This window comes from Labrys sp. LIt4 (genome assembly GCF_017813775.1).
GTDB classification, from domain to species: domain Bacteria; phylum Pseudomonadota; class Alphaproteobacteria; order Rhizobiales; family Labraceae; genus Labrys; species Labrys okinawensis_A.
Window position 1 is genome coordinate 400812 of sequence record NZ_JAGIPY010000002.1, and the last position, 113108, is coordinate 513919.

At 63.2% G+C, this 113108-nt stretch carries 110 protein-coding genes, 4 tRNA genes, 1 pseudogene and 2 riboswitches (1 of these 117 only partly in view); of the genes and pseudogenes, 85 read left to right on the top strand and 30 right to left on the bottom strand.

The features are described from left to right. Window positions 1-358: 358 nt before the first annotated feature. Both J8I29_RS04740 and J8I29_RS04745 read left to right on the top strand, forming a co-directional pair. Window positions 359-1648, top strand: coding sequence for a porin (locus J8I29_RS04740; RefSeq protein WP_209430811.1), 1290 nt, complete (start codon window positions 359-361; stop codon window positions 1646-1648). A gap of 817 nt (window positions 1649-2465) precedes the next feature. Next, the gene (locus J8I29_RS04745) at window positions 2466-3785 is read left to right on the top strand and encodes a porin (RefSeq protein ID WP_209430812.1); all 1320 of its coding nucleotides are present in this window, start codon (window positions 2466-2468) and stop codon (window positions 3783-3785) included. A gap of 94 nt (window positions 3786-3879) precedes the next feature. Here J8I29_RS04745 and J8I29_RS04750 read toward each other — a convergent pair whose 3' ends face one another. After that, window positions 3880-5562, bottom strand: a complete 1683-nt coding sequence (locus J8I29_RS04750; protein ID WP_209430813.1) for a tetratricopeptide repeat protein — start codon at window positions 5560-5562, stop codon at window positions 3880-3882. 122 nt (window positions 5563-5684) lie between these two features. Here J8I29_RS04750 and J8I29_RS04755 point away from each other — a divergent pair, with 122 nt between their 5' ends. Together J8I29_RS04755 and J8I29_RS04760 are read left to right on the top strand one after the other, a co-directional pair. After that, window positions 5685-6722, top strand: coding sequence for a pyridoxal-phosphate dependent enzyme (locus J8I29_RS04755; RefSeq protein ID WP_209430814.1), 1038 nt, complete (start codon window positions 5685-5687; stop codon window positions 6720-6722). 243 nt (window positions 6723-6965) lie between these two features. After that, window positions 6966-8159 (top strand): porin, encoded by a 1194-nt coding sequence (locus J8I29_RS04760; RefSeq protein ID WP_209430815.1) that lies wholly within the window; start codon window positions 6966-6968, stop codon window positions 8157-8159. 106 nt (window positions 8160-8265) lie between these two features. On the opposite strand, the gene J8I29_RS04765 is transcribed toward J8I29_RS04760, so the two are convergent. Next, entirely contained in the window at window positions 8266-10344 is a 2079-nt protein-coding gene (locus tag J8I29_RS04765; protein WP_209430816.1) for a lytic transglycosylase domain-containing protein, read from the bottom strand. A gap of 464 nt (window positions 10345-10808) precedes the next feature. Here J8I29_RS04765 and dapA point away from each other — a divergent pair, with 464 nt between their 5' ends. Both dapA and smpB read left to right on the top strand, forming a co-directional pair. Beyond that, window positions 10809-11699, top strand: coding sequence for a 4-hydroxy-tetrahydrodipicolinate synthase (dapA, locus tag J8I29_RS04770; protein WP_209430817.1), 891 nt, complete (start codon window positions 10809-10811; stop codon window positions 11697-11699). Window positions 11700-11834: 135 nt separating this feature from the next. Beyond that, entirely contained in the window at window positions 11835-12308 is a 474-nt protein-coding gene (gene smpB / locus J8I29_RS04775) for an SsrA-binding protein SmpB (protein ID WP_209430818.1), read from the top strand. Between the two features lie 17 nt (window positions 12309-12325). On the opposite strand, the gene J8I29_RS04780 is transcribed toward smpB, so the two are convergent. Then, window positions 12326-12970: a uracil-DNA glycosylase gene (locus tag J8I29_RS04780; protein ID WP_209430819.1), complete on the bottom strand. Its 645-nt coding sequence runs from the start codon at window positions 12968-12970 to the stop codon at window positions 12326-12328. A gap of 221 nt (window positions 12971-13191) precedes the next feature. Then, window positions 13192-13860 carry an NYN domain-containing protein gene (locus J8I29_RS04785; protein WP_105865330.1) on the bottom strand — a complete coding sequence of 223 codons (669 nt, stop codon included), beginning with the start codon at window positions 13858-13860 and terminating at the stop codon, window positions 13192-13194. 433 nt (window positions 13861-14293) lie between these two features. On the opposite strand from J8I29_RS04785, the gene rpoZ reads away from it, so the two are divergent. Beyond that, on the top strand, window positions 14294-14671 hold the full coding sequence (rpoZ, locus tag J8I29_RS04790; protein ID WP_068287631.1) for a DNA-directed RNA polymerase subunit omega: 378 nt from the start codon (window positions 14294-14296) through the stop codon (window positions 14669-14671). 179 nt (window positions 14672-14850) lie between these two features. Then, window positions 14851-17043, top strand: coding sequence for a bifunctional (p)ppGpp synthetase/guanosine-3',5'-bis(diphosphate) 3'-pyrophosphohydrolase (locus J8I29_RS04795; protein WP_105865331.1), 2193 nt, complete (start codon window positions 14851-14853; stop codon window positions 17041-17043). A gap of 115 nt (window positions 17044-17158) precedes the next feature. On the opposite strand, the gene J8I29_RS04800 is transcribed toward J8I29_RS04795, so the two are convergent. Continuing rightward, the gene (locus J8I29_RS04800; RefSeq protein ID WP_146127039.1) at window positions 17159-17503 is read right to left on the bottom strand and encodes a hypothetical protein; all 345 of its coding nucleotides are present in this window, start codon (window positions 17501-17503) and stop codon (window positions 17159-17161) included. Window positions 17504-17732: 229 nt separating this feature from the next. Here J8I29_RS04800 and pyrE point away from each other — a divergent pair, with 229 nt between their 5' ends. The 9 genes and pseudogenes from pyrE to J8I29_RS04845 all read left to right on the top strand — a co-directional run bounded on the left by pyrE (window position 17733) and on the right by J8I29_RS04845 (window position 24312). Continuing rightward, window positions 17733-18317, top strand: coding sequence for an orotate phosphoribosyltransferase (gene pyrE, locus J8I29_RS04805; protein ID WP_209430820.1), 585 nt, complete (start codon window positions 17733-17735; stop codon window positions 18315-18317). Window positions 18318-18325: 8 nt separating this feature from the next. Beyond that, window positions 18326-19093 (top strand): pyridoxine 5'-phosphate synthase, encoded by a 768-nt coding sequence (locus tag J8I29_RS04810; protein ID WP_209430821.1) that lies wholly within the window; start codon window positions 18326-18328, stop codon window positions 19091-19093. Then, entirely contained in the window at window positions 19090-19497 is a 408-nt protein-coding gene (gene acpS, locus J8I29_RS04815; RefSeq protein ID WP_105865334.1) for a holo-ACP synthase, read from the top strand. Before J8I29_RS04810 ends, acpS begins: the two co-directional genes overlap by 4 nt. Before the next feature lie 374 nt (window positions 19498-19871). Continuing rightward, the gene (gene lepB / locus J8I29_RS04820; protein WP_105865335.1) at window positions 19872-20672 is read left to right on the top strand and encodes a signal peptidase I; all 801 of its coding nucleotides are present in this window, start codon (window positions 19872-19874) and stop codon (window positions 20670-20672) included. A 179-nt stretch (window positions 20673-20851) separates the two neighbouring features. Next, window positions 20852-21040: pseudogene (lepB, locus tag J8I29_RS29930) on the top strand (signal peptidase I); the annotation flags it as partial. Further along, a complete protein-coding gene (gene rnc, locus J8I29_RS04830; protein WP_105865336.1) occupies window positions 21037-21750 on the top strand; it encodes a ribonuclease III in 714 nt (237 codons plus the stop codon). The pseudogene lepB (J8I29_RS29930) and the gene rnc, both read left to right, overlap by 4 nt. A gap of 237 nt (window positions 21751-21987) precedes the next feature. Further along, window positions 21988-22902, top strand: coding sequence for a GTPase Era (gene era / locus J8I29_RS04835; RefSeq protein WP_209430823.1), 915 nt, complete (start codon window positions 21988-21990; stop codon window positions 22900-22902). 77 nt (window positions 22903-22979) lie between these two features. Then, a complete protein-coding gene (gene recO, locus J8I29_RS04840; RefSeq protein WP_209430824.1) occupies window positions 22980-23711 on the top strand; it encodes a DNA repair protein RecO in 732 nt (243 codons plus the stop codon). A gap of 64 nt (window positions 23712-23775) precedes the next feature. Then, window positions 23776-24312: a hypothetical protein gene (locus tag J8I29_RS04845; RefSeq protein ID WP_209430825.1), complete on the top strand. Its 537-nt coding sequence runs from the start codon at window positions 23776-23778 to the stop codon at window positions 24310-24312. 54 nt (window positions 24313-24366) lie between these two features. Here J8I29_RS04845 and J8I29_RS04850 read toward each other — a convergent pair whose 3' ends face one another. Beyond that, on the bottom strand, window positions 24367-25140 hold the full coding sequence (locus J8I29_RS04850) for an RNA methyltransferase (protein ID WP_209430826.1): 774 nt from the start codon (window positions 25138-25140) through the stop codon (window positions 24367-24369). Window positions 25141-25353: 213 nt separating this feature from the next. On the opposite strand from J8I29_RS04850, the gene J8I29_RS04855 reads away from it, so the two are divergent. From J8I29_RS04855 to rplA, 9 genes are all read left to right on the top strand, one after another. Continuing rightward, window positions 25354-25438, top strand: a tRNA-Tyr gene (locus tag J8I29_RS04855). Window positions 25439-25466: 28 nt separating this feature from the next. Further along, window positions 25467-25540, top strand: a tRNA-Gly gene (locus tag J8I29_RS04860). 139 nt (window positions 25541-25679) lie between these two features. Further along, window positions 25680-26870 (top strand): elongation factor Tu, encoded by a 1191-nt coding sequence (tuf, locus tag J8I29_RS04865; protein WP_209430827.1) that lies wholly within the window; start codon window positions 25680-25682, stop codon window positions 26868-26870. A gap of 93 nt (window positions 26871-26963) precedes the next feature. After that, on the top strand, window positions 26964-27284 hold the full coding sequence (locus tag J8I29_RS04870; RefSeq protein ID WP_105865681.1) for a YbjQ family protein: 321 nt from the start codon (window positions 26964-26966) through the stop codon (window positions 27282-27284). Between the two features lie 245 nt (window positions 27285-27529). Then, window positions 27530-27605 (top strand) — tRNA-Trp (locus J8I29_RS04875). 283 nt (window positions 27606-27888) lie between these two features. Then, window positions 27889-28086: a preprotein translocase subunit SecE gene (gene secE, locus J8I29_RS04880; protein ID WP_105865682.1), complete on the top strand. Its 198-nt coding sequence runs from the start codon at window positions 27889-27891 to the stop codon at window positions 28084-28086. Between the two features lie 11 nt (window positions 28087-28097). Further along, window positions 28098-28631 (top strand): transcription termination/antitermination protein NusG, encoded by a 534-nt coding sequence (gene nusG / locus J8I29_RS04885; protein WP_068297490.1) that lies wholly within the window; start codon window positions 28098-28100, stop codon window positions 28629-28631. A 137-nt stretch (window positions 28632-28768) separates the two neighbouring features. After that, complete coding sequence (gene rplK, locus J8I29_RS04890; protein ID WP_105865683.1) at window positions 28769-29200, top strand: 50S ribosomal protein L11; 432 nt, start codon at window positions 28769-28771, stop codon at window positions 29198-29200. Between the two features lie 4 nt (window positions 29201-29204). Then, the gene (gene rplA, locus J8I29_RS04895; RefSeq protein ID WP_105865690.1) at window positions 29205-29903 is read left to right on the top strand and encodes a 50S ribosomal protein L1; all 699 of its coding nucleotides are present in this window, start codon (window positions 29205-29207) and stop codon (window positions 29901-29903) included. Between the two features lie 57 nt (window positions 29904-29960). On the opposite strand, the gene J8I29_RS04900 is transcribed toward rplA, so the two are convergent. Continuing rightward, window positions 29961-30284 carry a hypothetical protein gene (locus J8I29_RS04900; protein WP_209430828.1) on the bottom strand — a complete coding sequence of 108 codons (324 nt, stop codon included), beginning with the start codon at window positions 30282-30284 and terminating at the stop codon, window positions 29961-29963. A 577-nt stretch (window positions 30285-30861) separates the two neighbouring features. On the opposite strand from J8I29_RS04900, the gene rplJ reads away from it, so the two are divergent. The 37 genes from rplJ to J8I29_RS05085 all read left to right on the top strand — a co-directional run bounded on the left by rplJ (window position 30862) and on the right by J8I29_RS05085 (window position 62581). Continuing rightward, the gene (gene rplJ / locus J8I29_RS04905) at window positions 30862-31380 is read left to right on the top strand and encodes a 50S ribosomal protein L10 (RefSeq protein WP_105865691.1); all 519 of its coding nucleotides are present in this window, start codon (window positions 30862-30864) and stop codon (window positions 31378-31380) included. A 54-nt stretch (window positions 31381-31434) separates the two neighbouring features. Further along, entirely contained in the window at window positions 31435-31815 is a 381-nt protein-coding gene (gene rplL, locus J8I29_RS04910; RefSeq protein ID WP_105865685.1) for a 50S ribosomal protein L7/L12, read from the top strand. A gap of 328 nt (window positions 31816-32143) precedes the next feature. After that, window positions 32144-36265, top strand: a complete 4122-nt coding sequence (gene rpoB / locus J8I29_RS04915; RefSeq protein WP_105865686.1) for a DNA-directed RNA polymerase subunit beta — start codon at window positions 32144-32146, stop codon at window positions 36263-36265. A 134-nt stretch (window positions 36266-36399) separates the two neighbouring features. Further along, window positions 36400-40593 carry a DNA-directed RNA polymerase subunit beta' gene (gene rpoC / locus J8I29_RS04920; protein ID WP_209430829.1) on the top strand — a complete coding sequence of 1398 codons (4194 nt, stop codon included), beginning with the start codon at window positions 36400-36402 and terminating at the stop codon, window positions 40591-40593. Window positions 40594-41075: 482 nt separating this feature from the next. Next, a complete protein-coding gene (gene rpsL, locus J8I29_RS04925; protein ID WP_068299562.1) occupies window positions 41076-41447 on the top strand; it encodes a 30S ribosomal protein S12 in 372 nt (123 codons plus the stop codon). Window positions 41448-41461: 14 nt separating this feature from the next. Further along, a complete protein-coding gene (gene rpsG, locus J8I29_RS04930) occupies window positions 41462-41932 on the top strand; it encodes a 30S ribosomal protein S7 (RefSeq protein WP_105865688.1) in 471 nt (156 codons plus the stop codon). A 28-nt stretch (window positions 41933-41960) separates the two neighbouring features. Next, window positions 41961-44036, top strand: a complete 2076-nt coding sequence (gene fusA / locus J8I29_RS04935; RefSeq protein WP_105865689.1) for an elongation factor G — start codon at window positions 41961-41963, stop codon at window positions 44034-44036. A gap of 54 nt (window positions 44037-44090) precedes the next feature. After that, entirely contained in the window at window positions 44091-45281 is a 1191-nt protein-coding gene (gene tuf, locus J8I29_RS04940) for an elongation factor Tu (RefSeq protein ID WP_209430827.1), read from the top strand. Window positions 45282-45350: 69 nt separating this feature from the next. Next, window positions 45351-45659, top strand: coding sequence for a 30S ribosomal protein S10 (gene rpsJ, locus J8I29_RS04945; RefSeq protein WP_068292049.1), 309 nt, complete (start codon window positions 45351-45353; stop codon window positions 45657-45659). A 31-nt stretch (window positions 45660-45690) separates the two neighbouring features. Further along, window positions 45691-46395, top strand: coding sequence for a 50S ribosomal protein L3 (gene rplC, locus J8I29_RS04950; protein WP_105862621.1), 705 nt, complete (start codon window positions 45691-45693; stop codon window positions 46393-46395). Between the two features lie 10 nt (window positions 46396-46405). Then, window positions 46406-47026, top strand: a complete 621-nt coding sequence (rplD, locus tag J8I29_RS04955) for a 50S ribosomal protein L4 (protein WP_105862622.1) — start codon at window positions 46406-46408, stop codon at window positions 47024-47026. Further along, complete coding sequence (locus J8I29_RS04960; protein WP_105862623.1) at window positions 47023-47319, top strand: 50S ribosomal protein L23; 297 nt, start codon at window positions 47023-47025, stop codon at window positions 47317-47319. Before rplD ends, J8I29_RS04960 begins: the two co-directional genes overlap by 4 nt. 28 nt (window positions 47320-47347) lie before the next feature. After that, window positions 47348-48181, top strand: coding sequence for a 50S ribosomal protein L2 (rplB, locus tag J8I29_RS04965; RefSeq protein ID WP_105862624.1), 834 nt, complete (start codon window positions 47348-47350; stop codon window positions 48179-48181). A gap of 11 nt (window positions 48182-48192) precedes the next feature. Then, window positions 48193-48471: a 30S ribosomal protein S19 gene (gene rpsS / locus J8I29_RS04970; protein ID WP_068292063.1), complete on the top strand. Its 279-nt coding sequence runs from the start codon at window positions 48193-48195 to the stop codon at window positions 48469-48471. Window positions 48472-48474: 3 nt separating this feature from the next. Continuing rightward, window positions 48475-48855 (top strand): 50S ribosomal protein L22, encoded by a 381-nt coding sequence (gene rplV, locus J8I29_RS04975; RefSeq protein WP_068292065.1) that lies wholly within the window; start codon window positions 48475-48477, stop codon window positions 48853-48855. Between the two features lie 10 nt (window positions 48856-48865). Continuing rightward, window positions 48866-49576 carry a 30S ribosomal protein S3 gene (gene rpsC / locus J8I29_RS04980; RefSeq protein WP_105862625.1) on the top strand — a complete coding sequence of 237 codons (711 nt, stop codon included), beginning with the start codon at window positions 48866-48868 and terminating at the stop codon, window positions 49574-49576. 30 nt (window positions 49577-49606) lie between these two features. After that, entirely contained in the window at window positions 49607-50020 is a 414-nt protein-coding gene (gene rplP, locus J8I29_RS04985; protein ID WP_105862626.1) for a 50S ribosomal protein L16, read from the top strand. Window positions 50021-50030: 10 nt separating this feature from the next. After that, the gene (rpmC, locus tag J8I29_RS04990; RefSeq protein WP_068292078.1) at window positions 50031-50234 is read left to right on the top strand and encodes a 50S ribosomal protein L29; all 204 of its coding nucleotides are present in this window, start codon (window positions 50031-50033) and stop codon (window positions 50232-50234) included. A gap of 11 nt (window positions 50235-50245) precedes the next feature. Continuing rightward, a complete protein-coding gene (rpsQ, locus tag J8I29_RS04995) occupies window positions 50246-50497 on the top strand; it encodes a 30S ribosomal protein S17 (RefSeq protein WP_105862627.1) in 252 nt (83 codons plus the stop codon). Window positions 50498-50833: 336 nt separating this feature from the next. Continuing rightward, entirely contained in the window at window positions 50834-51202 is a 369-nt protein-coding gene (rplN, locus tag J8I29_RS05000; protein WP_068292087.1) for a 50S ribosomal protein L14, read from the top strand. Between the two features lies 1 nt (window position 51203). Further along, window positions 51204-51521 carry a 50S ribosomal protein L24 gene (rplX, locus tag J8I29_RS05005; RefSeq protein WP_105862628.1) on the top strand — a complete coding sequence of 106 codons (318 nt, stop codon included), beginning with the start codon at window positions 51204-51206 and terminating at the stop codon, window positions 51519-51521. Further along, entirely contained in the window at window positions 51514-52101 is a 588-nt protein-coding gene (rplE, locus tag J8I29_RS05010; protein WP_105862629.1) for a 50S ribosomal protein L5, read from the top strand. The genes rplX and rplE overlap by 8 nt, the downstream gene beginning before the upstream one ends. A 42-nt stretch (window positions 52102-52143) precedes the next feature. Then, complete coding sequence (gene rpsN / locus J8I29_RS05015; protein WP_068292095.1) at window positions 52144-52449, top strand: 30S ribosomal protein S14; 306 nt, start codon at window positions 52144-52146, stop codon at window positions 52447-52449. Window positions 52450-52461: 12 nt separating this feature from the next. Continuing rightward, on the top strand, window positions 52462-52860 hold the full coding sequence (gene rpsH, locus J8I29_RS05020) for a 30S ribosomal protein S8 (protein ID WP_105862630.1): 399 nt from the start codon (window positions 52462-52464) through the stop codon (window positions 52858-52860). Between the two features lie 17 nt (window positions 52861-52877). Then, complete coding sequence (gene rplF, locus J8I29_RS05025; RefSeq protein WP_105862631.1) at window positions 52878-53411, top strand: 50S ribosomal protein L6; 534 nt, start codon at window positions 52878-52880, stop codon at window positions 53409-53411. A 12-nt stretch (window positions 53412-53423) separates the two neighbouring features. Beyond that, window positions 53424-53786 (top strand): 50S ribosomal protein L18, encoded by a 363-nt coding sequence (gene rplR / locus J8I29_RS05030; protein ID WP_105862632.1) that lies wholly within the window; start codon window positions 53424-53426, stop codon window positions 53784-53786. A 12-nt stretch (window positions 53787-53798) separates the two neighbouring features. Continuing rightward, a complete protein-coding gene (gene rpsE / locus J8I29_RS05035; RefSeq protein WP_105862633.1) occupies window positions 53799-54356 on the top strand; it encodes a 30S ribosomal protein S5 in 558 nt (185 codons plus the stop codon). A 17-nt stretch (window positions 54357-54373) separates the two neighbouring features. Beyond that, window positions 54374-54565, top strand: coding sequence for a 50S ribosomal protein L30 (rpmD, locus tag J8I29_RS05040; protein ID WP_105862634.1), 192 nt, complete (start codon window positions 54374-54376; stop codon window positions 54563-54565). A 12-nt stretch (window positions 54566-54577) separates the two neighbouring features. Beyond that, window positions 54578-55057 (top strand): 50S ribosomal protein L15, encoded by a 480-nt coding sequence (gene rplO, locus J8I29_RS05045; RefSeq protein ID WP_105862635.1) that lies wholly within the window; start codon window positions 54578-54580, stop codon window positions 55055-55057. 76 nt (window positions 55058-55133) lie between these two features. Further along, the gene (gene secY, locus J8I29_RS05050) at window positions 55134-56471 is read left to right on the top strand and encodes a preprotein translocase subunit SecY (protein ID WP_105862636.1); all 1338 of its coding nucleotides are present in this window, start codon (window positions 55134-55136) and stop codon (window positions 56469-56471) included. Continuing rightward, window positions 56471-57061 (top strand): adenylate kinase, encoded by a 591-nt coding sequence (locus J8I29_RS05055; RefSeq protein ID WP_105862637.1) that lies wholly within the window; start codon window positions 56471-56473, stop codon window positions 57059-57061. The genes secY and J8I29_RS05055 overlap by 1 nt, the downstream gene beginning before the upstream one ends. Before the next feature lie 217 nt (window positions 57062-57278). After that, the gene (rpsM, locus tag J8I29_RS05060; protein ID WP_068292123.1) at window positions 57279-57647 is read left to right on the top strand and encodes a 30S ribosomal protein S13; all 369 of its coding nucleotides are present in this window, start codon (window positions 57279-57281) and stop codon (window positions 57645-57647) included. Between the two features lie 59 nt (window positions 57648-57706). Continuing rightward, window positions 57707-58099: a 30S ribosomal protein S11 gene (rpsK, locus tag J8I29_RS05065; RefSeq protein WP_105862638.1), complete on the top strand. Its 393-nt coding sequence runs from the start codon at window positions 57707-57709 to the stop codon at window positions 58097-58099. Between the two features lie 67 nt (window positions 58100-58166). Continuing rightward, window positions 58167-59198, top strand: coding sequence for a DNA-directed RNA polymerase subunit alpha (locus J8I29_RS05070; protein WP_209430830.1), 1032 nt, complete (start codon window positions 58167-58169; stop codon window positions 59196-59198). 39 nt (window positions 59199-59237) lie between these two features. Next, window positions 59238-59654, top strand: coding sequence for a 50S ribosomal protein L17 (rplQ, locus tag J8I29_RS05075; RefSeq protein ID WP_105862639.1), 417 nt, complete (start codon window positions 59238-59240; stop codon window positions 59652-59654). Between the two features lie 222 nt (window positions 59655-59876). Next, window positions 59877-61271, top strand: coding sequence for a Do family serine endopeptidase (locus J8I29_RS05080; RefSeq protein ID WP_105862640.1), 1395 nt, complete (start codon window positions 59877-59879; stop codon window positions 61269-61271). After that, complete coding sequence (locus tag J8I29_RS05085; RefSeq protein WP_105863204.1) at window positions 61271-62581, top strand: replication-associated recombination protein A; 1311 nt, start codon at window positions 61271-61273, stop codon at window positions 62579-62581. The genes J8I29_RS05080 and J8I29_RS05085 overlap by 1 nt, the downstream gene beginning before the upstream one ends. Before the next feature lie 75 nt (window positions 62582-62656). Here J8I29_RS05085 and J8I29_RS05090 read toward each other — a convergent pair whose 3' ends face one another. Continuing rightward, window positions 62657-63406, bottom strand: a complete 750-nt coding sequence (locus tag J8I29_RS05090; RefSeq protein WP_209430831.1) for a pyridoxamine 5'-phosphate oxidase family protein — start codon at window positions 63404-63406, stop codon at window positions 62657-62659. A 91-nt stretch (window positions 63407-63497) separates the two neighbouring features. Here J8I29_RS05090 and J8I29_RS05095 point away from each other — a divergent pair, with 91 nt between their 5' ends. Beyond that, window positions 63498-64919 carry a PLP-dependent aminotransferase family protein gene (locus J8I29_RS05095; protein WP_245196666.1) on the top strand — a complete coding sequence of 474 codons (1422 nt, stop codon included), beginning with the start codon at window positions 63498-63500 and terminating at the stop codon, window positions 64917-64919. A gap of 11 nt (window positions 64920-64930) precedes the next feature. On the opposite strand, the gene J8I29_RS05100 is transcribed toward J8I29_RS05095, so the two are convergent. Continuing rightward, window positions 64931-65335, bottom strand: coding sequence for a GFA family protein (locus J8I29_RS05100; RefSeq protein ID WP_181161165.1), 405 nt, complete (start codon window positions 65333-65335; stop codon window positions 64931-64933). Window positions 65336-65531: 196 nt separating this feature from the next. Here J8I29_RS05100 and J8I29_RS05105 point away from each other — a divergent pair, with 196 nt between their 5' ends. The 3 genes from J8I29_RS05105 to J8I29_RS05115 are packed head-to-tail and all read left to right on the top strand — an operon-like array spanning window position 65532 to window position 67990. Next, window positions 65532-66527 carry an RluA family pseudouridine synthase gene (locus J8I29_RS05105; RefSeq protein ID WP_105862644.1) on the top strand — a complete coding sequence of 332 codons (996 nt, stop codon included), beginning with the start codon at window positions 65532-65534 and terminating at the stop codon, window positions 66525-66527. 3 nt (window positions 66528-66530) lie between these two features. Further along, a complete protein-coding gene (locus J8I29_RS05110; RefSeq protein WP_105862645.1) occupies window positions 66531-67208 on the top strand; it encodes an HAD-IA family hydrolase in 678 nt (225 codons plus the stop codon). Continuing rightward, complete coding sequence (locus tag J8I29_RS05115; protein WP_209430832.1) at window positions 67205-67990, top strand: ATP12 family protein; 786 nt, start codon at window positions 67205-67207, stop codon at window positions 67988-67990. The genes J8I29_RS05110 and J8I29_RS05115 overlap by 4 nt, the downstream gene beginning before the upstream one ends. Before the next feature lie 91 nt (window positions 67991-68081). Here J8I29_RS05115 and J8I29_RS05120 read toward each other — a convergent pair whose 3' ends face one another. The 5 genes from J8I29_RS05120 to J8I29_RS05140 form a co-directional block, all read right to left on the bottom strand. After that, entirely contained in the window at window positions 68082-69359 is a 1278-nt protein-coding gene (locus tag J8I29_RS05120) for a PLP-dependent aminotransferase family protein (protein WP_209430833.1), read from the bottom strand. Window positions 69360-69448: 89 nt separating this feature from the next. After that, complete coding sequence (locus J8I29_RS05125) at window positions 69449-71278, bottom strand: TRAP transporter large permease subunit (protein ID WP_209430834.1); 1830 nt, start codon at window positions 71276-71278, stop codon at window positions 69449-69451. Beyond that, complete coding sequence (locus tag J8I29_RS05130) at window positions 71278-71943, bottom strand: TRAP transporter small permease subunit (protein WP_209430835.1); 666 nt, start codon at window positions 71941-71943, stop codon at window positions 71278-71280. The genes J8I29_RS05125 and J8I29_RS05130 overlap by 1 nt, the downstream gene beginning before the upstream one ends. Window positions 71944-72227: 284 nt before the next feature. Beyond that, a complete protein-coding gene (locus J8I29_RS05135) occupies window positions 72228-73364 on the bottom strand; it encodes a TRAP transporter substrate-binding protein (protein WP_209430941.1) in 1137 nt (378 codons plus the stop codon). Window positions 73365-73666: 302 nt separating this feature from the next. After that, a complete protein-coding gene (locus J8I29_RS05140) occupies window positions 73667-74593 on the bottom strand; it encodes a LysR family transcriptional regulator (RefSeq protein WP_209430836.1) in 927 nt (308 codons plus the stop codon). 186 nt (window positions 74594-74779) lie between these two features. Between J8I29_RS05140 and J8I29_RS05145 the strand changes: the two genes are divergently transcribed. The 7 genes from J8I29_RS05145 to J8I29_RS05175 all read left to right on the top strand — a co-directional run bounded on the left by J8I29_RS05145 (window position 74780) and on the right by J8I29_RS05175 (window position 83321). Beyond that, window positions 74780-75517 (top strand): N-acetyltransferase family protein, encoded by a 738-nt coding sequence (locus J8I29_RS05145; RefSeq protein ID WP_348535981.1) that lies wholly within the window; start codon window positions 74780-74782, stop codon window positions 75515-75517. Beyond that, window positions 75514-76734 (top strand): MFS transporter, encoded by a 1221-nt coding sequence (locus J8I29_RS05150; protein ID WP_209430837.1) that lies wholly within the window; start codon window positions 75514-75516, stop codon window positions 76732-76734. The genes J8I29_RS05145 and J8I29_RS05150 overlap by 4 nt, the downstream gene beginning before the upstream one ends. A gap of 70 nt (window positions 76735-76804) precedes the next feature. Continuing rightward, entirely contained in the window at window positions 76805-78337 is a 1533-nt protein-coding gene (locus tag J8I29_RS05155; RefSeq protein ID WP_209430838.1) for an acyl-CoA carboxylase subunit beta, read from the top strand. 408 nt (window positions 78338-78745) lie between these two features. Further along, window positions 78746-79582, top strand: coding sequence for a hypothetical protein (locus tag J8I29_RS05160; protein ID WP_209430839.1), 837 nt, complete (start codon window positions 78746-78748; stop codon window positions 79580-79582). A 384-nt stretch (window positions 79583-79966) separates the two neighbouring features. Further along, complete coding sequence (locus tag J8I29_RS05165) at window positions 79967-81982, top strand: acetyl/propionyl/methylcrotonyl-CoA carboxylase subunit alpha (RefSeq protein WP_209430840.1); 2016 nt, start codon at window positions 79967-79969, stop codon at window positions 81980-81982. A 130-nt stretch (window positions 81983-82112) separates the two neighbouring features. After that, complete coding sequence (locus J8I29_RS05170; protein ID WP_209430841.1) at window positions 82113-82787, top strand: cyclic nucleotide-binding domain-containing protein; 675 nt, start codon at window positions 82113-82115, stop codon at window positions 82785-82787. Window positions 82788-82889: 102 nt separating this feature from the next. Continuing rightward, a complete protein-coding gene (locus J8I29_RS05175; protein ID WP_105862656.1) occupies window positions 82890-83321 on the top strand; it encodes a hypothetical protein in 432 nt (143 codons plus the stop codon). 13 nt (window positions 83322-83334) lie between these two features. On the opposite strand, the gene lipB is transcribed toward J8I29_RS05175, so the two are convergent. Beyond that, window positions 83335-84078: a lipoyl(octanoyl) transferase LipB gene (gene lipB, locus J8I29_RS05180; protein ID WP_209430842.1), complete on the bottom strand. Its 744-nt coding sequence runs from the start codon at window positions 84076-84078 to the stop codon at window positions 83335-83337. 181 nt (window positions 84079-84259) lie between these two features. On the opposite strand from lipB, the gene J8I29_RS05185 reads away from it, so the two are divergent. Beyond that, a tRNA-Leu gene (locus J8I29_RS05185) sits at window positions 84260-84344 on the top strand. A gap of 62 nt (window positions 84345-84406) precedes the next feature. Here the strand turns inward: J8I29_RS05185 and J8I29_RS05190 are convergent. Continuing rightward, window positions 84407-85243, bottom strand: a complete 837-nt coding sequence (locus J8I29_RS05190) for a polysaccharide deacetylase family protein (RefSeq protein ID WP_245196670.1) — start codon at window positions 85241-85243, stop codon at window positions 84407-84409. Between the two features lie 299 nt (window positions 85244-85542). Between J8I29_RS05190 and J8I29_RS05195 the strand changes: the two genes are divergently transcribed. Then, window positions 85543-86298 carry a glycoside hydrolase family 25 protein gene (locus tag J8I29_RS05195; protein ID WP_245196672.1) on the top strand — a complete coding sequence of 252 codons (756 nt, stop codon included), beginning with the start codon at window positions 85543-85545 and terminating at the stop codon, window positions 86296-86298. 37 nt (window positions 86299-86335) lie between these two features. Here J8I29_RS05195 and J8I29_RS05200 read toward each other — a convergent pair whose 3' ends face one another. Continuing rightward, a complete protein-coding gene (locus J8I29_RS05200; RefSeq protein ID WP_105862658.1) occupies window positions 86336-86599 on the bottom strand; it encodes a DUF3253 domain-containing protein in 264 nt (87 codons plus the stop codon). A 781-nt stretch (window positions 86600-87380) separates the two neighbouring features. On the opposite strand from J8I29_RS05200, the gene J8I29_RS05205 reads away from it, so the two are divergent. From J8I29_RS05205 to J8I29_RS05215, 3 genes are all read left to right on the top strand, one after another. Continuing rightward, window positions 87381-88055 (top strand): glutathione S-transferase family protein, encoded by a 675-nt coding sequence (locus tag J8I29_RS05205; RefSeq protein WP_209430844.1) that lies wholly within the window; start codon window positions 87381-87383, stop codon window positions 88053-88055. After that, window positions 88055-88474, top strand: coding sequence for a DUF1489 domain-containing protein (locus J8I29_RS05210; RefSeq protein ID WP_105862661.1), 420 nt, complete (start codon window positions 88055-88057; stop codon window positions 88472-88474). Before J8I29_RS05205 ends, J8I29_RS05210 begins: the two co-directional genes overlap by 1 nt. A 212-nt stretch (window positions 88475-88686) precedes the next feature. Further along, window positions 88687-89046, top strand: a complete 360-nt coding sequence (locus tag J8I29_RS05215; protein WP_105862662.1) for a hypothetical protein — start codon at window positions 88687-88689, stop codon at window positions 89044-89046. A gap of 4 nt (window positions 89047-89050) precedes the next feature. Here the strand turns inward: J8I29_RS05215 and J8I29_RS05220 are convergent, their stop codons facing one another. Continuing rightward, entirely contained in the window at window positions 89051-89626 is a 576-nt protein-coding gene (locus tag J8I29_RS05220; protein ID WP_209430845.1) for a PAS domain-containing protein, read from the bottom strand. A gap of 321 nt (window positions 89627-89947) precedes the next feature. Here J8I29_RS05220 and J8I29_RS05225 point away from each other — a divergent pair, with 321 nt between their 5' ends. Next, complete coding sequence (locus tag J8I29_RS05225) at window positions 89948-90697, top strand: rhomboid family intramembrane serine protease (protein ID WP_209430846.1); 750 nt, start codon at window positions 89948-89950, stop codon at window positions 90695-90697. Window positions 90698-90806: 109 nt separating this feature from the next. Here J8I29_RS05225 and folP read toward each other — a convergent pair whose 3' ends face one another. The 6 genes from folP to J8I29_RS05255 all read right to left on the bottom strand — a co-directional run bounded on the left by folP (window position 90807) and on the right by J8I29_RS05255 (window position 98009). Continuing rightward, on the bottom strand, window positions 90807-92102 hold the full coding sequence (folP, locus tag J8I29_RS05230; RefSeq protein ID WP_209430847.1) for a dihydropteroate synthase: 1296 nt from the start codon (window positions 92100-92102) through the stop codon (window positions 90807-90809). Window positions 92103-92113: 11 nt separating this feature from the next. Next, on the bottom strand, window positions 92114-93025 hold the full coding sequence (locus tag J8I29_RS05235) for an aminotransferase class IV (protein WP_209430848.1): 912 nt from the start codon (window positions 93023-93025) through the stop codon (window positions 92114-92116). Beyond that, window positions 93022-93588: an aminodeoxychorismate/anthranilate synthase component II gene (locus J8I29_RS05240; protein ID WP_209430849.1), complete on the bottom strand. Its 567-nt coding sequence runs from the start codon at window positions 93586-93588 to the stop codon at window positions 93022-93024. The genes J8I29_RS05235 and J8I29_RS05240 overlap by 4 nt, the downstream gene beginning before the upstream one ends. Further along, complete coding sequence (gene pabB, locus J8I29_RS05245; RefSeq protein WP_209430850.1) at window positions 93585-94955, bottom strand: aminodeoxychorismate synthase component I; 1371 nt, start codon at window positions 94953-94955, stop codon at window positions 93585-93587. Before pabB ends, J8I29_RS05240 begins: the two co-directional genes overlap by 4 nt. 340 nt (window positions 94956-95295) lie before the next feature. Then, a complete protein-coding gene (locus tag J8I29_RS05250; RefSeq protein WP_209430851.1) occupies window positions 95296-96462 on the bottom strand; it encodes a benzoate/H(+) symporter BenE family transporter in 1167 nt (388 codons plus the stop codon). A gap of 188 nt (window positions 96463-96650) precedes the next feature. After that, the gene (locus tag J8I29_RS05255) at window positions 96651-98009 is read right to left on the bottom strand and encodes a hypothetical protein (protein ID WP_209430852.1); all 1359 of its coding nucleotides are present in this window, start codon (window positions 98007-98009) and stop codon (window positions 96651-96653) included. 387 nt (window positions 98010-98396) lie between these two features. On the opposite strand from J8I29_RS05255, the gene J8I29_RS05260 reads away from it, so the two are divergent. Together J8I29_RS05260 and J8I29_RS05265 are read left to right on the top strand one after the other, a co-directional pair. Next, window positions 98397-100955: a PAS domain-containing protein gene (locus J8I29_RS05260; protein WP_105862670.1), complete on the top strand. Its 2559-nt coding sequence runs from the start codon at window positions 98397-98399 to the stop codon at window positions 100953-100955. Window positions 100956-101240: 285 nt separating this feature from the next. Continuing rightward, a complete protein-coding gene (locus J8I29_RS05265) occupies window positions 101241-102155 on the top strand; it encodes an alpha/beta hydrolase-fold protein (protein ID WP_348535982.1) in 915 nt (304 codons plus the stop codon). Window positions 102156-102273: 118 nt separating this feature from the next. Here J8I29_RS05265 and J8I29_RS05270 read toward each other — a convergent pair whose 3' ends face one another. Next, window positions 102274-102897, bottom strand: a complete 624-nt coding sequence (locus J8I29_RS05270) for a WHG domain-containing protein (RefSeq protein ID WP_209430853.1) — start codon at window positions 102895-102897, stop codon at window positions 102274-102276. 105 nt (window positions 102898-103002) lie between these two features. Here J8I29_RS05270 and J8I29_RS05275 point away from each other — a divergent pair, with 105 nt between their 5' ends. Both J8I29_RS05275 and J8I29_RS05280 read left to right on the top strand, forming a co-directional pair. Beyond that, on the top strand, window positions 103003-103692 hold the full coding sequence (locus J8I29_RS05275) for a PspA/IM30 family protein (RefSeq protein WP_209430854.1): 690 nt from the start codon (window positions 103003-103005) through the stop codon (window positions 103690-103692). Between the two features lie 40 nt (window positions 103693-103732). Next, on the top strand, window positions 103733-104014 hold the full coding sequence (locus J8I29_RS05280) for a YiaA/YiaB family inner membrane protein (protein ID WP_105862675.1): 282 nt from the start codon (window positions 103733-103735) through the stop codon (window positions 104012-104014). A gap of 142 nt (window positions 104015-104156) precedes the next feature. Here the strand turns inward: J8I29_RS05280 and metA are convergent, their stop codons facing one another. From metA to J8I29_RS05305, 5 genes are all read right to left on the bottom strand, one after another. Beyond that, on the bottom strand, window positions 104157-105080 hold the full coding sequence (gene metA, locus J8I29_RS05285) for a homoserine O-succinyltransferase (protein ID WP_105862676.1): 924 nt from the start codon (window positions 105078-105080) through the stop codon (window positions 104157-104159). 55 nt (window positions 105081-105135) lie between these two features. Continuing rightward, window positions 105136-105213, bottom strand: a riboswitch (SAM riboswitch). Between the two features lie 151 nt (window positions 105214-105364). Further along, window positions 105365-109135, bottom strand: a complete 3771-nt coding sequence (gene metH, locus J8I29_RS05290) for a methionine synthase (RefSeq protein ID WP_209430855.1) — start codon at window positions 109133-109135, stop codon at window positions 105365-105367. 186 nt (window positions 109136-109321) lie between these two features. Continuing rightward, window positions 109322-109627, bottom strand: coding sequence for a hypothetical protein (locus J8I29_RS05295; RefSeq protein WP_209430856.1), 306 nt, complete (start codon window positions 109625-109627; stop codon window positions 109322-109324). A gap of 1 nt (window position 109628) precedes the next feature. After that, window positions 109629-110696 (bottom strand): hybrid-cluster NAD(P)-dependent oxidoreductase, encoded by a 1068-nt coding sequence (locus J8I29_RS05300; RefSeq protein WP_209430944.1) that lies wholly within the window; start codon window positions 110694-110696, stop codon window positions 109629-109631. A 182-nt stretch (window positions 110697-110878) separates the two neighbouring features. Further along, window positions 110879-112123 (bottom strand): aromatic ring-hydroxylating dioxygenase subunit alpha, encoded by a 1245-nt coding sequence (locus J8I29_RS05305; RefSeq protein ID WP_209430857.1) that lies wholly within the window; start codon window positions 112121-112123, stop codon window positions 110879-110881. Window positions 112124-112239: 116 nt separating this feature from the next. Beyond that, window positions 112240-112445, bottom strand: a riboswitch (cobalamin riboswitch). Between the two features lie 182 nt (window positions 112446-112627). Here J8I29_RS05305 and J8I29_RS05310 point away from each other — a divergent pair. Beyond that, window positions 112628-113108: the 5' portion of a fumarate hydratase gene (locus J8I29_RS05310; protein ID WP_209430858.1), read on the top strand. It continues 1160 nt past the right edge of the window; the window shows 481 of its 1641 coding nt (coding positions 1-481); the start codon lies at window positions 112628-112630; its stop codon lies off the right edge, out of view.

The following is a 113108-nucleotide window of genomic DNA, read 5'->3' on the forward strand; positions in this document are numbered from 1 at the left end:
AAACTTATACGTGCAACGAATTTGTCCTAAATTTGGCAAATTTATGAGATGTGCAGTCGCTTCCTTAGGTTGATTGAATAAGAAAAGCACAACTTTTGATTGATTTATCCATACTGCGACCCCGCTGTGCGGTGAAAGTTGTGTCTTTTGGGTGACATGTATTAGGCAAAACGGTGTGAGTGCCTTGGATTTGGTCGTTTTCACGTTGTGGAATGACGGCGACTGCCGCACTGTCACTTTCAACGATTCACGCAATGGGTCGTCTCCGGGCCGCCGCCAGAGGTTGGGGCCGGGGTCTCGCGAGCCGGTCGGAGAGGTCAAGTTTCCGGCCGAGTAAAAATGTCTTGGAGGTCATCTCATGACGATGAAATCAGTTCTTCTCGGCGCAGCCGCCGGTATCGCCGCCATCGGCGCTGCCCAGGCCGCCGATCTGCCCATGACCAAGGGCGAAGCCGTTGAATATGTGAAGGTCTGCTCGGCCTTCGGCGAAGGCTTCTTCTATATCCCCGGCACCGACACCTGCCTGAAGATCGGCGGCGAAATCCGCGCCAAGTACTATGCCTTCGGCGGCACCGGTTATAACCGCAACGACAATCGTTCGGCTTTCGACACCCAGGCCCGCGTCTGGTTCGATGCCCGCACCGAGACCGATTGGGGTCTGCTGCGCTCCTACTTCCAGATCAACGCTGACTCCAATCGCTTGGTCGGTCGCGGCGGCGGTGACGGCGCGCGGAACGACTTCACCATCGACAAGGCCTTCATCCAGTTCGGTGGCCTGACCGCTGGTTACGCCCATTCGTTCTTCGGCTTCTACGATAACGAATATGGCGATACCCTTGAGGGCAATTACTACGCCCAGACCAAGACCGTTAACCTGCTCGCCTACACCGCCCAGTTCGGTGGCGGCTTCAGCGCTACACTGGCGCTCGAAGATGGTCGCGACCATCGTGTCGGCAGCGGACCATCCACGCCGGTCGACATCAATGGCACCCTTTATGGCTATCGTGACGGCGGTCAGCAGGTTCCCGATGTCGTCGCTCAGCTCCGCTGGGATCAGTCGTGGGGTTCGCTCGCCGTGCAGGCGGCCGGTCATCAGTCCCGTTCGGGGACAGGCTATAGCGTTGACACGAACGATGACGGTATTGCCGATACGGACGTCGTCGTTCGGCGCAGCAACAAGTATGGCTATGCTGTCGGCGCTACCGGCTTGATCAAGATCCCCGCGATCGATGGCTGGTTCGTCGTGGAAGGCCAGTATGCGGACGGTGCCTTGGATTATCTGGGCGCGGGCAACACCTTCGTTTCTCAATCCGACCGTTTCGTGAACGCTGCGGGGCGCGTCGATGCCGGCAAGGGCTGGTCGATCACCGGTGAATTGGGCGGGCGCATCACGCCGCAGTTGCAGGCCGTCCTGGTCGGCAGCTATATCGATACCACCTATGACAGGTATTCTGACCTTGGCGATTTGGGAATCAAGGAGTTCACCATCAGCGGCAACCTGACCTATACGATCGTCAAGGGTCTGAAGGTGGCCGGCGAGGTTGGCTATACCCATGGCAAGGTCGATCATCGGGTAGTTGATCCGGTGCCTGGTCATAACGACTACGACAACTGGCTGGCTGGCATGCGCATCACGCGCCAGTTCTGATCATCCGGATCGAATATCCAAGGAAAGGCCCGGCGAAAGCCGGGCCTTTTTTATGACGGGCACACTTTGATCGCCTCGTGAGTGAAAGTCGTCGATTCAGCCCTTCTTTCAATAGCTGACATTAACACTGGCTGCCCTGTCATAGGCGTGAGCTCGTTTCAATGGGTAGTCGTTGGGGGAATGAGGCGAGGGCAACATCGCTTCCACGCGATCACGCCCGGCATGCATGCTCATTCCGGGGCAAGCTCCAATCTCCGATGGCGTGCCAGCTTGCTCAACGAGTGGCTCGTTCTGACCTGATTCTTCCGAGCAGGCTTTGCCTGAAATCCTGCTTCGATCGATCGTGCCGAGGCAGGTCATTCGACGGTTATGAGTCCAGATCAATGTCGGGATAGCGATAAATCGATCTGAAATGGCCGCTTCAAAGAGGCGCAAAGCGGTTTCGCTTCCCTCGAGCGTTGGGAGGCGTCATGGCCGATTGCCTCACCCAGAGCCCTGACTCCATCCTGCGAAATTATGTCATTCGAACGGAAGATGGCTCGGAAAACCAGGATTTTCGCCCAAACTCGACCCAATTGTGGCGAAAATGCTGCGTGTGTCCTTTTTGCTACACAGCTTTGCCAAAATATCACGACCCCAGGTTGTTGGGTGCAATCGCTATTGTACAACCAGAGGCAGTGAAGCAATGTCATGACAACGATTCACTCGATGGGTCGTGTCCAGATTGCAAGTTAAACGTGTGATCGGGGTCTCGCGAGTCGGTCGGAGCACCAAGCGGCGCTTTCGATCAAATAATAACTGTCTTGGAGGTCATCTAATGACGATGAAGTCCCTTCTCCTCGGCGCCGCTGCTGGTATTGCCGCCATCGGCACTGCCCAGGCTGCCGATCTGCCCATGACCAAGGGCGAAGCTGTTGAATATGTGAAGGTTTGCTCCGAATTCGGCGCTGGCTTCTTCTATATTCCCGGCAGCGACACCTGCCTCAAGATCGGCGGTGAAATTCGCGCCGACTACCGCGTCTTCGGCGGCACGGGTTTCAGCCGCGACGACAACCGCTCGGCTTTCGGGACCCAGGGCCGCATCTGGTTCGATGCCCGCACCCAGACCGACTGGGGCCTGCTGCGTTCCTACTTCCAGATCAATGCCAGCGGCCGCACCGCCAGCCGCTCCGGGCTCGGCGATACGAACAAGTTTGAAGTCGATAAGGCCTTCATCCAGTTCGGTGGTCTGACCGCCGGTTATGCCCATTCGTTCTTCGGCTTCTACGACAACGACTACGGCAACACCATCTGGGCTCCCTACTACGCTCAGTCCAGCACGGTGAACCTGCTCGCCTACACCGCTCAGTTCGGCGGCGGCTTCCAGGCCACGCTGTCGATCGAAGACGGCCGCGATCATCGCTCCACCGGCGGGTTCGCTCCCTTCCAGAACGCCAATGCTGTTTGGGTTGGCTATAACCAGGGCGGCCAGCAGTTCCCGGACGTTGTCGGCCAGTTGCGCTTGGATCAGTCGTGGGGCGGAGTGGCCGTGCAGGCCGCTCTCCATCAGAACCGTTCGGGTGAGAACTTCCTGTTCGATGTCGATGGTGATGGTGACCTCGATCCTGTTGTCAACCCGCACAAGAGCAAGGTGGGTTGGGCTGTCGGTGCCACGGCGCTGATCAAGATCCCGGCGATCGAAGAAGGTCACTTCATCGTTGAAGGTCAGTATGCCAACGGTGCCCTGCACTATCTCGGTACCGGCAACACCATCAGCAGCGGTGCCGACTACTATCTGGCGCCCGTTGGCCTGCTCGGCCAGGGCAAGGCTGGCAAAGGCTGGTCGATCGTCGCCGAAATCGGCGGCAACATCACGCCCGTCCTGAATGCCAACTTGGTCGGCAGCTATATCGACACCAAGTATGACAACTCCTGGGGCCCTGGTAACCCGGACTTCGGTATCAAGGAATACACGATCGCCGGTAACCTGACCTACACGATCGTCAAGGGCCTGACCGTCGGCCTCGAAGTGGCGTATACCCGCGAGCAGCGCGATAACGACCTGATCAGCGCTGGCGACGGTGAGACGGGACCCGTGTTCGATGACGTGAAGCGCAATGTCTGGCAGGCTGGTGTCCGCCTGAAGCGCAAGTTCTGATCCTGGCGATCGGATCGCATTGCAAACTCGGAAGGCCCGACCTCACGGTCGGGCCTTTTGCATAAGAGGACGACGTTTTGCGTATGGAGCCTCTCTATTGCGTCGCGAGCCTCGTGAAGTATTGCTCAAGGGCAGTGCGTAAACGCCCCTCGGCCTCTGCCGGATAGTCAAGCTCCTTGGGCGAGGTCGACAGCAGATTCATCGTCGCATTGGTCTCAAAAATCAGCACATCGCCGTCGTCGGTCACGTCGAAATCCATGCCGAAAATTTCGAGGGGCATCAATTGGGCGATCCGATCCAGTCTTTCAAGCACGCCCCGGCCAAGCTCCGCCTCAGGATGTCGCACGATATTGTTGGCATGCTGCAGCAGATCGGGGCATTTACGATAGAAGCCCTGCTGATGAAGCTGGCGACGAGCGCGGACATTCCATGTCTCACTATAGTCAGCGCGGATGATGAGGGAGCGTCCTTCCACGAAGGCTGCGCGCAGGGAGCGAAAGAGACCGTCGCGGTGGCGGTTCAGGACATAGGCAATGGCATAGAATTGCGTACCGTCAAGTCGATTGAGAGCTTCTGTGAGTTCCTGTCGCTTCTCGACAAGCCAGGTTCCGATGCCCATTTGCTGGAACACCGTGCGAATAATCACGGGATAGCCATATCGATCTTCGATATCCGCGATCAATTCGCTTTGCCGGGCCTTGTCGCTTCGATAGCGCTGTGTATCAGGAAAGATGATGCCCGGTTGGCTGGCAAAGCGTGCCGCGTTCTTTTGCCGTGTCGCCTGCACCGCGAGGCGGGGGTGATTGATCACCTTGACGCCGAGACTATCCGCCAAAGAACTCACGAGCTGCAATCTATCCTCGACCATCAACTGTTCGGCGTTAGCGAAATTGTTCAGAGCAAGCGCCGGGCGTGGCAAGCCGCGTAACGCGTCGACGGCCGTCGGCGCGTCCGCTAGGATCGAGAGGAAGCGAAAGCGATCGGAGAAACTCTGCGCCAATTGCGTAGGGAAGTTCCCGCTGTAATGAAGTTGCTGGGGATGCCTGAAATCGCGAATTAATTCGGGCGACTTGTTGAGAACGGCCAGCACGAATTGCTGCGATGAGTTCGCCTCGGCGAGCAAGCTTGGCATTGCTGCAGCAAAACGCCGACTATGTTGCTCGCAGGCTGCGAAATCCCCACGTTCATGAGCGAGCGCCGCACGGGCGGCGTGCAGATTAGGCAGGTCCTCGCCTACGTCGAAATCTCGATCGAGCAGCTTGGCTGCCTCGTCCTTTTGGCCGGCCTCGTGAAGCAGTTCGGCCATCAGCAAGATGAAATCGACATCTGTCCGAATCAAGCCCAGGAGCGGGGTGCCGATGGCGAGAGCCTCGCCCGCAAGGCCGACATCCTTGAACGCACTGATTAGGCTGATGATCGTTTCCTGTTCGATATCATCAGGTTGGCGATTGAGCGGCCAGGCGCCGGGTAAATGCTCCTGAGCTAAGGTTTTGGCATCTTCCAGTCGCCCGGATTCGATCATCATACCGAGCAAATTGTTGAGGTTCCGAAAGGTGAGGGGAACGGAAGTTCGGTCCCGGAGACTGAGCCGGAGCAATCGTTCGGCCTCGTCAAGATCGCCCGACTGTTCGGTAGCCACGCCGAGGAGGCCGAGAAGATCGGAATTGTCGGGATCCTGCGTAAGCAGCGCCCTATAGGCTGCCATGGCCTCGGTGATTTGTCCGCTGCGGTGCAGTTCGACTGCCCAATCACGACCGGGCGATAGCGAGGTCGGCATGAAAATTCCTCTGACTCTTATAGAATTTGGTGGACGCACCTCCGGCGGTGCGAGGGGTTTCTAAGCGGGTTGTGTATAAAGCAAGAGTGCACGCTATACGATATTCGGGAAAGAGGACGCCCGTGAAGCTGCCATGGCCCGATGCTCCTGAAATGCTCGATCCTCCCGTTGCCATCGGCAATACGCCCTGGCTTCATCTCAGCGTAACGTTGAATGGTATCGAGCATGAAATACGGCTGAAGGAGGAGTATCGGAACGCCTTCGGTTCGATAAAGGATCGGGTGGCCTGGAAGCTTCTCGCCGATGCCATGGTGACGGGTACCTTGCGCCCTGCGGGGAGGGTGGTCGACGCATCGTCCGGCAACTATGGCATTGCTCTTGCGGCCCTGGGCACGCTCTACGGGGTCGATGTCGAGATCGTCGTCTCCGAAGGCATTCCGGAGACGACGGCGGCAAGGATTCGGGAAGCCGGGGCTTCGTTGCACATTGCCCGGCGACAGGGAGATGAAACCCTGCATGCAGCACGTATCTCCCTGGCCGGCGAGCTCGCGAAACGCACGGGCGCCGTGTTTCTCGACCAGTACAACAATCCCGGCAATCCAGCCAGCCATCGCGATTGGACGGCACCGGAGATCTTTACTCAAGAGCGGCTGGATGCTCTGTTTTTATCGGGATCCTCTGGAGGTACGGCCGCTGGTGTTTCCCAATATCTTATCGGTAAGGCGATTGCTTGCCAGTTGTTCATCGTTGATTCCCCGGCCTCCGATATCCTCTCCAGCGCCGAGCGTCCCGAAGCCAGCCTGCTGGTGCCGGGTATGGGTTCGAAAAGGCGGACGAGGTTCCTGCCCGTCCCCGGTAGCTATTCTCTTCTGCGCGTTTGGGACCATCAGGCGTTTGCCTGTTATCGCCTGCTGAGAGAGGCGGATGGGTTGTCGTTGGGCCTCTCGAGTTGCGGGGTTCTTGCTGGTGTCATCGATTGGCTGTCTGGCCAGGATCGTCCCCGCAAGATCGCGATGCTGGGCACGGACCGCCACGACAAATATCTCAACCATGTGGAGGCTTGCCTGAAGGACGCCCAGGTCCTCTCCAGGGTCGAAGGTTATATGATTGGCTATGATGGGATCCTGCGCTCGATGCAGGGGCTGTGGCGACCGACCTGAATGTGTCTCGACAACGATGTCGCGGGCCGCTAACGGCGCTATTGCAGAATAATCGTCAACTCGATTCTGGCTTCGCAACGCGGACACTGACAGAAGAGGCGTGCTCTTTTGGCAACGCGTTGCTTGAAAGTCGGCCCATGGCGGCACGACCTGCGGCATTTCATTGAGTTGCCCCGGCTTTTGCCGCACTCTGCAGCTGGAGGTTGTGCGGCTGGGGACGGGCCGTCACCTTGGGGAAGAACGATGAAGGCAGCGGTGGTCGGCATTGCCGGCGCAATCTTGGGGGCTGGTGTGGCCCATGCGCAGGATTTGCCGGTCAGCAAAGAAGCTCCGGAGAGCTACCTTCAGGCCTGCGTCGAGATGGGTGTGGGTTTCTGGCAGCTGCCAGGCAGCGATACCTGCGTGAAGATCAGCGGTGAAGTGCGGGCCGACTATGTCGTCACTCGCCAGAGAACCCGTGAGGATGACTTCACCGGCTTCGTCACGCGCGGCCAGATCGGTTTTGATGCCCGTACCAACACCGATTATGGCCTGCTGCGCTCCTTCTTCCTGATCGATGCCTATGTCGGTCCGGCAGCGAGGACGGAATTCGTGGTCGACAAGGCCTTTCTGCAGTTTGGCGGCCTGACGGCAGGCTATGCCCATAGTTTCTTCGGCATCTACGACCTCGACTACGGCAATGATCTCCTGCAGCCCTATTTCGGCTATGCCGCCACCACCAATCTGATCGCCTATACTCAGGAATTCGGCGGCGGTTTTTCGGCGACATTATCGCTCGAGGATGCCCGCGGCACGCGCAGCGATGTGCTGAACTTCTTCGGTTTTCCCGAGCCGCGACGCCCGGCGGGTGGAACCGCAATGCCCGACATCGTCGGCAATCTCCGTCTGGACCGCGATTGGGGCACCCTGGCCGTTTTCGGCGCCGCCCACCAGATCCGCTATCCCGGTCCACCGCAGATCGGTGGTTCCGACTATGGTTATGCCGTCGGTGGGGCATTCGCTCTCAACCTGCCGATCCGCTCCGGGGCCCACATCGCGGTGGAGGGAACCTACGCCGATGGTGCTTCCTCTTACCTTGGCTGGCAGCAGGTCGATGCGGCCTATGAGAATTTCAGCCGGCGCAAGGATCTCGGCCGTGGCTGGACTGTTACCGGCGAAATGGGTGTCAACGTCACGCCGGCGCTCACCGTGAACCTGCTCGGTTCCTATCTCGATTACAGCGCAGCGACCACGCGGGACTATGTCAATCCGGCGGCCCCGGATGTAAGGGGATGGGTCGCAGGCGGCAACGCCGTCTACACGGTTACGCGCGGTCTCTCCTTCGGCATCGAGGGGTTTTATTCATCCTATCGGGCCAAGGGCGGACAAGACTTCTTTCCCTATGAAGAGGACATTCGAGGCTGGACCGGCGTGCTACGCGTTCGCCGGACATTCTGAGCCGGGAGCCTGCTCCAAGTCCCGAAGATGCCGACGCGCCCGAGACTTGGCCGCTTCGCAATTTTCGATCTAAAGTCAAGAGTTTGGCGAAAGGCGCCTCTGGGTATCACCGGCTTTTGCCGCGGAGATCGGCCTCGATCAGCAAGGAGCTCTTAGTATCGAGGCGTGAGCGGTAGACCTGCACGTTTTCCAGCACGCGCTGCACATAGTTGCGCGTCTCCGTATAGGGAATGCGCTCCACCCAGTCGATCGGATCGACCTTCGGATCGCGCGGGTCGCCATAGGCCTTGACCCATTCGGCAACCTTGCCGGGGCCGGCATTGTAGGCGGCGAAGGTCATGACATAGGAGCCGCGGAAGCGGCCGATCAGATCGCCCAGATGCGCCTCGCCCAGGCGGGCATTGTAGACGGGATCGCTGGTCAGCTTCCTGGCATCGAAGGCGATACCGGCCAGGCGTGCGGTCGCCTTGGCGGTCGAGGGCATCACCTGCATCAGGCCGCGGGCACCGGCGGTGCTGATGACTTCATGGCCGAATTCGCTTTCTTGCCGGGCGATGCCGTAGACGACGGCGCGTTCGACATTGCCCGAGCTCTCGAAGCCGGGAATGGCGCCGATCGGAAAGGCGATCGCATCGAGCGGCAGGCCGCGCTGCGTGGCCGATTTGCCCACGGTGAGTGCCGTCTTGGTGTCCTGATTGTCGAGAGCAATCTGGCCGAGCAGGGCCAGCTGCTGGCTGTCCTGGAGTTGCCGTCCCATGTCGGTGACGAGAATGCGGGCATAGTCGCGCTTGCCGAGTGTGTAGAGTTGGTTGATGGCCCGCACCGCCGGAAGCTCGTCGAAGGCCGCACGGCTGGCGGGCGTGGCCTCGGGCAGGGCATTGAGGTCGAGCGTCCGCAGCCCAAGGCGAGCCCGGGCGATCTGGCCGTAATAGGTGATGGGATAGCGCGCGGCCGCCTGGTAGAACCCGGTCGCCCCGGCCTTGTCCCCGGCCGCTTCGGCAGCGCGGCCCTGCCAATAGGCGCCGCGCGCGACCGAAATCGGCCGCTGGGAATCGGCGCTTAGATTGGCGAAATGCCGGGCGGCGGCCCGGGGATCGTTCAGAAAGCGCAGGGCGATCCAGCCGCAATGGAACTCGGCTTCCATGCGGGTGGTGTCGCTCTCGGCCGTAAAGCCGGCAGCCACGGCATAAGCGGTGCGCGCATCACCCTGGTCGAGCAGGGCCCGCGCCACCAGGCGCCGTTCCGTCCACCATTGGTCGGGGCGCACGAGTGCGACGGCGTCGCGCGGGGCCTTCAGCAACAGGGCGGCGGCATCCCGCGGCTTTTTCTGGCGCCGGAGATAGACGACACGGGCGAAGACATAGGCCGGATCGTTCGAAACATTGGCGGCCAGCAGGGCGCCGGCGTTCCTGGCTTGTCGGGCCACGGCAATGCGCTGCTTGGCAAGCGTCACCACCTCCGGGCCGGCCCGGGCGGCGACACGCAAGCCATCATCATAATTGCCATCATAGATCAGGCGATCGGCGCGATATTTGTGATCGGCCGGCGAGAGCAAAGCCCCGTAGTCCCGCAGGATATCGCCCTCGAGCTGACCGGACAGGCTGTCATTGCGATAGGCATCGCGAATGAGGGCGGCAGCTCGGTCCGGGTTGCCGTCGCGCTGCAGTACGGCGGCGAGGGCGACCTTGCCCTCATCGGTCTCCGGCTGGGACGAGGCGAAGAAGGCGCGCACGGTGTCGGCATCCGCTCCCTCATTGTAGAGTGCCTCTTCCCCACGCCGCCGGATCAAGCCGTTGCCGGGCCAGCTCGGATAGGCAGCGAGGAAGGCTTTGATTCGGGCGAGCCCGATATGGCGCGCGGCGCTGCGGATGGCGATCCACTCTGCCGCGGCCTGGCTGGCCGGATCGGTGAGAGAGCGGGCGAGGCTGTCGCCGCCTGAACGGTCGCTGCTCTCATAGGCGGCGATCGCCTGGCGCAGGATGTCGAGCTGATTCACCAGCGGCGGCGGAACGAGGATCGAACCGGTGATTTCGGTATCGGAGCGAGCTGAATCGGCCGGGGCGACGGCATCGGTGCGCAGGGCGACGGTGCGTGCCGGATGCTTGAGGGTGGCATCGCCAGGCCGCGTGACCGGGGCGGCGAGTGCGCCGGTCAGCACCGCAACGAAGAGGGATGTACCCGTCATGAACCGCAAGAGCATTGCCGCCACGCCAATCCAGGTGACCCAGTTCGGCGATTGTCGCGTCCTCTGATTGACGAAGCGTGAATGACGACGTTGGAATGCCGCATTCTCGCCATCAGTGAGGCACGAGGAAAAGGTGATTTTCAAGGCCCGAAGGCGGCGGATTCGCGGCTACTGCCTTAAAAAGCGGCAATCCGAGTCTGACTCATTCCATTAACCAGAGCGATGCGAAGATCATCCCGTTGAAATGGGGGGCTTTCGGCCGCAAATCGCTGTCCATGCTCTTTTCGTGACCGGGTGGCTCGTATATGTCTGGCGCCCGGCTGAGATCACCGAGGCAGCCGTCCGGCAAAGCGTTTTGCGATCTGGTGGAATCACCCCGAATTGCAAAAATGCGTCGAACCAGAAGTTAGAGCAGAGTGCGTTTTCGCCGAAACGCGCTTTGCCCCAGGGATCGTGGAGTTGAAATGATGTCGAAGGCAAAGTTCAGAGGGTCGCTCACCGCCTTGGTGACGCCGTTCCGCGACGGCGCCATCGATGAGAAAGGTTTTCGTGACCTGATCGACTGGCAGATCGCCGAAGGCACCAGCGGCCTGGTGCCGGTAGGCACCACCGGCGAGAGCCCGACGCTCAGCCACGCCGAGCATCACAGGGCAGTGGAGATCTGCATTTCCCAGGCCAATGGCCGCGTTCCCGTGATTGCCGGTGCCGGTTCCAACAATACCGTCGAGGCCATCGATCTGGCGCGCCATGCCGAAAAGGCCGGGGCGGATGCCGTGCTGGTGGTGACGCCCTATTACAACAAGCCGACGCAGGAAGGGCTCTACCAGCACTTCAAGGCTGTCAACGACGCAATCGGCATTCCGATCTTCATCTACAACATCCCGCCGCGTTCGGTGGTCGACATGTCGGTAGAGACGATGAAGCGCCTCTATGAGCTCAAGAACATCGTCGGGGTGAAGGATGCCACCGGCAATCTCGCCCGCGTATCCCAGCAGCGCCAGCAACTCGGGCCGGATTTCATTCAGCTCTCAGGCGAGGACATGACGGCTCTCGCCTTCAATGCAGCCGGTGGCCAGGGCTGCATCTCGGTGGTCTCCAATATCGCGCCGCGGCTGTGTGCGGATTTGCAGGAGGCGACGCTGCGCGGAGATTATGCCTCGGCCCTTGAAATTCAGGACCGCCTGATCCCACTTCATGGTGCGACCTTCCTGGAGCCGGGACTCGCCGGGGCCAAATGCGGCCTGGCCATGCTCGGGCGCCTGAAGGAAGAGGTGCGCCTGCCGCTGGTGCCGGTGACGGACGCGGCGCGTGCCCAGATCCGGCACGCGATGGTGCATGCCGGACTGCTGAATTGAAACATCGAAGCGGAGGAGGCCGGCCCTCTCCGTCCAAAAGGACGGACTGTGGGCTCGTCCCGGAAAACGCTTCCAAAACAAGAAGGTAGAGCCCATTTTCGAGCATTTCGCTCGAAGGCTCTCTTTGGGTGATACGTGGCGGACAAGAAGGACGGTGCTCGCAAGCTGGTTGCCGACAACCGCAAGGCTCGGTTCAACTATGAGTTGCTCGACACCTTCGAGGCCGGGATCGTGCTGGCCGGTACCGAAGTGAAATCCCTGCGCCTCGGCAAGGCGACGATCGGCGAATCCTATGCCGGGCCTTCCGGCGAGGAACTGCTGCTCTTCAACGCGGATATTCCCGAATATCTCCAGGCCAATCGCTTCAACCATGAGCGTAAGCGTCCACGCAAACTGCTTTTGCACAAACGCCAGATCAACAAGCTGATCGGTGCCGTGCAGCGTGACGGCCTGACCATCGTGCCGACCAAGCTCTATTTCAACGGGCAGGGCAGGGCCAAGATCGAACTCGCGCTCGCCCGCGGCAAGAGCCTCGGCGACAAGCGCGAGACCGAGAAGAAACGGGACTGGCAGCGTGAAAAGGGGCGCCTGCTGCGCGATAAAGGCTGATCGTCCCGAGGATGCGCTCAACGTTCGAGAATGGCGCGGATCGTCTCGAAGACAGCTCGGAACATCGGCGTGGTCAGGCGGCCCGTATTGGTGTTGTAGCGAGAGCAGTGATAGCTGTCGACGAGCGTCAGCTCGCCGATCTGATGCTGCGCGTGATGGGCAAAGGGAAAGTGGGCGGGCTTGCGGCCGAGGGCCGTGACCATGCTGTCATGCCCGATCTTGCCGAGCGCCAGGACAACCTTGAGGTTTGCCATTTCCTCGATCGTATTGGCCAGGAAGGGGCGGCAGGTGGCGATTTCGCTGCCGGTCGGCTTGTTCTCGGGCGGCACGCAGCGCACGGCATTGGTGATGCGGCAGTCGACGAGTTCGAGGCCGTCATCGGGCCGCTCGTCATAAATGCCGGTGGCAAAGCCGAAATCGCCCAATGTTTCGTAAAGCAGGTCGCCGGCCCAATCGCCCGTAAAAGGCCTTCCTGTGCGGTTGGCGCCCTGGAGCCCCGGCGCCAGTCCAGCGATCAGCAGCCGGGCAGCGGCGGGACCGAAGCTGGGAACCGGCGCGTTGTGCCAATCGGGATGCCTGGCGCGTGCCTGCAGACGGAAGGCGACGAGCCGTTCGCAGAGCGGGCAGTCGCGCCCAGGTTCTTGGAATTGACTGGCGATCATCGATTACTCGAGCAAGGGGCGTTTTGAAGAGAACGCAGCTTGCTCCAGCTCCCTGTTTCCAAGCCAATCCAATGGATTGGCCAGAGCGTCTTTGCGGCTGTTGCCGATTCCGTCAAATCGCAAAACACCCGGGCCCCGGAACGAGACAGCGGCGCTGACGCAGCCGCCCATGCGGGATCTGCCAAGAGAGAAGGCCGAGCGCGCGAGGCAATGTTCTTGGCCTACTGATCGTCGGATTGGCCGGTTGGACTCGCCGACATGAAGCCCGGGGTCTGGCCGGCGAAGCCCTGCTGGGGAGGCTGGCGCGTCGGCGCGGGACCGGCCGGGAAACTTCCGCCGGCCTGTCCTCGCACCGCACGTTCGGAAGGATCACGGCCAATCTTGCTTTGAAGGGTGACGAGGTCGACGAACTCGTCCGCCTGGCGGCGCAACTCGTCGGCGACCATCGGTGGCTGTGTCGAAATGGTGGAGACCACGGAAACGCGCACTCCCTTGCGCTGCATGGCTTCGACCAGGGAGCGGAAATCACCGTCGCCGGAAAAAAGGATCATGTGGGAAATGTGGTCGGCCAATTCCATGGCATCGATAGCGAGCTCGATGTCCATATTGCCCTTCACCTTGCGGCGGCCGGTGGAATCGACGAATTCCTTGGTCGGCTTGGTGACGACGGCGTAGCCATTATAATCCAGCCAGTCGATCAGCGGGCGGATCGACGAATACTCCTGGTCCTCCACCAGGGCGGTATAATAGAACGCTCGCACCAGATAGCCGCGGCTGTGGTACTCCTTGAGCATTTTCCGGTAGTCGATATCAAACCCCAAGCTTTTCGCCGTTGCGTAAAGATTGGCGCCGTCAATAAAGAGAGCGATGCGTTCCTGGGTGTTGTTCATTCTTCTGCCAGTTGAGGTTCGTTCTGCTGATGCTCGGTTTGATCTGAGGCGATTGAAATCGGTCTAAATTACAGTCTAGAATTAATCCCAAGGGCAACATCGAGAAGGGGCTCTCTGTGTAATCCCAGCGGAACGGCAGCAACGGCAAGTTTAGGCCCGATACATTCAGCTTGTGCCTATCGCGGTATAGAATGTCAAGGTTGTCAGCATTGTCGTTAGATTGAGTGTTTTCCAATGAGAGTGTTTACAGGATTATTGCAATATCGAGACGAACAGCCTCGATATATAAGTCGAATGAGGTAGAACTTGCGGTCAATCTCGTCGCCTCGAAGGTGGGAGGATATCACGGATCGGCCTTTTGGGGTTGCACAAACTTGGCTGACGGTGTAGTTGGCGCGCTTGATCCCAAAACACGGTACAGAAAGGCGTCGCCATGGCCCGCGTCACGGTGGAAGATTGCATCGACAAGGTCGAGAACCGCTTCGAGCTGGTTCTGCTGGCCAGCCATCGCGCCCGCATGATCGCTGGCGGTGCGGCGCTGACGGTCGATCGCGATCGTGACAAAAACCCGGTGGTGGCTCTGCGCGAGATCGCGGATGAAACCCTGACCCCGGATGACCTCAAGGAAGACCTGATCCACTCGATGCAGAAATATGTCGAGGTGGACGAGCCCGAATCGGATCCGGCCGCTCTCACCGCCGGCGATTCCGACGACAATGTCGCCTTCGACCGCATGTCGGAAGAAGACCTGCTGCGCGGTCTGGAAGGGCTGGTGCCGCCGGCCAACAACGGCTCGGACGACGAGGAATAAGCTCTCCGCTTCCTCCCAGGCGATTTCAGCGGGCCGGCACCACCGGCCCGCTTTTCTTTTGCGCTGCACCCGTATTGAATAGCGTAATGCTTCGGTTCGACCGAAGCGCGGTAACGAGGTGAGCCGGGCGCGGCAACGCTGCCGGCGGGAGACTGTGAGTGACGGCGCCATTTCGCCTGATGCGGCAATATGAACTCGTGGACAAGGTGCGGGCCTACAACCCGGCCGTGAACGAGGATCTTCTCAACGCCGCCTATGTCTACGCCATGCAAAAGCATGGTGCCCAGTTTCGCGCCTCCGGTGATCCCTATTTTTCCCACCCTCTGCAGGTGGCTTCGCTTCTCACCGATCTCAAGCTCGACGATGCCACCATCGCGGCCGCCCTGCTGCATGACACCATCGAGGACACCGATGCCACGCGCGGCGAGATCGAACGCCGCTTCGGCAAGGAGATTGCCGCGCTCGTCGACGGGCTGACCAAGATCAAGAAGCTCGATCTGGTTTCCAAGGAAGCCAAGCAGGCGGAAAATCTGCGCAAGCTTCTGCTGGCCATCGTCGAGGATGTGCGTGTCCTTCTCGTCAAGCTGGCCGACCGCCTGCACAATATGCGCACGCTCAATTTCATGAGAGCCGAGAAGCGCGCCCGGATTGCCCAGGAGACGCTCGACATCTACGCCCCGCTTGCCGGACGCATGGGCATGCAGGACATGCGCGAGGAGTTGGAGGACCTCTCCTTCCACGAATTGCAGCCGGCCCATTACGAAACCATCGTCCGCCGCCTGGAAGGCTTGAAACGCCGCAATGGCGCGCTGATTGCGGAGATCGAGAACGATCTGCGCGAGCGGCTGCAGGAGCGCGGCATCGAGGCGACGGTCAAAGGGCGTGAAAAGCGGCCCTATTCGATCTTCAAGAAGACCGAGCAGAAGCAGGTCGCCTTCGAGCAGCTTTCCGATATCTTCGCCTTTCGCGTATTGGTGAACAAGGTGGAGGATTGTTACCGCGCACTCGGCCTCGTTCATACCAAATGGCCGCTCGTGCCGGGCCGCTTCAAGGACTACATCTCCACGCCCAAGCAGAACGACTATCGCTCGCTGCACACCACGGTGATCGGTCCGGGCCATCAGCGCGTCGAATTGCAGATCCGTACCGAGGAGATGCATCGCATCGCCGAGTTCGGCATCGCCGCCCACGCCCTCTACAAGGAGAACAAGGCCGGCGACAGCCTGCGCCTGGAAGGGGAGAGCCGGGCCTTCGCCTGGCTGCGCCGGACCATGGCAATGCTGGCCGAGGGCGACAATCCGGAAGAATTCCTCGAGCACACCAAGCTCGAACTGTTCCAGGACCAGGTGTTCTGCTTTACGCCGAAGGGCAAGCTGATCACCCTGCCGCGCGGTGCCAACGCCATCGATTTCGCCTATGCCGTGCACACCGATGTCGGCAATACGGCGGTGGGCTGCCGCGTCAATGGCCGCACCACCCCCCTGGTCTCCGAACTCTATAATGGCGACGAGGTCGCCATCATCACGGCCAAACAGCAGACGCCGCCTGCGGCCTGGGAAACGCTGGTGGTGACCGGGCGGGCGCGGGCCGCCATTCGCCGTGCTACCCGCTCGGCCGTCCGTGCCCAATATGCGGGGCTTGGCCAACGTATCATCGAGCGCGCCTTCGAACGGCTGGAGAAGACCTATAGCCCGGACGCCCTGCAGGGCGCGCTCAAGCGGCTGGCCCGCAAGAGCGTGGACGACGTGCTCACCGCCGTCGGTCGCGGCGAAATGCGGTCGCAGGACGTGGTGCGGGCAGTGTTCCCGGACTTCAAGCTCGAACAGTCGAGCCATGCCGCCGCCGGGCTCGACGAGACCTGGTTCGGCCTGCAGGGTGGCCAAAACCTGCGCTTCAAGCTGCCGGGCGGCGGCGATCCTGCCAAGGCCGCCATTCCCGTACGCGGCCTGATGGGCGATCTGCCGGTACGCTTTGCCGAGGGCGGGGCGGTGCCTGGGGATCGCATCGTGGCCATCCTCACGCCGGGCGAGGCGATCACCATCTATCCGATCCAGTCGCAGGCGCTGGCCGATTTCGAGGACAGGCCCGAGCTCTGGCTCGACGTGCGCTGGGATCTGGAGGCGGCGCGCGCCGAGCGCTATCCCGCCCGGATCCAGGTGGTTTCGATCAACGAACCCGGCACGCTTGCCCAGATCGCCCAGGTGATTGCCGAGACAGACGGCAATATCGACAATCTCGCCATGCAGCGCCGCTCCTTCGACATGACGGAGATGATCATCGATCTCGAGGTCTACGACCTCAAGCACCTGCTCGCCATCATCGACGGCCTGCGTGCCCGCAAGGTCGTGAGCGAGGTGCAGCGCGTCATCTAACTCCGGGAGCGCGGACATCCCAGCGACATGCGTTCATGTCGCGATGGCCGCCTCTTTCTTTCCGATAAGCGGAGAGGCGGACAGGATGTCCGCGCTGCAAGCGCGTGCGACGGCGTCAGCTGCATTGTCCGCCGATGCTGGTCATCCCGATCACCCGACCGAACATCAGGCTGACGAGGACGGCGCAACTGCGATCATAGGCGAGGCCATATCGCGCCAGCATGCGTTTCTGCTCGACCACCGGAAGGGGCGGGGTGTCGCCACGCTGGCGGAAGTCGAGACGATTGCCGAGATAGACCAGGCGAATGGCGCCTCCTTCCTCCGAGCGAAAATCGGGCTTGCCGTAGCGCTCGACGAAAGCCTGTTCCGAGGAGCCCATCGAAAAGAGCGGCCGGAGGCCGCCGTCGCCGATCGTGCATCCGGCGAGCAGCAGCGCGAGGCAGAAGATCAATGTTCTCACGGCACTCGCACTCCGTATCTGGGCAACAACGGGAAGTCGGCGGCTAAACCGTGTTGCGATTAGACGAACTCTCCGGGAATCGCAAAGCCACCTTTGAAGCTCCCGTCAGCCCAAGGGCGGGGCACCGGGGCGGCATTTCGTGAAATTTTCTCCCTCCGACCGGTGTCGGCCATTGATCTGCACGTCCCGGAAGCGTAGCCCGTACAACCGGAAAAATCAGGAGATGATGATGACGCAGGATGAGGTGCTGGCGGAGTTCCGGGCGGCGGGAGCATTGCTCGAAGGACATTTCATCCTGACATCGGGGCGCCATTCGGCGGTCTATCTGCAGAAGAATCTCGTCTTCATGGATCCCCCGCGCACCGAGCGCCTTTGCCGGGCCCTGGCCGAGCGCATCCGCGCCGCCTATGGTCCCATCGACATGGTGGTGTCGCCGGCCGTGGGCGGCATCGTGCCGGGTTACGAGACCGCGCGCGCCCTCGGCGCCAAGACGGTGTTCGTGGAACGCGAGAACGGCCAGTTCCAGCTTCGGCGCGGCTTCGCCATTCCCAAGGGCGCGCGCGTGGTCATGGTGGAGGACATCATCACCACCGGCCTGTCCTCGCGAGAATGCCTGGCCTCCATTGCCGACCAGCCCGGCGAAATCGTGGGCGCGGCCTGCCTGATCGACCGCTCGGGCGGCAAGGCGGAGCTCGGCAAGCCCCTGGTGGCGCTGGCGACCCTGGACATTCCGACCTTCGAAGCCGACAAGCTGCCCCCCGAACTGGCCGGCCTGCCGGCCGTCAAGCCCGGCAGCCGCGCTCTTGCAGGATAGGCCTGAACATGAGCGAAGCCGTTCTGCCCAGGGCCCTCCGCCTCGGCGTCAATGTCGACCATGTCGCCACGGTGCGCAATGCGCGCGGCGGCCTGTGGCCGGATCCCGTCCGCGCCGCCCATCTGGCGGTCGAGGCTGGCGCAGACGGCATCACCGCCCATCTGCGTGAGGATCGCCGCCATATCCGTGATGCCGACATCCGGCGCATCCGGGCGGAGGTGAAGGCGCCGCTGAATTTCGAGATGGCGGTGACCGACGAGATGCTTGCGATCGCGCTTGATGTGAAGCCCCATGCCGTCTGCCTGGTGCCGGAGAAGCGCGAGGAGCGGACCACCGAGGGCGGGCTGGACGTCAGGTCGGCCGAGGCCAACCTGCGAACGGCGATCCCGCGGCTCAGGGGAGGCGGCATCCGTGTCTCCCTCTTCGTCGAGCCGGACAGGGCGGTTCTGGAGGCTTGCGCCGCTCTGGGAGCCGATATCGTGGAATTGCATACGGGTACATGGTGCGAAGCCGTCGCCTCGGGCGAGACCGGCCATGCCGCCGCCGAGTTCGAGCGTCTGAAGCTCGGCGCATCCATCGCTGCCGGCCTCGGCCTCGAAGTGCATGCCGGGCACGGGCTTGATTTCGAGACTTCGGAAACCCTGGCTGCGGTGCCCGAATTCGCCGAGTTCAATACCGGGCATTTCCTGATCGGAGAGGCGATTTTCGTCGGGCTCGCCGAGAGCATCCGCACCGTCAAGGCGGCGATGGCGGCTGGCCGGAGCCGTGCCGGATGATTATCGGCATCGGCAGCGATCTCTGCGACATCCGGCGAATCGAGGATGCACTCGCCCGCTTCGGCGAGCGCTTCGAACGGCGTTGCTTCACCGAAGGCGAACGTGCCAAGGCGGCCGGCCGTGCCGACAAGGCCGGTACGCTGGCCAAGCGCTTCGCCGCCAAAGAGGCCTGCTCCAAGGCTCTGGGAACCGGCATCAACGGTAGGGCGGGCATTCACTGGCACGATATGGAAATTCTCAATGCCGAGAGCGGCCGGCCCGAATTGCGGCTGAGCGGCGCGGCCTTGCGCTGCCTCGGCGGCATGCTGCCCGAGGCGCATGAGGCCCATCTTCATCTCAGCCTGACCGACGAGCATCCACTGGCGCAGGCTTTTGTGGTGATCGAGGCCCGACTGCGCGCTTGAGTGGAAAGGTGGTCGGCCGCCGTGCAATTGCCGAAATCGTGCTGTTTGTGACGAAGGTCATTCCGGCGAATGATCGATGCCACCGGGCGTTTCGTCAGGCATGGTACGGCGCCAGACGAGGACGGGCCCCGCTCTCATCCGGTGTGTGACATGCCTCACCACGCGCGCTGGCGGCAGGCTCTGTCGTTGCACCCTCTATCCGCAGGGGCTATAGCAGCCGCAACAGAGTTGTTTCGTTACAAAGCTTCCGGAGCTTGCCCCAGGGCCGGCTCCGGAAGCTTTGCGTAATTTCAAGGTTCTCGCGGGATCTTGGATCGGGGCAATGTTTCGAGGCTCCGGTCCCACCGAGGACCGCCTCCAAAGATGGAAGATCGATGAGCGTGGCCAGCCAACCGAACAAGACGCCCGACACCAGCGGCGCCGCCAAGAAAACGTCGAAAGATGGCGGTATCGGCGAGCTCATCAAGATCATCATTCACGCGCTCATCATCGCGCTGGTGGTCCGCACGGCCCTGTTCCAGCCGTTCAACATTCCGTCCGGCTCGCTGATCCCGACGCTGCTGGTCGGCGATTACGTTATGGTCTCGAAATACAGCTATGGCTGGTCGCGCTACTCCGTGCCGGTGATCTCCAGCATCCTGCCATCGGGCCGCCTGTGGGCGGGCGAGGGGCCCAAGCGCGGCGACATCGCCGTCTTCAAGCTGCCGAAGGACAATTCGACCGATTTCATCAAGCGAGTCATCGGTCTGCCCGGTGACCGCATCCAGATGCGCCAGGGCCGGCTGTTCATCAACGGTACCATGGTTCAGCGCGAGCAGGCCGGCAGCTATCTGGTCAAGGATGAGTTCGGGCGTGACAAGGAAGTGCCGAAATATATCGAGACCCTGCCCAATGGCGTGAAGCACGAGGTCATCGAGATTCAGGGCGATACCGGCTATTACGACAATACCGACGAATATGTCGTGCCGCCGGGCAACTATTTCATGATGGGCGACAATCGCGACAATTCCGATGATTCGCGCGACCTCGCCGCCGTCGGCTATGTGCCGCTCGACAATTTCGTCGGCAAGGGCCAGATCATCTTCTTCTCCGTCGCCGACGATGCCTCGCCGCTCGCCTTCTGGCAGTGGCCGTGGACCGTGCGCGGCAGCCGTTTGTTCTCGCTCATTCGATAATGGCCGATCGGACCACGTCTGACGGGATATTGCGTCGAATTCGGCCACATGCGAGCCGCCACGGCAGAGTGCTGCTTGCCGGCGGTGTTCTGCTGCTCGCCTCTTGCTGCAATCTCTCCATGCCGAGTGGTTCCAACATTCCGACGCTGCTGGTGGGCGACATCGTGATGGTGTTGCCCAACACCGATGAATATGTCGTCCCGGCCGGCCATTACTTCGTGATGGGCGACAATCGCGACAATTCCGACGATTCGCGTGATCTCGCCGGTGTCGGCTATATTCCGCTCGAGAATTTCGTGGGCAAGCCCTGGCGGGTCCTGTTCTCGACAGCCAAGGCACAAATGCGTCTGCTTAAGATCATACAATGAGTTCGAAGAAGAAACCCCCGCTCGAAACACTGGAAGCTGCGCTCGGCCATGTCTTTGCCGATCGCTCTCTTCTGGAGCGGGCGTTGACGCATATCAGTTTCCTCGACGGGCCGGGCCGGCTGGCGAGCTATCAGCGCCTCGAATTTCTGGGTGACCGCGTGCTCGGCCTGGCGGTTGCCGACATGCTCTATCGTGCCTTTCCCGATGACGAGGAAGGCGCCATGTCGCGCCGGCTTTCCGACCTCGTGCGCAAGGAGACCTGCGCCGCGGTTGCCACTGACTGGGGGGTTGGTCCGCATGTCAAGCTCGGTCTGGGCGAGGCTCATTCGGGCGGACGCAAGCGCGTCACCACGCTGGGCGATGTCTGCGAGGCCCTGATCGGCGGCGTCTTCGTGGATGCCGGTTACGACAAGGCGCGCGCCGTGGTCGAGAAGGCCTGGCGCGAACGGCTCCATGCTCCGGTCCGGCCACCGAGCGATGCCAAGACCGCCTTGCAGGAATGGGCCCAGGCCCGTGCCCTGAAGGCTCCGACCTATCGCCTGGTCTCACGCACCGGGCCCGATCACAATCCACGCTTCGTGATTGCCGTCGATATCGAGACGCTGACCTCGGCCGAAGGCGAAGGCAAGTCGAAGCGCCTGGCCGAGCAGGCCGCCGCTGCTGCCTTCATGGCACGCGAGGGGATCTCCCTGGAGGGGCGCCACGGCTGATCGGGTCGACGGACCACTCCCTCCATAAGCCTTGGGCTCGGTCGATCTCCCGGGAAAACCAAGAATAAACCGACCGCTGCTCGGCCTCGGCCAATCACGCCGTATGTCGGCACGTCAATGTCTGCTAGAGCGAAGTGCGGTTTCTGCGAACCTCACTTTGCTCTAGCTCCATGTTTCGACGCGTCCTTGCGATTTGAAATAATTCCCTCAAATGGCAAAACGCTTTAGAAAGCTGAAATGAACCAGACCTCAAACACCAGATGCGGCTTCGTCGCCCTGATCGGCGCCCCCAACGCCGGCAAATCCACGCTGATGAACGCCATCGTCGGCGCCAAGCTGTCGATCGTCACCCACAAGGTCCAGACGACGCGCGCGATCGTGCGCGGTATCGCCATGACCGGTGACGCGCAGATCATCTTCGTCGACACGCCGGGCATCTTCCAGCCTAAGCGCCGGCTCGACCGGGCCATGGTAACCACCGCCTGGAGCGGCGCGGCCGATGCCGATGCCGTCTGCCTGCTCGTCGACGCCCAGCGCGGGCTCGACGAGGGCAATGAGGCGATCCTGGAAAAGCTCTCCGCCACCAAGCAGAAGCGCATCCTCATCCTCAACAAGATCGATGCGGTGAAGCGCGAGAAACTGCTGGAGCTTGCCCAGGCCGTCAACGCACGGCTGCCTTTCGACGAGACCTTCATGGTGTCGGCGCTGACCGGCAGCGGCGTGGAGGACCTCACCAAGCATCTCGGCTCCATCATGCCTGCCGGGCCCTGGCTCTATCCCGAGGACCAGATTTCCGATGCGCCCCTGCGCTCGCTGGCGGCCGAGATCACGCGCGAGAAGCTGTTCCTGCGCCTGCATGACGAACTGCCCTACGAATCGACGGTGGAGACCACGGCCTGGACCTCGATGAAGGACGGTTCGGCCCGTATCGAGCAGACGATCTATGTCACGCGCGAGGGGCACAAGAAGATCGTCATCGGCAAGGGCGGAGAAACCATCAAGGCGATTTCCATGGCGGCCCGCAAGGAAATCGCGGCCATGGCCGAAGCGCCCGTGCATTTGTTCCTGTTCGTGAAGGTGCGCGAAAACTGGTCTGACGATCCCGAGCGCTATCGCGAAATGGGCCTGGAATTCCCGGTGGAGAAGCCCTGAGGCGGGCTCCCTTTATGAGTGTCGGCCAGGAGGCCGACACTCCAAGCCATGCGCTCCTTGTTAGGGCGGGCAGTCCGATGGAATGGATCGACAGCGGTTACATATTGGGCGTGCGCCGCCACGGCGAATCCAGCGTGATCCTCGAGGCGATGACCCGGGACCACGGCCGTCATCTCGGCATGGTGCGGGGAGGGCGCTCGCGGACATTGCAGCCGGTGCTGCAGCCCGGCAATGAGGTGCAATTGACCTGGCGTGCCCGGATCGAAGGTCATCTCGGCCATTTCGCCGTCGAAGGGCTGACATTGCACGCCGCCCGCTTCCTCTCCTCCCGGCAGGCCCTGTTCGCCATGACGCATGTGGCGGCACTGGTTCGCCTGCTGCCCGAACGCGATCCGCATCCCGGCCTTCACGAAGCGCTCGGCCACCTCGTCGAGGTGCTGGGAGAGCCCGATTTGGCGCCGGCGCTGATCGCCCGCTTCGAACTCGAGGTCCTGTCGGACCTCGGCTTCGGCCTCGATCTGGCCGCCTGCGCCGTTACCGGCCGGCAGGACGACCTCATCTATGTCTCCCCCAAGAGCGGCAGGGCGGTTTGCCGGGAGGCCGGAGCCCCCTGGCATGACCGGTTGTTGCGCTTGCCGGCCTTCCTGCGCGGCGAGGACGGCATGCCCGCGGCTGGCGATATCGCGGATGCCTTGCGGCTGACCCAGTATTTCCTGGAGCGCGATGTCTTTGCGCCGCGCGGCCTTGCCATGCCGGAGGGGCGGCGCGTCCTTCTGGAGAGTCTGGTGACGGGGCAAGAAAAGGGTTAACCAATCCTTATTCCGCCAAAGTCATTGGCTACGAGCGGCGGATGAAGTTTTCGAGGATGATGCCGTGACCATCCGTCCCGTTTCCCTGCTGGCAATTGCGCTCTCTCTTGCCGCCATCCCCCTGACGCAGGCCCAGGCGGGCTGGCGCGACGCTCCCTTTTATGGTGATGGGGGCTGGGGCAGCGAGTTCGAGGCGCCCATGGGCCCTTACCATCCGGGGACTGTTTATCGCGAGGACGAGGGCGGCTACGAGACCCGCAGCTTTTATCCGCGCCCCGCCTATCCGCGCCCTTGGGTGAGGGGGCCGGTTTATGAGCCCGATATCGAAGGGCCCTACGACGTCCTGCCGGAGGAGCGCGGACCGGGGATGCGTTCGCTTCGCCCGCCGCGCAACGTCGTCGGAACACCGCAGACCCTGCCGCGCCCAGCTCTGCCGAAGCCGCGCAACGCGGCCTTGTCTGCGCCGAAGAAGATCGATCCGGCGAAGACCCTGCCACCCGCCGCTGCCCCGAAACCGCGCCCGGAGCCGGTCCAGGAGGCGAGAGCGCTGCCGGTACCGCGGCCCAATCTCGAAAGCATGGATTTCGAGCCCGCGAAATAGAAACGCCTCGATGCTTGCGGTTCGCGGTGCCCCGAGGCAAACCGCAGAGAGGTATCAGGCCGGTATTTTGGCCCTCGCCACATAGAGTGCGAGCGCCGCAGCGTTCGAGACGTTCAGGCTCTTGATCGCGCCGGGCATGTCGAGGCGGGCCAGGGCATCGCAGAGCGAGCGTGTGCGCTGACGCAGGCCCTTGCCCTCGGCGCCGAGTACGAGCGCCAGCGGTCCGCCGAACGCCGTACCCTCCAATGTCGCCGGTCCTTCCGAATCGAGGCCGATTCGCGTCACGCCGCTTTCCCCCATTTCATCCAGCGTATCGCCGAGATTGCGCACGGAGACGACCGGCACATGTTCGAGACCGCCCGAGGCCGATTTGGCAAGCACGCCGGTGGCGGCGGGGGAATGGCGCTCGGTGGTGATGATGGCGGCCACCCTGAAGGCGGCGGCCGAGCGGATGATGGCGCCGACATTGTGGGGATCGGTGATCTGGTCGAGCACCAGCACGATATCCTGGGCGCCGAGTTCCCCGAAGGCGGGGGCGGGCAGGGGGGCCGCTTCCAGGTAGAGCCCCTGGTGAATCGAATCGGGTGTGAGCAGGCGGTCGATGTCGCCAGGTCGGACGGTTTCGGCCTTGATTCGCGTCTCGACCTTCTCGTCGGCGAGCCTTTTCAGGGCATTTTCGGTGGCGAGCAGCCGCTTGAGCTTGCGCTTGGGGTTCTGCAGCGCTTCGCGCACCGGGTGCCAGCCATAGATCACCACGGTGTCGGGCGTTGCTTCGCCGGCATAGCCCCGATGGTGGCCGCGATGGCCCCTGCGGTCCCTGTCCTTCATGTTTTTCTCCGTTCCGGAGACTGCCATGGCATGCCCGGCGTGCCAAAAAAAGCCCCGTCGGTGATTAAGTGCAAAAACTCGTCGTCAATCTTCGCCTTTTGGGTTGACAGGCACCGATCCCCTCACCATAACGGCGCCCTCTGAACGAAGCGGTCGCGCCACTTGGCCGCTTCGATTTCGCAGCGGCTTCACAGCGTTGCGGAAGGACGTTTTGGAGGGGTGCCCGAGTGGTTAAAGGGGACGGACTGTAAATCCGTTGGCTCAGCCTACGTTGGTTCGAATCCAACCCCCTCCACCAAACGTCCAAAGAACCCTGTGTTTGGTTTGCGGGTGTAGCTCAATGGTAGAGCAGCAGCCTTCCAAGCTGAATACGAGGGTTCGATTCCCTTCACCCGCTCCATTCCCTTCCGGTCGGATTTCGGGCCACCCAAACCTCGCGCTCCATTCTCTTCTTGCGCGTCGGCGCAAAAACCCCTATCGAGCCGCCCGATATTTCGCACCGGCGAAATACCCAATCCTCCAATGCTGGAAACGGGGCTATGGCCAAAGAGAAATTTGAACGCACGAAGCCGCACTGCAACATCGGCACGATTGGTCACGTTGACCATGGCAAGACGTCGCTGACGGCAGCGATCACGAAGGTTCTAGCCGAGACGGGCGGTGCGACGTTCACGGCGTATGACCAGATCGACAAGGCTCCGGAAGAGAAGGCTCGTGGCATCACGATCTCGACGGCGCATGTGGAGTACGAGACGAAGAACCGTCACTATGCGCATGTGGACTGCCCCGGCCACGCCGACTATGTGAAGAACATGATCACGGGCGCGGCGCAGATGGACGGCGCGATCCTGGTTGTTTCGGCGGCTGACGGCCCGATGCCGCAGACGCGCGAGCACATCCTTCTGGCGCGCCAGGTCGGCGTTCCGGCGCTGGTGGTGTTCCTGAACAAGGTCGACATGGTCGACGATCCGGAGCTTCTGGAGCTGGTCGAGCTGGAGGTTCGCGAGCTTCTGTCGAAGTACGAGTTCCCTGGCGACGACATTCCGATCACCAAGGGTTCTGCGCTGATGGCGCTGGAGAACAAGTCTCCGGAGATCGGCCATGACGCGATCCTGAAGCTGATGCAGACGGTTGACGAGTACATCCCGCAGCCTGAGCGTCCGATCGACCAGCCGTTCCTGATGCCGGTTGAAGACGTGTTCTCGATCTCGGGCCGCGGCACGGTGGTGACCGGCCGTGTCGAGCGCGGCATCGTCAAGGTTGGCGAGGAAGTCGAGATCGTGGGCATCCGCGCCACGCAGAAGACGACCGTGACGGGCGTTGAGATGTTCCGCAAGCTTCTGGACCAGGGCCAGGCCGGCGACAACATCGGCGCGCTGCTGCGCGGCACCAAGCGCGAGGACGTGGAGCGCGGCCAGGTGCTGTGCAAGCCGGGTTCGGTGAAGCCGCACACCAAGTTCAAGGCCGAAGCCTACATCCTGACCAAGGAAGAGGGTGGCCGTCATACGCCGTTCTTCGGCAACTACCGTCCGCAGTTCTACTTCCGCACGACGGACGTGACGGGCGTGGTGACGCTGCCGGAAGGCACGGAGATGGTGATGCCGGGCGACAACATCGCCATGACGGTGAACCTGATCGTGCCGATCGCCATGGAAGAGAAGCTGCGCTTCGCCATCCGTGAAGGCGGTCGTACCGTCGGCGCCGGCGTCGTCGCCGCCATCATCGAATAAGCCCGGGCGAAAGCTCGAGGTTGAAGCGGCGCAGCCTTGGCTGCGCCGTTTTTGTTTGTATTGGTGGCTCCACCCGCATTCGAGGAAAAGGTCATGATCGTCGTCACCACCAATGATCTCCCAGGCTACCGCGTCGTGAAGCATTTCGGCGTGGTGCGGGGCATCACCGTGCGTTCGCGCAGTGTGATCGGCAATATTGGCGGCGCCATCCAGTCGGTGTTCGGCGGCAAGCTGTCCGTCTATACCAATCTGGCGGAAACCGCCCGGCAGGAAGCCTATGAGCTTCTGGTGCGCCACGCCGAGGAGCTGGGCGCCAACGCCATCATCGCCATGCGCTACGATGCCAATGAGATCATGGATGGAATCACCGAGGTGCTGGCCTATGGCACCGCGGTGGCCGTCGAGCCGGTCTGAGCGGAAAGCGATGTCATTCCGGATGCGCTGCACTATCCGGTGGTGCGGCGCGGATCCGGGCCCGCGAGCGGAACGAGGCTGGCCTTCAGCGCGGTCCCGCGTCTGCGGCGCAGCATTGCATGCCGCACGGCGCGCGGGATGACCCTTCACCCGCTGGAGGCATGCAATTTTTCACAGTCATCCCCATCTGTGGGATTGCGCCAAATCATTTGCGCGGCTATGTAGGCGCCGCGCGAGCAACGCGTAGGGGTATAGCTCAGCTGGTAGAGCGACGGTCTCCAAAACCGTAGGTCGCGGGTTCGATCCCTGCTGCCCCTGCCAATTTACGCGGATGAGGCGTTCAGCTTTTTTCGCTCTGTCATGAAAGCCGGGGGATGGGGCTTGGCCGCACCCTCGGTTTTGTGTTGGCAAAAACGGCCGGACAGGATTTGCACGCCCGCTGGGCGGATGGCAAACCCTGCGAGGTTCACAGTCGTCGCAGGGCCTGGCTGGTCGGATCATTTCCGCATCATCCATGCTCCGCTCAGGCTCTGTCTTGCATTTGCGAGGCAGGATTTCGAAATGAGTGCCGGAACAATCCTGTTTCGGTCAAGGCGGTAGGACGATGGCAAAGACGACTCCGATGGAGTTCTTGCGGCAGGTTCGCAATGAAACGAACAAGGTTACCTGGCCTACCCGCCGGGAGACCATGATCACGGCCCTCATGGTCGTCATCTTCACTGTTCTCATGGCGATCTTCTTCGCAGTCGCGGATTGGTTCCTGCTGCACGGAGTCGCTCTCATCGTAAGTCTGGGCCGCTAGGGAAATCCATAATGGCCAAGCGCTGGTACATCGTTCACGCCTATTCCAACTTCGAGAACAAGGTCGCGCAGTCGATTCGCGAGCAGGTCGCCCAGCGTGGGCTTTCCGATCTGTTCGAAGAGATCCTGGTGCCGACCGAGAAGGTCGTCGAGGTTCGCCGCGGCCGCAAGGTCGACACCGAACGCAAGTTCTTCCCCGGCTATGTGCTGGTGAAGTGCGATCTGACGGATGAGGTGCATCACCTCATCAAGAACACGCCGAAGGTCACCGGCTTCCTGGGCGCCGACAAGGCCAAGCCCGTGCCGATTCCCGACCGCGAGGCCGAGCGTATCAAGGGGCAGGTCGCCGATGGCGTCGAGCGTCCCAAGCCTTCCGTCAGCTTCGAGGTCGGCGAGCAGGTCAAGGTGGCCGATGGCCCCTTCGCCTCCTTCAACGGCATCGTCGAAGAAGTCGACGAAAGCCGCGCCCGCCTCAAGGTGGCGGTTTCCATTTTTGGCCGGGCAACCCCGGTCGAACTCGAATACGGGCAGGTCGAAAAGGTCTGATCCCGTACGCGGGAGGGGAAGCAGGGCCATCGCCGCCTTGCGGAACCGAACCGCGAAACTCCGGCCATCGGTTCGATGGCTTCCGGTCATCGTCTTGGTGGCCACTAACCGCGGGGCAACCCGCATAGGAGCAACAAATGGCGAAGAAAATTACGGGCTACGTCAAGCTTCAGGTTCCGGCCGGCGCCGCGAACCCGTCGCCGCCCATCGGTCCTGCGCTCGGTCAGCGCGGTCTCAACATCATGGAATTCTGCAAGGCCTTCAATGCCAAGACCGCGCAGATGACCAAGGGTATGCCGATCCCGGTCATCATCACGGCCTATCAGGATCGTTCCTTCACCTTCGAACTGAAGCTTCCCCCGGTGTCCTACTGGGTCAAGGAAGCTGCCGGTATCAAGTCGGGTTCGCAGACCCCCGGCAAGGGCGCCAAGGCTGGCAAGATCACGATCGCCCAGATCCGTGAGATCGCCGAGAAAAAGCTGCCCGATCTCAACTGCGATACGGTTGAGGCCGCCATGGCCATGGTGAAGGGTTCCGCCCAGTCGATGGGCCTCGAGATCGTCGGGTGATATGATGGCACATCAAGGAAAGCGTATCCGCGCGGCCAAGGAAGGCATTGACCGCATCAAGCTTTATGGTCTCGACGAGGCCGTGGCCCTGATCAAGGACCGCGCCAAGGCCAAGTTCGACGAGACCGTCGAGATCGCCATGAACCTGGGCGTCGACCCCCGCCATGCCGACCAGATGGTCCGCGGCGTGTGCAACCTGCCCAACGGCTCGGGCCGCACCCTGCGCGTGGCCGTGTTCGCCCGCGGCGCCAAGGCTGACGAAGCCCGCGCTGCCGGCGCTGACGTGGTTGGCGCCGAGGATCTCGTCGAGATCGTCAACGGCGGCAAGATCGAGTTCGATCGCTGCATCGCCACCCCCGACATGATGCCGCTGGTCGGCCGTCTGGGTAAGGTGCTCGGCCCGCGCGGCATGATGCCGAACCCGAAGGTCGGTACGGTGACCATGGACGTCACCGGTGCCGTGCAGGCTTCGAAGGGCGGCGCCGTCGAGTTCCGCGTCGAGAAGGCCGGCATCGTGCACGGCGCCGTCGGCAAGGCTTCGTTCTCGGCCGAAAAGCTCGCCGAGAACATCAAGGCTTTCGCCGATGCCGTGGTCAAGGCCAAGCCGACCGGCGCCAAGGGTACCTATGTCCAGCGCGTCGCCCTGTCCTCGACCATGGGCCCGGGCGTGAAGATCGATCCGGCCAGCGTGCTCAGCGCCTGATCGACCTGACAGGTTGAAGTCAAGAACCCCGCCGAAGCTGCTTCGGCGGGTTTTTTATTATCGCGCTGGTCTGGACGCAGCCTTCTCGCGCCATGAGGCGAGATCCAAGAAGGCCGGATCGTCCCCATCCGAATAAGTCCACCAACCATCCGCCTCTTCGGCCAGGAGACGCAGCAGCTGCGCCTGTCTCTCGGTTATCGTGCCGTGCCCGTATGAGGTGTCCGGCGCGACTTGCCAAAGATCATATTCCAGATCCGACATCCAACCGGCATAGTAGCATTGCTCGCTGATACCCGTCATCAGCGCCAGCAAACCGAGCGCAGCGCCGTTCCGTGGGCTTTCCGTAAAGAGGCAATTGATCGTCGCTTGCGGGATTTCCAACTTGTACCTCCCAACCGCCCTGTTATCCTGGGGCAGGAAGGGGCCGCGATATTGGCCTGTCAATACGCTTCGTTGCGCCTTGAAAAATTGGGACAGTGATCAAATTCCCCCTTGGCAATTCGCCCGGGAGGGACTATATCGCGCTTCTCACTGAACTGATCAAAGGTTCATGACCCTGGGATGTGTAAACAGCCCGGGATTTTTGCTGTCCGAAGCAATTTGGACGGCAGACTGGCCGTAAAGGTTTTCGAACCTCTTCGGCTATGTCCTGTCCGAGACTGCGGGCGCAGGGAAACCTGCTTAATTGCCGGGAGAGGCCCTCAAAAGCGCTCCTTTTGGCCTGCATAGACGGGGAAGACCGGTTTTCGGTGTCCGCCTCGCGGCTGCCTCGTGAATTGGTTCGATCCGACTCACTCGCCCTCACGGCCTGTGTCATTTTGACGCATATGTGATGATGAGGGACAGGCAATCGAGCGTCGCCTTCGCCAAGGTACCGGCTCGCCGGCACCCGGAAGGCGGCAAGTGCAACGGTCGGCTTTCCTATGAATTCTGGAAAGCTGCAACCGGAGAGAGCAACGTGGAAAGAGCGGAAAAGCAGGAGTTCATCGGCTTTCTCCAGGAGGTCTTCACGACCACTGGGGTTGTCGTCGTAGCTCACTATTCCGGCCTGACCGTCGCCCAGATGCAGAACCTGCGCAAGCAGATGAAGCAGGCTGGCGCGACTGTGAAGGTCGCGAAGAACCGCCTCGCCAAGATCGCTCTTGATGGCACGGATGTGGCCTCTATCGCGCCCCTCATGAAGGGCCCGACCCTGATCGCTTATTCGAGCGATCCGGTGGCTGCACCCAAGGTCGCCGTCGACTTCGCCAAGGCCCACGACAAGTTCGTGATCCTGGGCGGCGCGATGGGCAAGACCTCTCTGGACCAGAACGGTGTCAAGGCGCTCGCGACCTTGCCGTCTCTGGACGAACTGCGCGCCAAGCTCGTCGGCCTCATCCAGGCCCCGGCTACCAAGATCGCTCAGGTCGTCAACGCCCCGGCTGCCAAGCTGGCCCGCGTGTTCGGAGCCTATGCCAAGCAAGACGAAGCGGCGTAAGGCCGTTCGCAACCCGATTAAACCGGTACGAACCAAAACCAAGGATTATGGACAATGTCCAAGATTGAAAAGCTTGTTGAAGACCTCTCGAGCCTGACCGTGCTTGAGGCTGCCGACCTCGCCAAGGCCCTGGAAGAGAAGTGGGGCGTTTCGGCTGCTGCGGCCGTCGCCGTTGCTGCTGCTCCGGCTGGTGGCGGCGCTGCTGCTCCGGCTGCTGAAGCCCAGACCGAGTTCACCGTCGTTCTGGCCGCTGCCGGCGACAAGAAGATCGAGGTCATCAAGGAAGTCCGCGCGATCACCGGCCTCGGCCTCAAGGAAGCCAAGGACCTGGTCGAAGCTGCTCCGAAGCCCGTCAAGGAAGCCGTTGCCAAGGAAGAAGCCGACAAGATCAAGGCCGCCCTCGAGAAGGTCGGCGCCAAGGTCGAGCTCAAGTAAGAGAGCTTGCTTCAGGCGTTCTGGCTCCGGGGTTTCCCCCGGGGCCTTTTCGGCGTTTTGGGCTGGACTCCATTTGGACCTGGCTCGGGCGTCGGAACGGCGGACCAGAGAATCTTCGAGGTTTGGGTCTTTGGACTTGGGCCTCCCGGGATTTTCCGGTCTGCCGTGACGAGAACGGAAAAGGCCGGCACGCCGGCCGGAAGTTTCAGCGTCGATCCCGCGTCAAGCGGCACGGCGCCGGGTGGGGAAGGCACATCTTCCCCGCGCAATCAAATGCCTGCAGGAGCGGTGCGATGGCGCCGGGCTTGCTTGAAAGGACGAGGACCACATGGCTCAGACGACCAATGCCCGCAAGCGCGTCCGCCGGTTTTTCGGAAAGATCCGCGAAGTCGCGACGATGCCGAACCTGATCGAGGTTCAGAAGGCTTCCTATGACCAGTTTCTGCAGGTCTTGGAGCCAGAAGGCGGGCGGACGGATGAGGGATTGCAGACCGTCTTCAAGTCGGTCTTCCCGATCTCGGACTTTTCCAACAAGGCGATGCTCGAATTCGTCCGGTACGAATTCGAAGCGCCGAAGTATGACGTCGACGAGTGCCGCCAGCGCGGCATGACCTTTGCCGCTCCGCTCAAGGTGACGCTGCGCCTGATCGTGTTCGATGTCGACGAGGAAACCGGCGCCCGCTCCGTGAAGGACATCAAGGAGCAGGATGTCTATATGGGCGACATGCCGCTCATGACCTCGAACGGCACCTTCATCGTCAACGGCACCGAGCGCGTCATCGTCTCCCAGATGCACCGTTCGCCGGGCGTGTTCTTCGATCACGACAAGGGCAAGACCCATTCGTCGGGCAAGCTCCTGTTTGCGGCCCGCATCATTCCCTATCGCGGTTCCTGGCTCGACATCGAGTTCGACGCCAAGGACATCGTGCATGCGCGCATCGACCGCCGCCGCAAGATTCCGGTTTCTTCGCTGCTCTTTGCCCTCGGCATGGACGGCGAGGACATTCTGCGCACCTTCTACAACTCCATCACCTATGTCCGCGACAAGGACGGCTGGCGCGTTCCCTATGACTGGAACCGTCTGAAGGGCGTCAAACCGACCACCGACCTCATCGATGCCGATACCGGCGAGATCGTGGTCGAGTCCGGCAAGAAGCTGACGGCGCGTTCAGCCCGCGCGCTGGCCGAGAAGGGCCTCAAGGCCCTGCGTGTCACCGACGAGGACCTGATCGGCCGTTATGTCGCCGAAGACATCGTCAATCTGAACACCGGCGAGATCTACCTGGAAGCCGGCGAGGAACTCAGCGAGAAGAATCTCAAGCTGCTCGGCGACGAGGGTTTCGATGAGATTCCGGTGCTCGACATCGATCACGTCACCGTGGGTGCCTATATCCGCAACACGCTGGCGGTCGACAAGAATAACTCGCGCGAAGAGGCTCTGTTCGACATCTACCGCGTGATGCGTCCGGGCGAGCCGCCGACCATCGACTCCGCCGAGGCGATGTTCCAGTCGCTGTTCTTCGATGCCGAGCGCTACGACCTTTCCTCGGTCGGCCGCGTCAAGATGAACATGCGCCTCGACCTCGACGCCGAGGACACCGTGCGCGTTCTGCGCAAGGAGGACATCCTGGCCGTGGTCAGGACGCTGGTGGACCTGCGTGACGGCAAGGGCGAGATCGACGACATCGACCATCTCGGCAACCGCCGCGTGCGCTCGGTCGGCGAACTGATGGAAAATCAGTATCGCGTCGGCCTGCTGCGCATGGAGCGCGCCATCAAGGAGCGCATGTCGTCGGTCGACGTCGACACCGTGATGCCGCAGGATCTGATCAACGCCAAGCCGGCGGCTGCCGCCGTGCGCGAGTTCTTCGGTTCCTCGCAGCTCTCGCAGTTCATGGACCAGACCAACCCGCTGTCGGAAATCACCCACAAGCGCCGCCTGTCGGCGCTCGGCCCGGGTGGTCTGACCCGCGAGCGTGCCGGCTTCGAAGTGCGCGACGTGCATCCCACGCATTATGGCCGCATCTGCCCGATCGAGACGCCGGAAGGCCCGAACATCGGTCTGATCAACTCGCTGGCGACCTTCGCGCGCGTCAACAAGTACGGCTTCATCGAGGCGCCCTACCGTCGCGTCCGCGATAGCAAGGTCACGCCCGAGGTCGTCTATCTGTCGGCGATGGAAGAGGGCAAATACTACGTCGCCCAGGCCAACATTCCGGTCGACCAGGAAGGCCGCCTGACGGAGGACTTCGTAGTCTGCCGTCACGCCGGCGAAAACGTCATGGTCACGCCCGATCGCGTCGACTACATGGACGTGTCGCCCAAGCAGCTCGTCTCCGTCGCCGCGGCTCTCATTCCCTTCATCGAGAATGACGACGCCAACCGCGCGCTGATGGGTGCGAACATGCAGCGTCAGGCCGTGCCGCTGGTGCGCGCCGATGCGCCCTTCGTCGGCACCGGCATGGAGAGCGTGGTGGCCCGTGACTCGGGCGCCGCGATCGCCGCCCGCCGCACCGGCATCGTCGACCAGATCGACGCGACGCGTATCGTTATCCGCGCCACCGCCGATCTCGATCCGACCCAGTCGGGCGTCGACATCTACCGCCTGATGAAGTTCCAGCGCTCCAACCAGTCGACCTGCATCACGCAGAAGCCGCTGGTGCGCGTGGGCGACGTGGTCCGGAAGGGCGACATCATCGCAGACGGTCCTTCGACCGAGCTCGGTGAGTTGGCGCTCGGCCGCAACGTTCTCGTCGCCTTCATGCCCTGGAACGGCTACAACTTCGAGGACTCCATCCTGCTCAGCGAGAACATCGCCAAGGAGGACGTGTTCACCTCGATCCACATCGACGAGTTCGAAGTGATGGCCCGCGACACCAAGCTGGGTCCGGAAGAAATCACGCGCGACATCCCGAACGTCTCGGAAGAAGCGCTGAAGAACCTGGACGAAGCCGGTATCGTCTATATCGGTGCCGAAGTGCAGGCGGGCGACATCCTGGTCGGCAAGATCACGCCGAAGGGCGAGAGCCCGATGACGCCGGAAGAAAAGCTCCTGCGCGCCATCTTCGGCGAGAAGGCTTCCGACGTGCGCGACACTTCGCTGCGCGTGCCCCCGGGCGTCACCGGCACCATCGTCGAAGTGCGCGTGTTCAACCGCCACGGCGTCGACAAGGACGAGCGCGCCCAAGCGATCGAGCGCGAGGAGATCGAGCGCCTCGCCAAGGACCGCGACGACGAGCAGGCGATCCTCGACCGCAACGTCTATCAGCGTCTCGTCGAGATGCTGGAAGGCAAGGCGGCGATCGGCGGGCCGAAGGGCTTCAAGAAGGAGACGGTGCTCACTGCCGACGTGATGCAGGAGTATCCGCGCTCGCAGTGGTGGAACTTCGCCGTGGCCGACGACGCTCTGATGGGCGAAGTCGAGGCCATGCGCAAGCAGTACGACGAATCCAAGAAGCGTCTCGAACAGCGCTTCCTGGACAAGGTCGAGAAGCTGCAGCGCGGCGACGAACTGCCGCCCGGCGTGATGAAGATGGTCAAGGTCTTCGTCGCCGTGAAGCGCAAGATCCAGCCGGGCGACAAGATGGCCGGCCGTCACGGCAACAAGGGCGTGGTTTCGCGCATCATGCCGATCGAAGACATGCCCTTCCTCGAGGATGGCACTCCGGTCGACATCGTGCTCAACCCGCTCGGCGTGCCGAGCCGCATGAATGTCGGTCAGATTCTCGAAACCCATCTGGGTTGGGCGGCTGCCGGGCTCGGCAAGCTCGTCGGCCAGGCCATCGATGCCTACAAGAAGGGCAAGGGAGCCAGCCAGCTCAAGAATACGCTCGAGCGCATCTACGGCAACAACGAGGAAATCGAGTCCATGGATGAGCGTGAGCTCGTCGACATGTCCTCGACGCTTCGCCGCGGCGTGCCGATCGCGACCCCGGTCTTCGACGGTGCCAAGGAAAGCGACATCGTCGACTTCCTCAAGATGGCTGGCCATGACGCTTCGGGCCAGGTGCAGCTCTATGACGGGCGCACGGGCAACCCCTTCGACCGCAAGGTGACAGTCGGCTACATCTATATGCTGAAGCTGCACCATCTGGTCGACGACAAGATCCACGCCCGTTCGATCGGTCCGTACTCGCTGGTCACGCAGCAGCCGCTGGGTGGCAAGGCGCAGTTCGGCGGCCAGCGCTTCGGCGAAATGGAGGTGTGGGCCCTCGAAGCCTATGGCGCCGCCTACACGCTGCAGGAGATGCTCACCGTCAAGTCGGACGACGTGGCCGGCCGTACCAAGGTCTACGAGGCCATCGTGCGCGGCGACGACACCTTCGAGGCGGGCATTCCGGAATCGTTCAACGTTCTGGTCAAGGAAATGCGGTCGCTGGGGCTCAACGTCGAGCTCACCGGCCTGCGCAACGCCGATCAGATGCTGCCGCCGGCCGAGGCTGCCGAGTGACACTGCCCGGGAGGCGGGTCTATGGGCCCGCCGCGACCGTGCCGCGAATGAGGCGGGTCTGAAGACCCGCCCCCCATTTTTATCCGCGCGGGCAGGGGCGTTGGCCCCGCCTTAGCGCAAACCTGGAGACGGCCATGAACCAAGAGGTCATGAATCTCTTCAATCCCGTAGCGCAGCCGCAGACCTTTGATCAGATCAAGATCTCGATTGCTTCGCCGGAAAAGATTCTTTCCTGGTCCTACGGCGAGATCAAGAAGCCGGAAACCATCAATTACCGCACGTTCAAGCCCGAGCGTGACGGCTTGTTCTGCGCGCGCATCTTCGGACCGATCAAGGACTACGAATGCTTGTGCGGCAAGTACAAGCGCATGAAGTACAAGGGCGTCATCTGCGAGAAGTGCGGCGTGGAAGTCACGCTCTCGCGCGTCCGCCGCGAGCGCATGGGCCATATCGAGCTCGCCGCGCCCGTCGCCCATATCTGGTTCCTGAAGTCGCTGCCGAGCCGCATCGGCCTGCTGATGGATATGACGCTCAAGGATCTCGAGCGCATCCTGTACTTCGAATATTACGTGGTGATCGAGCCCGGCCTCACCCCGCTGAAGGAGCGTCAGCTCCTCTCCGAGGACGAGTATGCGCGCGCCCAGGACGAATATGGCGAGGACTCGTTCACCGCCATGATTGGCGCCGAGGCCATCCGCGAGATGCTGCGCGCCATGGATCTGGAGAAGATCGCGGCGGACCTGCGCGTCGAGATCGCCGAGTCCACCTCGGAGCTCAAGCCCAAGAAGCTCGCCAAGCGCCTGAAGATCATCGAGGCCTTCATCCAGTCCGGCAACAAGCCCGAATGGATGATCCTGACCGCCGTTCCGGTGATCCCGCCGGATCTGCGTCCGCTCGTGCCGCTCGACGGCGGCCGCTTCGCGACCTCGGATCTCAACGATCTCTACCGCCGCGTCATCAACCGCAACAACCGCCTGAAGCGGCTGATCGAGCTGCGTGCGCCTGACATCATCATCCGCAACGAAAAGCGCATGCTGCAGGAAGCTGTGGATGCGCTGTTCGACAACGGCCGCCGCGGCCGCGTCATCACGGGCGCCAACAAGCGTCCGCTGAAGTCGCTGTCCGACATGCTGAAGGGCAAGCAGGGCCGCTTCCGGCAGAACCTGCTCGGCAAGCGCGTCGACTATTCCGGCCGTTCGGTGATCGTCGTCGGTCCCGAGCTGAAGCTGCATCAGTGCGGCCTGCCCAAGAAGATGGCGCTGGAGCTGTTCAAGCCCTTCATTTATTCGCGCCTCGACGCCAAGGGCCTGTCGGCCACCGTCAAGCAGGCCAAGAAGCTGGTCGAGAAGGAAAAGCCGGAAGTCTGGGATATCCTCGACGAGGTCATCCGCGAGCATCCGGTGCTGCTCAACCGCGCTCCGACGTTGCACCGCCTCGGCATCCAGGCCTTCGAGCCGGTGCTGATCGAAGGCAAGGCCATCCAGCTGCATCCGCTGGTCTGCACCGCCTTCAACGCGGACTTCGACGGTGACCAGATGGCCGTGCACGTCCCGCTGTCGCTCGAGGCGCAGCTGGAAGCGCGCGTCCTGATGATGTCGACCAACAACATCCTGCATCCGGCCAATGGTCAGCCGATCATCGTGCCGTCGCAGGACGTCGTGCTCGGTCTCTATTACGTGACGCTGATGTCGGACGGCGAGCCCGGGCAGGGCATGGTGTTCGGCAATATCGGCGAGCTCGACCATGCGCTCGACAACAAGGTCGTCACGCTGCACTCCAAGATCAAGTGGCGCTGGAAGGGCGTCGATGCCGAGGGCAACGAGGTCACCAAGATCTACGACACCACGCCCGGCCGCGTGAAGCTGGCCGAGCTGCTGCCGAAGAATCCGAAGATTCCCTTCGACGCCGCCAACAATCTGATGACGAAGAAGGCGATCTCCGCCCTCATCGACGTCGTCTATCGTAATGTGGGTCAGAAGGAAGCGGTCATCTTCTGCGACCGCATCATGACGCTCGGCTTCTCCAACGCCTTCAAGGCCGGCATCTCCTTCGGCAAGGACGACATCGTCGTGCCGGAGAACAAGTGGAAGATCGTCGCCGAGACCGATGCTCTCGCGAAGGACTACGAGCAGCAGTACAATGACGGCCTGATCACGCAGGGCGAAAAGTACAACAAGGTCGTCGACGCCTGGGCCAAGTGCGCCGATCGTCTCGCCAAGGAGATGATGGATCGCATTTCGGCGGTGAAGAAGGATGAGAGCGGCCGCGACAAGCCGATCAACTCCATCTATATGATGGCGCACTCCTCGGCTCGTGGTTCGCCGGCCCAGATGCGTCAGCTCGGTGCCATGCGCGGCCTGATGGCCAAGCCGTCGGGTGAGATCATCGAGACGCCGATCATCTCGAACTTCAAGGAAGGCCTGACCGTGCTCGAGTACTTCAACTCGACCCACGGTGCCCGTAAGGGTCTGGCGGACACCGCCTTGAAGACGGCGAACTCGGGCTACCTGACCCGTCGTCTCGTCGACGTGGCCCAGGACTCGATCATCACCGAGATCGATTGCGGCTCGGAAGGCGGTATCGGCGTGCGCGCGATCGTCGATGCGGGCCAGGTCGTGGCGTCGCTCGGCGTTCGCGTCCTCGGCCGTACCGCGGCCGAGAACATCACCGATCCCTCCACCGGCACCATCATCGTGCAGAAGGGAGAGATGATCGACGAGAAGGCGGTCGACCTGATCAGCGCCTCGGGCCTGCAGGAGATCAAGATCCGTTCGGTGCTCACCTGCGAGACCAAGAACGGCGTCTGCGCCACCTGCTATGGTCGCGACCTGGCACGCGGCACGCGCGTCAACATGGGCGAGGCTGTCGGCGTCATCGCGGCGCAGTCGATCGGTGAACCGGGCACGCAGCTCACGATGCGTACCTTCCACATCGGCGGCGCGGCGCAGATCAACGAGCAGTCGAACATCGAGTCGACCTTCGAGGGTACGGTCAAGATCCGTAACCGCAACGTCGTGCGCAATTCGGAAGGCGAGCTGATCGCCATGGCCCGCAACTTGGCAGTCGTGGTCCTCGACCATGACGGCACGGAGCGCTCGGTCAACCGCGTCCCCTATGGTGCCCGCATCAAGGTGGACGACGGCGACAAGATCAAGCGCGGCCAGCGCATTGCCGAGTGGGATCCCTATACCCGCCCGGTGATCACCGAACTCGACGGCGTGATCGGCTACGAGGATCTGGTCGACGGCATCTCGGTCAACGAGAGCGCCGACGAGTCGACGGGCATCACCAAGCGCGTCGTCTCCGACTGGCGGACGTCGAGCCGGTCGGCGGATCTGCGTCCGGCCCTGGTGATCAAGGGTGCCGACGGCAAGATCGCCAAGCTGTCGCGCGGCGGTGACGCCCGCTACTTCCTGGCGGCGGAATCCGTCATCTCGGTCGATCCGGGCTCGAAGGTGAACGCAGGCGACGTCATCGCCCGCGTGCCGCTGGAAAGCGCCAAGACCCGCGACATCACGGGCGGTCTGCCGCGCGTGGCGGAGCTGTTCGAGGCGCGTCGTCCGAAGGATGCGGCCATCATCGCCGAGATCACCGGTACGATCCAGTTCGGCCGCGACTACAAGAACAAGCGTCGTCTCGTGATCCAGCCGCATGAGGCTGATCAGGAGCCGGTCGAATATCTGATCCCGAAGGGCAAGCACATCCATCTCCAGGACGGCGACGTCGTCGAGAAGGGTGACTTCATCGTCGACGGCAACCCGGCTCCGCATGACATTCTGGCGGTCAAGGGCGTCGAGGAACTGGCGGCCTACCTGGTTAACGAAATCCAGGAAGTCTACCGTCTGCAGGGCGTGCAGATTAACGACAAGCACATCGAAGTGATCGTCCGGCAGATGCTGCAAAAGATCGAGATCACCGACGCCGGTGAGACCGAGTTCCTGCCCAGCGAGCAAGTCGATCGCATCGAGTTCGACGCAGCCAACCTCAAGGCTGTCGAAGAAGGGCGCAAGCCTGCGGCCGGCCACCCGGTGCTGCTCGGCATCACCAAGGCCTCGCTGCAGACGCGTTCGTTCATCTCGGCCGCCTCGTTCCAGGAGACCACCCGCGTGCTTACCGAAGCTGCCGTCAACGGCAAGTCGGATACGCTGGAGGGCCTCAAGGAGAACGTCATCGTCGGCCGTCTCATCCCGGCCGGCACCGGCGCCCAGATCGCGCGGGTCCGCGAGATCGCCAAGCGCCGCGACGACCTCATCCTGCAGCAGAAGCAGGCTGAGGCCGGCACACCGGCCGGCGATGCCGAAGTCGTGGCTCTGCCGGCGGCGGAATAAGAAAATTCAACCGAGCGGTTGAATGGAAGGGCGGCTCGCGAGGGCCGCCCTTTTGTCTGTGATGGGGTCATGTTCAAGTCGCGGGGGAGGGCTCCCTCGAACCCGAAGCCATGCAAAACGGCAAAGGGGCTATGCAGAAGGTCCTATCGGCTCGAAAACCGCATCTATTGGCAATTTTGACACGCTTCGTGCTTGACGGGAGGCGAGTCGGCAGTTAAAGACCACCTCACTTTCAGGGCGGGCCGTAAGACGTATTGTTCCTGCAGTCGACGAGACGCGGAACTGAGTTCTTAAACGCTGCCTCCGGACTACCAGACACAGTTCCGGTCATGATCGTTGCGCCCCGCGTTGCGATCCTCTGTGGGTGTCGCGCTTGCATCCCCAAAAAGGGAAGCTGGCGCGGTTTCGTTTTGCGTGGATGCTCACGCAGGGCAAAGCAGTGCGTTCGTAAGGGCGTACTAATCGATGTTGAAGGGCGAACGATGCCAACCATTAGCCAGCTGATCCGCAAGCCGCGCGAACCGAAAGTGTATCGCGAGAAGGCGCGCCACCTGGAAGCATGCCCGCAGAAGCGCGGTGTGTGCACTCGCGTGTATACGACGACCCCGAAGAAGCCGAACTCGGCTTTGCGTAAGGTTGCCAAGGTGCGTCTCACCAATGGCTTCGAGGTCATCGGCTACATTCCCGGCGAAGGCCATAACCTTCAGGAGCATTCCGTGGTCATGATCCGCGGCGGCCGCGTGAAGGACTTGCCCGGCGTCCGCTATCACATTCTCCGCGGTGTCCTCGATACCCAGGGTGTCAAGAACCGTAAGCAGCGCCGTTCGAAGTACGGCGCGAAGCGTCCGAAGTAAGGGAAGATTTCACCATGTCCCGTCGCCATCGTGCAGAAAAGCGTGAGATCATTCCGGATCCGAAGTTCGGTGATCTCGTCGTGACCAAGTTCATGAATGCCATCATGTATGATGGCAAGAAGTCGGTTGCCGAAAAGATCGTCTACGACGCTTTCGACACCATTGAAGCCAAGGCCAAGCAGAGCCCGATCACGGTGTTCCAGGCGGCCTTGTCGAATGTCGCTCCGGCGATTGAGGTTCGTTCCCGCCGTGTCGGTGGTGCGACCTATCAGGTCCCGGTCGAAGTTCGTCCGGAGCGCCGCCAGGCTCTCGCCATCCGTTGGATCCTCAGCGCGGCTCGTAACCGCAACGAGAAGACCATGGAAGAGAAGCTGTCGGGCGAGCTGCTGGACGCCTCCAACAATCGCGGCAACGCCGTGAAGAAACGCGAAGACACGCACCGGATGGCCGAGGCCAACCGCGCCTTCTCGCATTACCGCTGGTAAGGCTGGAAGCAGGATCGAGGATCATACGATGGCCCGTACGCACGCGATCGAGGACTACCGCAACTTTGGTATTATGGCGCACATCGACGCCGGTAAGACCACGACGACCGAGCGGATCCTTTACTACACCGGCAAGTCCCACAAGATCGGCGAAGTCCATGACGGCGCCGCCACGATGGACTTCATGACCCAGGAGCAGGAACGCGGCATCACCATTACGTCCGCCGCGACGACCGCTTTCTGGCAGGGCAAGCGCCTGAACATCATCGACACTCCCGGCCACGTCGACTTCACCATCGAAGTCGAGCGTTCGCTGCGTGTGCTCGACGGTGCGGTGTGCGTGCTCGACTCGAACCAGGGCGTCGAACCCCAGACCGAGACCGTCTGGCGCCAGGGCGACAAGTACAAGGTCCCGCGCATCGTCTTCGCCAACAAGATGGATAAGACGGGCGCCGACTTCTACAAGTGCCTGGACGACATCGTGAAGCGCCTTGGCGCCAAGCCGATCGCCATTCAGCTGCCGATCGGTTCGGAGTCGAACTTCAAGGGCGTGATCGACCTCGTTCGCATGAAGGCCGTGATCTGGTCGGGTGAATCGCTGGGCGCCGAGTTCGATGCCAACCTTCCGATCCCGGAAGACATGGTCGAGAAGGCGAACGAATACCGCAACACGCTGATCGAAGCTGCTGTGGAACTCGATGACGACGCCCTCGCCGCCTTCTTCGACGGCCAGGAGCCGGACGAAGCGACGCTGAAGCGTCTCATCCGCAAGGCCGTCCTCACCGGCGCCTTCTACCCGGTGCTTGCTGGTTCCGCCTTCAAGAACAAGGGCGTGCAGACGCTTCTTGACGCGGTGGTTGACTATCTGCCGTCGCCGGTCGACGTGCCTGCCATCAAGGGCATCGATCCCAAGACCGAGGCGGAAGTCGAGCGCAAGTCCTCGGACTCCGAGCCGCTGTCGCTGCTCGGCTTCAAGATCATGGACGACCAGTATGGCGTCCTGACCTTCTGCCGCATCTATTCCGGCAAGCTCGAGAAGGGCATGTCCCTGCTCAACTCCAGCCGCGAGAAGAGCGAGCGTGTCGGCCGCATGGTGCTCATGCACGCCAACAATCGCGAGGAAATCTCGGAAGCCTATGCCGGTGACATCGTCGCCCTGGTCGGCCTCAAGGATACCCGCACCGGCGACACGCTGTGCGATCCCGCGCATCCGGTCATCCTGGAGCGCATGGAGTTCCCCGAGCCCGTCATCGAGATGGCGATCGAGCCCAAGACCAAGGGCGACCAGGAAAAGATGGCGCTTGCGCTGATCAAGCTCGCCTCGGAAGATCCGTCCTTCCGCGTGTCGACCGATCAGGAGTCCGGCCAGACCATCATCAAGGGCATGGGCGAACTTCATCTCGACATCAAGGTCGACATCCTGCGTCGCACCCATAAGGTCGAGGTCAATGTCGGCGCGCCGCAGGTGGCCTTCCGCGAGAAGATCACCAAGCAGGCCGAAATCGACTACACCCACAAGAAGCAGACCGGTGGTACCGGCCAGTTCGCCCGCGTCAAGTTCATCGTCGAGCCGAACGAAGCCGGCAAGGGCTTCGAGTTCGAATCGAAGATCATCGGCGGCGCGGTGCCGAAGGAATATATCCCCGGCGTCGAAAAGGGCCTCCAGTCGGTTCTGGGTGCGGGCATCGTTGCCGGCTTCCCGGTCGTCGACGTCAAGGTCACGCTGATCGACGGTGCCTTCCACGAAGTCGACTCGTCGGCGCTCGCCTTCGAAATCGCCTCGCGTGCGGCCTTCCGTGAAGCCCTTCAGAAGGGCGGTTCGGTTCTGCTCGAGCCGATCATGAAGGTCGAGGTCGTGACTCCGGAAGAATATACCGGCTCGGTCATCGGCGATCTCAACTCCCGGCGTGGACAGATCCAGGGCCAGGACATGCGCGGCAACGCGAATGTCGTGAACGCCATGGTTCCGCTCATGAATATGTTCGGCTACGTCAACCAGCTGCGCTCCTTCACCCAGGGCCGCGCCAGCTACACGATGCAGTTCGATCATTACGAACAGGCGCCGTCCAACGTCGCTGCTGAAATCCAGGCGAAATACGCCTGATCCCTTTGATTTGAGTTTCATCCGCCGTTTCGGCGACAGGTGAAGGAGGCCCCGATGGCCAAAGAGAAATTTGAACGCACGAAGCCGCACTGCAACATCGGCACGATTGGTCACGTTGACCATGGCAAGACGTCGCTGACGGCAGCGATCACGAAGGTTCTAGCCGAGACGGGCGGTGCGACGTTCACGGCGTATGACCAGATCGACAAGGCTCCGGAAGAGAAGGCTCGTGGCATCACGATCTCGACGGCGCATGTGGAGTACGAGACGAAGAACCGTCACTATGCGCATGTGGACTGCCCCGGCCACGCCGACTATGTGAAGAACATGATCACGGGCGCGGCGCAGATGGACGGCGCGATCCTGGTTGTTTCGGCGGCTGACGGCCCGATGCCGCAGACGCGCGAGCACATCCTTCTGGCGCGCCAGGTCGGCGTTCCGGCGCTGGTGGTGTTCCTGAACAAGGTCGACATGGTCGACGATCCGGAGCTTCTGGAGCTGGTCGAGCTGGAGGTTCGCGAGCTTCTGTCGAAGTACGAGTTCCCTGGCGACGACATTCCGATCACCAAGGGTTCTGCGCTGATGGCGCTGGAGAACAAGTCTCCGGAGATCGGCCATGACGCGATCCTGAAGCTGATGCAGACGGTTGACGAGTACATCCCGCAGCCTGAGCGTCCGATCGACCAGCCGTTCCTGATGCCGGTTGAAGACGTGTTCTCGATCTCGGGCCGCGGCACGGTGGTGACCGGCCGTGTCGAGCGCGGCATCGTCAAGGTTGGCGAGGAAGTCGAGATCGTGGGCATCCGCGCCACGCAGAAGACGACCGTGACGGGCGTTGAGATGTTCCGCAAGCTTCTGGACCAGGGCCAGGCCGGCGACAACATCGGCGCGCTGCTGCGCGGCACCAAGCGCGAGGACGTGGAGCGCGGCCAGGTGCTGTGCAAGCCGGGTTCGGTGAAGCCGCACACCAAGTTCAAGGCCGAAGCCTACATCCTGACCAAGGAAGAGGGTGGCCGTCATACGCCGTTCTTCGGCAACTACCGTCCGCAGTTCTACTTCCGCACGACGGACGTGACGGGCGTGGTGACGCTGCCGGAAGGCACGGAGATGGTGATGCCGGGCGACAACATCGCCATGACGGTGAACCTGATCGTGCCGATCGCCATGGAAGAGAAGCTGCGCTTCGCCATCCGTGAAGGCGGTCGTACCGTCGGCGCCGGCGTCGTCGCCGCCATCATCGAATAAGAGCTTTCCAAAGCGCGTCCTTCAGGCGCGCCGTCCTTCGGCGCGCCATTTCATTTCGGAGTCAGGGCAATGAACGGCCAGAACATCCGCATCCGTCTCAAGGCGTTCGACCATCGTATTCTCGACACGTCGACCCGCGAGATCGTTTCGACGGCCAAGCGCACTGGCGCCGCCGTCCGCGGACCGATCCCGCTGCCAACGCGGATCGAAAAATACACGGTGAACCGCTCGCCGCACGTGGACAAGAAATCGCGTGAGCAATTCGAGATGCGCACCCATAAGCGCCTGCTCGACATCGTAGACCCCACCCCGCAGACCGTGGACGCGCTCATGAAGCTCGACCTCGCCGCAGGCGTGGACGTCGAGATCAAGCTCTGATCAGGCTCCTCTAGGCTTAGGAACGAACGCCATGCGTTCTGGTGTCATTGCACAGAAGATCGGCATGAGCCGCGTCTATAACGACGCTGGCGAGCATGTCCCGGTCACGGTTCTCCGTCTCGACGATTGCCAGGTCGTCGCTCACAGGACCAACGATAAGAACGGCTATACCGCGCTTCAGCTCGGTGCCGGCCTCGCCAAGGTCAAGAACACGACCAAGGCGCAGCGCGGCCACTTCGCTGTAGCCAATGTGGAGCCCAAGCGTAAGGTCGTCGAATTCCGCGTGCCGGAAGCCGACCTCATTCCGGTTGGCGCGACGATCACCGCGGACCACTTCGTCCCCGGCCAGTTCGTCGATGTCACCGGCACGTCGATCGGCAAGGGTTTTGCCGGTTCGATGAAGCGCTGGAACTTCGGCGGCCACCGCGCCAGCCATGGTAACTCGATCACGCATCGTGCCCATGGTTCGACCGGTCAGCGCCAGGATCCGGGCAAGACGTTCGCCGGCAAGAAGATGGCGGGTCACATGGGTGACGAGCGCATCACCACCTTGAACCTCAAGGTCGTGCGCACCGACGTCGAGCGCGGCCTGATCCTGGTCGAGGGTGCCGTTCCCGGCGCCAAGGGCGGCTGGATCCTGGTGCGCGACGCCGTGAAGAAGCAGCTGCCGGAAGCAGCGCCGAAGCCCGGCGCGTTCCGCTTGCCCGAAGCTGCTGCTGCAGCGGCCGGCGAGTGAGGAGGAGCCGATGAAACTCGCAATTACCACTCTCGAAGGCTCCGAAGCCGGTTCGGTCACGCTGTCTGACGAGATCTTCGGTCTCGAGCCGCGCGCCGACATCCTGCAGCGCGTCGTGCGCTGGCAGCTGGCCAAGCGCCAGGCCGGTACGCACAAGACGCTGGGCCGGTCCGAAATCAACCGGACCAAGAAGAAGCTGTACAAGCAGAAGGGCACCGGTGGTGCTCGTCACGGTGCAGCCTCGGCTCCGCAGTTCCGTGGCGGTGGCCGCGCCTTCGGCCCGGTCGTGCGTTCCCATGCGCATGACCTGCCCAAGAAGGTCCGCGCCCTCGGCCTCAAGCATGCGCTTTCGTCCAAGGCGAAGACGCAGCAGCTGATCATCGTCGACAAGGCGGTCGCTGAAGCGATCAAGACCAAGGCACTGAAGGAAACCTTCGGCAAGCGGGGTCTGGCCAACGTGCTGATCATCGACGGCGCCGAACTCGACCAGAACTTCGCACTGGCCGCCCGCAACATCCCGAACGTGGATGTGCTGCCGGTCCAGGGCATCAACGTCTACGACATTCTCCGCCGTGACAGCCTCGTGCTGACCAAGGCGGCTGTCGATGCGCTGGAGGCGCGCTTCAAATGAGCACCGATGTCAGGCATTACGACGTGATCGTGTCGCCGGTGATCACCGAGAAGGCGACCGCTCAGTCGGAACATAACCAGGTGGTGTTCCGGGTTGCTCCGGATGCGACCAAGCCGCAGATCAAGGCCGCCGTCGAAAAGCTGTTCAACGTCAAGGTGACGGGCGTCAACACGCTCGTTCGCAAGGGCAAGACCAAGCGTTTCAAGGGCATTCTGGGCACTCAGAGCGATGTCAAGCGTGCGATCGTGACTCTGGCCGAAGGCCACACGATCGACGTGACGACAGGCCTCTGAGGCGCGGGCCGGAAAGGGAGAGAGACCAATGGCTCTCAGGAAATACAAGCCGGTTACGCCGGGCCTGCGCCAGCTCGTGCTGGTCGACCGTTCCGCCCTGTACAAGGGCGCTCCGGTCAAGACCTTGACCGAAGGCCTGACCAAGTCGGGTGGCCGCAACAACACGGGCCGCATTACCTCGTTCCGCAAGTCGGGCGGGCACAAGCGCGCCTACCGCATCATCGACTTCAAGCGCCGCAAGCTCGATGTCGAAGGTACGGTCGAGCGGATCGAGTACGATCCCAACCGCACGGCGTTCATCGCGCTCATCGACTATACCGACGGCGACAAGGCCTATATCCTGGCTCCGCAGCGTCTGGCTGTCGGCGACAAGGTGATCGCGGCCGCTTCGGCCGACGTGAAGCCGGGCAACGCCATGCCGATGTCGGCGATGCCGGTGGGCACCATCGTCCACAATGTCGAGCTCAAGCTCGGCCGTGGCGGATCGGTCGCCCGTTCCGCCGGCAGCTACGCCCAGATCGCCGGCCGCGATGGCGCTTATGTCATCCTGCGCCTGAACTCGGGCGAGCAGCGCTTGGTTCTGTCGAGCTGCTTTGCCACGGTGGGCGCGGTGTCGAACCCGGACCACATGAACATCTCGCTCGGTAAAGCGGGTCGTTCGCGCTGGCTCGGCATCAAGCCGTCCGTCCGCGGTGTCGCCATGAACCCGATCGACCATCCCCATGGTGGCGGCGAAGGCCGTACCTCGGGTGGCCGTCACCCTGTCACGCCTTGGGGCAAGCCGACCAAGGGCAAGAAGACGCGTTCGAACAAGGCGACGAACAAGTTCATCGTCTCGTCCCGTCACGCTAAGAAGAAGTAAGGAGACCACCCGTGTCCCGCTCAGTCTGGAAAGGCCCGTTTGTCGACGGGTACCTCCTGAAAAAGGCGGATGCCGCGCGCGGCTCCGGCCGCAGCGAGGTCATCAAGACCTGGAGCCGTCGCTCCACCATTCTGCCGCACTTCATCGGCGTGACTTTTGGCGTCTACAACGGCCAGAAGCATGTCCCGGTGCAGGTGACCGAAGACATGGTCGGCATGAAGCTCGGCGAGTTTGCTCCGACCCGGACCTTCTATGGTCACGCGGCGGACAAGAAGTCGAAGAGGAAGTAAGTCATGGGCAAGCCGAAGTCCGAACGGGCCCTGCCTGACAATGAAGCGAAGGCGGTAGCGCGCATGCTGCGCGTTTCGCCGCAGAAGCTCAATCTCGTCGCGTCTCTGATCCGCGGCAAGAAGGTGGACTCGGCTCTGGCCGACCTGACCTTCTCGCGCAAGCGCATCGCCACCGACGTGAAGAAGACGCTGCAGAGCGCCATTGCCAATGCCGAAAACAATCATGGCCTCGACGTCGACGATCTGATCGTCTCCGAAGCCTATGTCGGCAAGGCTTTCGTCATCAAGCGTTTCCATGCCCGCGCCCGCGGCCGGGCAGGGCGCATCGAGAAGCCCTTCTCCAACCTGACGGTCGTCGTCCGCCAGGTCGAAGCCAAGGCGTAAGGAGCAAGCGATGGGACAGAAAGTTAATCCGATCGGCCTGCGTCTGGGCATCAACCGGACCTGGGATTCCCGCTGGTTCGCCAACAAGGGCGAATATGGCAAGCTGCTGCACGAGGACATTGCGATCCGCCAGGCGCTGATGAAGCTGCTGAAGCAGGCTGCCGTGTCGCGCATCGTCATCGAGCGTCCGCACAAGAAGTGCCGCGTCACGATCTACTCGGCTCGTCCGGGCATCGTGATCGGCAAGAAGGGCGCCGACATCGACAAGCTGAAGAAGGCCGTGTCGAAGCTCACCTCTTCGGAAGTGCACATCAACATCGTCGAAGTGCGCAAGCCGGAAGTGGATTCGACCCTGGTTGCCGATTCGATTGCCCAGCAGCTCGAGCGCCGCGTGGCGTTCCGCCGTGCCATGAAGCGGGCCGTTCAGTCGGCCATGCGTCTGGGTGCGGAAGGCATTCGTATCAATTGCTCGGGCCGTCTGGGTGGCGCCGAAATCGCTCGTCTGGAGTGGTATCGCGAAGGTCGCGTGCCGCTGCACACGCTGCGCGCCGATGTCGATTACGGCACGGCTACGGCTTACACCACCTTCGGTACGTGCGGCATCAAGGTCTGGATCTTCAAGGGTGAAATCCTCGAGCACGATCCGATGGCCCAGGACAAGCGCCTGGCGGAGGCCGACAGCGGCCGTTCGTCTTCGCGCCCCCGTAACGAAGCTGCGTGAGCGGCTCGCGGGAGTTGAGAGAATAGAACCATGTTGCAACCCAAGCGCACCAAATTCCGTAAGCAGTTCAAGGGCCGCATTCACGGTGTGGCCTCCTCGGGCGCGCTCCTGAACTTCGGCCAGTTCGGCCTCAAGGCCCTGGAGCCCGAGCGTATCACTGCCCGCCAGATCGAAGCAGCGCGTCGTGCGATCACCCGCGAAATGAAGCGTCAGGGTCGCGTGTGGATCCGCATCTTCCCGGATGTGCCGGTTTCGGCAAAGCCCGCGGAAGTGCGCATGGGCTCCGGCAAGGGCGCGCCCGACCATTGGGTCGCGCGCGTCAAGCCGGGCCGCATCATGTTCGAGCTGGACGGTGTGAGCGAAGAAATCGCTCGCTCCGCCCTGACGCTCGGCGCCGCCAAGCTGCCGGTCAAGACCCGCGTCATCCAGCGCATCGCTGAGTGAGGAAAACACCATGAAGATCCAAGACATCAAGGTGCTGTCCGACGACCAGCTTGCCGATGAACTCGCCAAGCAGAAGAAGTCGCAGTTCAACATGCGCTTCCAGAAGGCCACGGGTCAGCTCGAAAACACGGCCGAGGTGCGCAAGGTTCGCCGCACCATCGCCAAGATCAAGACGGTTCAGAGCCAGAAGGCCGCGACCAAAGCCAAGGCTTGAGGAGATAATTCATGCCCAAGCGCGTCCTGCAAGGCGTCGTCGTCTCTGACAAGAACGACAAGACGATTGTGGTGAAGGTGGAGCGCCGCTTCACCCATCCGCTGCTGAAGAAGACGGTGCGTCGCACCAAGAACTACCATGCTCATGATGAGAGCAACGGCCATAAGGTCGGTGACGTCGTGTGGATCGAAGAGGGTCGCCCGATGTCCAAGCTGAAGCGCTGGGTCGTCGTCGACCAGGCGGCGGAAGCAGCCAAGGCCTGATCGTCTGGCAGGGCAGGGGGCGTTTCAGCGCCTTCGTGCCGACACGGTAAAAATAAAAGCCGGCGGAAGCCGGCTTTGTGCTTGTGGTCGACCGAAGGAATCGCTAGAAGACCGGCTTTCCTGGAGCGTCGGCGAAAGGGGTGGAGGTCTCCACCGCCTTGGCCGCGCTTTCGTGCTTGTTAGTGATTTGCCTGCCGCAAGGCTGGCGAAGTGGGTTCAAAACCGAGCAGGTGGCGAGCTTCACGGCGGTTGGGTTTCGATCCTGCTGCCAAACCCGAGGTTGGGCCGGGTCCGCTGCGAGCGGATACCAGCCTGCGAAGAATAAGAGGGTACGTCATGATTCAGATGCAATCGAATCTCGACGTCGCGGACAATTCTGGTGCCCGACGCGTGATGTGCATCAAGGTTTTGGGCGGCTCGAAGCGGAAATATGCTTCCGTCGGCGACGTTATCGTCGTTTCGATCAAGGAAGCCATTCCGCGCGGGCGCGTCAAGAAGGGTGATGTGATGAAGGCCGTGGTCGTGCGTACGGCCAAGGACATCCGTCGTCCCGACGGTTCCGTGATCCGCTTCGACCGCAATGCGGCCGTGCTGATCAACAATCAGAAAGAGCCGATCGGCACCCGCATCTTCGGGCCGGTTCCGCGCGAGCTGCGCGCCAAGAACCACATGAAGATCATCTCTCTGGCTCCGGAGGTGTTGTAACATGGCCGCCAAGATCAAGAAGGGCGACAAGGTCGTCGTCATGACCGGCCGTTCCAAGGGGCGTGTCGGTGAAGTGATCCAGGTGTTCCCGGAAGAAAACCGCGCGATCATCCGCGGTGTGAACATCGTCCGTCGCCATCAGCGCCAGACGGCGAGCCAGGAAGGCGGCGTGATCTCGAAGGAAGCGCCGATCCACCTGTCGAACGTCGCCATTGCCGATCCCAAGGATGGCAAGCCGACCCGTGTCGGTTTCAAGGTTCTCGATGGCGGCAAGAAGGTTCGCGTCGCCAAGCGTTCGGGAGAGCAGATCGATGGCTAAGTCCCCAGCCACCGCCGAGACCGCGAATGGCGATGCCTATTCGCCGCGTCTGAAGGCCTATTACAATGACGTGGTTCGTCCCGAACTGATCAAGCAGTTCGGCTACAAGAACCCGATGGAAGTTCCCTCGATCTCCAAGATCGTGCTGAACATGGGCGTGGGCGAAGCCACCGCCGACACCAAGAAGGTCACCGTTGCGGCCGCCGATCTCGCTTTGATCGCGGGTCAGAAGCCGGTGATCACGCGGGCTCGCAAGGCGATCTCGCAGTTCAAGGTGCGCGAGAACATGCCGATCGGCGCGAAGGTCACCCTTCGCAAGACCCGCATGTATGAGTTCTTCGATCGCCTGGTGACGATCGCGCTGCCGCGCGTCCGTGACTTCCGTGGCCTGAACCCGAAGAGCTTCGATGGCCGTGGCAATTATGCCATGGGCTTCAAGGAGCACATCGTGTTCCCCGAGATCAACTACGACAAGGTCGATCAAGTCTGGGGTATGGACATCGTCGTCTGCACCACAGCCAAGACCGATGAAGAAGCGCGTGCGCTTCTGAAGTTGATGAACTTCCCCTTCCGGCAGTGAGGCGGTTGATCCGCCCTCAAACGCGGAACGTTGGAGACCTACATGGCTAAGAAAAGTTCGATTGAGAAGAACAAGCGTCGCGAGAAGCTCGCCAAGCAGTATGCTGGCCGGCGCTCCCGCTTGAAGGCCATCGCCAACGATGAATCGTTGTCGATGGAAGAGCGCTTCACCGCTCGTCTGAAGCTCTCGGAACTGCCGCGCAACTCCGCCAAGGAGCGCGTGCGCAACCGTTGCGAAGTGACCGGCCGTCCGCGCGCCGTTTACCGCAAGCTGAAGATGTCGCGTATTGCTTTGCGCGAACTCGGTTCCAAGGGGCTGGTTCCCGGCCTCGTGAAGTCGAGCTGGTGAGGAGATATCGTCATGGCGATCAATGATCCTGTCGGCGATATGCTGACCCGTATCCGTAACGCGCAGATGCGCCGTAAGACCAGCGTGACCACGCCCGGTTCCGGCCAGCGCGCTCGCGTTCTCGATGTGCTGCAGGCGGAAGGCTATATCCGCAACTACACCGTTACCGATTTCGGCAACGGCCGCAGCGAATTCGAGATCGAGTTGAAATATTATGATGGCGCACCGGTGATCCGCGAGATCGCCCGCGTCTCGAAGCCCGGCCGCCGCGTCTACGTGTCCGTCAAGGATATTCCGCGCGTCGCCAACGGACTGGGCGTATCCATCGTTTCGACCCCGCGTGGTGTCATGGCCGATCATCAGGCTCGTGAATCCAATGTCGGCGGCGAAGTGATCTGCACCGTATTCTGAGCCGGGGGAGAGTTAGAATGTCTCGTATCGGTAAGAAGCCGGTTGCCGTTCCTGCTGGCGTCACTGCCAGCCTGGATGGCCAGACCGTCAAGGCCAAGGGCCCCAAGGGCGAATTGTTCTTCACCATCCCCGACCTCATCTCGGTCGAGTTCAAGGACGGTGCGTTCAAGGTCGACCCGAAGGACGATTCCAAGCTCGCGCGCTCCCAGTGGGGCATGTCGCGCACCATGGTGTCCAACATCCTGGTGGGCGTCACGCAGGGCTTCGAGAAGCGTCTCGAAATCAACGGCGTCGGCTACAAGGCCGCCGTTGCCGGCAAGGTCGTCAAGCTGTCGCTCGGCTATTCGCACGACGTCGATTATCCGATTCCGGAAGGCATCACCGTGGTGACGCCCAAGCCGACGGAAATCGTCGTGTCGGGTATCGACAAGCAGAAGGTCGGCCAGGTCGCGGCTGAGATCCGCGAATATCGCGGCCCCGAACCCTATAAGGGCAAGGGCGTCAAGTATGCTGGCGAATTCATCTTCCGCAAGGAAGGCAAGAAGAAGTAACGGAGCCAATCCATGGCAAATGCAAGGCAAGCTCTTGAGCGCCGCAAGGCGCGTGTCCGCCGGCAGCTGCGCTCGGTGGCGAACGGACGGCCGCGCCTCTCGGTTTTCCGCTCTTCCAAGCACATCTACGCTCAGGTCATCGACGATGCGAACGGCAATACGCTGGTTTCCGCATCGACCCTCGAAAAGGACCTGCGCGGCAGCTTGAAGACGGGCGCCGACATCGAGGCCGCGAAGGTAATCGGCAAGCTCCTTGGCGAGCGTGCGATTGCCAAGGGCGTCAAGGACGTCTTTTTCGATCGCGGCGGCTACATCTTCCATGGGCGCGTCAAGGCGCTCGCTGATGCGGCCCGCGAAAGCGGCCTCAACTTCTAAGGAACGGATTCTATGGCTCGTGAACGTGAACGTGATCGTCAGCGCGAAGAGCGCGACAGCGAGTTCGTGGACCGCCTCGTCCACATCAACCGCGTTGCCAAGGTGGTGAAGGGCGGCAAGCGCTTCGGTTTTGCGGCGCTCGTCGTCGTCGGTGACCAGAAGGGCCGCGTCGGCTATGGCCATGGCAAGGCTCGCGAAGTGCCGGAAGCCATCCGCAAGGCGACCGATCAGGCCAAGCGTGGCCTGGTGCGGGTGTCGCTGCGCGAAGGTCGTACCCTGCATCATGACGTCAATGGCCGTCATGGCGCCGGCAAGGTCGTCCTGCGCGCCGCTCCGGCCGGTACCGGCATCATCGCCGGCGGCCCGATGCGCGCCGTGTTCGAATCGCTCGGCATGCATGACGTCGTCGCCAAGTCGCTGGGGTCTTCCAACCCCTACAACCTGGTGCGCGCCACTTTCGACGCCCTGAAGCATGAGGACAGCCCGCGTTCGGTCGCGGCGCGCCGCAGCCTCAAGGTGTCGCAGATCCAGAGCAGGCGTCAGGGTATCGACGCCGAGTCGACGGACTGATCGGAGAGGGATGAGCGATGGCTAAAACCAAGACCGTCACGGTCGAGCAGATCGGTAGCCCGATCCGCCGGACCGCGGACCAGCGCGCGACCCTCGTCGGCCTGGGCCTTAACAAGATCCGCCGCAAGAGCACGCTGGAAGATACGCCGGCCGTGCGCGGCATGATTGCCAAGCTCGGCCACCTCGTCCGCGTGGTCGAGGCCGAGTAAGGAGACGCGACGATGAAACTCAACGATCTTCGCGACAATCAGGGCGCTACCAAGGCCCGTATCCGCGTCGGACGCGGTATCGGTTCTGGTAAGGGCAAGACCGGCGGCCGTGGCGTCAAGGGTCAGACCTCGCGTACCGGTGTCGCCATCAAGGGCTTCGAAGGTGGTCAGATGCCGTTGCATCGCCGCCTGCCGAAGCGTGGCTTCAACAACATCTTCGCCCTGGACTTCGCCGAGGTGAACCTCGACCGCATCCAGGTCGCCATTGACGCCGGCAAGCTCGACGCCAAGGCCCCGGTGACCGCCGAGGCTCTGGTTGAGGCCGGTGTGATCCGCCGCGCCCTCGATGGCGTGCGCCTGCTCGGCCGCGGCGAGATCAAGGCCAAGCTCGCCTTCGAGGTCGCCGGTGCGACCAAGAGCGCCGTGGCCGCGGTCGAAAAGGCCGGCGGTTCCGTCAAGGTGCTGAAGGCTGTGGCAAAGGCCGAAGCCTGATCCTATATGAAAGTGGCCCGCCTCGTCTGGCGGGCCGCACCTTTTTTGGCGCGCTTTCGACACGGCGGAGCACCACATGGCATCGGCGGCCGAGCAGCTTGCTGCGAGCATCAACTGGAGTTCGTTCTCCAAGGCTGACGAACTCAAAAAGCGTATCTGGTTTACGCTCGGCGCGTTGGTCATCTACCGGCTTGGTACCTATATTCCGCTACCCGGAATCAATCCCGAAGCCTATCAGACGGCCTTCAACGGCCAGGCCGGCGGTATTCTCGGCCTCTTCAACATGTTCTCGGGCGGCGCCGTTTCGCGCATGGCGATCTTCGCGCTCGCGATCATGCCCTACATTTCCGCCTCGATCATCATCCAGCTGCTGACCACCGTCGTGCCGCAGCTCGAGGCCCTCAAGAAGGAGGGCGAGGCCGGCCGCAAGATCATGAACCAGTATACGCGCTACCTCACGGTGGTGCTGGCGACCGCGCAGGCCTGGGGCATCGCCATCGGCCTGGAGGGCGGGCAGGGGATCGTGCTCGCGCCGGGGCTGTTCTTCAAGATCTCGACCACGATCACGCTGGTCGGCGGCACCATGTTCCTGCTGTGGCTGGGCGAGCAGATCACCTCGCGCGGCATCGGCAACGGAACCTCGCTGATCATCCAGGCCGGTATCGTCGCCGAGTTCCCGGCGCATCTGGGCCAGATGCTCGATCTGGCGCGTACGGGCGGCATGTCGCCGGTGACACTGCTGGTCTCGGTCGTGGTTGCCGTCGCCGTGGTGCTGGCCATCGTGTTCTTCGAGCGCGCGCAGCGCCGCCTCCTGATCCAATATCCCAAGCGCCAGGTCGGCAACCGGCTCTATGAAGGCCAGTCGTCGCATCTTCCTTTGAAGCTGAACACCTCGGGCGTGATCCCGCCGATCTTCGCCTCGTCGCTGCTGCTGCTGCCGACCACCGCGGCCGCTTTCGTGGCGCAGGGCAATCCGAATTCCTGGCTTGCCAATGTCGCGATCTATCTCAATCACGGCAAGCCGCTGTTCATGGTGCTCTACGCGCTGCTGATCGTGTTCTTCTGCTTCTTCTACACGGCGATCGTGTTCAATCCGACCGAGACGGCCGACAACCTCAAGAAGCATGGCGGCTTCATTCCGGGCATCCGTCCGGGGGAGAACACCGCCAAGTTCATCGACTATGTGCTCACGCGCATCACCGTGGTCGGTGCGGTCTACATCGCCCTGGTTTGCATGGTCCCGGAAATTCAGAATTATATGGTGCCTTCGATTCCCTTCGTGCTGGGCGGTACATCGCTGCTCATCACCGTGAGCGTCTCGATGGACACGCTGGCCCAGATTCATGGCCATCTGCTTGCTCATCAGTATGAAGGGCTGGTACGCAAGACCAAGCTGAAGGGGAGCCGTCGCTGATGAAGCTCATTCTGCTGGGTCCGCCGGGGGCGGGCAAGGGAACCCAGGCCGTGAGGCTGTCGGAGAAGCATGGCATTCCGCAGCTCTCGACGGGCGACATGCTGCGTGCGGCCGTGCAGGCCGGTACGCCGGTCGGGCTGAAGGCCAAGGCAGTGATGGATTCGGGCGGGCTGGTTTCGGACGACATCGTCGTCGGCATCGTCGCCGATCGCATCGAGGAAAAGGATGCCGCCAACGGCTTCATCCTCGACGGTTTTCCGCGCACCGTGGCGCAGGCTTCGGCCCTCGACCGCATGTTGTCGGAGAAGGGCTTGCGACTCGACGCCGTGATCGAGTTTGTGGTCGACGAGTCCGTGCTGCTGTCGCGCATCGAAAAGCGCGCCGCCGACACCGTCGCCCGCGGCGAGAAGGTGCGGCCGGACGACAATGCGGAAGCTTTCAAGACCCGTCTTGAAGCCTATCGCGCCCAGACGGCACCCCTGTCTGACTATTATCGCAAGAGCGGCGATCTTCGCCCGATTGACGCGATGAAATCGATCGACGAGGTCACTCGTGAGATCGACACCACACTGGCGGCGGTCTCGGTCTGATTCGCCGCCGGCATACGCCGTGAGGCGATATGCATGAAGTTTGTCTTTACGAGTTGACGTCTTCGCAGAGAATCTCTAGAAGACGCCTCTCACGTCAAAGACGCGCGGGTCGATCGCTCGGTCAGAGCGAACGGCTCGTTTTTGCGCTGCCGGTTCGCCGGCGATGATTGAACTGATATTCGGCCTCATGCCGGATCAAAGATTTGGAGACCGGAACGTGGCCCGCATCGCTGGTGTCAACATTCCCACTGCCAAGCGTGTCGAGATCGCGCTGCAATATATCCACGGCATTGGCCCCGCCAAAGCCAAGGAGATCGTTGCCAAGGTCGGCATTGCGCCTGAGCGCCGTGTCCACCAGCTGTCGGACCAGGAAGTCCTGCAGATCCGCGAAACCATCGACCGCGATTACATCGTGGAAGGTGATCTTCGTCGCGACGTTGCGATGAACATCAAGCGTCTGATGGATCTGGGCTGCTATCGCGGTCTGCGCCATCGTCGCAGCTTGCCCGTCCGTGGCCAGCGCACGCATACCAATGCCCGCACCCGCAAGGGCAAGGCGAAGCCGATCGCCGGCAAGAAGAAGTAATTCGTTTTCATTCTATCCCGAGCGCCTGGTACCACGGGCGCGCTTGAAGGATCCATACTATGGCAAAAGAAGCCACTGGTCGCGTTCGTCGTCGCGAGCGCAAGAACATCGTTTCTGGCGTTGCTCACGTCAATTCGAGCTTCAACAACACCATGATCACCATCACCGACGCCCAGGGCAACACGATTGCCTGGTCTTCGTCGGGCACGATGGGTTTCAAGGGCTCGCGTAAGTCGACCCCCTATGCTGCGCAGATGGCCGCTGAAGACGCCGGCCGTAAGGCCAGCGAGCATGGCATGCGCACGCTGGAAGTTGAAGTTTCCGGTCCGGGTTCCGGTCGTGAATCGGCTCTGCGCGCCTTGCAGGCGTCGGGCTTCACGATCACGTCGATCCGCGACGTGACGCCAATTCCGCATAATGGTTGCCGCCCGCGCAAGCGTCGTCGCGTCTAATTCCGCGATTTGAGATGGCCCGGCCGCTATCCGAGCGTGCCGGGTTTGTTGGCCGCACCGAGACCGATTGAAGGGTGTCGTCGTGATTCAGAAGAACTGGCAGGAACTTATCAAGCCCCAAAAGCTCGAAGTGACTCCGGGAGAAGATCCGAAGAGCCAGGCAACTGCCGTTGCCGAGCCGCTGGAGCGTGGCTTTGGCGTGACTTTGGGCAATGCGCTGCGCCGTGTCTTGTTGTCGTCCCTGCAGGGTGCGGCCGTGACCTCGGTGCATATCGATGGCGTGTTGCACGAGTTCTCGTCGATCCCCGGCGTGCGCGAGGACGTGACCGATATCGTCCTCAACATCAAGGAAATCGCCGTCAAGATGGCGGCGGAAGGCCCCAAGCGGATCGTGCTGAAGAAGCAGGGTCCCGGACAGGTCTTCGCTGGCGACATCCAGACCACCGGCGACATCCAGATCCTCAATCCCGAGCACGTGCTGTGCACGCTGGACGAGGGCGCTGAGATCCGCATGGAGTTCACGGTCAACACCGGCAAGGGCTATGTGGCGGCTGACCGCAACCGGCCCGAGGATGCCCCGATCGGTCTCATTCCGGTCGACAGCCTCTATTCGCCAGTGAAGAAGGTGGCTTTCAAGGTGGAGAACACCCGTGAAGGCCAGATCCTCGACTATGACAAGCTGACGCTGACGGTCGAGACCAATGGCTCGATCACCCCGGAAGACGCGCTGGCCTTCGCGGCCCGCATCATCCAGGACCAGCTGGAAGTCTTCGTCAACTTCGAGGAGCCGAAGAAGGAATCCGAGGCCCCGGCCATTCCGGAGCTCGCCTTCAACCCGGCGCTGCTCAAGAAGGTGGACGAGCTGGAATTGTCGGTCCGTTCGGCGAACTGCCTGAAGAACGACAACATCGTCTATATCGGCGATCTGATTCAGAAGACCGAAGCCGAAATGCTCCGTACGCCGAACTTCGGCCGCAAGTCCTTGAACGAGATCAAGGAAGTGCTGGCTCAGATGGGTCTTCATCTGGGCATGGAAGTGCCGGGCTGGCCGCCGGAGAACATCGAAGAGCTCGCCAAGCGCTTCGAAGAACATTATTGATCTGGCGCATCGCGCTGCCAAACTTGAAGGAACAGGGCAATGCGTCACGGCAAGGCTCACCGCAAATTCAACCGTACCGCCGAACACCGCAAGGCGATGTTCGAGAACATGGCGGCCTCGCTCATCAAGCATGAGCAGATCGTCACCACGCTTCCCAAGGCCAAGGACCTGCGTCCGATCGTCGAGAAGCTGGTCACCCTCGGCAAGCGTGGCGACCTGCATGCCCGCCGCCAGGCCATTGCGACGCTCCAGGACGAGACCATCGTCAAGAAGCTCTTCGACGTGCTGGCGACTCGTTACAAGGACCGCCAGGGTGGCTACACCCGCGTGCTGAAGGCCGGCTTCCGCCATGGCGACTCCGCACCGATCGGCGTGATCGAGTTCGTCGATCGTGACGTCTCCGCCAAGGGCCAGGACTCCGGCCCGGTCGCCGAGGAGCAGGCCGAGGCGGCCTGATCGTCTGAAGGCGAATGAACATTCGAAAGGGCGGTGCGCAAGCGCCGCCCTTTTTGCTTTGGGCGCGGACGTCCGGTCCGCTCTGTTATGTCGGGCATCATTTCCAAGAGCGGACTGGAAGTCGGCGCTTCCAAAGACCACATTTGCACCATTGGCTTCGCGCCTGATCTGGTCCAGAAGGGTCTGCGAGGCCGACAACGCCGTTCCATTCGGAGTCCATTCATGCGTCGACTGTCCTATGCCGCCTTCGTGCTCCTTGCCGGCCTCCTGCCGGCGCAGGCCCAGGAAAGCGCCGTTCCTGAAAGCGCGGCGCAGGTGAAGCTGTCCTTCGCCCCGGTGGTCAAGAGCGTGACTGCGGCCGTGGTCAACGTCTATGCCCAGCATGTCGAGAAGGCGCAGACCAATCCGATGTTCAACGATCCCTTCTTCCGCCAGTTCTTCGGCGGCGGAGCGGCACCGCGCGAACGGGTGGAGCGTTCGCTCGGCTCGGGAGTGATCGTCGCCAAGGACGGCATGATCGTCACCAACTATCACGTCATCGCCAATGCCACGCAGGTCCGTGTCGCCCTGTCCGACAAGCGCGAATACGATGCCGACATCATCCTCAAGGACCAGCGCGCCGATCTTGCCGTACTCCGCCTCAAGGGCGTGAAGGGCGAGCTTGCCACGCTCGATTTCGCCGATTCCGACAAGGTGCAGGTGGGCGATCTCGTGCTGGCCGTCGGCGATCCCTTCGGCGTCGGGCAGACGGTGACCTCCGGCATCGTATCGGCGCTGGCGCGCAGCCAGGTCGGCCAGTCGGACTTCCAGTCCTTCATCCAGACCGACGCTGCCATCAATCCGGGCAATTCCGGCGGAGCCCTGGTCGATCTCAACGGCAAGCTGGTGGGCATCAACACGGCGATCGTGTCGCGCTCGGGCGGCAATATCGGCATCGGCTTCGCCATTCCCGCTGCCATGGTTAAGGTGGTGGTGGCATCGGCCCAGGCCGGTTCCGATCGCGTCCTGCGTCCGTGGATCGGCGCCAGCCTGCAGAGCGTTTCATCCGAGATCGCCGAGTCGCTGTCGATGGAGCGGCCGGCCGGTGCCCTGGTGACCGAGGTCGCCAAGAATGGGCCTGCGGCCGAAGGCGGCCTGCAGACGGGTGATGTCGTCCTGGCCGTCGACGGCGTCGCGGTTTCCGACCCTGACGAATTCGGCTATCGCTTCGCCACCAAGCCCCTGGGCGGTGAAGCGCAACTCGAGGTCCTGCGCAAGGGCGAGCGCGTCAAGGTTTCCGTCAAGCTTGCCCCCGCGCCCGAGAGCACGCCACGCGACGAGACGGTGCTGCAGGGACGCTCGCCGCTCAGCGGCGCCACGGTTGCCAATCTTTCCCCGGCCATGGCCGAGACTCTCGGCATGCCGCTCGACACCAATGGCGTGGTGATCACCAATGTCGAGGACGACAGCGCCGCTGCCAATTTTGGCTTTCAGAAAAAGGATGTGATCCAGGTCATCAACGGCCAGAAGGTCGACGATACCAAGGCGCTCGACGCCCTGGTGCAGGAGCCGCGCCGCCTGTGGCGCATCACCATCCTCAGGGATGGTCAGCAAATCTCGACGATCCTGGGGGGATGATGTCGGATCTGTTTTCTGCAGCGGGATTGGAGAAGGAGGCGCCACGGCCGCTCGCGGACAGGATGCGCCCCAAGCACCTCTCCGAGGTGGCCGGACAGGATCATCTCGTCGGCCCCGAGGGCGCGCTGACGCGCCTGCTCGCCTCGGGCTCGGTCGGCAGCCTGATCTTCTGGGGCCCGCCCGGCACCGGCAAGACCACGGTGGCGCGCCTGCTGGCCGGTGAGACCGATCTTGCCTTCGAGCAGATTTCCGCGATCTTCACCGGCGTCGCCGATCTGAAGAAGGTGTTCGAGGCGGCACGCGCACGGCGCATGATGGGGCGGGGCACGCTGCTTTTCGTCGACGAGATCCATCGCTTCAACCGGGCGCAGCAGGATGGCTTCCTGCCGGTGATGGAAGACGGCACCGTGACGCTGGTGGGTGCCACCACCGAAAACCCTTCCTTCGAGCTCAACGCGGCCTTGCTGTCACGCGCCCGCGTGATGGTGTTCAATGCCCTGGACGAAGCGGCGATCCTGCGTCTTCTCGCCCATGCCGAGGACGTTGAGGGCAAGAAGTTGCCTCTCGACGAGGAGGCGAGGGCGGCGCTGGTGCGCATGGCCGACGGCGACGGCCGCGCCAGCCTGACCCTGGCCGAGGAAGCCTGGCGCGCGGCCAAGCCCGGCGAGGTCTTCACGGCGGCCAAGCTGCAGCAGGTGCTGCAACGCCGGGCACCGATCTACGACAAGTCGGCGGATGGCCACTACAACCTGATCTCGGCCCTGCACAAATCGGTGCGCGGCTCCGATCCCGACGCGGCGCTCTATTATCTCGCCCGCATGTTCGATGCTGGCGAGGATCCGCTGTTCATCGCGCGTCGGGTGGTGCGCATGGCGGTGGAGGATATCGGGCTCGCCGATCCGCAGGCCCTGGTGGTCGCCAATGCCGCCAAGGACGCCTATGACTTCCTCGGCAGCCCGGAGGGCGAGCTCGCCATCGCCCAGGCGGTGATCTATGTGGCGACGGCGCCGAAGTCGAACGCGGCCTATAATGCCTACAAGGCGGCGATGCGCCTTGCCAAGGAGGGGGGCTCGCTGATGCCGCCCAAGATCATCCTCAACGCGCCGACCAAGCTGATGCAGGCCGAGAGCTATGGCCAGGGCTATCGCTACGACCATGACGAGCCCGAAGCTTTCTCGGGCCAGAACTACTTTCCTGATGCCCTGGGACGCCGCCAGTTCTACACGCCGGTCGAGCGTGGCTTCGAGCGCGAGATCCGCAAGCGCCTGGAGTATTGGGACAAGATCCGGCGCGAGCGGGGCGGGGGGTAACCTTCCTGGGACTGCAGGCCTCTCGCCTTAAGCCAGCCGCCTATAGGCGAGACGCCTGCGATCTCCGGTCGGCGCTCAGTCTGCCAATTCGGCTACTTCCTCTTCACCTTCATAGAGCTCCTGGGCCTCGAGCAAGGCTTCATCGAGACGCCGCCCGGCGCGATAGCCCGCCAGGCCTGCCGTCTTTCCCATGCCCGGTAGCAGGCGCGGGCAGGGTTCTGCTGTGCCGATCACCGTCTGGACCGGAATGACGCCGGCCCAGACCGGCTGGCCGTAATCCTCCTCGTCGTCGCCGACGCCGGCGGCGCGCACCTTGGCCGAGGCCTCCTCGATGCGCATGCCGATCACCATGGTTGCCTTGGATTCCTGCGCATGCGTCCGGCGCAGTTCCACCGCACGGCCGGGATAGAAGCGGTCGACCACGCCGAGCAGGGCCTTCGCCTTTTCATCCGGATCGTCGATGATGCGGGCGGTGCCGAAACAGATCGCCGAGCGATAATTGGCCGAATGATTGAAGCCGCTGCGCGCCAGCACCAAACCGTCGAGATGCGAGACCGTCAGGCAGACCGGCGTGCCGCCCTTGAGGTTGCGCAGCATGCGGCTGGCCGAGGAACCGTGCCAATAGAGCCAGTCGCCCTCACGCCAATGGATGGTGGGCGTGCAGTAGGGCTGGCCGTCGATGACATAGGCGACATGGCACATGAAACCGGCATCGAGCACGGCATAGACAGCCTCATGGTCATAATGGCCGCGGTCGTGCCGCCGCCTCAATCGGTTGCGGCCGGTGACGGCGAAACGCTCCGGCGTTGCTTCCTGCTCTTTCATGGTGCCTTGCTTTCAACGATGAACATGCGCAGGGTGCGTCATTGCATTGGTCCGAGAAAGATCCAATTTGGCTAAAAGAATTCGAACCAATTTGTCCGACTGGTCCACCCTGATGCCCGTGTTGCCGGGCCGGGGCCCCCGCAGGCGCGAACTCTATGTCGCCATGCGTAGACTGATCGAGACAGGCCTGGCGCAACCGGGCGCCAAGCTGCCGACGACGCGCGATCTCGCCAAGCGGCTCGGCCTGTCGCGGGCCGCTGCCGTCGCCGCCTTCGAGATGCTTGTCGCCGACGGCTTCGTGGAGGCCCGCATCGGCGCGGGCACCTTCGTGGCGGCACAGGTGCCGGCAGTCTGGGAACGGCGCGCCGGCCCCTCCGGACAGAGGCCAGCCTCGCCGGCGCTGCCGTGCGAACTGGGCGTGGCCACCCTCGACGACAAGACCATGCGTGTCTTTCGCGGCTTGCTCTCGCGCAACCTCGCCCAGCCGGGGCCGGAGCATTTCCGCTATGGCGATCCGCGTGGCGGGAGCAAGTTGCGGGAGGCGATCACGGCCTATCTCCGGGCGGCCCGGGGCGTGCGTTGCGACGCCGAGCAGATCGTCGTCACCACCGGCACCATGCATGGCCTCGATCTTATCGTGCGTACCATTCTCAAGCCCGGCGATGCCGCCTGGATCGAGGATCCCTGCTATCCCCTGGCCAAGGCGACACTGGAGGCCGCGGGTGCCAGGCTGATCGGCGTACCCGTCGACGGGGAGGGGATCGACGCCGCCGGGGGCGAGAAGCGCGGGGCCGAGGCCCGCCTCGTCTATGTCACGCCATCCCATCAATTTCCGCTCGGCGTCGCCATGACCATGCGTCGGCGCCTGGCTCTGATCGATTGGGCCAAGCGCAACGATGCCTGGATCGTGGAGGACGACTACGACAGCGAATTTCGCTTCTCGGGTCCGCCGCTCACGGCCCTGCAGGGCATGGACGGGGCCGACCGGGTCGCCTATCTCGGTACATTCTCCAAGGTGCTGTTTCCGGGTATCCGCATCGGCTATGCGGTGCTGCCGGAGGCCCTGCTCGACAGGGTGCTGCGCCTGAGGACCTTGTCCGACAGGCAGCCGCCCACTCTGGTACACGGCGCCGTGGCCGATTTCCTCAACGATGGCCATTTCGCGGCCCATCTGCGCCGGGCGCGCCGGCGCGTGCAGGCCGCGCGGGACGGCTTCGTCGCCGCGCTCCGCCAGCATTGCGCAGGCGAGCTGGACTTTGCCGTGCCGGAGCACGGCCTCCATCTGGTAGCGAGGCTTGCGAATGCATCTGGCGATCGCGATCTGGTCCGCAGGCTGTTCGCTGAAGGCGTCGGGGCACGGGCCCTGTCGCCCATGTATCTGAGTGCGCCGGCCCGCCAGGGCCTCGTGCTCGGTTTTTCGGGATTCGGGGCGGTCGCTCTGGAGAGTGCCGCCGGGCGCATCGGCGATGTCCTGCGGGACTTCCTCAAAACCAGCGCGCCGGCACGCGCGTAGCGATCGGGTTCCTACCCCTCTTGCGGCAACCCATCCGCGATCTCGTAATAGTCGCCCTTTTGATCGACGCAGATATGCTTGACCAGCCTGAGGCCGGTTGGCTCGTCGAGCGTTCCCGCCGCAATGGATATGTGACTGCTGCCCTTGCCATCCCAAAAGATCTGGGCGCCGCATTTGGAGCAGAAACCGCGGCTCGCCGTCGGCGAAGAGCGGTACCAGCGCAGCTTTTTCGTCGAGGCGATGTCGAGATCGGCTGGGGCGCAGGCCGCATAGGCGCCGAAATGGCTATGCAGCCTTCGGCACAGAGTGCAGTGACAAGCCCAGACGTCGCGCACGGCGCCGCGGATCGTATAGCGCACCGAGCCGCACAGACAGCCCCCTGTGGCTCGTATCGGCCGCTCCTGGTCTGCGGACATCACCAATCTTCCTTCGCTATCGCTGCGGTTGCCTTTCCCCGAAAGGAGCCACGCCTTGCGTGAACCGCCTGGGGGCGCTGCAGGTTGGACGATCCATACCTCACCGGCAAGCAGTCGCCTTCGGCGATTTCCGGCAGACAGCGGCGCCGTGCTGCTTTATAGGGACGCAATCCCTCAATCGCGTGTCGGAACCTTGATGTCCTTTCTGGTCGAAACCCGTATCGTCACCGCCGATGAGGACGGCATGCGTCTCGACCGTTGGTTCAAGACGCATTTTCCGGACCTCGCTTTCGGCCATTTGCAGAAATTGCTGCGCTCCGGCCAGATTCGCGTCGACGGCGCGCGCGCCAAGACCAATGATCGCCTCAGCAAGGATCAGAACGTCAGGGTGCCGCCGCTGCCGCGTTCCGATCCGGCGATCACCAGCGTCAAGCGCTCGGCGCAGAGCCAGAAGGACGCCGATTTCATCCGTTCCCTGATCCTGCATGAGGACAGGGACGTGCTGGTAATCAACAAGCCGCACGGCCTGTCGGTCCAGGGCGGCTCCGGCACGGAGCGCCATGTCGACGGCATGCTCGCGGCCCTGGCCGGGCCGGATGGCGAGAAGCCCCGCCTGGTCCACCGCCTCGATCGCGACACGTCCGGCGTGCTGGTGCTGGCCAAGACCCGAAAGGCGGCCTCCGATCTCGGCGCCATCTTCCGCACCCGCTCGGCCCGCAAGATCTACTGGGCCTTGGTCAAGGGCGTGCCCGCTCCCAAGCAGGGCCGCATCTCGCTGTTCCTCTCCAAGCAACTTGGCATGGATGGCGAGAAGGTGCGGGTGATGAAGCATGGCGACGAGGAGGCCGTGCATTCCATCACCTATTATTCGCTGGTCGATCGCGCCGCCAATTCGGTGTCCTGGCTGTCGCTGAAACCGGTGACCGGCCGCACCCATCAGCTGCGCGCCCACACCGCCCATATCGGCCATCCCATCATCGGCGATCCGAAATATGGGGAAGCCATGGAGAACATTCCCGAGGAACTGCCCAAGAAGCTGCATCTCCATGCGCGCCGGATCACCCTGCCGCATCCGCGCGGCGGCACGCTCGACGTCACCGCGCCCTTGCCGCCGCATATGAAGCAGAGCTTCGAGATACTGGGCTTCGATGCCTCGGCCTATGATCCCATCGTCGACGCTCCGGAGGATTGAGGCGTGAAACTTGTCCTGTTCGACGTCGATGGCACGCTGCTCGACAGCCAGCATCTGATCCATGCCTGCCTGGTCGAGACCTTTAGAGGCATGGGACGCCCGCCGCTGCCGCGTGCGGAGATGCTGAGCATTGTCGGGCTCTCGCTGGTGCCGGCGATCCAGCGCCTGTTCGGCGACGATACCAGCGCCGACGACATCGACAAGGCTGCCGCCTTCTATCGCGACGCCTTCCTGGCCCGCGTCAACGATCCCGCCTTCGCGCCGCCACTGTTCCCGGGCGCGGCGGAAGCGGTGGCCGAATTGCGCCGGCGTGACGACGTGATCCTGGGCCTGGCGACGGGTAAATCGCGGCGCGGCGTAGACCGCATCCTCGAAAGCTTCGGCTGGGAAGGGCTGTTCGCCACCATCCAGACCGCAGATACCGCTCCCTCCAAGCCCGATCCTGGCATGATCGTGCAGGGTGCCGGCGAGGTAGGCCTGCGTCCCGAGGATGCCATCATGATTGGCGATACCAGCTTCGACATCCTGATGGGGCGCCGTGCCGGCGCACGCACCATCGGCGTTTCCTGGGGCAACCATCCGGTTTCCGAACTCACCGAGGCGGGAGCCGACCATATCATCGACGACTTCGCGCAGTTGCTGCCGCTGGTCGAAGCTTTCAAGGTGACCGAGCCGCAATGAGCGATCGTGATTTCTATGGCGACTGGTTCCGCGATGGCGCCACGCCCGATCCCATGCATGCCGCCCAGAAGGGCATGAAGCCCGAACTGCCCAAGCGCTTCTACAGTCAAGCGAGCGTGGTCGAGCAGGACGGGCAGCATGCCGTGGCGCTCGACGGCCGCGTGGCCCGTACGCCCGCCAAGGGTCTGCTGGCTTTCGCCAAGCCCGAAATGGCCGCGGCGGCCGCGGCGGAGTGGAACGGGCAAGGCAGCCATATCGATCCCTTCTCCATGCCGATCACCCGCATCGCCAACTCCGCCATCGACGGCGTGCGCACCTCACGGCAGGCCGTGATCGACGAAATCGCCAAATATGGCGGTTCGGATTTCCTCTGCTACCGGGCCGACCAGCCCGAGGAACTGGTTCGCCGCCAGGCCGAGGCCTGGGATCCGGTGCTGGCCTGGGCGGCCGAGCATCTGGGCGCCAGGCTCGCCGTGGTCAACGGCGTCCAGTACAAGCAGCAATCCCCGCAAGCCCTGGCCGCCATCGCCGAGGCCGTAGCCCGGCATGATGAGTTCGGGTTGGCCAGCCTTCATGCCGTCACAACGCTGACCGGTTCGGTCATCCTGGCGCTGGCGGTGGCGCAAGGCCATCTGGAGCCCGAAGCGGCCTGGGCCGCGGCTCATGTCGATGAAGACTATCAGGCCGAACTCTGGGGCCAGGACGAGGAGGCCCAGCAGCGCCGCGCCTGGCGCTGGCGCGAGATGGAAGCGGCCTCGCGCCTGCTGGCGTTGGGACGGTAAGCCTGGGACCGCCGGCATCCTGCCGGCCTCTTGGAACCGTCGCATTTTGGAGGAAAGACAGCCGGCAAGATGCCGGCGGTCCCAGGAAACCTCATCCCGCCATGCGCTTTTCGCACGCCGCCAGCAGGGTGCAGAGAGCCACGGCATCGGCGGCCAGCTTCACCTCGGCGAGGCTCGGATAGGTCGGCGCGATGCGCAGGGTCCGGTCCTCGGGGTCCTTGCCATAGGGATGGGTGGAGCCGGCCGGGGTGAGGGCCAGGCCCGCTGCCTTGGCGAGGGCCACCACACGCGAGCCCGTGCCTGCCATCACGTCCAGGATGATGAAATAGCCGCCGGCCGGCTTGGTCCAGCGCGCGAAGCCATGGCTGGCAAGGCGGCGTTCGAAGGCTTCCTCCACCGCCGCGAATTTCGGGGCGATCAGGGCGCGGTGCTTTTCCATATGGGCGTGGATGCCGTCGAGATCGCGCAGGAAGCGGACATGGCGCAATTGGTTGAGCTTGTCGGGACCGATGGTGCGCTTGCTCGCATTGTCGAGATACCAGCGCACATTCGCGGGCGAGGCGGCGATGAAAGCCAGGCCGGCACCGGCGATGGTGACCTTCGAGGTCGAGGCGAAGACAACAGGCCTGTCGGGATTGCCTGCCGCCGCGCAGGCCTCCAGGATATTGGCGAGATGCGGCCTGGTCTCGCCGAGATGGTGCAGCGCATAGGCGTTGTCCCACAGGATGCGGAAATCGGGCGCGCCCGTCTTCATGCGTGCGAGGCGTTCGACCACGGCATCCGAATAGGTCTCGCCGCTCGGATTGGAATACTGCGGCACGCACCAGATCGCCTTGACCTTCGGGTCGGCAGCCAGGCGCTCGACCTCGTCCATGTCGGGGCCTTCGCCGGTGAGCGGCACCGGGATGAGCTTGATGCCGAAGGACTCGCTCAGGGCGAAATGCCGGTCATAGCCCGGCACCGGGCAGAGGATGGCGATCTCCTCTTCCTTGCTCCAGGGCTTCGTCCCGCCAGGCACGCCGCGCAGCAGCGCATAGACATGGACGTCATGCATCAGCGCCAGGCTGGAATTGTTGCCGACGATGACCTGGGCAGCAGGGGCGCCGAGCACCGGGGCAAACAGGTTGCGTACCTCGGCCAGGCCCTGCAGCCCGCCATAGTTGCGGGTATCCTCGCCGGCTTCGCTGAGATGGTCGCGGTTGCCGGGCAGAGCGAGCATGCCTTCGGCGAGGTCGAGCTGCTCGGGCGCCGGTTTGCCGCGGGTCATGTCGAGTGAGAGCTTGCGGTCTTTCAAGGCCTCGTATTCGCGCGTCAGTTCGCCGTGGAGGGCGGCGAGGGCATCGGGGCGCAGTTCGGCCAGGCTCGACATGGCAATTTCCTGTTGGGGACGACGATGTACGTCGCACTACAGCGCAATGGCACCCGAGTCGAGCCTTTGCAGAGCGGGCCGGTGGCAAATCACCGGCCGTAAAGATATTGCGGCAGCCAAAGGGTGAGGCCGGGCCACAGATACATCAGCACCATGCACAGCACGACGATGGCCATGTAGGGCATCATGCCGGCGAAGATCTGGTTGATCGTCACATGCGGCGGCGCCACGCCCTTGAGATAGAAGGCCGACATCGCGACCGGCGGCGACAGGAAGGCCGCCTGCAGATTCACGAAGACGATGACGCCCCAGAGGATGGGATCGATCTCGAAATGCTTCAGCAGCGGCAGGAAGATCGGTACGAAGATGATGATGATCTCGGTCCATTCCAGCGGCCAGCCGAGCAGGAAGATGATCGCCTGCGACAGGATCATGAATTGCAGGGGTGTCAGGTCGAGCGACAGCACCCATTGCTCGATCAGCGCCTGCCCGCCGAGAATGGCGAAGACCGCCGAGAACACCGCCGAGCCGATGAAGAGCCAGCACACCATCGCCGTGGTCTTGGCAGTGAGAAAGACGGCTTCCTTCGTGCGCTTCCAGTCGAGCGTGCGGGCAGCCAGGGCCAGGGCGAAGGCTCCCGCCGCCCCCACGGCGGCCGATTCCGTGGCGGAGGTGATGCCGAACAGGATGACTGCCAGCACCAGGACGGTGAGGATGGCGAGCGGCAGGACCGAAGAGCTCAGGAGCTTGATGACTTCGAGCCGCTCCGGTCCCATGGCGCGATAATAGCGGGCCAGGATCACGGCGGCCACGGCGGCGATGATACCGAAGGTCACGAAGAAGGCCGTGGCTGGACCGGTCGGGCCTGCCACCGGCGCACCTCCCGCGTCCGGGCTTCCCAGTTGCTCGGGAGCGCCGAGCTGTTCGGGTGTCGAGCCAAGCTGTTCCGGAGCCGAGCCGAGCTGTTCCGGGCTTGAGCCGAGTTGCTCCAGCCCGGCGGCGGCATCCGGCTCGACGCCCGCCTGGCCGTGTATGACGACATACCACCACAACAGACCGAGGGTGCCGGCGACCAGGAGGAGAGGCACCAGCGTCGCGGCGAAGTTCCCGGCGATCTGCCGGTAGGTCAGGCGGCCGTTTGCGGTCTCCAGTTCGAGCGCGCGGCGGGGCGAGAACAGGGCCCGCAACAGCCCCGCCGGCATGTTCGGCGAATAGAGCGCCTGGAAACGCGGCATCCAGGCCGGGACCGGCACCCTGGTCTGTTCCGGCGGCAAGGCGGGGGCGATGCGCGGATTGAGCATGGCCCAGCCGATGATGTAGACGAGGTAGAGGAAGGCCAGGAAGAAGCCGGGAAACATCGCCGCGGCATAGAGCTTGACCACCGACTGGCCCGCGACGGCGGCATAGACGATGATCATCACCGAGGGCGGGATGAGGATGCCGAGCGTGCCCCCGGCGGTGATCACGCCGGAGGCAAGCTTCACGTCATAGCCGGCCCGCAGCATCGGATTGAGGGCGATCACTCCCATCAGCACCACGACGGCGCCGACCAGGCCGCTGGCGATGCCCCAGAAGGTGCAGACGATCAGCGTCGTCACCGCCAGCGCTGCCGGCAACCGTCGGAACGAGAGCTGGATGGAGTAGAACATCTTGTCGACCAGCGCGCCGCGTTCCATCACATAGCCCATCAGCACGAAGAGCGGGATGGAGATCAGGACATCGTTGGTCATGGCGCCGTAGCTGCGCTGGACCATCAGGTCGAAGATGCGGTTGTCCATCCAGTGCTGGGCCGGATCGTAATAAGCATAGAAGCCGAAGAAGATGCCGAGGCCCATCAGGGTGAAGGCCGTCGGAAAGCCCATCATGATCACCACTACGATGAGCCCGAGCATGAGAAGGCCGAGTGCAGGATCGCTCATCAGGACTGGTCTCCGCCCATGCCGCGCTGGCGGGCCGCTTCATCGATGCGCTGCACGCCGGCGATTGCCGCTTCGCGCACGCTGGCATCGATATATTGGCTGTGCTCGAGCTGCTCGCCCACCACATCGATTTCATTGACATCCTTGAGCCTTTCGGGCCAGCGCCCGGTCTTGAGGCAGAGGAGGCAGCGCGTGATCTCCGCCAGGCCCTGCAGCATGACCAGGGCGCCGGCGACCGGGATCACCGTCTTGAAATGATAGAGGGGCGGCCCGTCGGCCGTGATGCTGGAATGCTCGTTGATGCGCCAGGACGAGGCGGCGTAGTCGGTCCCCGCATAGACCAGGGCGGCGATACCGGGCAGGAAGAAGACGATGTAAAGCACGAGGTCGAAGCTGGCCTGGGTGCGCGGGCGCATCGAAGAATAGAGGAAATCGCCGCGGACATGCGCATTCTGGGCGAGCGCGTAGGCGCCGGCCAGCATGAACAGCGAGCCGTAGAGCATGTTGCTGGCATCGAAGATCCAGGCTGTCGGCTGGTTCAGGATGTAGCGCTTGAAGACTTCGGCGCACACCAGCAGCATGAGGGCGATGACCAGCCAGGCCGCTGCCTTGCCGACCCAGGTACTGATGGCGTCGATCCCGTAAAGTAAACGCTGAATGGTCATGCGGCTGCCCGGCGGGAAGAGGAAACGGAGTAGGAAGACCAGGGAGGCAGGGCGGCTACTTCGGCGAAGAAGGGCCGCGCCAATATCTGCCGTCCCGCGGGGGCGGCTCGGCGTCAGCGGAACAAGAATGGCCCGAGCTTTGCCATTGCCGGGCTCAACCCGGCAATCCAGCCCATATCGCCCGCTTGAAAGCAGGTGGGCCCTGGATGCCCGGATCAGGTCCGGGCATGACAAAATCGGCGCTTCAAATTCCGGAGCGCAACGCCAGCCGACCCGTCAAAGCCTCAGATCTTCTTGGCCGCGCCATTGGCGCCGAAGTAATGATCGAAGGCCATGCGCCTGTTAACCACCGTATCCTGTTCCCAGCGCGCGGCGCGTTTGGCGAAGGCGATCTGCGAGTCCAGGATCTCCTTGAATAGGGGATTGTCCGCTGCCTTCTTCTTCACCACCTCGTCATAGACTTCGAGCTGCTTCTTCAGGAGAGCCTCGGGAGTCTTGTAGAACTTGACGCCATTCTTCGACTGCAACTCGGCATAGTCCTGGGAATAGCGGTCGATGGCTTTCCACTGCATGTCCTGGGAGGCTGCCTCGGTGGCATTGGCGATGATGGCCTTCAGCTTGTCGGGCAGGGCGTCATATTTGGTCTTGTTGAACAGGATTTCGAACTGCTCGGCATTCTGATGGTAACTCTGCAACATGCACACCTTCGATACGTCGGCGAAGCCGAGTGCACGATCGGAGGAGGCATTGTTGAATTCGGCGGCGTCGAGCAGGCCGCGGTCCATCGCCGAGACGATCTCGCCGCCGGGCAGGGCATTCACGGCCGCCCCCATGCCGGAGAACACGTCGATGGAGATGCCGACGGTGCGGAATTTCAGTCCGCTGAGATCCTCCGGCTTGCCGATGGGCTTCTTGAACCAGCCGAGCGGTTGGGTCGGCATGGCGCCATAGGGCAGTGAGACGACATTGGCGCCGATCGAGGCATAGAGCTTTTCGAGCAGCTCCTTGCCGCCACCATATTTATGCCATGCCATCAGCATGTTGGCGTCCATGCCGAAAGCGGGACCTGAACCCCACAGAGCCAGGGCGGTCTGCTTGCCGTAATGGTAGACCATCACGCCATGCCCGCCGTCGAGCGTTCCCTTCGACACGGCGTCCAGCAGGCCGAAGGCGGGAACCACGGCGCCGGCCGGCAGCACCTCGATCTTGAGCTCGCCGCCGGTCATGTCATTGACCTTCTTGGCGTAGTCCTGGGCGAATTCGTGAAAGATGTCTTTGGCCGGCCAGGTGCTCTGCCAGCGCATGCTGGTGGGAGTCTGAGCCCGCGCGATCGACGGGGCCGCAATGGCTACGGCAGCGACGGCGGCGGCCTCGCCGAGGAATTTGCGGCGGGACGCCTGTCCTTCGCCGGTCGTCCGAATCTTGGTCATACAGTCCTCCCTGGATGCAGGCCCTCGAAAGATCCGGCTAGTCGGATGCGTTCATTGTTTTCGTTTTGAACGGCTCTCCATTCCGGATACACGCCGACGGATGGGCAGTCGGCGCCAAAGGCTTGATCAGACTATTGCACGTCGATTTGCCGTCGCCAACTGGAGCGCACGCCTCGATGGGAGGATGATGTCATGTCGAAGAACGCAATCTTGCTCCCGCGAAGCGCCAATTCCGGGAGGCTGGACATCGCCGCTACCTGGAAAGACGCTTTGGTGTGTCTGATTACAAATTGTTAATCTTCGCATGGGGTCCCGGACACTGCGGAAGCAGGCGGTGCGGCCGGCAGTTGGCGCAGGGCTTGTAGGATTTCCTTGAGCCCGCGATGCAGGGGCTTGTCGCGCCGGACGATGATGGCGAGCCTGCGCGACAGGGGCGGCGAGAGCGGCTGTACGGCGAGGGCTCCGGAAGCGGCGTCGCGGCGAACGGCGATGCCGGGCAAGATCGAACAGCCGAGCCCCGCCCTTACCAGTTCCTTGATCGCCTCCACGCTGCCGAGCGACATTACCGGACGCGGCGACAGGCCTGCTTGCGCAAACCAGTCGTCGGTGAGCCGCCGCGTATTGCCGCCGGGTTCGAACAGCAGCAGCGGCAAGTCGGCGAGAGCGGCGGGAGAAGCAGGGGCCGGCAGTCGGGTGTGCGGCGGCGCGATGACCATGAAGGGGTCCTCGAAGACCGGCTCGATCTCGAGCGAGCGGCTCGAAACAGGCATGGTGACCAAGGCGAGGTCGAGCCGGTTGTCCTCGACCGCGCGAGCGATCTCGCCGGTATTGCCGGTGGTGATGACGATCTCGAGCCGGGGATGGCGCTGCCGCAAGCTCTGGAGCAGGGCTGGCAGCAGGAAAATGCAGGCCGTCGCGCCGGTACCGATGCGCACCGTGCCCATCACACCCTCGCTCTGGCGGGCGACTGCTTCGAGTGCCTCCTGGACGGCCGCGTCGATGCGGGCGGCGTGACGCAGCAATTCCATTCCGGCTGCCGTCGGCCTTGCCTTGCGGCCGACGCGTTCGACCAGGGCCGTGCCGAGGCGCCTCTCCAGTTGGCGGACCTGCAGGCTGACCGCTGGTTGCGTCAGGTTCAGTCGATCGGCTGCCGCCGAGAAGCTGCCGAGTTCGACGACATCGGCGAATGCCTTGAGATGATCGAGGTTGAGGCGGTTCATATCACGGCCGTTCTCATGCCAAAGATTTCCTTATGCCTACCATGATTTTCCAAAGCTTCCTTTATCCAAGGGAAGGGCGATAATCCGGCTGGTTTTTACAAGGCGGAGAGAATGCGGGATGACAAGCCGCCTGCCGCTTCTGGCAGCATTCATGGCAACCGCCAGGGAAACCGGGCGCTACCTTGCTTGTCTCCCCGGTCGCGCCTTCACCAGTGGGCCGCCTGGCGCGAACTCGACGACAGGTTGCTGGCGGATGTCGGCCTCACCAGACTGGAAGCGCTGGCCGAACGGCCGATGGCGGGGAGAGGCGATCCTGTTATGAAGGACGGCAAGCAGGCGACGGCAATGACAGCGAATCGAATGGATCCAGCCGCCAATGCGGCAGCCATACGCGTGCGGGACGCCCGCGAGAAGGACATCGCGGCGGTGCAGCCTATCTACGCCCACCACGTGCTCGAAGGCCTGGCGAGCTTCGAGGAGGTGCCGCCGAGCCTGGAAGAGCTGGTTTCGCGCCGCCTCGGCGTCCTGGCCCAAGGGCTGCCTTATCTCGTGGCCGAGACGGAGGGGCGCGTGGTGGGCTATAGCTACGCCACGGCCTACCGGCCGCGCCCCGCCTATCGCTATACCGTCGAAGATTCCGTCTATGTCGCGCCGGATATGAGCGGGCGAGGCATTGGTCGCCTCCTGCTGGAGGAATTGATCGCCCGCTGCGAGGCCGGCCCCTGGCGCCAGATGCTGGCGGTGATCGGCAATAGTGGCAATGCCGGCTCGATCGCCTTGCATCGGCGGTTGGGCTTTTCCGAAGTGGGCGTGCTGACATCGGTCGGCTTCAAGCTCGGGCGCTGGGTCGATACCGTGCTGATGCAGCGTCCTCTCGGGATCGGGAACGACGGGCCGCCTCTCGATAGCGAGGCCGGGCGGTGATCGAGCGGCGTACCGTCCTTTGCCTCGGCCTTTTCCAGTTCGTGGCCTGGGGAGCGACCTATTACTTGGTCGGCGGCTTCGGCGAGAGGATGGCAGTCGAACTCGGCTGGTCGCGCGACATCGTCTATGGTGGCTTTGCCGTGGCTCTGCTGGTGATGGGCCTGGTCTCGCCGCTGTGCGGGCGGCTGATCGATCGCCATGGCGGTCGCGGCATGATGGCGTCCGGATCGGTGCTCGCCGCCTCGGGATGTGTGGGGCTGGCCGTCAGCCATTCCCTGCCTGTCTATTTCGCCGCCTGGCTGGTCCTGGGCGTCGCCATGCGGCTGACGCTCTATGATGCCGCTTTCGCCGCATTGGCCCGGGCGGGCGGGGCCGAGGCGCGGCGCGCGATGGCTCAGATCACATTGCCGGGCGGTCTTTCCTCCACGGCGTTCTGGCCGCTGGGAACGACGCTGGCCGACAGCCTCGGCTGGCGGGGGGCCGTGCTGGTCTATGCTGGCCTGATGCTGGCGACGGTACCGCTCGCTTTGGCATTGCCGGCCGTTCGGCGCCGTGAGAAGCCGGCGCCCGGTGCCGAGAGATCCGGGCCGAGGCCGGGCAGCACCGGTTCCGGCCTCCTTCTTGCCGGCGTGCTCTACGTCCTGATCACCACGATCCTGAATTTCCTGAACGCCGGCATGTCTTCCCACATGATTGCCATCCTGGCCGGGCTCGGCCTTGCCCAGGCCACGGCAGTCTGGGTCGCCACGCTGCGGGGCATCGGCCAGTCGGGCGCGCGACTCGCCGAGATCCTGTTCGGCACCCGCCTGCATCCGCTCGCGCTCAATCTGCTGGCCTGCTCCCTGCTGCCGCTTTCCTTTGCCGCAGGATTTGCCGGTGGCTACTCGCTCACGGCGGCCATGCTGTTCGCCCTCGGCTATGGTGCCGGCAACGGCCTGGCGACGATCACGCGCGGCACGGTTCCGCTCGTCCTGTTCGACCATCGCGCCTATGGTGCCATCACTGGCCGCCTTCTCGCCCCGAGCTTCATGGTTTCGGCCGGGGCGCCTGTCATCTATGCCCGCGTGATCGGCTGGTGGGGTCAGGAGGGGGCGCTTGCCCTCTCGCTGGCGCTGGCCGGCGTCACTCTGGCCGCCGCCCTCCTGCTCAAGCTGCGTTTTGCGCCGGCGAGCGCCGGTTCCTGTGGAATTTCCCAGGGGAAAGGCCGAGCACGGTGAAATCCGGGCGATATCGCTGTATGGAACAAGGCGCGGCAGGTTCCAACAAGAGCCGCGGGAAGCGCCCTTCATGAAGCATATCCTGGCCGAACTCGATACACGCCGCACCCAGGCCCTGCTGGGCGGTGGCGAAAAGCGCATTGCAGCACAGCATGCCAAGGGCAAACTCACCGCACGCGAACGCCTGGAATTGCTGCTCGATGCCGGCTCCTTCGAGGAATTCGATGCCTTCGTCGAGCATCGTGCCGTCGATTTCGGCATGGATCGCACCCATATCGCCGGTGACGGCGTCGTCACCGGCTGGGGCACGGTGAATGGCCGCAAGGTCTTCGTCTTCGCCAAGGACTTCACGGTGTTCGGCGGCTCGCTGTCGGAGACCCATGCCACCAAGATCAACAAGATCCAGGACATGGCGCTGAAGAACCGGGCGCCGATCATCGGCCTGTTCGATGCCGGCGGCGCCCGCATCCAGGAAGGCGTGGCGGCGCTCGGCGGCTATGGCGAGGTTTTCAGGCGCAACGTGCTGGCGTCTGGGGTGATCCCGCAGATATCGCTGATCATGGGACCCTGCGCCGGCGGCGATGTCTACTCGCCGGCCATGACCGACTTCATCTTCATGGTGAAGGACACCAGCTACATGTTCGTCACAGGCCCCGATGTTACCAAGACGGTCACCAACGAGACGGTGACGGCCGAGGAACTGGGTGGAGCCTCCGTCCACGCCGTGCGCTCCTCCGTGGCCGACGGCGCCTATGAGAACGATGTAGAAGCCCTGCTGCAGATGCGCCGGCTGATCGATTTCCTGCCGGCCAACAATTGCGAGGGGCCGCCGGAGATTCCGTCTTTCGACGATATCGAGCGGCTGGAGCCCTCACTCGATACGCTGGTGCCGGACAACCCCAACAAGCCCTACGATATGAAGGAACTCGTCACCAAGCTGGCGGACGAGGGAGACTTCTTCGAGATCCAGGCGACGTTCGCACGCAACATCATCACGGGCTTCGCGCGTCTTGCAGGACGGACCGTCGGCATCGTCGCCAACCAGCCGATGGTGCTGGCCGGCGTGCTCGATTCCGATGCCAGCCGCAAGGGCGCGCGCTTCGTGCGCTTTTGTAATGCCTTCGAGATCCCGATCGTCACCCTGGTCGACGTTCCCGGCTTCCTGCCCGGCACGGCGCAGGAGTATGGTGGGCTGATCAAGCACGGTGCCAAGCTGCTGTTCGCCTATTCGCAGGCTACCGTGCCGCTGGTGACCGTGATCACCCGCAAGGCCTATGGCGGCGCCTATGACGTGATGGCCTCCAAGCATGTCGGGGCAGATGTCAATTATGCCTGGCCGACGGCACAGATCGCGGTGATGGGGGCCAAGGGCGCCGTCGAGATCATCTTCCGCCAGGACATGGATGACCCGGAGAAGATCGCCAAGCACGTCAAGGGCTATGAGGACCGCTTCCTCTCGCCCTTCATCGCCGCCGAGCGCGGCTATATCGACGAAGTCATCCAGCCTTCGCAGACGCGCAAGCGCGTGGCACGGGCCCTGGCCATGCTGCGCAACAAGCATGTCGAGGCTCCGCGCAAGAAGCATGACAACATCCCGCTATAGTGAGATGGCCAGGCCGGTTATTTTGCCTGCCGTAGGGGAAAATAACAAAACATGGTGAATCCCGCCGATAGCGCTTCCTGCCGGTCAGCCGCACCTCGCAGGGCAGGCTTGCGGCAGCGGCATGGCTGAACCCTGAAAAGGGTTTGATATCAGGGAGATATCGGGTGTAACGGATCGTCCTCTTGATATTCGGCTCTATCGTCGAGCCCGTGACGGCCGCCAAGCCCAAAGCTGCGAATGATCGGATTTCGGCCCGACATTGCCACAGGATTGTGGCGAAGCGCACATTCTTTGGCCATGTGCGGCCCTTAGGGTGAGACTCATTAACGCCACTTTGAGTGGTCCAGGCTCAAATTGGCATCATGAGGCGCCGCGAGTTTGGCGCAAACCAAGGCAAGGCACGACACTATGGTGACGTCACCTATCGCAACTCTGATTCAACCCGCCCTGGAGCGCGGTTCGATCGAGGATTCCGAAGTCCAGCAAATGCGCCAGCGTTGGCAGGACGGCGTGCAGCTCCAGGCCGCCGATGCCGACGCACTCTTTGCGCTTCAGGGCGTACTGGCTGGGCGCAACAAGGGTTTCAATGCCCTGTTCGAGGAAATGCTGACGGCTTTCGTCCTGGATCGTAACGAGCCCAAGGGCAGCATCTCCAAGGAGCAGGGAGCCTGGGTGCTTTCGATGCTCGATGGCGGCGAGGGACTGGTGGCCAATGCCGCCGAACTCGGCCTGCTGATCCGCCTGGTCGAACAGGCCGACAACGTGCCGGACGAGCTCGCCAGCTTCGCATTGCACCAGATCCAGCATGCCGCGATGACGGGCGAGGGACCGGCCGCCAAGGGCCGCATTCATTTCTCCCGCGTGATCGATACGCAGGATATCGCCAACATGGCCCGCCTCTTCCAGGTCGAGAAGGGAGCCAGGCGCCGCATCATCTCGCGCCAGGAAGCCGAGATGCTGTTCGACATGGCCGAAGGCTGCAACAGCGAGGACCCGGCCTGGGACGGGCTGTTCGCCGAAACCATCCAGGCTCATCTGCTGGCGACCAACCAGCCGAGCAATACGGGTGGCCGCTCTCTCACCACGCCCGTGGTCCTGGCTGATCGCGACAGCGCCTGGCTGAACCGGCGCATCCAGCATGATGGCAGGGTGAGCCGCGCCGAGCGGGCCCTGCTGGCTCTGGTCGATCCCCGCCAGATGGCGGCGACCAACAACTGGGATCAGTCGATCAGCCAGATGATCTGATCCATTCGAGCCAATTGAAGCGATACCATCGAATGCCGGCCCTCGGGCCGGCATTCTGCTTTTTGGGCAGGGTGTTGGCCGCCGAAGATGAATCTCGATATCAGCCTGTTCGTCTCAAATCCTGTCGCCTGCGGGTGGGAATTCTCTGCCCATGTCGCCGCCGTCGGATCCGAAGCCATGCTGAAGCCCTGGCGGCGATCCGCGCTCCCCGGCAAAGGCGCATGCGAGAGCTTGGGCGGAACAGGCCGGAACCACTCCTCCGTAGCGATCAGCGGTGCACGCCGCCTGAATCTCCCGGCCGGCTTATTGCGTGCGGCCGGAATCTATGAGACGCCCTAATCGAGGGCAGCGCGCCCATTCGAGCCATCCTGGGTGATTGCAGGCATGTTTTCCAAAGTTCTGATCGCCAATCGCGGAGAAATCGCCTGCCGCATCATCAAGACGGCACGCCGGATGGGGATTGCCACGGTCGCCGTCTATTCCGACGCCGATCGCGACGCCCTGCATGTCGAGATGGCGGACGAGGCCGTTCATATCGGCCCGCCGCCCGCGGCCCAATCCTATCTCCAGATCGAGAAGATCATCGAGGCTTGCCGCAAGACCGGCGCCGACGCGGTGCATCCGGGCTATGGTTTCCTGTCGGAGCGCGAGGCCTTCGCGAGGGCGCTCGAGGAGGCTGGCATCATCTTTGTTGGGCCCAATCCGCGCGCCATCGCCGCGATGGGCGACAAGATCGAATCCAAGAAGGCGGCCGCCGCAGCGGGTGTTTCCACCGTGCCGGGCCATCTCGGCATCATCGAGGACAGCGCGGCCGCTATCCGTATCGCCGAGGAGATCGGCTATCCGGTGATGATCAAGGCTTCCGCCGGCGGCGGCGGCAAGGGCATGCGCATTGCCTATTCTTCGGCCGAGGTCGAGGAAGGCTTCCGCCTGGCGCGTTCGGAGGCGAAGGCGAGCTTCGGCGACGATCGTGTCTTCATCGAGAAGTTCATCGTCGAGCCGCGCCATATCGAGATCCAGGTGCTCGGCGACAAGCATGGCAACGTCATTCATCTGGGCGAGCGCGAATGCTCGATCCAGCGCCGCAACCAGAAGGTGATCGAGGAAGCGCCATCGCCTCTACTGGACGCGGAGACGCGGGCTCTGATGGGCGCGCAAGCCGTCGCTCTCGCCAAGGCGGTCAATTATGATTCTGCCGGAACGGTGGAATTCGTCGCCGGGCAGGACAAGAGCTTCTACTTCCTGGAGATGAACACGCGCCTGCAGGTCGAGCATCCCGTGACCGAACTGGTGACGGGCATCGATCTCGTCGAACAGATGTTCCGCGTCGCCGCCGGCGAGGGGCTGGCGCTGAAGCAGTCCGACATCAGGCTTTCGGGCTGGGCGGTGGAATCGCGCGTCTATGCCGAGGACCCCTTACGCAATTTCCTGCCCTCGATCGGCCGCTTGACCCAGTATCGCCCACCGGCCGAGCGGCGCGAGAAGGGCATCACGATCCGCAATGACACAGGCGTGTTCGAGGGGGGCGAGATTTCGCTTCACTACGACCCGATGATTGCCAAGCTTTGCACCCATGCCCCGACACGGGCCGGCGCGATCGCCGCCATGTCGGATGCGCTCGACGGCTTTGCCATCGAAGGCATCCGCCACAATATTCCGTTCCTCTCAGCCCTCATGCAGCATGAGCGCTGGAAGGAGGGGCGGCTGTCGACCGCCTTCATCGCCGAGGAATTCCCCGGCGGTTTTTCAATCAGCCCGCCCCAGGGGGTGGTTGCGGACAGGCTCGCGGCGGTCGCGACGGCGATCGACCATATCCAGAACCAGCGCAAGCGCGGCATCAGCGGCCAGATGGTCGGCAGACCCGTGGAGTTCGAGCGTCGCCGCGTCGCAATGCTGGGCGACACGTCCTTCACCGTTGAAGTGGACGAGGCGCGTGGGGAGATGCAGGTGACCTTCCTTACGCCGGAAGGCGCGCCGGAGCGCCTGGTAACGCTGACCTCCGATTGGAAGCCCGGCCAGCCGGTGTGGTCGGGCCGCATCCATGGCGAGCCGGTGTCCATGCTGGTCCGCGCCATACCCAATGGTGTCGTAATCGCCCATCGCGGCACTGCCGCCGACATCCGCATCTACACTCAGCGCGAAGCCGAGCTTGCCCGCCTGATGCCGGTCAAGAGCAGCTCGGCGCTCACCACCGCCCTGCTGTGTCCGATGCCTGGACTGGTCCGGGCCATCGAGGTCGCCGAGGGCCAGGAGGTCAAGGCCGGGGAGGCGCTTTGCGTGGTGGAGGCGATGAAGATGGAGAACGTCCTGCGCGCCGAGCGCGACGCCACCGTCAAGAAGATCCGCGTCAAGCCGGGCGACACCCTGGCGGTTGATGCGGTGATCATGGATTTTGCCTAGGATTTTCAAGAACAGGTGACGGATTTTTCGACTGGGAAAATGCGTCAGAGCAAGAGTTGAAAAGAAAGCTCGTTTCGAAGAAATCGTGCTTTTCTGACATTCCGGCATTCGCGGTCGAGGGGGAGTGGGTTTGAGCGTCTGGGACCAGTTCTTCAGCTGGGGCGCGCTCCCCGGCCACATCGCCTATGCCATCATCGCTGTCTCCTATCTCCTGACCAACATCTTCTGGCTGCGGCTGGCGGCGGTGGTGGGCATTGCCCTGGAGGTCCTCTATTTCCTGTTTAGCGGCTCCGCGGTTTGGCCATCGATCGCCTGGGACAGTGCCTTCATCCTGATCAATCTGGTGCAACTCGGCATTCTCCTGCGCGACCGGTTCAGCCTGAAGCTCTCGGCCGACGAACAGGCTTTCATCAAGCCGATCGTCGGAGACCTCGATAAGGCTCAGATCGCCCAGCTCTTGCGAACGGCCGAATGGCGCACGTTGGAGCCTGGCTCGGTGGTGACCACCGAGGCCGATCCGGTGCATGAACTCACTTTCATCTGCGAAGGGCAGACGGAAGTGCGCGTGCGCGACCAGCTGGTCGCCCATGTCGGCGCCGGGGCTTTCGTCGGAGACGTGTCCTTCGCTACGGGCGTGCCGGCGACCGCCACCGTGATCACGGAAAATGCCGTGCGCGTCCTGGCCTTCGATCAGGCCAAGCTCAAGGCGCTCTGCAAGCGGGACGAGCAGATCGCGCATGCTCTCTATCGCCGAATCGGCGGCGGCTTGGCCGACAAGATGCGGGTGGCGACGGGCCGCCTGTAAGGAGGCGAGGGACCATGAACCGGAATCTGAACCTCGAAACGCTGCGTTAACCCGCGGATGTTAAAAGCATATCCAGCTTGGGTTCAGTGCGTTGTCAGGACAATGCTGTCAGTCGTCATCCTGCGTTTGCTGCTTTCACCGTCCGGTGCGATCGATCGCGTTGCCTTCACCGCCGGCGTCGTGCTGCTGGCCGCGCTCGCGGTCGGCGGTCATCATGCCATGCAGGGCTGGAGCGGCCCCTATGGCCTGGGTTCCTTCGCCTTCGTCGCGGCCATCGCCTGGTCGGCCATCTGCCTCTCGCGCAAGCGCCTGCATGATTTCGGCTGGTCCGGCTTGGTGATCCCGGCCTTTCTGAGCCTCTATCTGCTAGCCGTCGCGATTGCGATCTTCTTTCTCGACCGGGGGGCTCTTGCTTCCTGGCAGCAGGCCCTGGCGACATTCGGCCTGTTCAGCGGCCCGATGGTCGGCTGGCTGATCGCATTGGCGATCATTCCCGGCAACGGGCTCGCTTCCAGCGCGAAAACCAGCTGGTAGGCGCAAAATCCTCTCAGGCCAGGGCCTTGCCGGCGTTTTCGGATTCGATTTCTTGCCTCGGCAGGCACGTCGGTCCGAAGATAGGTTCGAAGCTCTGGCGCAAGGCGAGATCGACATCATCCAGCGTCACCGGCAAGCCGAGATCGACCAAGCTGGTCACGCCATGGTCGCGGACCCCGCACGGCACGATGCCGGAGAAATGGTCGAGATCGGGTTCCACATTGATGGCGATGCCGTGGAAGGAGACCCATCGCTTGAGACGGATGCCGATGGCGGCGATCTTGTCTTCGGCAGTTTCGCCGCGCTCGGGGCGCCTCACCCAGACACCGACCCGATCCTCGCGGCGCTCGCCCCGGACGTGAAAGGCCCAGAGCGTATCGATCAGCCAAGCCTCCAGCGCCGTCACCAGCCGCCTAACGTCCTGCCGGCGGCGCTTGAGATCGAGCATGACATAGGCCACGCGCTGGCCGGGGCCGTGATAGGTGTATTGCCCGCCGCGCCCGGTCTGGTGCACCGGGAAACGATCCGGGGCGACCAGATCCTCCTGTCGAGCCGAGGTGCCAGCGGTATAGAGGGGCGGATGTTCGAGCAGCCAGACGCACTCGCCGGCCGTTCCGTCGGCGATCGCCGTTGCCCTGGCCTCCATGGCCGCAATGGTTTCCTCATAGGGACTGAGGCCCGCAATCACCCGCCATTCCACCGGCGGAGAATCGCCGTTAGGCAGGAAACTGTGGTCCATGGTGTTGCGGCTGGTCACTGGATCGGTTCCAATCGGGGGAAGAGCCCTTCATATCGGCGGATTTCGGCGCTTCGACAAGGCCTTGCATGCTAAGTGCAGGAAAAGCGTGAATTGCCCTTGCTGCCCTGTGATCGATCTGTTAGACGATGCCCCGCTTCACACGGCAGCGCGTTCTGCGAGCCGGCCTTGTGCAGCAACCGCGGTCATGGCGGAATTGGTAGACGCGCTACCTTGAGGTGGTAGTTGGGAGACCAGTGGAGGTTCGAGTCCTCTTGACCGCACCATATTAGAGCAAAGCTCCAAAAGGGCGATCCAGCGATGGATCGCCCTTTTGTTTGCCCTGGACCTAGTGCGGCGGCGCGCGCCTTGGCTGGCCGGCAGGCTTGCCCTGATTGGCAAGGATGCGTTCGGTCTGGGAGAACCAGCCGGCAGGCGCGGGCTTGGTTTCGAGCTCGCCGGGACCCGGCACGATATGCACGATTCGAAAGCCGCGCCTTTTTAGTTCCTGGAGAAACTGGGGCAGCATCGCCACGGTGCGCGGTTGGATGTCGTGCAGGAGCACGATGCCGCCCTTGTTCTTCTCGAGCCGCCCGAGCACCAGCTCGAGTTCTTCCTGCGGTGTTTCCGGCTCCCAATCGCTTGCCCACAAATCGGCGCCGAACGCCACGACGTCGAGCGAGGCGAGCCATTGGTTGAGGGCAGGGGAGTCGGCAAAGCCGGGAAAGCGGAAGAAGGGCTGGTGCGGGCGTTCCCGCGCGACGCCCCATACCGCCTTGTCGACGGCATGATAGCCGTTCTCGATATCGGCGCGGGCCCGCTCGAAGGGCAGGCGCCGCAGGACGGGATGGGTCATCGAATGATAGGCGACGGTATGTCCCTCTTTCGCGACCCGAGCGGCTAGAGCCGGGGCAGAAGCGGCGTTGCGGCCGATCATGAAGAAGGTGGCCTTGACGCATTGGTTCGAAAGAGCGTCGAGGATCTTCTCCGTACGCCCCGGCATCGGCCCATCGTCGAAGGTCAGCACAACCTCTCCCGGGGCCAGTCGCAAGGTCTGGGGATAGGTCTTGAGGCCCACCGCGCCGCCGCCGACGGTGCCGACGGGCAGCGTGCGCGACACGCCCAGCGCCTCCGGTGGGCAGCCTGCGAGGCTGGAAGCAGGCAGGGCGCAAGCAAGGGCGGCCAAGCAGAACGTCCCGGCAAGACGCAGGGATGGGCCTAGCCGGGAAGTTCCGCAAATATTCGATGCCTTGCAGGCCCCTCGCGATCGCGCCCGTGGCTCAATCACGAGGAGTTTGCTTAGGGCCGAGACTTTCATGATAGGATTTGACCGGTAATAGGGATGATTCGCCTGATAAGCGTGTTTGCGAGCCGAGTCTTCAAAGATTCTTGTCGACAGTGAGAAGCGGTTAAGCTTCTCTCTCTACCCTGTGTTTCCAGTCGTTGAAGTGCCGGGCGTAACCGCCATTCAAAATGGGTATCACAATGCGATCGCTGTCGCGCTTCATGCAACGCGGATTGATTGCAGCGGGCGTGCTGTTGCTCAGCGCCTGCTCGACCGTCCAGCAGGCCTATCCCGAGGCGAGCAGATTTCCTGTTCACGGCATCGACGTCTCGAAATATCAGGGCGTCATCGATTGGAACGCTGCAGCCCGCGGAGGCGTGCGCTTCGCCTATCTGAAGGCGACCGAAGGCGGTGATCGCCTCGACGACAAATTCAAGGCCAATTGGGAAGGAGCCCGCGCCGCGGGCATACCCACAGGCGCCTATCATTTCTATTATTTCTGCCGGCCGGTGGAGGATCAGGTCGCCTGGTTCAAGACTCATGTGCCACCGGCGAGCGACGCTTTGCCGCCGGTCCTCGACATGGAGTGGAACCATCTCTCGCCGACCTGCAAGCTGCGCCCGCCGGCCGAGAAGATCCATGCCGACATGGCGGTCTTCCTGCGGGAGATGGAGCGCTTCTATGGCAAGAAGCCGATCATCTACACCACGGTGGATTTCCACCGCGAGATCCTGACCGGCGAACTGGAGAACTATCCCTTCTGGGTGCGCTCGGTGAAAGGCCATCCTTCCGGGCGCTACGGCAAGCGGTCCTGGGCTTTCTGGCAATACACGGCCACCGGTTCGGTGCCTGGAGTCCAGGGCCAGGTCGACCGTAACGCCTTTGCCGGTTCCGAGCAGCAATGGCAAGACTTCCTGGCCCAGAACATCGCCACCGGCAGTATCGCCGCCAATTGAGGTTCAATGCCGTTGGGAGCGCCTATAATGCTTCTCCTTAGTCGATCCGTACCGGTCCGAGCCGGTAGACGCCCTTGAAATCGTCGGGATCGGCCGGCGCGCCCTTGCGATAGATCACCAGCCGGCCTTCCTTGGCCAGGCGCACCACGATACGGCGCAGTGGCTGCATCAGGGGCCCCCATTGATCGGCGGCCTTGCCGCCGACCTCCTGCGCGATGTCCGCCGGAGCCAGGGTCTTGCCCACCGGCAGGGTTGCGATCAGGCGGAGGGCCGTCTGTTCGAGGGCGTCCTTGTCTACCATTGAACTCACGATCTGGATGGGAGAGCTGTGTTGGGCGCTTCTTGGCAAACGCACTATTCGTTTCTCGATCGATTCTCCGCGTTGGTGGCCGATGTCTGAAGAGAGTACCGGCCACCGCGAAGCAATCGTCTAGCAGAGGAATTTGCCGGGTGCGCAACCGCCACTTGGTGCGGGTTTGCTGGGGGATGGTGCAGCGGGAGCCGGTGAAGGGCTTTCGATGCGGGGGGCGCTTGGAGCAGCCGGTGATGGCGGTTCGACCCGAGGTGCCGGTGCCGACCATCCCGGGCGGGACAGGCCAGGAGAAGCACCGACATCAGAAGTCGTCGGGCGTGGAAACACCCTTCCTCCAGATCCCGGTGTCGCGCCAGGCTCCAAGCCCGATCCCGGTGTTCCACCAGGCGGCGTGCCGGGAGTGCCGGGGAAAAAGCGACCGGGGCCGGGGTCTGGTCTGCCGGGGCGCGGCCGGCCATGGCGGCGATAGCGTCGATCATCACCATAATAACCGCCGCCATAATAGCCGGGGTCACTGTAATAAGGCCGATCGGAACCACCATCACCAGGTACAGCGCAGCTTGCCAGGGGGAGGGTGAGCAGACCGGCAAGCAAGAGCATTTTCTTCATGGGCACGACTCTCAGATGCATTGCAGTTCGTGGGTGGGACAATGAAGGCGCTCCCGCCAGCTTGCAACTGGATGTTTGGCACCAGGGTCGTTAAACCGCGTTGTCATAGGGCATGTTGACGAAAGCAAATCTCCGTTTGCACCTCCAAGCTGGAGGCGGCATGGTGCGGCCCGTGCTGGAGTACGCCCCCTTGAAACTGATCATCGGCAACAAGAACTATTCTTCCTGGTCCATGCGCCCTTGGCTGGCGGCGAAGTCGGCCGGCATCCGTTTCGAGGAGCAGATCATCTGGCTGCGTCATCCCGAGACCTCCGCGATGATCAAGGCGACTTCGGCAGCCGGCAAGGTGCCCATTCTCATCCATGGCGACATCATGGTGCACGAATCCATCGCCATCCTCGAATATCTGGCCGAGATCGCGCCGAAGCTCTGGCCTGAGGATCGCGAGAGCCGGGCTCATGCCCGCGCCATCAGCGCGGAGATCCATGCCGGTTTCCTGCCGCTGCGCCGCAACTGCCCGTTGAACATCAAGCGCCAGCCCAAAGCGATTGCGCTCGACGACGAAACGCGGGCCAGCGTGGAAAGAGTGGTGGATCTCATCATCGATTGCCGCACGCGTTTCGGCAGCGGCGGCGATTTCCTGTTCGGTGCGGATTTCAACAATGCCGATGCAATGTGGGCACCGGTGGTGAATCGGCTTCACGCCTATGACATCAAGGTGCCGGTTGCGGTACGCCGCTATATGGAGGCAGTGATGGCGACGCCGATGTGGCGTGAGTGGGAGGCGGCCGCTCTCGAGGAAACCGAAACGATCGTCGACATCGATTCAGTGTGATGAGCCTCAACCTGATCAAGCTGTGTGTCGGCGCCGAATCGATCGCCGACCTGGAAGAATGGATCGCCCTGCGCTTGCGCTTGGCAGGCGAACAGATCCATACCACCCGCATGATGCCGAAGAATCGCGAGGCGATCCTTGGCGGCGGCTCGCTCTATTGGGTGATCAAGGGCATCGTGTCCTGCCGTCAGCGCATTACGGATTTGCGGGCGCGCCGTGACGAGGACGGCATCTCGCGCTGCGATATCGTGCTCGATCCGGTGGTCGTCGCGGTCGATCCCCGTCCGCGCGGCCCGTTCCAGGGCTGGCGCTACCTCAGCGCGGCCGATGCCCCGCCCGATCTTGCCACTGCCGGTTCGGCCGATGCCGACCTGCCGATAGAGCTGCAGCGCGAGTTGCGCACCATCGGCCTCGTCTGAGCCTGGAAGCCGTTATGGCTCGCGAATAGCTTCGCGACAGCTGCAAGGCGTGTTCACGCTATAGTCACACTCCATGCGTCATTATGGCACGCAATCGCCGCTTACCTGAACGTTATTCGTTATCAAGCGTTAACCATGACGTGTGCAGGATGGCACTTCGAAGTTTCACCGCTCTGGCATCATGGCCGTAAGTTGAGTGGATGGAGGAAGCCATGTTGATCGCAAGTACAGAAGGGCAGGGCTGGTGCTACGAAGTCATCGCGCAGTCTGACGGCTTTCTCGTCCAGGCTCGCGATCTCGATACCGGCGAAGTTTCCCTGAACGAAATCACCCTGTTCCGCACCTCGCCGGTCGCTTTGGCCTATGCCGATATGGCAGCCGCAGCGGATCGCTTCGCGGCGTCCCGGCTCGAAGAAGTCGAGGACTGGCAGACCCTCGCCGACGATTACCATCACGAACTGGATCGTTTCACCGCCATTCGCGATCGCCTGTCCGATGACGGGGTTGGCGGCGCCTTGCTTCGCTGCAGCCGGGCGGGTTCGTTGCGCGATCAGGCCTATCGGCTGCATTGACCGGTCAGGCGCTGGCCTTGCCGCCCTCGACCAGGGTGAGATGGCCATAACGGCGGGTGCCGGTGGGCAGAGCCGCACGGCGCTGGATACGCGACGTCGCCGGGATTTCCTCCACCGAGATGATGTCGAAACGCGAAATGGGATGCAGGCCGATCCAATAGGGGGCCTCGCCTGGTGTGAGGCTGCCGAGGATACGCGAATTGGCCTTGCCGCGATGATGGAGCGGCAGAAGCAGCAGTTCCAAATCGAGACAATGACCTTGCAGCGTGCTGCCGTTCAGCGCGACCACCCGCGCCGTCAGGTCCGACGATACCGCTGTCAGCAGGTCCGCCAGGCCGGTTCGATCGCTCCAGCGATCCAGCAGGGAAGCTCCGCGCAGTTCCTGGCCCAGCAAGGCGCACATGCGGGTTCCGGCCAGCCGGAAAGGAAAGCTGCGATTCCTATCGATCTCCACAATGAAGGTATCGCCGAGCACGCGTCGGATGGCGGCCGGATCGATGTCGATGCGTTCGGGGGCCGGCCTCTGGCCGCGCAACTGATCCCAATAGCCGTAGAGGTCGCGTGTCGCCGTATTCTTCATTGGTCTGCCACCCCCGGAGCAAAGCGCGCTCATGGCTGATCGCTTTTGCTCTAACTCTCTGTTTCCGAGCCAAACCGAAGGATGGTCTCGGGCGTCCTGCGATTTTTCGAGTCATGCGCGCGACCCGAACGCGCTCCCGTCCGTCTCAGGCCGGCGAGAAGGCGACGATAGCACCGGCGAGGGAGCTGACGGCAGAGGGCAGGATGGTTACCGGCTGGAAACGAATTATTAATGTTAACAAAAGGTTAATGGTGCCGAATCGATGTTAAGAATGGCGGGGTGGCTGGCCATGGTTTGCTTCCTGCTTCAGGAGATACTTCTTTGTCATTGAAATCGCGCGGCAATATCGACCCGCCAGCGGCCTTCAACGTCCCGGCGGTCGTCCTGCTGCTCACCGGCCTCATCGTCATTGTTCACATTGCGCGGGCGGTAATGCCCGTGAGCTGGAGCGCCTGGCTGGTCGGGGTTTTCGCTTTTACGCCGCTGCGCTACGATCCGTCATTCGCGGAGAGCATTGCCTGGCCTGGCGGGCATATTGCCGACATTGCCGGGTTCCTGACCTGTTTCTTTCTCCAGTCCGATCCGGGCACTCTGATGATCAACGGGGCGGCACTGTTGATCCTGGGGGCCGCCGTGGCCTGGCGCTTCGGCACCTGGCGTTTTCTGGTCTTCACCGCTCTATGCACCGTTGCAGGCTCGTTTACCTGCCTGTTGTTCTACTGGGGCAGCGCAGCCGCCATGGTCGGGGCGGGCGGTGGTTTGTCCGGCCTGTTCGCAGCTTCGATCCATTTTCTCTTCAAGGGCGGGTCGGCGATGGCGGCGTTTCGGGTCGCCGGCGGCGCGGCCTTTCGCAAGCCGGCCTGGACCTTGCGCGACGCCCTGGCAGACCAGAATGTGCGCATCTGGCTCGCTGTCTTCGCCTTCATCACGGCGTGGAACGCCGTGAGCCCGCTGATCCTTACCACGTCACAGGTGGTGCCCGGCTGGCCGGCCAATATAGGCGGCTTTCTGGCAGGCCTGGTTCTCTTTCGCTTTTTCGACCGGCAGCCGCGGCTGCGCCGAGTCGTCTGAACTTAGAGAAAAAATGACCTATCTTCGAATGGTCTTTTGCTCTAACTCTTTGTTTTGACGCGGTTTCTCAATCGAAAAGTCGATCGGCTTTTCTGGAAAACACGTTAAATCAGCTCATCGCCTGCCCCTCGACGGCGCTCCACACCGCCAGGGCCTGCCGCGTCTGCGCGACGTCATGAACGCGCACTGCGTCGGCGCCGCGCTGGGCGGCGGAAAGAGCGGCGGAAACCGATCCGGCCACGCGTTCCGAGGCCGGGCCATGGCGATCGACGCCGCGGATGAAGATCTTGCGCGAGGCTCCGATCAGCACGGGAAAACCGAGCGCGCGCAATTGCGGCGTGGCGTCGAGCAAAGCGAGGTTGTGTTCCATGGTCTTGCCGAAGCCGATCCCGGGGTCGAGCCACAGGCGCGAGGCGGCGATGCCGTCCTTGATGGCGCGTTCGCATTTGAAGCTGAGCTCGGCGCAGACATCCTTCACCACATCGGCATAAACAGGGTTGACCTGCATGCTCTGCGGATCGCCCTGCATATGCATCAGCACCACGGGGACATCATGATCGGCGACGGCCCTGCGGCTGGCCGGATCATCCAGGGCGGTGACATCGTTGATCATGGTGGCGCCGACCGCGAGTGCGCGCGCCATGATCTCGGCGTGGCGGGTATCGATGGAGATCAGGCGATAGCGCCGTTTGGCCTCCTCGGCGAGGGCCTCGATCACCGGGCCGACGCGCTGCCATTCGGTTTCGATGTCGACGGGAGTGGCACCCGGACGCGTCGACTCGCCACCGATGTCGAGAATGTCGGCCCCTTCCTCCATCAGCTGGCGGGCATGGGCGATGGCCGTCTCGGCGTTGTCATAACGCCCGCCATCGGAGAAGGAATCGGGCGTGACGTTGACGATGCCCATCAGCAGCGGCACCGTCCTGAGGGCCCGTACATGGGCGCGGTCGCTGCGTGCCAGCATCAGGCTGACGGTTTCGCCATTGACGGGATGACGCCAGCCCGGTGCGATATCGGCGAGGGGCGCGAGCACGAAGGCCCGTTCATGCATGCGGGGATGCGGCACCACCAGGTCTGGCGTGTCGATGATTTCGCTGCCGTAGCCGATCAGATCGAGATCCAGCGTGCGTGCGGCATTGCGTTCGCTGCGCTCGCGTCCGAACTGCAATTCGACGTCGAGCAGGACGGAAAGAATCTGATGCGGCGTAAGGGCACTCTCGACGGCGATGACCTGGTTCGCATACCAGGGCTGGTCCGAGCGCGGCACCGGCTCGGTCAGGAACAGGCGTGAACGCGCCGAAATCGTCAATCCGCGGGCGGCCAGGGCAGAGACGGCCCGGCGGAGGGTTTCCCGGGGAGCTCCTTCGGAGGACGGAAGATTGGCACCGAGGGCGACGTAGATCATGGAAACACTGCTCACTGGATGGGAAGGGCTACCTCCAGGCGCGCGCCGGTGTCGTGTTCGATGCGGGCCAGGAGGGCGTTGAAGAGGCGGTTGATGGACGAGGCTGCCCGGGGTGACGGGGCCATGCTCCGCTTGCCCAGGGCCGAAACCGGACGGATCAGGCGTACGGAATTGGTGAGGAACAAGGCTTGGGCCCGCTCCATCAGGGCTGGTGTCAGGCTGGCCTCGGCGGTCTCGAAGCCGAGGATTTCCGCTTCCTCCAGCACAAGGGCCCGCATGACGCCGTCGAGGCAGCCATCGGCGCAGGGAGGGGTGACGAACCGGCCATCGATGATGGCGAAGAGGTTGGCGATGGTGGATGAGACGGCGTTGCCCTCCAGGTTGCGGATAAGGGCATCGTCGGCACCGGCCTCGGCGGCCCGGCGGGCGGCCAGGATGTTCTCGAGATAGTTGAGGGACTTCAGGCGCGCGAGCGGCGAGAACTGGTTGCGCGGCAACTCGGCTTCGGCGAGGTGTGCGGGCTGGCCGACGAGGCCGGTGCTCCAGGGCTGGGCCGTCACCAGGATGGTGGGCGGATTACTCGGCGATTGACTGCCTGGCGGCGGCCACAGGCCCCGGGCAGCCTGTCCCCGCGTCACCGTAGTGCGCAGGATGGCATGGCGTTCGCCCAAATCGTTCAGCACACCGCCAAGCGCCTCCTCGAGCCGGGCAGGATCGACGTCGATGCCGATGGCTGCGGCATGGCGCACGAGGCGGGCACGGTGGCGCTCCTGTGCGAAGGGGCGTCCCTTGAAGCAGCTCATGGTGTCGAAAACGCCGTCGCCGAGCTGGAAACCGCGGTCGAGGGCACTGACCAAGGGAGAGTCGACCTGGGGGAGGCCGGCGGTGTCACCCGCCAGGAGACGATGAAGAAAGAAGCTCACTGCACGCGATCCAGGAACGCGCGGATGATCTGATGTCCCTGTGGGGTCAGGATCGACTCGGGATGGAATTGCACGCCGAAGGTGGGGTGCAGGCGATGGGTAAGCGCCATGATCTCGCCCTCGTCGCTGCGCGCGGTGACCTCGAGCGGGCCATCCTCGTCGATTTCGACGATCAGCGAATGATAGCGCGCCGCCTCGAAGGGTTGCGGGAGCCCGGCGAACAGGCCGCCGCCCTGATGCTCGATGCGCGAGGCGCGGCCGTGCATGGGCGTACGGGCATGGGCGGTGCGCCCGCCGAAGACCTCGCCGATGCATTGGTGGCCGAGGCAGATGCCGAGAATGGGCAGCTTGCCGGAAAAGAGCTTGATCAGGTCGAGCGAAGCCCCGGCATCGCGCGGCGCCTTCGGCCCCGGCGAGAACACCAGGGCCTTCGCGCCGAGATGGAGGACATCATCGGCATTCACGGCATCGTTGCGGACGACACGGGTTCTCGCGCCGGCCTCCTCGAAATAGCGGGAGACGTTGAAGACAAAGGAATCGTAATTGTCGACGATCAGGATCATGCCGCTTCCTCCGCGCGGGCGGGATCCTCGAAGGCCGCGATCAGCCGCTCGGCCTTGGCCAGGGTCTCGTCATATTCGGCGAACGGATCGGAGAGCAGCGTGATGCCGCCTCCGGCCCGGACCGAAAGGTCCTTGCCGTCATAGCTGAGGGTGCGGATGGCGATGTTGAGATCGGCCGCGCCGTCGAAGCCGATCCAGCCGATGGCACCGCAATAGGCGCCGCGCGGCTCGCGCTCGAGTTCGCCGATGATCTCCATGGCGCGGATCTTCGGCGCTCCGGTGATCGAGCCACCCGGGAAGGTGGCCGCGATCAGGTCGGTAACGTCGAGCCCCGCCTTCAGGCGGCCCGTCACCGCCGAGGTCAGGTGGTGCACCGAGGCATAGGTTTCGATGCCGCACAGCAGGGGAACCTCGACGCTGCCGGCCTCGCACACGCGCGACAAATCATTGCGCAGGAGGTCGACGATCATGATGTTCTCGGCCCGGTCCTTCTCGCTGCGGGCGAGCGACTGGGCGATGGCGATGTCCATGGCGGCATGGGCGCAGCGGCGCTTGGTGCCCTTGATCGGCCTGGCCTCGACCCTGCCGCCGTCCTGGCCGGCATCCAGACGCAGAAAGCGCTCGGGAGAGGTGGAGGCAATGAAACGTTCCCCATCGACCAGCAGGGCGGCAAACGGCGCCGGATTGGACCGCCGCAGGGCGAGATAGGTCGCCAGCGGGTCTGCGCCGTGCTGGGGCGTGGCGCTGAAGCGATGGGAGAGATTGGCCTGGAAGATATCGCCGTCGCGGATATAGGCGACCACGCGTGCGACCTCCGCTTCGTACTCGCTCCGGCTGCGGCTGTCGCGCCAAGCCAATGCGCTCGGCGCCGACGCCTGGCGGGGCTTGGCTTCGAGCCCCTCGATGAGACGTTCGGCGCAAGCCCGGTCAGGCGCAATGACGAGGGCACGCTTCTCGATGGTGTCGAAGGCGAGGAGGCGGTCGTAGAAGGGCAGATCGATCTGGGGGCTGCCGGGCGCGGCGGCAGGAACCGATGATCCGAAGAGCTCGAACAGATGACCCGCTTCATAGGCGAAATTGCCGATCGCACCGCCGGTGAAGGGAGGCGCTCCCGGCATTGCCGGCCGGGCATGCTGCCGCAGCAGATGGCGCAATGCCTCCATGGGCGCGCCGGCGATGGCGGCATCGTTCCAGCGTGCAATGCCGTCGACGACCTGGAATAGGCCGAAGGGCGAGGCAGCCAGATAGGACCAGCGGCCCAGCGTTTCATGCGGCATGGCGCTGTCGAGCAGGGCCAGTCGCGGCTGGCTGGCCATGGCGGCCGCAGCTTCGAGGGGGTCGATCCAGGGTATCTCAACAATGATCATGGCAGCTCAAGCACAATCCTGGTACGGCACCAAAATGCCGGCCAGCTCGTGTGATGCGGACAGACCGCTTCAATAGCGTTTTGCGATTTGACGGAGTCACCTCGAATCGCAAAGACGCGTCTAACCAAGGAGCCGGAGCAAACAAGCGTTCAGTCATGAACGCGCTTTGCTCTGGGTTCGGCGATTGGAGCGTCGGGCGGCTTCCCTGTCAGCCGGCCGGAACTCATCACGCTGAGGCTTGCATCCGGGATGGGCCCAAGCGTCCCGCATCTCTCAGCCCTGTGGAGATACGTGGAACATCGCATGTCTATGTAGCGCTTTTTTTTGCCTTTGTCGTGCCTCAGTTTGCGTCGGAATAAAGCATGTGCACGACAAGGCCTGCACAAAGGCCCCAGAAGGCGGCGCCGATACCGTGAAAACTGAAGCCGGATGCCGTCACCAGGAAGGTTGCGAGCGCCGGCAGGCGCTGGCTTTCCTCCCGCACGGCGCCAAGCAGGGATGCCCCGAAAGGGCCTACCAGGGCCAGTCCCGCCGCCGCTTCGATCAGGATCGGCGAAGAGGCCGTGACCAGGCCGGTGGCAATCGCCGACAGCATCGAGAAGATCGCCGCGTAGGACAGCCCGGCCACCACCGCGGCGGTATAGCGCCGTTCGGGCTGGGCGTGGGCGTCCGGGCCGGCGCAGAGGGCGGCGGTGATCGCGGCGAGGTTGACGGTGGGAGCGCCCAGCAGGGAAGAAAGCGCCGACACGCCTCCGGTCGCCAGGAAGGCCGGCCGTGTCGGCACCTGATAGCCATAGCTCGCCAGCACCGTCAGGCCTGGAATATTCTGGGAGGCCATGGTGACGATGAAAAGCGGCAGCCCGATCGAAATCAGCGTTTGCCAATCGAAGCTTGGGGCAACGAATTCAAGCGGCGGCAGAGCCAGGGTCGGCGTGTCTCCCTGGCCGTCGAACGCCATGGCGCCCAAGGCGACGGCGAGTGCAGCGGGCGCTGCCCACAGGCGATAGAACCGTCCTACCACCAGCCAGGTCAGCACCACGGGTATGGCGAATTGCGGTACCTGGCCGAGGGCGGTCACCGGAGCAAGGCAAAGCTTGAACAGGATGCCGGCCAGCATCGCGCCGGCGATGGGACGGGGGATGCGGGTGATCAGCTTGCCGAGGGGAGACCACAAGCCGGCGACCATGATCAGCACACCGGTGACGAGGAAGGCGCCGACAGCGGCGGAATAGCCGCCGGCCGGTGCCGTCAGGCTTGCCAGGAGGGCCATGCCGGGTGTCGACCAGGCGGTCGAGACCGGCATGCGGGTCGCGAGGCTGAGTCCGGCGCCGCATAGACCCATGGTGAGGCACAACACGGCAAGGCCCGACGCGATCTGCCCCGGCGAAGCGCCGACGGCGCTCATGCCGTTGATCACCACTGCTACCGAACTCGTATAGCCGACCACAGCGGTAAGGATGCCCATGCCGGCGGACTGGCCGCTGAGATCTGCAAGGAAGGAACGCATGGCTGGGAAACCAGGATTCTCGGAGGGGCTGGCGGACATGCCGCGAGGGCCGGCTTATTCGGCCCCTGCCACGGAATGTGCAAGCCGCATGTCGGATGAATCGGGCTATCGCCCCGCCGCGTGACGGGCCATAGGCGCCCGGCCAAAAGAAAACGGGCGGAAGATCCGCCCGTCAATGCCTGGTCTCGTCAGGACTTCTTGCTGTCGTCCCGGCTGCGTCCCAGCAGGCTCGCCATTTCCTCCTCGAGGCTGGCGAAGGGATCTTCCTCGGCCGGTGGCGGCGTGGTCGTCGGCGCCGGCGTGGTGGAGGGCGCCGGCGGCGGTGTCGGGGCCGAAGTCGGGGCTGGCGTCGGCGCCGCGGTGGCTGCCGGTGCGGCGGTGGTGCTCGATGCCGGTATCGGCGGTGTGGTGGCCGGTCGTGTCGGCGTCGTCAGTCTCTCGCCGACCCGGAAGGGTTCCGTACGCGTCGGCTCGGCCGGGGCGCGGGGCGCTGGCGTGCCCAGAGAGGGCTCGATGCGGCCCCCGGGAGCCTGCGAAGCCTCGCCGCCTGGACGCGTATCGGCGGAGAAACGAGGTTCGACCCGAAGATCCGGCGCCTGGCGCGGGGCAGGCGTAGGAGCCGGAGTCGCCTCGGGGCGGCGCCATTCCGGCAAGCGCAGATCCGGCAGGCGAATCTCGGGCAGCGTCAGCCGGGTGGTGGTCGGCGCCGGCGGTTCGCGCGTTTCGGGGGCGGGTTCGAGATCGAGCCCTTCTGCGACGTCGAAATCGAGATCGCCCTTGGGCTCGGGAGCGGCCGTGGTCTGCGCAGCAGACATGGTCGGCTTTGGTGCCGGCGTGGTCGCGGGCTGGTCGCCGGCTAGAAGCTCCTCGAAATGCGCGGCGTCGATCGTGGCGCGCGGCTCTTCGGCCGGAGGCACGGCCGGTGCGATCGGGGCAGGGGTCGTCGCGGCTGCGGGGCGGCCGAAATTCGGCAAACGCGAAGTGGCGCGCTGGAAAAAGCCGGGCTCGCGCGGGGGGACGACGCTCGGACGCGTCGCGGGTTGCGTCGACGAGGCCGGAGATATGGTGGTTGCGGCAGCGGGCGTCCTGGTTGCCGGAGTGGCGGCCGGCGCCGGCGTATCGATCTTGGCCACAGGCGGGGGCTCGACCGGAGCAGGACGGGCGAAATTTTCTTCGACTTGCCGCGGCGGCGCGGAGACGGCAGCCGTACGCTCCTGCACCGGAGGCGGTGTCGCCCCGGGCGAAGCCGGGCGCGGAGCCTGGCCGGCGGGACGGGCCCGCAAAATGCTGGATTCGACGACGACGTCGTTAGGACCACCGATCATGATCAGATGTTCGACGTTGTCGCGCCGGACCAGGACGAGCTGGCGGGTACCGACGCCATAGGAATCAACCACGCCGAGCCGCGACTGCTTGCCACCTTTGGCGCTGCCGACCTGAGGACGGTTGATGGCGCGCCAGATGAACATCAAGACGACTCCCACCACCAACAGCAGGCCAGCCAAGGTGAACAACTGCGCGGGCAGCCAAGAGTTCAACGAATCCATCGATACAATTCCTTAGATCTGGTCCGGTGCCGATAGGGGATGGCAGCCTGATGCGACCAGTACTCTTTCCGGGCTGGTTTCTTAGAAGACGGTTAACGTGAAAGAATCAACAGCAAAGTCGCTAAACCAAGGCTCGTCCCTTAGATATGGTCAAAAAAACCGGAGAAATGCCGCAAAAGAGGCGGATTCTTCTTCCCTCTCAGCCCTTTCATCGGGGATGCAGCATGGTCCGGGACGCCTTTCGAAGGGGCTAAACCGCCACAAAGGACCAAGATATTTTTGGCCAACGAGGTTAACACATTTTGAAATGTGAACTGCTAAGCCAAACTGACCATTATGCGGTTCGCCGGAGCGAATCGCCCTTGAAGATGCGCGGTGGGGTTGAACATGGCTGAAGGCGAGGAGGCGGCGGCACGCGGCGCCGCGGTCGATCGCAGCGAACGGCCCAGCGGCATCTTCTGGGTGCTGGCGCTTGCCGCGGTGATCATTCTCATCGCCGTGGGAGTGTCGCTGCTGCCTTATGATTGGGGCAAGGTCGCCAGTTTCGGCATCCTGGCCGTCTTCGCCATCGTCGGCATGATCGCCATGTTTGCCTGGGCGATGGGTATCGCGCATTTCGGCCAGTCTTCGATCGCGCGCAACGATCTCACCAAGCTGATCACCGACGAGTCTCCGGAAGGCATTCTCGTCACCAACAAGGACGGCCGCATCATCTATGCCAACGAAGCCTATCTGGCTCTGACAGGTGCGATGGGCGAACAGGATATCCGCACGGTGGAGCGGGCCTTCACCGGAGATCCTGACGTTTCGGAGGCGACTTACCGCCTGGCCCAGGCCGCCCGGGCCGGCCAGCGCCTCGCCGAGGAATTCCGCATCGCCTCCGCCCCGCCCGCCGGAACCGCTTCCTGGTATCGCGTGCGCGTGCGCCCGATCGAGCGCCCCTCGGGAGCAGGGGAGACGGTGTGGACCGTCGCCGATATCACGCGCGAGCGCGAGCGCCAGGAGAACGTGTTCCAGGAACTGCAGCACGCCATCGACTATCTCGACCATGCGCCCGCCGGTTTCTTCTCCGCCGATCCCTCGGGCGAGATCGTCTATCTCAACGCCACGCTCGCCGGCTGGCTCGACTATGACCTCGCCCAGTTTGGCACCGGCGGCCTGACGCTGGCCGATATCGCGCCGGGCAATGCCGGTGCCCTGGTGGTGACGCAGGCGAGCGAACCGGGCAGCGTGCGCACCGAGATCTTCGACATTGACCTCAGGCGCCGCAACGGCACCATCATGCCCGTGCGCCTGTTCCACAAGATCGCCTTCGCCGCCGATGGCCAGCCGGGCCCCTCGCGCACCCTGGTGATCTATCGCGGGCCGGGCGGCGACGTTTCCGAAGGCCTGCGGGCGGCGGAAGTGCGCTTTGCCCGCTTCTTCAACAATTCGCCCCTGGCGATTGCGACCATTGACGAAAATGCCAGGATCGTCCGCACCAACGCGGCGTTCATGCGGCTGTTCAAAGAGTCCCTCAACGGCGACGCACCGGGCCATTCCCTGCTCGAGGCCGTGGTCGAACGCGACCGCGAAGGGCTGAGCAAGCTGACCCGCCTCGCCATGGCCGGCCGCGGCGACATCGAACCGGCCGAGGCGTCGCTCGCCGGACAGGGCAGCCGCTCCGCACGATTCTGGTTCGCACCCGTCGATCGCGGCGAGAACGAGAAGGAAGCGGCGATCGTCTACATGATCGACACCACCGAGCAGCGCACGCTGCAGGAACAGTTCACCCAGAGCCAGAAGATGAATGCGGTCGGCCAGCTCGCCGGCGGCGTCGCGCACGACTTCAACAATGTGCTCGGGGTGATCATGCTGGCGGCCGATTCCCTGCTCGGCAGCCACAAGCCCGGCGATCCCGCCTTCCAGGACATCATGGCGATCAAGAGCAACGCCAACCGCGCCGCCAATCTCGTGCGCCAGTTGCTCGCCTTCTCGCGCCGGCAGACCCTGCGTCCGCAGGTGCTGAACCTGAACGATGCGATGTCGGATCTGTCGATGCTGCTGCGGCGCCTGCTCGGCGAGAAGGTCGCGCTGGAGGTCGTCCATGGCCGCGATCTCTGGCCGGTGAAGGTGGACGTCAATCAGTTCGAGCAGGTGGTGATGAACCTCACCGTCAATGCGCGCGACGCCATGCCCGATGGCGGCAAGGTGATCATCCGTACGCGCAACGTGCCGATCTCCGAGGCCAGCGCCCTCGACCGCAGCGAATTGCCGCCGGCCGACTACGTCACCGTCGAGGTCGAGGACAATGGCAGCGGTATTCCGCCAGCCGTGCTCGACAAGATCTTCGAACCCTTCTTCACCACCAAGGATGTCGGCAAGGGCACCGGCCTCGGGCTTTCGACCGTCTACGGCATCGTCAAGCAGACGGGCGGCTCCATCCTCGTTCATTCGGTCGAGGGCAAGGGCACGATCTTCCAGATCTTCCTGCCGCGCCTGGTCGAGCCGGCGAAGGCGGCTAGTGCCGAGGCCGACACCGTGCCGGGCCAGCCCGGTTCGGCACCGGCCAAGAGCAAGGAGATGCCCGATCTCACCGGCCGCGGCCGTATTCTGCTCGTCGAGGACGAGGAAGCCCTGCGCGCGCTCTCCGCCCGCACCTTGGCGGCTCGTGGCTTCGAGGTGATCGAGGCCGGCTCCGGCATCGAGGCCCTGCAGATCATCGACGAGGGGGAGGGCGAGATCGATCTCGTCGTCTCTGACGTGGTGATGCCCGAAATGGACGGACCGACGCTGCTCAAGGAAATGCGCAAGCGCCAGTCGAAGACGCGCATCATCTTCGTCTCCGGCTATGCCGAGGAAGCCTTCGCCAAGAACATGCCGGAGGGCGAGGAGTTCGCCTTCCTGCCCAAGCCCTTCTCGATGAAGCAGCTGGTCGAGGCAGTGAAGTCCAATATGAAGCCGTAGGGTGGCGGTAGGGGCTCGGTTGTATCCGATTGCCCGACCGTCATCGCGGGGTGGTCGTCGCACGGACACTGAACATGCGATGGCTGTTCAACAATAATTGCTCACGGGATCGCAAGCCGGCTGAGGCTTATGCCAGCAGCCGCGATGTTTGACTCAGGGGTTGTTGCGAGCGTAGCGAAGCAATCCAGGAGCCACGGCCACCGCGCCTACGAAGCCCGGATTGCTTCGCTATGCTCGCAGTGACAGGGGTTGCTTGGTTCAGGTATTATCCTATTGATTTTTCGCGTGAATATCCGACTGGTCGCAACCATTGTGGCACTGCTGTGCGTCGTCTGCGGTCCCGCCAAAGCCGCGGGGCCATCCGGATGCGATCTCGGCGGCACGCAGATCCGCTCGATGCCCGATCCCGTTTCGGGGCGATCCTATGATGTCGAGATCACCCTGCCGTCGGATTATCAGGTAAATCCGGGCAAGCGCTTTGCGGTGCTGTATTATGCCGATGGCGGCCACCTCGCCGCATCGGCCAGCTGCCTGTCGAAGGAACCCCGCCGCCAGGAAGCGCTCCGGCTGGTGAAGAGGCTCCATCGCGAGGGCAAACTCGCAGACGAGCCCATCCTTGTCGGCCTTTCCTATGCCAAGGGCGAGGGTTTCGCGGCGAGCCGGGCTCGGGACTACACGCCCGTGGCCGACAAGCCAGGCTATGGCGGGGCCGGGGCCTTTCAGGCCTATCTCGCAAAGACCGTCATTCCCGCCATCGAGAGCTCCTATCGCACCGCCCCCAGGCGGCGCCTGTTCTGGGGACACTCCTATGGCGGGCTTCTGGGCGCCCGCATCCTGCTGACCCAGGCCGACCTCTTCCAGTCCTATATTCTCGGCAGCCCATCCTTCTGGTTCGCCGATCACACCATCCTGGCGATGGAAGCCGGTTACGCCAGGACGAACCACGATCTGAAGGCGAACGTCCTGATCTATGTCGGCGGTGACGAGATACGCCGCTACGATCCCGACCGGCGTGGCGACACCCGCGATATGGTCGCAGATGTCCGGACATTCGAGACGCAGCTCAAATCGCGCGGTTTTCCGGGCCTGACGATCCGATCTCTGGTGGTGCCCGGCAAAAACCATCGTAGCACCATTCCGCCCGGCTTTTCCTGGGCCATTACCGTGGCGTTGGGCGGCAGCAAGACAACCAAGCAATGAAAGCCTGGGGGCGCGGGCGACTGGAGTGTCGATCTCCTGATCGACATTTTTTCCGTATTTCCAAGAATGCCGGTCCGAAGATCGGCCCTCCAAGCCAGGACACGCGGGAACGCTGGCCTCACGCACTTTCGAGGCCTCGGCCCATGGCGCTGACCACCAGGGCGATCTGTTCGCGCAGATAGGGAAGCGGGAGCTGCACGAGCTTGCCCTCGAGCCCGAGCAGCACCATGCCGTGGGCGGCCGAGAACAGGGATCGGGCGAGAAGGGCTCTTTCGGAGGGAGGCAGAGCCGGCTGGAGCGCGGCAAGCGGCGTTTCTAGGTGTTGGAACAAGGTCTCCTGCTGGCGCAGATGCTCCGCCGGCAGCTCCTGGCCATCCGGCAGGCGGAAGTCGAACAAAGCATGCCAACGCCCGCCATGGTTGGCTGCAAAATCGAGATAGCCATTTGCCAGGGCGATCAAGGTGCGATTGGCGATGGCGCGGGGGCCGCCCCCTGCGGCGGCGGCAGCTTCGGCCTCCCGGCTCAGAATGGTGCCGAGCAGAGCGAAGCTGCGGGCATTCACAGCCAGGATGAGGGCGGCGAGATCGGGAAAGACCGTGTAGATGGCGCCGAGCGCGCAGCCCACCTCTTCGGCTAGGGCGCGTGCTTTCAAGGCCGCATGGCCTTGCGCGACGATGGTTTTCTCGGCCGCCTCGATCAGCTTTTCGCGCAGCTCTTCCCGCCGTGCCTTTGCCTTGGCCATCCGCTGGAACCTCTTTCGTGAACATTGTTCAAAATATCTCTTGAACGGTGTTCATGTTTTAGTTAACGTCATATCTTGAACGTTGTTCATAACACGGAGAGCGTGATGTTCAAGACCATCGTGACCTTGTTCCGCGGGGCGGCAGCGGAAGCGCAAGACAATCTCGCCGGCCGCAATGCCGTGAGAATCCTGGATCAGCAGATCCGGGATGCCCGCGCCGGCCTCGAACAGGGACGGCGCGCCCTGGCGGTAGCCATCGCCCAGGACAGGGCCGAGGCCCGACGGCTCGGCGATGTGCGCCGGCGCATCGCGGATCTCGACGAACGCGCCATCGAGGCGCTGCGCGGCGGGCGTGATGACCTGGCGGGTGAAGCGGCCGTCGAGATCGCCAATCTGGAAAACGACACGGCAGCCATTGCCGCCGCCCAGGCGACATTCGCCGAGGAGGCGGCGCGACTGCGCACCAAGCTGGCGGCGGCCGAGCGTCGCTTTCTCGAAATCGAGCGGGGCCGGCGTATCACCGCGGCGGCGGAGACCGTGAACAAGCTCAAATGCGGTTACGCCGCTGCTGCGCCCGGCACGGCCCTGGCCGATGCCGAAAAGACGCTGGCCCGGCTCAGGGAGCGCCAGACTCATCAGGACGATGTGGATCTCGAGCTCGAGGCGCTCGACGCCGAGGCGCGCTCGGCGGCGGCAACCGAAAGGCTCGAAGCGGCTGGGTTTGGTCCCCCGACGCGGACGACGGCCCAGGACGTATTGGCGCGGCTGAAAACACGGGCGGCACAGGCCGCTTGAGTCACCATCCCTTCAACTGTCGAAGAATCGAGACGATCCCATGGAACAGTCGAACCTGATCAAGCACTCCAATGCCTGGGTCACCTTCACCTATGCCGCCTTTGCCGGAGCCGCCGGCATGGTCGGTCTCGGTATTCTGTTCATCCCCGTCGATATCTGGATCAAGGCCTATCTGGCCATGGGCACGGTGATGCTGATCCAGACCTGCGTGACGCTGACCAAGACGCTACGCGACCAGCAGGAGGCTGGCCGCCTGCACAACCGCATCGAAGATGCCAAGACCGAGCAACTGCTGATGCGGATCGATCGCGCCAAGGATTGAGGGGGTGGGGGCGCGTGAGACGCGGTGGGCCGATCTCCAGATCGGCCATCTTGGAAGCGCCGTACGCGCGGGAAATGAAGATGGTCGATCTGGAGATCGACCCTCCAATCCGCGCCTAGGCGCCCGTGCACCCGAGAGAATCTCAGCGCCCCCTCCCGACCTCGCTCAGATCATAGGGTGTCGTCTGGTAGATCTCGTTGATCCAGTTGCCGAACAGGAGATGGGCATGGCTGCGCCAGAAATTGCGCGGCGGGAAGGACGGGTCGTCATAGGGGAAGTAGTTCTTCGGCAGTTTGATCGGCACGCCGGCCTCGACGTCCCGGAAATATTCGTCGGCCAGCGAGGTCGATTCATATTCGACGTGGTTGAAGAGATAGAGCCGGTTGCCTTGCCGTTCGTGAATGAGGCACACGCCGGTTTCGTCCGAATCCATCAGGATCTCCAGTTCGGCCTTCTCACGGACATCCTCGCTGCGCACCTCCGTCCAGCGCGAGACGGGGATGTGGAAGTCGTCGGAAAAGCCGTTGAGATAGATGGAGGAGGGCTTGCGGTTGTGGTGCTGGTAGACGCCGAAGGCCTTTTCGGACAGGTCATATTTGGGAATGCGGTGGAAATGCCAGATGGCGGCCATCGCGCCCCAGCACACGTTCAGCGTGGAATGCACATTGGTCGTGGTCCAGTCGAGAATCTGCTCGAGTTCCTTCCAATAGGTCACTTCCTCGAAGGGCAGCGTCTCCACCGGCGCGCCGGTGATGATGAAGCCGTCGAACTTGCGGTCGCGGACTTCTTCCCAGGTTTCGTAGAAGGCGAGCAGATGATCTTCGGGGGTGTTCTTGGCGCGATGGCCGCCGACGCGCACCAGCGAGAGCTCGACCTGCAGCGGCGTGGCGCCGACCAGGCGCGCCATCTGCAGTTCGGTGCGGATCTTGTTGGGCATCAGGTTGAGCAGGCCGATCTGCAGCGGGCGGATGTCCTGCCGGATGGCGGCCGTTTCCGTCATCACCCGCACCCCTTCGCTGACCAGGGTGGAAAAGGCGGGGAGGGTATCCGGAATCTTGATAGGCATTGTGCACTCGATCGACGTTGGGCCAGCCGGAAAGCAATGCGACAGGTCCACGGATGGAGTGCATCCAGCGGCCCTTTAGCGAGTTGTTTAACGTGGCTGCAAGCCGGCCGGCCAAATCACCACGGGAGAAGAGGTAATCCTGCGGGATCAGGAAATCAATGATGTTTCCTGGGAGCCCTGTCGGGGAGAGAGGGACTGGAGGGTCGATCTTCGGATCGACCATCTTCCTTTCCTTCACGTGCTGCGTTTCCAGGAGGGTCGACCTGAAGGTCGACCCTCCAATGCTACTCCGCCGCCTCCGCCACGCCCGGCACGTAGTTGAGCACGGGCGATAGCCAGCGCTCCACCTCTTCCACCGTCATGCCCTTGCGGGCGGCATAATCCTCGACCTGATCCTGCTCGATCTTCGACACCCCGAAATAATAGGCCTCGGGATGGGCGAAATAGAGCCCGGATACCGAGGCGCCCGGCCACATCGCATAGCTTTCGGTCAGGCGCACGCCGATGCGAGCCTCGGCGTCGAGCAGGCGGAAGAGCGTGCCCTTCTCGGTGTGGTCGGGCTGGGCGGGATAGCCGGGAGCCGGGCGGATGCCGCGATAAGGCTCGCCGATCAGTTCCTCGGGCGTCAGGTTCTCGTCGGCCGCATAGCCCCAGAATTCCTTGCGCACGCGTTCATGCATGCGCTCGGCGAAGGCTTCGGCAAACCGGTCGGCGAGGGCCTTGACCATGATCGAGCCATAGTCGTCATTCGCGCGCTCGAAGCGCCTGGCGATCTCGTCCTCTTCCATGCCGGCGGTAACCACGAAGCCGCCGAGATAATCGCCGTGCCCGCTGATCTCAGGGGCGACAAAGTCGGAAAGGGCGACATTGGCGCGGCCATCGCGCTTGGTGAGCTGTTGGCGCAGAGTGTGCAGGCTGGCAAGCTCCCGGCTGCGGCTCTCGTCAGTATACAGATGTATATCATCGCCGATGGCGCTGGCCGGCCAGAAACCGATCACGGCCTTGGGGCGGAACCACTTCTCTTCGATGATGCGGGCGAGCATCGCCTGGGCGTCGTCGAAGAGCTGGCGCGCGGCCGCGCCCTGCTTCTCGTCGGAAAGGATGGCAGGATAGCGGCCCTTGAGCTCCCAGGTCTGGAAGAAGGGCGTCCAGTCGATGTAGCGCGCCAACTCGGCGAGGTCGTAGTTCTCGAAGATTCGGGTGCCGAGGAAGCTCGGCCTGGGCGCGACAAAGCCGGTCCAGTCCACCTTGTGGGCGTTGGCCCGGGCCTTGGCGAGGGGCAGGCGCAGCTTGTCGGCCTCGCTCCGGGCATGGGCCGCGGCGACCTTGGTATATTCGGCCTGGATGGTCTCGACATAGCCAGGTTTGATCGTCGGGGAGAGCAGGCTGGAAACCACGCCCACCGCTCGGCTCGCATCCGTCACATAGACAGCCTGGCCGCGATCATAGCGCGGATGCACCTTCACGGCGGTGTGGACGCGGCTGGTGGTGGCGCCTCCGATTAGCAGGGGAATGTCGAAACCCTCGCGCTCCATCTCGGAGGCGACATGCACCATCTCGTCGAGCGAGGGGGTGATCAGGCCAGAGAGACCGATGATGTCGACCTTTTCCCGGCGGGCCACTTCGAGGATCTTGGCCGAGGGGACCATCACGCCGAGATCGATGATCTCGTAATTGTTGCAGGCGAGCACGACGCCGACGATGTTCTTGCCGATGTCGTGCACGTCGCCCTTCACGGTCGCCATCAGCACCTTGCCGGCGCTCTGGCGGGCTTGTCCGCCGTTGGCGGCCTTCTCCGCTTCCATATGGGGCAGCAGCACGGCCACGGCCTGCTTCATCACGCGGGCCGACTTGACCACCTGCGGCAGGAACATCTTGCCGGACCCGAACAGGTCGCCCACCACGTTCATGCCGGCCATCAGCGGGCCCTCGATGACATGGAGGGGGCGCTCGGCCGCCAGCCGCGCTTCCTCGGTATCCTCGTTGATGTAGTCGGTGATGCCGTTGACCAGAGCATGCTCCAGCCGCTTTTCCACCGGCCAGCTCCGCCAGGCCAGGTCCTGCACCTTGGCCTCTTTGGCCCCTACGCCACGGAAACGCTCCGCCAAGGCCAGCAGGCGCTCCGTCGCGTCGTCGCGGCGATTGAGCACCACGTCCTCGCAGGCCTGGCGCAACTCCGGATCGATGGATTCATAGACGGCGAGCTGGCCGGCATTGACGATCCCCATGTCCATGCCGGCCTGGATGGCGTGGTAGAGGAACACGGCATGCATGGCTTCGCGCACCGGCTCGTTGCCGCGGAAGGAGAAGGAGAGATTGGAGACGCCGCCCGAAATGTGGACGTGGGGCAGGGTGCTTCTGATCTGCCGTGTCGCCTCGATGAAGGCGAGGCCGTAGCCGTTGTGCTCTTCGATGCCGGTGGCGACGGCGAAAATGTTGGGGTCGAAGACGATGTCCTCTGGCGGGAAGCCCGCCTTCTCGGTCAGGAGCTTGTAAGCCCTGGCGCAGATTTGGACTTTTCGTTCCAGAGTGTCGGCCTGCCCCTGCTCGTCAAAAGCCATCACCACCACGGCGGCGCCATAGGCGCGCACCAGGCGGGCGTGATGAAGGAAGGCTTCCTCGCCTTCCTTCATCGAGATCGAATTGACCAAGGGCTTACCCTGGACGCATTTCAGGCCGGCCTCGATGATCGAGAATTTCGAGGAGTCGATCATCACCGGCACGCGGGCAATATCCGGTTCGGCCGCGATCAGGTTGAGGAACTCGACCATGGCCTTTTCGGAATCGATCAGGCCCTCGTCCATGTTGATGTCGATGACCTGGGCACCGTTGGCGACCTGGTCGCGGGCAATGTCGAGGGCGGTCGCATAGTCGCCCGCCGTGATGAGCTTGCGGAACTTGGCCGACCCGGTGACGTTGGTGCGCTCGCCCACATTCACGAAAGGAATGGTGGCATCGAGCGTGAAGGGCTCCAGGCCCGACAGCTTCATCCTGGGCTCAGCTTCAGGGATGGCACGCGGCTTGTGGCGGGCAACGGCTTCGGCGATGGCGCGGATGTGGTCGGGCGTCGAGCCGCAGCAGCCGCCGACGATATTGACCAGGCCGTCGCGGGCAAAACCCTCGATCTGCGCCGCCATCGCCTCGGGGCTTTCGTCATATTGGCCGAACTCGTTGGGCAGGCCGGCATTGGGATAGGCGCAGACGAAAGTATCGGCGACGGTGGAGATCTCGTCGAGATGCGACCGCATGGCATTGGCGCCGAGCGCGCAGTTGAGGCCGATGGTGAAGGGACGGGCGTGCCGCACCGAATGCCAGAAGGCGGTCGGCGTCTGGCCGCTGAGGGTGCGGCCGGAAAGATCGGTAATGGTGCCGGAGATCATCACCGGCAGGCGCAGCCGCTTTTCGCCGAACACCTCTTCGCAGGCGAAGATGGCCGCCTTGGCGTTGAGCGTGTCGAAAATGGTCTCGATCAGGATGATGTCGGCGCCGCCATCGATGAGGCCGCGGATCTGCTCGGCATAGGCGATGCGCAGGTCGTCGAACGTAATGGCGCGATACCCGGGATTGTTGACATCGGGCGAGATCGAGGCGGTTCGATTGGTCGGGCCGAGCGCGCCGGCCACGAAACGCCGGCGGCCGTCCTGCTGCTCCGCCTTGGTGGCGGCACGGCGGGCGAGACGCGCGCCATCGCGGTTGAGGTCGTAGACGGCCTCCTGCATGCCGTAATCGGCCTGCGCGATCGAGGTGGAGGAGAAGGTGTTCGTCTCCAATATGTCGGCCCCGGCCATGGCATAGGCGTAGTGGATCGCCTCGATCGCCGCCGGTTGGGTGAGGGTGAGGAGGTCGTTGTTGCCCTTCAGGTGGCACTCGCAGCCGACGAAGCGCTCGCCCCGGAAATGATCCTCCTCGAAGCCGAGGCCCTGGATCTGTGTGCCCATCGCGCCGTCGAGGATCAGGATGCGCTCCCGTGCAGCGGCAGTAAGGGCGGCAAGGATCTCCGCGCCCCGATCATTTTGGGCAGGCGCGGCGAACAGGGCTTCGACCGGAGCGCTCATCACGAGCTCCTATAACGGAATTACGATATCAAGATATCCTTATATGATAGCAATGAGGCAGGAGAGGTCAAGGCGAACTATCCCGAAAGCGTCGGTTTTCTGTCCGGGATTGCTGGGAGGCGGGTGGGAAGGATAGAGAAGAGGCGGACGTCAGCGGCATGCTTGCATGTCGCGATATCCGCCTCTTCAGGCATCCGCCCGCAAACGCCGCCGGCCGCGTCGCTGGCCGGCATGGTCCCGCACCTCGTCGAGCAGGCTGCTGAGATGCGGCAGCAGCGGGTTGTCCGCGATCGAGGCCTCGAGCAGCAGGACTTTCAGATCGGCCGCTTCCCTGGCGAGGTCCACGCCGTCTTCGCGGCTGAGGATCCAGGCCAGCAGAAGGGTACGGGCCCGCTCTTCCGGCAAAGCAGCGCCATCATCCCGTGTGGCTTCCAGGATGGAATTCACGATGGCCGCGTCGATATCGGCGTGAGTCTCAGTGGCGACGGTCATCTCAGGCCTCGATCTCGATACGGCCGAGCGGCCTTGTGCAGCAGGCCAGCACCAGACCGGCGGCTATTTCCTCCTCGCGAATGCCGCCCTGATGGGTCATCGCCGTCTCTCCGGACAGGCATTGCACCTTGCATGTTCCGCACAGGCCCATGGTGCAGCCGGTCGGAATGTTGAGGCCGGCGTTGCGGGCGAGCTGGAGAATGGTATCGCGGCTGGAAGCCGGCACCTCGATGCCGGATTTGGTGAACGCCACGCTGGCTTCGCCGGCGAGCACCTCGCCCGTGCCGGTTTCCTCCACCGGCGTTTCGGCCGGCTGGAAGCTCTCCTCGTGATAGCGGCGCATGTCGTAGCCATTGGCTTCGAGCATCTCCTTCACCGCTGCCATGAAGGGGGCAGGGCCACAGCAGAACACCTCGCGCTCCCGGAAGTCCGGTGCGATCAGGCGCAGGGCAGGGGCGTTGAGCCTGCCCCGGAAGCCGGTCCAGACGTCATTGATCTCGGTTTCTTCCACGATCCAGGCGAGGCGGAGGCGCGGCATGCGCCCTGCCATACGCTCGAGCTCCTGCCGGAAGATGATCTCGTTCGGCCGGCGTGCGCAATTGACGAAAGCAATGTCGGTGGCGGCGCCGTGGTCTTCGGCAAAACGGGTCATCGACATCATCGGCGTGATGCCCGATCCCGCCGAGATGAAGAGGTATTTCTCCGCCGGGTGACGATGGAAACTGAACTGCCCGAGAGGCCCATAAGCTTTCAGCCGTGTGCCGGGCTTGAGATTGTCCAGCATCCAGCGTGTGCCGATACTCGAGGCCTGTGCCTTGGCGGTTATGCTGATCGAGAGCGGGCGCGACGGGCTGGAGGACAGCGTATAGGTGCGCAGCACCGGTCCCCTCTCGGCCGGAATCTCCAGCGTGATGAACTGGCCGGGCTCATAGCGGAACCAGCCTTGTTCGGCGGCGCGGAAGGTGAAGGTCGCGACGTCGCGGCCCTCATGGACGATCGATACGCATTCGAGCGCCTGGTTCTGGTCGTTCCAGGGCGGTGTTTCGTCGATATGCCTGAATTTCGCCAGGGCTGCGGAGGGCGTCGGCATGGTGTCTACCTTTGTATATATCGGTTTTGCTAACACCCTCCCCTGGAGGGGGAGGGTCGACGCGAAGCGTCGGGGCGGGGGGATTTTCACCGGCTGCTGTGTTTCTCATCCCACCCCGGACTTCGTCCGACCCTCCCCCTCCAGGGGAGGGTGAAAGGGCCTTAGGCCACGCTGCGCAGGCGGACGCCGTCGCCGCCGAGGGCTGCTTCCATTGCGTTGCGATACCACTCGACGAACTGCATCACGCCGCCTTCGTGCTCGGGGGCGTAGGGGCCGGGCGTGTAGACGGGCGATGACACGCCGAGCTGGTTTTCCTCGACGATCTGGCGATCCTGGTCGTTGGTCATCCGCCAGACATGGGTGAGTTCATCGAGATCGTAATCGACGCCCTCGACAGCATCCTTGTGCACCAGCCATTTGGTGGTGACCTCTGTTTCCTTCGGCCCGATCGGAAGCACGCGGAAGCTCACGGCGTGGTCGCCCAGCACGTGGTTCCAGGTGGTGGGATAGTGGAAGAGCAGCAGGGCGCCGATATTGCCTTCCTCGATCGTCGGGCTGAGGGGACGCTGCACGGCCGGCTTGCCGGACATCGTGTAGCTGACGGCATTGCGTAAAAGCGGCATGCGCGCCATGCGGAACTGGCCGTCGCCGGAAATGCTGAAAGTGCTGGGCAGGCCGGCTTCCTCGCAGCGCCGCCAATGCTGGCCGATCAGCGGATCCTTGTCGGCGCCCTGCACCCCTGTCACCGTCGGCGCTTCGGGGAAGGTGCGGCAAAGCTCGGGATGGTTGCCCGCGCAGTGGTAGCACTCGCGGTTGTTCTCCCAGACCAGCTTCCAATTGCCCTTCTCGACGATGGTGCTTTCGAAGGCGACCTTGGCGTTCTTCAGCCCATGCGGTGCCAGATAGGGCATGGCGCCGGCGCGGAAAGTCTCGAAATCAGGCGCCTCCCTGGCGAGGCAGATCCAGATGGAGCCGGCCACGCTCTCGCAATGCACAGGCTTCAGCCCATATTGCGTCGCGTCGAAGCCGGGGCCCATGTCGCGGGCGAACAGCAGGCGGCCGTCGAGTTCATAGGTCCACTGATGATAGGGGCAGACGAGCTTGGCGACACTGCCACTTGTCGCCGCGCACAGCCGCGATCCTCGGTGCCGGCAGGAATTGTGAAAGGCACGGATGGCGCCGTCGGCGGAACGCAGCACGATCACCGGATAGTCGCCGACCTGGAGGGTGAAATAGCTACCCGACTTGCCGAGCTCGCAGTCATGGCCGGCGAACAGCCATTCGCGATACCAGATGTTCTCCATGTCCAGCCGGAAGAATTCCGGGTCGGTGTAGAATTTGCCCTCGAGCGTCGTGCCCGGATGGTGGGCCCGGAGGCGGCCCAGCATGTCCTGATGCGCAGTCATGTCAAAATCCCGCGTGACAACCAATGCATTGACGTGACGGCGGGAGAGGGAAAGCGGCTTGGAACCTGCGCCGGTGGCCGGGCACAATCCAACCTCCTTCCGGAACGCCCACCGCGTCCGTCGGTTTTCATCGTGGCTGGTTTCCGGGCTCAGGAGCGGCCTTTCGGCCCGATCGCGGCGCCTTCCCAGGTCTTCCCGACCCAGTGGCACGTGCCGCGATCTTCTCCTCTACCGTTGCGGGGGCAGCGCCGGATTCAGACCGGCTTCCCAATTCTCCGGGCCGCCTTGGGAGCGGACCGGCACCTCGAATGAGGATGAGAATACAGCGAGTCGGCGCACAGACTAGAAGCGATACGACGGATGATGGTGTGTTCAGGACATTGCCGAGCGCCATACCGGCGAGCAGGAAATCATAGGCAGCGTTCGCAAGAAGGTCTAAAGGGTCGACGATATGGGCAGTTTGGAATTGCCCTGAACTCAATATCAAGTCGGAGCCTTGCTGCCATGCCCGCCGATTCCGCTTCCAGTTCGCGCTATCCTCATGTTCCCTTGTTTCCCCTCGGAGCGGACGAGACGCCTTATCGCAAGCTGACCAGCGAGGGCGTGCGGGTCGAGAAACTCGGAGGCAGCGAGATCCTGCAGGTCGAGGGTGAGGCATTGCGGCTTCTGGCCGAGCAGGCCTTCATGGACATCAACCATCTCCTGCGCCCCGGCCATCTCCAGCAATTGCGCAACATCCTCGAGGATCCCGAGGCGACGGACAATGACCGCTTCGTCGCCTATGACCTGCTCAAGAACGCCAATATCGCCGCCGGCGGCGTGCTGCCCATGTGCCAGGATACCGGCACCGCCATCGTGATGGCCAAGAAGGGCCGCAAGGTCTGGACGGAGGGCGAGGACGAAGGCGCCATCGCCCAGGGCATCCGCGATGCCTATGAGAAGAAGAACCTGCGCTATTCGCAGCTGGCGCCGCTGTCGATGTTCG

What these genes read in the sequence shown, in the direction of transcription:
- J8I29_RS04740 (WP_209430811.1), top strand. Translation starts at nt 359, where the DNA reads ATGACGATGAAATCAGTTCTTCTCGGCGCAGCCGCCGGTATCGCCGCC.
- J8I29_RS04745 (WP_209430812.1), top strand. Translation starts at nt 2,466, where the DNA reads ATGACGATGAAGTCCCTTCTCCTCGGCGCCGCTGCTGGTATTGCCGCC.
- J8I29_RS04750 (WP_209430813.1), bottom strand. Translation starts at nt 5,562, where the DNA reads ATGCCGACCTCGCTATCGCCCGGTCGTGATTGGGCAGTCGAACTGCAC.
- J8I29_RS04760 (WP_209430815.1), top strand. Translation starts at nt 6,966, where the DNA reads ATGAAGGCAGCGGTGGTCGGCATTGCCGGCGCAATCTTGGGGGCTGGT.
- J8I29_RS04765 (WP_209430816.1), bottom strand. Translation starts at nt 10,344, where the DNA reads ATGACGGGTACATCCCTCTTCGTTGCGGTGCTGACCGGCGCACTCGCC.
- dapA (WP_209430817.1), top strand. Translation starts at nt 10,809, where the DNA reads ATGATGTCGAAGGCAAAGTTCAGAGGGTCGCTCACCGCCTTGGTGACG.
- J8I29_RS04780 (WP_209430819.1), bottom strand. Translation starts at nt 12,970, where the DNA reads ATGATCGCCAGTCAATTCCAAGAACCTGGGCGCGACTGCCCGCTCTGC.
- J8I29_RS04785 (WP_105865330.1), bottom strand. Translation starts at nt 13,860, where the DNA reads ATGAACAACACCCAGGAACGCATCGCTCTCTTTATTGACGGCGCCAAT.
- rpoZ (WP_068287631.1), top strand. Translation starts at nt 14,294, where the DNA reads ATGGCCCGCGTCACGGTGGAAGATTGCATCGACAAGGTCGAGAACCGC.
- J8I29_RS04795 (WP_105865331.1), top strand. Translation starts at nt 14,851, where the DNA reads ATGCGGCAATATGAACTCGTGGACAAGGTGCGGGCCTACAACCCGGCC.
- pyrE (WP_209430820.1), top strand. Translation starts at nt 17,733, where the DNA reads ATGACGCAGGATGAGGTGCTGGCGGAGTTCCGGGCGGCGGGAGCATTG.
- J8I29_RS04810 (WP_209430821.1), top strand. Translation starts at nt 18,326, where the DNA reads ATGAGCGAAGCCGTTCTGCCCAGGGCCCTCCGCCTCGGCGTCAATGTC.
- acpS (WP_105865334.1), top strand. Translation starts at nt 19,090, where the DNA reads ATGATTATCGGCATCGGCAGCGATCTCTGCGACATCCGGCGAATCGAG.
- lepB (WP_105865335.1), top strand. Translation starts at nt 19,872, where the DNA reads ATGAGCGTGGCCAGCCAACCGAACAAGACGCCCGACACCAGCGGCGCC.
- rnc (WP_105865336.1), top strand. Translation starts at nt 21,037, where the DNA reads ATGAGTTCGAAGAAGAAACCCCCGCTCGAAACACTGGAAGCTGCGCTC.
- era (WP_209430823.1), top strand. Translation starts at nt 21,988, where the DNA reads ATGAACCAGACCTCAAACACCAGATGCGGCTTCGTCGCCCTGATCGGC.
- recO (WP_209430824.1), top strand. Translation starts at nt 22,980, where the DNA reads ATGGAATGGATCGACAGCGGTTACATATTGGGCGTGCGCCGCCACGGC.
- J8I29_RS04850 (WP_209430826.1), bottom strand. Translation starts at nt 25,140, where the DNA reads ATGAAGGACAGGGACCGCAGGGGCCATCGCGGCCACCATCGGGGCTAT.
- tuf (WP_209430827.1), top strand. Translation starts at nt 25,680, where the DNA reads ATGGCCAAAGAGAAATTTGAACGCACGAAGCCGCACTGCAACATCGGC.
- J8I29_RS04870 (WP_105865681.1), top strand. Translation starts at nt 26,964, where the DNA reads ATGATCGTCGTCACCACCAATGATCTCCCAGGCTACCGCGTCGTGAAG.
- secE (WP_105865682.1), top strand. Translation starts at nt 27,889, where the DNA reads ATGGCAAAGACGACTCCGATGGAGTTCTTGCGGCAGGTTCGCAATGAA.
- nusG (WP_068297490.1), top strand. Translation starts at nt 28,098, where the DNA reads ATGGCCAAGCGCTGGTACATCGTTCACGCCTATTCCAACTTCGAGAAC.
- rplK (WP_105865683.1), top strand. Translation starts at nt 28,769, where the DNA reads ATGGCGAAGAAAATTACGGGCTACGTCAAGCTTCAGGTTCCGGCCGGC.
- rplA (WP_105865690.1), top strand. Translation starts at nt 29,205, where the DNA reads ATGGCACATCAAGGAAAGCGTATCCGCGCGGCCAAGGAAGGCATTGAC.
- rplL (WP_105865685.1), top strand. Translation starts at nt 31,435, where the DNA reads ATGTCCAAGATTGAAAAGCTTGTTGAAGACCTCTCGAGCCTGACCGTG.
- rpoB (WP_105865686.1), top strand. Translation starts at nt 32,144, where the DNA reads ATGGCTCAGACGACCAATGCCCGCAAGCGCGTCCGCCGGTTTTTCGGA.
- rpoC (WP_209430829.1), top strand. Translation starts at nt 36,400, where the DNA reads ATGAACCAAGAGGTCATGAATCTCTTCAATCCCGTAGCGCAGCCGCAG.
- rpsL (WP_068299562.1), top strand. Translation starts at nt 41,076, where the DNA reads ATGCCAACCATTAGCCAGCTGATCCGCAAGCCGCGCGAACCGAAAGTG.
- rpsG (WP_105865688.1), top strand. Translation starts at nt 41,462, where the DNA reads ATGTCCCGTCGCCATCGTGCAGAAAAGCGTGAGATCATTCCGGATCCG.
- fusA (WP_105865689.1), top strand. Translation starts at nt 41,961, where the DNA reads ATGGCCCGTACGCACGCGATCGAGGACTACCGCAACTTTGGTATTATG.
- tuf (WP_209430827.1), top strand. Translation starts at nt 44,091, where the DNA reads ATGGCCAAAGAGAAATTTGAACGCACGAAGCCGCACTGCAACATCGGC.
- rpsJ (WP_068292049.1), top strand. Translation starts at nt 45,351, where the DNA reads ATGAACGGCCAGAACATCCGCATCCGTCTCAAGGCGTTCGACCATCGT.
- rplC (WP_105862621.1), top strand. Translation starts at nt 45,691, where the DNA reads ATGCGTTCTGGTGTCATTGCACAGAAGATCGGCATGAGCCGCGTCTAT.
- rplD (WP_105862622.1), top strand. Translation starts at nt 46,406, where the DNA reads ATGAAACTCGCAATTACCACTCTCGAAGGCTCCGAAGCCGGTTCGGTC.
- J8I29_RS04960 (WP_105862623.1), top strand. Translation starts at nt 47,023, where the DNA reads ATGAGCACCGATGTCAGGCATTACGACGTGATCGTGTCGCCGGTGATC.
- rplB (WP_105862624.1), top strand. Translation starts at nt 47,348, where the DNA reads ATGGCTCTCAGGAAATACAAGCCGGTTACGCCGGGCCTGCGCCAGCTC.
- rplV (WP_068292065.1), top strand. Translation starts at nt 48,475, where the DNA reads ATGGGCAAGCCGAAGTCCGAACGGGCCCTGCCTGACAATGAAGCGAAG.
- rpsC (WP_105862625.1), top strand. Translation starts at nt 48,866, where the DNA reads ATGGGACAGAAAGTTAATCCGATCGGCCTGCGTCTGGGCATCAACCGG.
- rplP (WP_105862626.1), top strand. Translation starts at nt 49,607, where the DNA reads ATGTTGCAACCCAAGCGCACCAAATTCCGTAAGCAGTTCAAGGGCCGC.
- rpmC (WP_068292078.1), top strand. Translation starts at nt 50,031, where the DNA reads ATGAAGATCCAAGACATCAAGGTGCTGTCCGACGACCAGCTTGCCGAT.
- rpsQ (WP_105862627.1), top strand. Translation starts at nt 50,246, where the DNA reads ATGCCCAAGCGCGTCCTGCAAGGCGTCGTCGTCTCTGACAAGAACGAC.
- rplN (WP_068292087.1), top strand. Translation starts at nt 50,834, where the DNA reads ATGATTCAGATGCAATCGAATCTCGACGTCGCGGACAATTCTGGTGCC.
- rplX (WP_105862628.1), top strand. Translation starts at nt 51,204, where the DNA reads ATGGCCGCCAAGATCAAGAAGGGCGACAAGGTCGTCGTCATGACCGGC.
- rplE (WP_105862629.1), top strand. Translation starts at nt 51,514, where the DNA reads ATGGCTAAGTCCCCAGCCACCGCCGAGACCGCGAATGGCGATGCCTAT.
- rpsN (WP_068292095.1), top strand. Translation starts at nt 52,144, where the DNA reads ATGGCTAAGAAAAGTTCGATTGAGAAGAACAAGCGTCGCGAGAAGCTC.
- rpsH (WP_105862630.1), top strand. Translation starts at nt 52,462, where the DNA reads ATGGCGATCAATGATCCTGTCGGCGATATGCTGACCCGTATCCGTAAC.
- rplF (WP_105862631.1), top strand. Translation starts at nt 52,878, where the DNA reads ATGTCTCGTATCGGTAAGAAGCCGGTTGCCGTTCCTGCTGGCGTCACT.
- rplR (WP_105862632.1), top strand. Translation starts at nt 53,424, where the DNA reads ATGGCAAATGCAAGGCAAGCTCTTGAGCGCCGCAAGGCGCGTGTCCGC.
- rpsE (WP_105862633.1), top strand. Translation starts at nt 53,799, where the DNA reads ATGGCTCGTGAACGTGAACGTGATCGTCAGCGCGAAGAGCGCGACAGC.
- rpmD (WP_105862634.1), top strand. Translation starts at nt 54,374, where the DNA reads ATGGCTAAAACCAAGACCGTCACGGTCGAGCAGATCGGTAGCCCGATC.
- rplO (WP_105862635.1), top strand. Translation starts at nt 54,578, where the DNA reads ATGAAACTCAACGATCTTCGCGACAATCAGGGCGCTACCAAGGCCCGT.
- secY (WP_105862636.1), top strand. Translation starts at nt 55,134, where the DNA reads ATGGCATCGGCGGCCGAGCAGCTTGCTGCGAGCATCAACTGGAGTTCG.
- J8I29_RS05055 (WP_105862637.1), top strand. Translation starts at nt 56,471, where the DNA reads ATGAAGCTCATTCTGCTGGGTCCGCCGGGGGCGGGCAAGGGAACCCAG.
- rpsK (WP_105862638.1), top strand. Translation starts at nt 57,707, where the DNA reads ATGGCAAAAGAAGCCACTGGTCGCGTTCGTCGTCGCGAGCGCAAGAAC.
- rplQ (WP_105862639.1), top strand. Translation starts at nt 59,238, where the DNA reads ATGCGTCACGGCAAGGCTCACCGCAAATTCAACCGTACCGCCGAACAC.
- J8I29_RS05080 (WP_105862640.1), top strand. Translation starts at nt 59,877, where the DNA reads ATGCGTCGACTGTCCTATGCCGCCTTCGTGCTCCTTGCCGGCCTCCTG.
- J8I29_RS05085 (WP_105863204.1), top strand. Translation starts at nt 61,271, where the DNA reads ATGTCGGATCTGTTTTCTGCAGCGGGATTGGAGAAGGAGGCGCCACGG.
- J8I29_RS05090 (WP_209430831.1), bottom strand. Translation starts at nt 63,406, where the DNA reads ATGAAAGAGCAGGAAGCAACGCCGGAGCGTTTCGCCGTCACCGGCCGC.
- J8I29_RS05100 (WP_181161165.1), bottom strand. Translation starts at nt 65,335, where the DNA reads ATGTCCGCAGACCAGGAGCGGCCGATACGAGCCACAGGGGGCTGTCTG.
- J8I29_RS05105 (WP_105862644.1), top strand. Translation starts at nt 65,532, where the DNA reads ATGTCCTTTCTGGTCGAAACCCGTATCGTCACCGCCGATGAGGACGGC.
- J8I29_RS05115 (WP_209430832.1), top strand. Translation starts at nt 67,205, where the DNA reads ATGAGCGATCGTGATTTCTATGGCGACTGGTTCCGCGATGGCGCCACG.
- J8I29_RS05120 (WP_209430833.1), bottom strand. Translation starts at nt 69,359, where the DNA reads ATGTCGAGCCTGGCCGAACTGCGCCCCGATGCCCTCGCCGCCCTCCAC.
- J8I29_RS05125 (WP_209430834.1), bottom strand. Translation starts at nt 71,278, where the DNA reads ATGAGCGATCCTGCACTCGGCCTTCTCATGCTCGGGCTCATCGTAGTG.
- J8I29_RS05130 (WP_209430835.1), bottom strand. Translation starts at nt 71,943, where the DNA reads ATGACCATTCAGCGTTTACTTTACGGGATCGACGCCATCAGTACCTGG.
- J8I29_RS05140 (WP_209430836.1), bottom strand. Translation starts at nt 74,593, where the DNA reads ATGAACCGCCTCAACCTCGATCATCTCAAGGCATTCGCCGATGTCGTC.
- J8I29_RS05155 (WP_209430838.1), top strand. Translation starts at nt 76,805, where the DNA reads ATGAAGCATATCCTGGCCGAACTCGATACACGCCGCACCCAGGCCCTG.
- J8I29_RS05160 (WP_209430839.1), top strand. Translation starts at nt 78,746, where the DNA reads ATGGTGACGTCACCTATCGCAACTCTGATTCAACCCGCCCTGGAGCGC.
- J8I29_RS05165 (WP_209430840.1), top strand. Translation starts at nt 79,967, where the DNA reads ATGTTTTCCAAAGTTCTGATCGCCAATCGCGGAGAAATCGCCTGCCGC.
- J8I29_RS05175 (WP_105862656.1), top strand. Translation starts at nt 82,890, where the DNA reads ATGCTGTCAGTCGTCATCCTGCGTTTGCTGCTTTCACCGTCCGGTGCG.
- J8I29_RS05195 (WP_245196672.1), top strand. Translation starts at nt 85,543, where the DNA reads ATGCGATCGCTGTCGCGCTTCATGCAACGCGGATTGATTGCAGCGGGC.
- J8I29_RS05200 (WP_105862658.1), bottom strand. Translation starts at nt 86,599, where the DNA reads ATGGTAGACAAGGACGCCCTCGAACAGACGGCCCTCCGCCTGATCGCA.
- J8I29_RS05205 (WP_209430844.1), top strand. Translation starts at nt 87,381, where the DNA reads ATGGTGCGGCCCGTGCTGGAGTACGCCCCCTTGAAACTGATCATCGGC.
- J8I29_RS05210 (WP_105862661.1), top strand. Translation starts at nt 88,055, where the DNA reads ATGAGCCTCAACCTGATCAAGCTGTGTGTCGGCGCCGAATCGATCGCC.
- J8I29_RS05215 (WP_105862662.1), top strand. Translation starts at nt 88,687, where the DNA reads ATGTTGATCGCAAGTACAGAAGGGCAGGGCTGGTGCTACGAAGTCATC.
- J8I29_RS05220 (WP_209430845.1), bottom strand. Translation starts at nt 89,626, where the DNA reads ATGAAGAATACGGCGACACGCGACCTCTACGGCTATTGGGATCAGTTG.
- folP (WP_209430847.1), bottom strand. Translation starts at nt 92,102, where the DNA reads ATGATCTACGTCGCCCTCGGTGCCAATCTTCCGTCCTCCGAAGGAGCT.
- J8I29_RS05240 (WP_209430849.1), bottom strand. Translation starts at nt 93,588, where the DNA reads ATGATCCTGATCGTCGACAATTACGATTCCTTTGTCTTCAACGTCTCC.
- pabB (WP_209430850.1), bottom strand. Translation starts at nt 94,955, where the DNA reads ATGATCATTGTTGAGATACCCTGGATCGACCCCCTCGAAGCTGCGGCC.
- J8I29_RS05250 (WP_209430851.1), bottom strand. Translation starts at nt 96,462, where the DNA reads ATGCGTTCCTTCCTTGCAGATCTCAGCGGCCAGTCCGCCGGCATGGGC.
- J8I29_RS05255 (WP_209430852.1), bottom strand. Translation starts at nt 98,009, where the DNA reads ATGGATTCGTTGAACTCTTGGCTGCCCGCGCAGTTGTTCACCTTGGCT.
- J8I29_RS05260 (WP_105862670.1), top strand. Translation starts at nt 98,397, where the DNA reads ATGGCTGAAGGCGAGGAGGCGGCGGCACGCGGCGCCGCGGTCGATCGC.
- J8I29_RS05270 (WP_209430853.1), bottom strand. Translation starts at nt 102,897, where the DNA reads ATGGCCAAGGCAAAGGCACGGCGGGAAGAGCTGCGCGAAAAGCTGATC.
- J8I29_RS05275 (WP_209430854.1), top strand. Translation starts at nt 103,003, where the DNA reads ATGTTCAAGACCATCGTGACCTTGTTCCGCGGGGCGGCAGCGGAAGCG.
- J8I29_RS05280 (WP_105862675.1), top strand. Translation starts at nt 103,733, where the DNA reads ATGGAACAGTCGAACCTGATCAAGCACTCCAATGCCTGGGTCACCTTC.
- metA (WP_105862676.1), bottom strand. Translation starts at nt 105,080, where the DNA reads ATGCCTATCAAGATTCCGGATACCCTCCCCGCCTTTTCCACCCTGGTC.
- metH (WP_209430855.1), bottom strand. Translation starts at nt 109,135, where the DNA reads ATGAGCGCTCCGGTCGAAGCCCTGTTCGCCGCGCCTGCCCAAAATGAT.
- J8I29_RS05295 (WP_209430856.1), bottom strand. Translation starts at nt 109,627, where the DNA reads ATGACCGTCGCCACTGAGACTCACGCCGATATCGACGCGGCCATCGTG.
- J8I29_RS05305 (WP_209430857.1), bottom strand. Translation starts at nt 112,123, where the DNA reads ATGACTGCGCATCAGGACATGCTGGGCCGCCTCCGGGCCCACCATCCG.